Source organism: Pseudonocardia sp. ICBG1293 (assembly GCF_020131355.1).
Classification (GTDB): Bacteria; Actinomycetota; Actinomycetes; order Mycobacteriales; family Pseudonocardiaceae; genus Pseudonocardia.
This window is the reverse complement of record NZ_JAHLEL010000047.1, coordinates 346,030-461,372: the sequence shown is the minus strand read 5'-3', so window position 1 is coordinate 461,372 and position 115,343 is coordinate 346,030. Positions and strand designations below refer to the sequence as shown.

The 115,343-nt window shown below is 73.2% G+C and carries 84 protein-coding genes, 1 tRNA gene and 3 pseudogenes (2 of these 88 only partly in view); 43 read left to right on the top strand and 45 right to left on the bottom strand.

Going from position 1 to position 115,343, the window contains the following annotated elements; genetic code table 11:
- From der to KPF47_RS25280, 9 genes and pseudogenes are all read left to right on the top strand, one after another.
- Window positions 1-1,226 carry the 3' portion of a ribosome biogenesis GTPase Der gene (gene der / locus KPF47_RS25320; RefSeq protein ID WP_255660468.1) on the top strand. 187 nt of this gene lie to the left of the window's left edge, so 1,226 of the gene's 1,413 nt are visible here — the last part of the coding sequence; the start codon falls outside the window, past its left edge; its stop codon occupies window positions 1,224-1,226.
- Entirely contained in the window at window positions 1,226-2,200 is a 975-nt protein-coding gene (locus tag KPF47_RS25315) for a zinc-binding dehydrogenase (RefSeq protein ID WP_224391289.1), read from the top strand. The genes der and KPF47_RS25315 overlap by 1 nt, the downstream gene beginning before the upstream one ends.
- A gap of 123 nt (window positions 2,201-2,323) precedes the next feature.
- Window positions 2,324-4,015 carry an AAA family ATPase gene (locus KPF47_RS25310; RefSeq protein WP_224391287.1) on the top strand — a complete coding sequence of 564 codons (1,692 nt, stop codon included), beginning with the start codon at window positions 2,324-2,326 and terminating at the stop codon, window positions 4,013-4,015.
- Window positions 3,949-5,229, top strand: a complete 1,281-nt coding sequence (locus KPF47_RS25305; RefSeq protein WP_224391282.1) for a LuxR family transcriptional regulator — start codon at window positions 3,949-3,951, stop codon at window positions 5,227-5,229. The genes KPF47_RS25310 and KPF47_RS25305 overlap by 67 nt, the downstream gene beginning before the upstream one ends.
- A gap of 54 nt (window positions 5,230-5,283) precedes the next feature.
- Window positions 5,284-6,507 carry an IS701 family transposase gene (locus KPF47_RS25300; protein WP_374108783.1) on the top strand — a complete coding sequence of 408 codons (1,224 nt, stop codon included), beginning with the start codon at window positions 5,284-5,286 and terminating at the stop codon, window positions 6,505-6,507.
- 176 nt (window positions 6,508-6,683) lie between these two features.
- Window positions 6,684-7,581 (top strand): annotated as a pseudogene (locus KPF47_RS25295) (IS5 family transposase).
- Between the two features lie 74 nt (window positions 7,582-7,655).
- Window positions 7,656-8,429 carry a DUF5995 family protein gene (locus tag KPF47_RS25290; RefSeq protein ID WP_224391280.1) on the top strand — a complete coding sequence of 258 codons (774 nt, stop codon included), beginning with the start codon at window positions 7,656-7,658 and terminating at the stop codon, window positions 8,427-8,429.
- Window positions 8,426-9,181 carry a response regulator transcription factor gene (locus KPF47_RS25285; RefSeq protein ID WP_224391279.1) on the top strand — a complete coding sequence of 252 codons (756 nt, stop codon included), beginning with the start codon at window positions 8,426-8,428 and terminating at the stop codon, window positions 9,179-9,181. Before KPF47_RS25290 ends, KPF47_RS25285 begins: the two co-directional genes overlap by 4 nt.
- 27 nt (window positions 9,182-9,208) lie before the next feature.
- Window positions 9,209-9,282, top strand: a tRNA-Pro gene (locus KPF47_RS25280).
- 232 nt (window positions 9,283-9,514) lie between these two features.
- Here the strand turns inward: KPF47_RS25280 and KPF47_RS39165 are convergent.
- Together KPF47_RS39165 and KPF47_RS25275 are read right to left on the bottom strand one after the other, a co-directional pair.
- A complete protein-coding gene (locus KPF47_RS39165; RefSeq protein WP_255660382.1) occupies window positions 9,515-9,640 on the bottom strand; it encodes a hypothetical protein in 126 nt (41 codons plus the stop codon).
- A gap of 393 nt (window positions 9,641-10,033) precedes the next feature.
- Window positions 10,034-10,606, bottom strand: a complete 573-nt coding sequence (locus KPF47_RS25275) for an MFS transporter (RefSeq protein WP_224391278.1) — start codon at window positions 10,604-10,606, stop codon at window positions 10,034-10,036.
- An 82-nt stretch (window positions 10,607-10,688) separates the two neighbouring features.
- Between KPF47_RS25275 and KPF47_RS25270 the strand changes: the two genes are divergently transcribed.
- Window positions 10,689-11,534, top strand: coding sequence for an IS5 family transposase (locus KPF47_RS25270; protein WP_224386179.1), 846 nt, complete (start codon window positions 10,689-10,691; stop codon window positions 11,532-11,534).
- A gap of 31 nt (window positions 11,535-11,565) precedes the next feature.
- On the opposite strand, the gene KPF47_RS25265 is transcribed toward KPF47_RS25270, so the two are convergent.
- Both KPF47_RS25265 and KPF47_RS25260 read right to left on the bottom strand, forming a co-directional pair.
- Window positions 11,566-12,159, bottom strand: a complete 594-nt coding sequence (locus KPF47_RS25265; protein ID WP_224386178.1) for a plasmid pRiA4b ORF-3 family protein — start codon at window positions 12,157-12,159, stop codon at window positions 11,566-11,568.
- A gap of 215 nt (window positions 12,160-12,374) precedes the next feature.
- Complete coding sequence (locus KPF47_RS25260; protein ID WP_224386276.1) at window positions 12,375-13,217, bottom strand: IS5 family transposase; 843 nt, start codon at window positions 13,215-13,217, stop codon at window positions 12,375-12,377.
- A 328-nt stretch (window positions 13,218-13,545) separates the two neighbouring features.
- On the opposite strand from KPF47_RS25260, the gene KPF47_RS25255 reads away from it, so the two are divergent.
- The 4 genes from KPF47_RS25255 (at window position 13,546) to KPF47_RS25240 (ending at window position 17,975) form a co-directional block, all read left to right on the top strand.
- The gene (locus KPF47_RS25255; RefSeq protein ID WP_224386790.1) at window positions 13,546-14,793 is read left to right on the top strand and encodes an IS110 family transposase; all 1,248 of its coding nucleotides are present in this window, start codon (window positions 13,546-13,548) and stop codon (window positions 14,791-14,793) included.
- Between the two features lie 54 nt (window positions 14,794-14,847).
- Entirely contained in the window at window positions 14,848-15,684 is an 837-nt protein-coding gene (locus KPF47_RS25250; RefSeq protein WP_224391277.1) for an LLM class flavin-dependent oxidoreductase, read from the top strand.
- A 247-nt stretch (window positions 15,685-15,931) separates the two neighbouring features.
- Window positions 15,932-16,699, top strand: a complete 768-nt coding sequence (locus KPF47_RS25245) for a MerR family transcriptional regulator (RefSeq protein WP_224391276.1) — start codon at window positions 15,932-15,934, stop codon at window positions 16,697-16,699.
- Window positions 16,700-16,955: 256 nt separating this feature from the next.
- Window positions 16,956-17,975, top strand: a complete 1,020-nt coding sequence (locus tag KPF47_RS25240; RefSeq protein WP_224391275.1) for a methyltransferase — start codon at window positions 16,956-16,958, stop codon at window positions 17,973-17,975.
- A gap of 50 nt (window positions 17,976-18,025) precedes the next feature.
- On the opposite strand, the gene KPF47_RS25235 is transcribed toward KPF47_RS25240, so the two are convergent.
- The 12 genes and pseudogenes from KPF47_RS25235 to KPF47_RS25180 form a co-directional block, all read right to left on the bottom strand.
- Window positions 18,026-18,370, bottom strand: coding sequence for a hypothetical protein (locus KPF47_RS25235; RefSeq protein ID WP_224391267.1), 345 nt, complete (start codon window positions 18,368-18,370; stop codon window positions 18,026-18,028).
- Complete coding sequence (locus tag KPF47_RS25230; protein ID WP_224391266.1) at window positions 18,367-19,800, bottom strand: aldehyde dehydrogenase family protein; 1,434 nt, start codon at window positions 19,798-19,800, stop codon at window positions 18,367-18,369. Before KPF47_RS25230 ends, KPF47_RS25235 begins: the two co-directional genes overlap by 4 nt.
- A 128-nt stretch (window positions 19,801-19,928) precedes the next feature.
- Entirely contained in the window at window positions 19,929-22,625 is a 2,697-nt protein-coding gene (locus KPF47_RS25225) for an AAA family ATPase (RefSeq protein ID WP_224391265.1), read from the bottom strand.
- Between the two features lie 166 nt (window positions 22,626-22,791).
- On the bottom strand, window positions 22,792-23,757 hold the full coding sequence (locus tag KPF47_RS25220) for a CPBP family intramembrane glutamic endopeptidase (protein ID WP_224391262.1): 966 nt from the start codon (window positions 23,755-23,757) through the stop codon (window positions 22,792-22,794).
- A gap of 134 nt (window positions 23,758-23,891) precedes the next feature.
- Entirely contained in the window at window positions 23,892-24,797 is a 906-nt protein-coding gene (locus KPF47_RS25215) for an NADP-dependent oxidoreductase (protein WP_224391261.1), read from the bottom strand.
- Window positions 24,798-25,246: 449 nt separating this feature from the next.
- On the bottom strand, window positions 25,247-25,642 hold the full coding sequence (locus KPF47_RS25210; RefSeq protein WP_224391258.1) for a zinc-binding dehydrogenase: 396 nt from the start codon (window positions 25,640-25,642) through the stop codon (window positions 25,247-25,249).
- 112 nt (window positions 25,643-25,754) lie between these two features.
- Window positions 25,755-26,300, bottom strand: a pseudogene (locus tag KPF47_RS41115) (diguanylate cyclase); the annotation flags it as partial.
- A 51-nt stretch (window positions 26,301-26,351) separates the two neighbouring features.
- Entirely contained in the window at window positions 26,352-26,615 is a 264-nt protein-coding gene (locus KPF47_RS25200) for a hypothetical protein (protein WP_224391256.1), read from the bottom strand.
- Window positions 26,616-26,650: 35 nt separating this feature from the next.
- Window positions 26,651-28,000: pseudogene (locus KPF47_RS25195) on the bottom strand (TRAP transporter large permease subunit).
- A 59-nt stretch (window positions 28,001-28,059) separates the two neighbouring features.
- The gene (locus KPF47_RS25190; RefSeq protein ID WP_224391255.1) at window positions 28,060-28,881 is read right to left on the bottom strand and encodes a CoA ester lyase; all 822 of its coding nucleotides are present in this window, start codon (window positions 28,879-28,881) and stop codon (window positions 28,060-28,062) included.
- On the bottom strand, window positions 28,878-30,056 hold the full coding sequence (locus KPF47_RS25185) for a CaiB/BaiF CoA-transferase family protein (RefSeq protein ID WP_224391326.1): 1,179 nt from the start codon (window positions 30,054-30,056) through the stop codon (window positions 28,878-28,880). The genes KPF47_RS25190 and KPF47_RS25185 overlap by 4 nt, the downstream gene beginning before the upstream one ends.
- A 157-nt stretch (window positions 30,057-30,213) precedes the next feature.
- The gene (locus KPF47_RS25180) at window positions 30,214-31,071 is read right to left on the bottom strand and encodes an IS5 family transposase (protein ID WP_224390682.1); all 858 of its coding nucleotides are present in this window, start codon (window positions 31,069-31,071) and stop codon (window positions 30,214-30,216) included.
- Window positions 31,072-31,277: 206 nt separating this feature from the next.
- Between KPF47_RS25180 and KPF47_RS40445 the strand changes: the two genes are divergently transcribed.
- The 13 genes from KPF47_RS40445 (at window position 31,278) to KPF47_RS25115 (ending at window position 59,471) form a co-directional block, all read left to right on the top strand.
- Window positions 31,278-31,949, top strand: coding sequence for a GntR family transcriptional regulator (locus KPF47_RS40445; protein ID WP_224391254.1), 672 nt, complete (start codon window positions 31,278-31,280; stop codon window positions 31,947-31,949).
- 416 nt (window positions 31,950-32,365) lie between these two features.
- Entirely contained in the window at window positions 32,366-33,307 is a 942-nt protein-coding gene (locus tag KPF47_RS25170) for an iron-siderophore ABC transporter substrate-binding protein (protein WP_224391253.1), read from the top strand.
- Window positions 33,308-33,623: 316 nt separating this feature from the next.
- Entirely contained in the window at window positions 33,624-35,036 is a 1,413-nt protein-coding gene (locus KPF47_RS25165) for a lysine N(6)-hydroxylase/L-ornithine N(5)-oxygenase family protein (RefSeq protein ID WP_224391252.1), read from the top strand.
- A gap of 33 nt (window positions 35,037-35,069) precedes the next feature.
- On the top strand, window positions 35,070-35,279 hold the full coding sequence (locus tag KPF47_RS25160; RefSeq protein ID WP_224391251.1) for an MbtH family protein: 210 nt from the start codon (window positions 35,070-35,072) through the stop codon (window positions 35,277-35,279).
- 68 nt (window positions 35,280-35,347) lie between these two features.
- A complete protein-coding gene (panD, locus tag KPF47_RS25155; RefSeq protein WP_224391325.1) occupies window positions 35,348-35,755 on the top strand; it encodes an aspartate 1-decarboxylase in 408 nt (135 codons plus the stop codon).
- A gap of 35 nt (window positions 35,756-35,790) precedes the next feature.
- On the top strand, window positions 35,791-39,246 hold the full coding sequence (locus tag KPF47_RS25150; protein ID WP_224391250.1) for a non-ribosomal peptide synthetase: 3,456 nt from the start codon (window positions 35,791-35,793) through the stop codon (window positions 39,244-39,246).
- Window positions 39,247-39,335: 89 nt separating this feature from the next.
- Window positions 39,336-39,881, top strand: a complete 546-nt coding sequence (locus KPF47_RS39150; protein ID WP_255660375.1) for a condensation domain-containing protein — start codon at window positions 39,336-39,338, stop codon at window positions 39,879-39,881.
- Complete coding sequence (locus KPF47_RS41110; RefSeq protein WP_374108896.1) at window positions 39,788-53,542, top strand: amino acid adenylation domain-containing protein; 13,755 nt, start codon at window positions 39,788-39,790, stop codon at window positions 53,540-53,542. Before KPF47_RS39150 ends, KPF47_RS41110 begins: the two co-directional genes overlap by 94 nt.
- On the top strand, window positions 53,542-54,900 hold the full coding sequence (locus KPF47_RS25135; protein WP_224391249.1) for an MFS transporter: 1,359 nt from the start codon (window positions 53,542-53,544) through the stop codon (window positions 54,898-54,900). The genes KPF47_RS41110 and KPF47_RS25135 overlap by 1 nt, the downstream gene beginning before the upstream one ends.
- Window positions 54,897-55,580, top strand: a complete 684-nt coding sequence (locus KPF47_RS25130; protein WP_224391247.1) for a formyltransferase family protein — start codon at window positions 54,897-54,899, stop codon at window positions 55,578-55,580. The genes KPF47_RS25135 and KPF47_RS25130 overlap by 4 nt, the downstream gene beginning before the upstream one ends.
- 86 nt (window positions 55,581-55,666) lie before the next feature.
- Window positions 55,667-57,025, top strand: a complete 1,359-nt coding sequence (locus KPF47_RS25125) for a salicylate synthase (protein WP_224391245.1) — start codon at window positions 55,667-55,669, stop codon at window positions 57,023-57,025.
- Entirely contained in the window at window positions 57,022-58,662 is a 1,641-nt protein-coding gene (locus KPF47_RS25120; protein ID WP_224391244.1) for a (2,3-dihydroxybenzoyl)adenylate synthase, read from the top strand. The genes KPF47_RS25125 and KPF47_RS25120 overlap by 4 nt, the downstream gene beginning before the upstream one ends.
- Complete coding sequence (locus tag KPF47_RS25115) at window positions 58,659-59,471, top strand: alpha/beta fold hydrolase (RefSeq protein ID WP_224391242.1); 813 nt, start codon at window positions 58,659-58,661, stop codon at window positions 59,469-59,471. Before KPF47_RS25120 ends, KPF47_RS25115 begins: the two co-directional genes overlap by 4 nt.
- On the opposite strand, the gene KPF47_RS25110 is transcribed toward KPF47_RS25115, so the two are convergent.
- Together KPF47_RS25110 and KPF47_RS25105 are read right to left on the bottom strand one after the other, a co-directional pair.
- Entirely contained in the window at window positions 59,458-60,480 is a 1,023-nt protein-coding gene (locus KPF47_RS25110) for an ABC transporter substrate-binding protein (RefSeq protein ID WP_224391241.1), read from the bottom strand. The two genes, KPF47_RS25115 and KPF47_RS25110, sit on opposite strands and share 14 nt — an antisense overlap.
- 171 nt (window positions 60,481-60,651) lie before the next feature.
- Window positions 60,652-61,392: an SDR family NAD(P)-dependent oxidoreductase gene (locus tag KPF47_RS25105; protein ID WP_224391240.1), complete on the bottom strand. Its 741-nt coding sequence runs from the start codon at window positions 61,390-61,392 to the stop codon at window positions 60,652-60,654.
- A 91-nt stretch (window positions 61,393-61,483) separates the two neighbouring features.
- Here KPF47_RS25105 and KPF47_RS25100 point away from each other — a divergent pair, with 91 nt between their 5' ends.
- The gene (locus KPF47_RS25100; protein ID WP_224391239.1) at window positions 61,484-62,092 is read left to right on the top strand and encodes a TetR/AcrR family transcriptional regulator; all 609 of its coding nucleotides are present in this window, start codon (window positions 61,484-61,486) and stop codon (window positions 62,090-62,092) included.
- A gap of 107 nt (window positions 62,093-62,199) precedes the next feature.
- Here the strand turns inward: KPF47_RS25100 and KPF47_RS25095 are convergent, their stop codons facing one another.
- The 3 genes from KPF47_RS25095 to KPF47_RS25085 form a co-directional block, all read right to left on the bottom strand.
- Window positions 62,200-63,474: an AI-2E family transporter gene (locus tag KPF47_RS25095; protein ID WP_224391238.1), complete on the bottom strand. Its 1,275-nt coding sequence runs from the start codon at window positions 63,472-63,474 to the stop codon at window positions 62,200-62,202.
- Complete coding sequence (locus KPF47_RS25090) at window positions 63,471-64,313, bottom strand: mycofactocin-coupled SDR family oxidoreductase (RefSeq protein ID WP_224391237.1); 843 nt, start codon at window positions 64,311-64,313, stop codon at window positions 63,471-63,473. Before KPF47_RS25090 ends, KPF47_RS25095 begins: the two co-directional genes overlap by 4 nt.
- A gap of 323 nt (window positions 64,314-64,636) precedes the next feature.
- Complete coding sequence (locus KPF47_RS25085) at window positions 64,637-65,236, bottom strand: TetR/AcrR family transcriptional regulator (RefSeq protein ID WP_224391236.1); 600 nt, start codon at window positions 65,234-65,236, stop codon at window positions 64,637-64,639.
- A 213-nt stretch (window positions 65,237-65,449) separates the two neighbouring features.
- Here KPF47_RS25085 and KPF47_RS25080 point away from each other — a divergent pair, with 213 nt between their 5' ends.
- On the top strand, window positions 65,450-66,802 hold the full coding sequence (locus KPF47_RS25080; RefSeq protein ID WP_224391235.1) for an FAD-dependent oxidoreductase: 1,353 nt from the start codon (window positions 65,450-65,452) through the stop codon (window positions 66,800-66,802).
- Between the two features lie 115 nt (window positions 66,803-66,917).
- Here the strand turns inward: KPF47_RS25080 and KPF47_RS25075 are convergent, their stop codons facing one another.
- The 6 genes from KPF47_RS25075 to KPF47_RS25050 form a co-directional block, all read right to left on the bottom strand.
- Window positions 66,918-67,562 carry a GMC family oxidoreductase gene (locus KPF47_RS25075; RefSeq protein ID WP_224391234.1) on the bottom strand — a complete coding sequence of 215 codons (645 nt, stop codon included), beginning with the start codon at window positions 67,560-67,562 and terminating at the stop codon, window positions 66,918-66,920.
- 53 nt (window positions 67,563-67,615) lie between these two features.
- On the bottom strand, window positions 67,616-68,473 hold the full coding sequence (locus tag KPF47_RS25070) for an IS5 family transposase (RefSeq protein ID WP_224391014.1): 858 nt from the start codon (window positions 68,471-68,473) through the stop codon (window positions 67,616-67,618).
- 61 nt (window positions 68,474-68,534) lie between these two features.
- Window positions 68,535-69,980 (bottom strand): GMC family oxidoreductase N-terminal domain-containing protein, encoded by a 1,446-nt coding sequence (locus KPF47_RS25065; RefSeq protein WP_224391233.1) that lies wholly within the window; start codon window positions 69,978-69,980, stop codon window positions 68,535-68,537.
- Window positions 69,981-70,017: 37 nt separating this feature from the next.
- Window positions 70,018-71,310, bottom strand: coding sequence for an MFS transporter (locus KPF47_RS25060; RefSeq protein ID WP_224391232.1), 1,293 nt, complete (start codon window positions 71,308-71,310; stop codon window positions 70,018-70,020).
- 162 nt (window positions 71,311-71,472) lie between these two features.
- The gene (locus KPF47_RS25055) at window positions 71,473-72,393 is read right to left on the bottom strand and encodes a sugar phosphate isomerase/epimerase (protein WP_224391231.1); all 921 of its coding nucleotides are present in this window, start codon (window positions 72,391-72,393) and stop codon (window positions 71,473-71,475) included.
- Window positions 72,390-73,505, bottom strand: coding sequence for a Gfo/Idh/MocA family protein (locus KPF47_RS25050; RefSeq protein WP_224391230.1), 1,116 nt, complete (start codon window positions 73,503-73,505; stop codon window positions 72,390-72,392). Before KPF47_RS25050 ends, KPF47_RS25055 begins: the two co-directional genes overlap by 4 nt.
- Before the next feature lie 347 nt (window positions 73,506-73,852).
- Here KPF47_RS25050 and KPF47_RS25045 point away from each other — a divergent pair, with 347 nt between their 5' ends.
- The 5 genes from KPF47_RS25045 (at window position 73,853) to KPF47_RS25025 (ending at window position 80,620) form a co-directional block, all read left to right on the top strand.
- Window positions 73,853-74,695 (top strand): IS5 family transposase, encoded by an 843-nt coding sequence (locus KPF47_RS25045; RefSeq protein WP_224386276.1) that lies wholly within the window; start codon window positions 73,853-73,855, stop codon window positions 74,693-74,695.
- Between the two features lie 140 nt (window positions 74,696-74,835).
- Window positions 74,836-76,059 carry an ROK family protein gene (locus tag KPF47_RS25040; RefSeq protein WP_224391229.1) on the top strand — a complete coding sequence of 408 codons (1,224 nt, stop codon included), beginning with the start codon at window positions 74,836-74,838 and terminating at the stop codon, window positions 76,057-76,059.
- 288 nt (window positions 76,060-76,347) lie between these two features.
- Window positions 76,348-77,490, top strand: coding sequence for an epoxide hydrolase family protein (locus KPF47_RS25035; RefSeq protein WP_224391228.1), 1,143 nt, complete (start codon window positions 76,348-76,350; stop codon window positions 77,488-77,490).
- A gap of 304 nt (window positions 77,491-77,794) precedes the next feature.
- Window positions 77,795-79,027 carry an IS110 family transposase gene (locus KPF47_RS25030; protein ID WP_224386690.1) on the top strand — a complete coding sequence of 411 codons (1,233 nt, stop codon included), beginning with the start codon at window positions 77,795-77,797 and terminating at the stop codon, window positions 79,025-79,027.
- 147 nt (window positions 79,028-79,174) lie between these two features.
- Window positions 79,175-80,620, top strand: a complete 1,446-nt coding sequence (locus KPF47_RS25025) for a DHA2 family efflux MFS transporter permease subunit (RefSeq protein WP_224391227.1) — start codon at window positions 79,175-79,177, stop codon at window positions 80,618-80,620.
- A 278-nt stretch (window positions 80,621-80,898) separates the two neighbouring features.
- Here the strand turns inward: KPF47_RS25025 and KPF47_RS40440 are convergent, their stop codons facing one another.
- Entirely contained in the window at window positions 80,899-82,005 is a 1,107-nt protein-coding gene (locus KPF47_RS40440) for a DUF998 domain-containing protein (RefSeq protein WP_224391226.1), read from the bottom strand.
- A 135-nt stretch (window positions 82,006-82,140) separates the two neighbouring features.
- Here KPF47_RS40440 and KPF47_RS25015 point away from each other — a divergent pair, with 135 nt between their 5' ends.
- Both KPF47_RS25015 and KPF47_RS25010 read left to right on the top strand, forming a co-directional pair.
- A complete protein-coding gene (locus tag KPF47_RS25015) occupies window positions 82,141-82,716 on the top strand; it encodes a TetR/AcrR family transcriptional regulator (RefSeq protein ID WP_224391225.1) in 576 nt (191 codons plus the stop codon).
- Window positions 82,717-82,804: 88 nt separating this feature from the next.
- Complete coding sequence (locus KPF47_RS25010; RefSeq protein WP_224391224.1) at window positions 82,805-83,596, top strand: enoyl-CoA hydratase/isomerase family protein; 792 nt, start codon at window positions 82,805-82,807, stop codon at window positions 83,594-83,596.
- A 31-nt stretch (window positions 83,597-83,627) separates the two neighbouring features.
- Here the strand turns inward: KPF47_RS25010 and KPF47_RS25005 are convergent, their stop codons facing one another.
- Window positions 83,628-85,043, bottom strand: coding sequence for a GMC family oxidoreductase N-terminal domain-containing protein (locus KPF47_RS25005; RefSeq protein ID WP_374108891.1), 1,416 nt, complete (start codon window positions 85,041-85,043; stop codon window positions 83,628-83,630).
- Window positions 85,010-85,759: a gluconate 2-dehydrogenase subunit 3 family protein gene (locus tag KPF47_RS41105; protein WP_374108890.1), complete on the bottom strand. Its 750-nt coding sequence runs from the start codon at window positions 85,757-85,759 to the stop codon at window positions 85,010-85,012. Before KPF47_RS41105 ends, KPF47_RS25005 begins: the two co-directional genes overlap by 34 nt.
- 581 nt (window positions 85,760-86,340) lie before the next feature.
- Between KPF47_RS41105 and KPF47_RS24995 the strand changes: the two genes are divergently transcribed.
- Together KPF47_RS24995 and KPF47_RS24990 are read left to right on the top strand one after the other, a co-directional pair.
- The gene (locus tag KPF47_RS24995) at window positions 86,341-87,945 is read left to right on the top strand and encodes an MFS transporter (RefSeq protein ID WP_224391222.1); all 1,605 of its coding nucleotides are present in this window, start codon (window positions 86,341-86,343) and stop codon (window positions 87,943-87,945) included.
- 2 nt (window positions 87,946-87,947) lie between these two features.
- Window positions 87,948-89,456: a GMC oxidoreductase gene (locus tag KPF47_RS24990; protein WP_224391221.1), complete on the top strand. Its 1,509-nt coding sequence runs from the start codon at window positions 87,948-87,950 to the stop codon at window positions 89,454-89,456.
- A gap of 250 nt (window positions 89,457-89,706) precedes the next feature.
- Here KPF47_RS24990 and KPF47_RS24985 read toward each other — a convergent pair whose 3' ends face one another.
- The gene (locus KPF47_RS24985; protein ID WP_224391220.1) at window positions 89,707-90,951 is read right to left on the bottom strand and encodes a Gfo/Idh/MocA family protein; all 1,245 of its coding nucleotides are present in this window, start codon (window positions 90,949-90,951) and stop codon (window positions 89,707-89,709) included.
- Entirely contained in the window at window positions 90,938-91,786 is an 849-nt protein-coding gene (locus KPF47_RS24980; protein ID WP_224391219.1) for a sugar phosphate isomerase/epimerase, read from the bottom strand. The genes KPF47_RS24985 and KPF47_RS24980 overlap by 14 nt, the downstream gene beginning before the upstream one ends.
- 323 nt (window positions 91,787-92,109) lie before the next feature.
- Between KPF47_RS24980 and KPF47_RS24975 the strand changes: the two genes are divergently transcribed.
- Window positions 92,110-93,219: a LacI family DNA-binding transcriptional regulator gene (locus tag KPF47_RS24975; protein ID WP_224391218.1), complete on the top strand. Its 1,110-nt coding sequence runs from the start codon at window positions 92,110-92,112 to the stop codon at window positions 93,217-93,219.
- Between the two features lie 28 nt (window positions 93,220-93,247).
- Here KPF47_RS24975 and KPF47_RS24970 read toward each other — a convergent pair whose 3' ends face one another.
- The 12 genes from KPF47_RS24970 to KPF47_RS24915 form a co-directional block, all read right to left on the bottom strand.
- Complete coding sequence (locus KPF47_RS24970) at window positions 93,248-93,748, bottom strand: (2Fe-2S)-binding protein (protein WP_224391217.1); 501 nt, start codon at window positions 93,746-93,748, stop codon at window positions 93,248-93,250.
- On the bottom strand, window positions 93,745-94,569 hold the full coding sequence (locus KPF47_RS24965) for a xanthine dehydrogenase family protein subunit M (protein ID WP_224391216.1): 825 nt from the start codon (window positions 94,567-94,569) through the stop codon (window positions 93,745-93,747). Before KPF47_RS24965 ends, KPF47_RS24970 begins: the two co-directional genes overlap by 4 nt.
- Complete coding sequence (locus tag KPF47_RS24960; RefSeq protein WP_224391215.1) at window positions 94,566-94,763, bottom strand: hypothetical protein; 198 nt, start codon at window positions 94,761-94,763, stop codon at window positions 94,566-94,568. The genes KPF47_RS24965 and KPF47_RS24960 overlap by 4 nt, the downstream gene beginning before the upstream one ends.
- A complete protein-coding gene (locus KPF47_RS24955; protein WP_224391214.1) occupies window positions 94,760-97,129 on the bottom strand; it encodes a xanthine dehydrogenase family protein molybdopterin-binding subunit in 2,370 nt (789 codons plus the stop codon). Before KPF47_RS24955 ends, KPF47_RS24960 begins: the two co-directional genes overlap by 4 nt.
- A gap of 36 nt (window positions 97,130-97,165) precedes the next feature.
- Window positions 97,166-97,930: an SDR family NAD(P)-dependent oxidoreductase gene (locus tag KPF47_RS24950; RefSeq protein WP_224391213.1), complete on the bottom strand. Its 765-nt coding sequence runs from the start codon at window positions 97,928-97,930 to the stop codon at window positions 97,166-97,168.
- A gap of 9 nt (window positions 97,931-97,939) precedes the next feature.
- On the bottom strand, window positions 97,940-98,737 hold the full coding sequence (locus KPF47_RS24945) for an MBL fold metallo-hydrolase (protein WP_224391212.1): 798 nt from the start codon (window positions 98,735-98,737) through the stop codon (window positions 97,940-97,942).
- Window positions 98,734-99,879: a zinc-binding dehydrogenase gene (locus KPF47_RS24940; protein WP_224391211.1), complete on the bottom strand. Its 1,146-nt coding sequence runs from the start codon at window positions 99,877-99,879 to the stop codon at window positions 98,734-98,736. Before KPF47_RS24940 ends, KPF47_RS24945 begins: the two co-directional genes overlap by 4 nt.
- Window positions 99,876-101,297, bottom strand: a complete 1,422-nt coding sequence (locus tag KPF47_RS24935; protein WP_224391210.1) for an aldehyde dehydrogenase family protein — start codon at window positions 101,295-101,297, stop codon at window positions 99,876-99,878. Before KPF47_RS24935 ends, KPF47_RS24940 begins: the two co-directional genes overlap by 4 nt.
- Entirely contained in the window at window positions 101,294-102,043 is a 750-nt protein-coding gene (locus KPF47_RS24930; RefSeq protein WP_224391209.1) for an SRPBCC family protein, read from the bottom strand. The genes KPF47_RS24935 and KPF47_RS24930 overlap by 4 nt, the downstream gene beginning before the upstream one ends.
- A gap of 97 nt (window positions 102,044-102,140) precedes the next feature.
- Window positions 102,141-103,688, bottom strand: a complete 1,548-nt coding sequence (locus tag KPF47_RS24925) for a class I adenylate-forming enzyme family protein (RefSeq protein WP_224391208.1) — start codon at window positions 103,686-103,688, stop codon at window positions 102,141-102,143.
- A gap of 61 nt (window positions 103,689-103,749) precedes the next feature.
- Entirely contained in the window at window positions 103,750-105,306 is a 1,557-nt protein-coding gene (locus tag KPF47_RS24920; RefSeq protein WP_224391207.1) for a cation acetate symporter, read from the bottom strand.
- Window positions 105,303-105,638 (bottom strand): DUF485 domain-containing protein, encoded by a 336-nt coding sequence (locus tag KPF47_RS24915; protein WP_224391206.1) that lies wholly within the window; start codon window positions 105,636-105,638, stop codon window positions 105,303-105,305. Before KPF47_RS24915 ends, KPF47_RS24920 begins: the two co-directional genes overlap by 4 nt.
- Before the next feature lie 325 nt (window positions 105,639-105,963).
- On the opposite strand from KPF47_RS24915, the gene KPF47_RS24910 reads away from it, so the two are divergent.
- The gene (locus tag KPF47_RS24910; RefSeq protein ID WP_224389824.1) at window positions 105,964-106,809 is read left to right on the top strand and encodes an IS5 family transposase; all 846 of its coding nucleotides are present in this window, start codon (window positions 105,964-105,966) and stop codon (window positions 106,807-106,809) included.
- A 31-nt stretch (window positions 106,810-106,840) separates the two neighbouring features.
- On the opposite strand, the gene KPF47_RS24905 is transcribed toward KPF47_RS24910, so the two are convergent.
- A complete protein-coding gene (locus KPF47_RS24905) occupies window positions 106,841-107,434 on the bottom strand; it encodes a plasmid pRiA4b ORF-3 family protein (RefSeq protein WP_224386178.1) in 594 nt (197 codons plus the stop codon).
- A 205-nt stretch (window positions 107,435-107,639) separates the two neighbouring features.
- On the opposite strand from KPF47_RS24905, the gene KPF47_RS24900 reads away from it, so the two are divergent.
- The 3 genes in view from KPF47_RS24900 to KPF47_RS24890 are tightly spaced (at most 28 nt apart) and all read left to right on the top strand, a layout consistent with a single transcriptional unit that may run on beyond the window.
- Window positions 107,640-110,402: an aldehyde dehydrogenase family protein gene (locus tag KPF47_RS24900; RefSeq protein ID WP_308015481.1), complete on the top strand. Its 2,763-nt coding sequence runs from the start codon at window positions 107,640-107,642 to the stop codon at window positions 110,400-110,402.
- On the top strand, window positions 110,399-111,658 hold the full coding sequence (gene fabF / locus KPF47_RS24895; protein ID WP_224391205.1) for a beta-ketoacyl-ACP synthase II: 1,260 nt from the start codon (window positions 110,399-110,401) through the stop codon (window positions 111,656-111,658). The genes KPF47_RS24900 and fabF overlap by 4 nt, the downstream gene beginning before the upstream one ends.
- A 28-nt stretch (window positions 111,659-111,686) precedes the next feature.
- Window positions 111,687-115,343 carry the 5' end (the start) of a non-ribosomal peptide synthetase gene (locus KPF47_RS24890; RefSeq protein ID WP_224391204.1) on the top strand. It continues 7,554 nt past the right edge of the window, so the window shows 3,657 of its 11,211 coding nt (coding positions 1-3,657); its start codon is at window positions 111,687-111,689; its stop codon lies off the right edge, out of view.

The following is a 115,343-nucleotide window of genomic DNA, read 5'->3' as shown; positions in this document are numbered from 1 at the left end:
TGCCCGGAGTGACCCGCGACCGCGTCGTCTACGACGCGCTGTGGAACGGCCGCCGGTTCAAGCTGATGGACACCGGCGGCTGGGAGCCCGACGCAGCGGGCCTGCAGGGCTTCGTCGCCCGGCAGGCGGAGATCGCGATGCGCATCGCCGACGCGGTGCTGCTCGTCGTGGACGCCTCGGTCGGTGCCACCGCGACCGACCAGGCCGTGGCGCGGGTGCTGCGCCGCGCCGACGTGCCGGTGATGCTGTGCGCCACCAAGGTCGACGACGACCGGCTCACCTCCGACACCGCCGACCTCTGGCGCCTCGGGCTGGGCGAGCCGCACCCGGTGTCCGGCCTGCACGGCCGCGGCTCCGGTGACCTCCTCGACGCGATCCTGGAGATCCTCCCGGAGACCCCGCGGGAGGACTTCGGCACGGCCGCGGGCGGACCGCGCCGCGTCGCGCTGGTCGGCAAGCCGAACGTCGGCAAGTCCAGTCTGCTCAACAAGCTGGCCGGTGAGGAACGGTCGGTCGTCCACGACGTCGCCGGCACCACCGTCGACCCGGTCGACTCCCTGGTCCAGCTCGACGGTCAGGTGTTCCGTTTCGTCGACACCGCCGGCCTGCGCAAGCGGGTCAAGATGGCCTCGGGCATGGAGTACTACGCCTCGCTGCGGACGAGCTCGGCGATCGAGTCCGCCGAGGTCGCGCTGGTGCTGATCGACGCCTCCGAGCCGATCGCCGAGCAGGACCAGCGCGTCCTGACGATGGTGGTGGAGTCCGGGCGGGCACTGGTGATCCTGTTCAACAAGTGGGACAAAGTCGACGAGGAGCGCCGCCACCAGCTGACCCGGGAGCTCGAGCGCGACCTGATCAGCGTGCGCTGGGCGGAGCGGGTCAACGTGTCCGCGCTGACCGGGCGGTCCACCCAGCGGATCGCGCCCGCTCTGAACCGCGCGCTGGAGTCGTGGGACACCCGGGTGCCGACCGGCCGCCTCAACCAGTGGCTCAACGACCTGGTCGCCGCGACCCCGCCGCCGGTCCGCGGCGGCAAGCAGCCGAAGATCATGTTCGCGACGCAGGCGCAGACCCGCCCGCCGACGTTCGTGCTGTTCACCAGCGGGTTCCTCGAGGCGGGCTACCGACGCTTCGTGGAGCGCAGGCTGCGTGAGGAGTTCGGGTTCGGCGGGACGCCGATCCGCGTCTCGGTCCGGGTCCGCGAGAAGCGCCCCCGGAAGAAGTGATGCGGGTACTGCGCGGCCGGCCCGGGGCCCGGACCTGGGAGATCGGCGAGACGGACACCCCGGCGCCGGGCCCGGGGGAGCTGCTCGTGCGGGTCCGGACGGCCGGGGTGAACCGGGCCGACCTGCTGGCGCTGGGCGGGGGCTACCCCGTCCCGCACGCCGAGCAGGACGGCTCCTTCACCGCGGGCATGGAGCTCGCCGGTGAGGTCGTCGCCGCGGGCCCGGGCGTCACCGGCGCACCGGGCCGCGGGCCGGGCGACCGGGTGTTCGCGAGTGCGCCGGCCGCGTTCGCCGAGTACGCCGTCGTCGACGCCCGTCGGGCCCTGCCCGTCCCGTCCGGGCTGTCCTGGTCCGACGCCGCCGCACTGCCGGTCGCGCTGGAGACCGCGCACGACGCCCTGGTCACCCAGGCCGGGTTCGGCCCCGGAGGCGGCGCCGTCCTGGTGCTCGGCGGCAGCACCGGGGTCGGTCAGGTCGCGATCCGGCTCGCCGCCGCGCTGGGGGCCTCGCCGGTCCTCGCGACGACGACCTCGGCCGCCAAGCGCGCCGCGCTCGTCGACGCCGGGGCGACGCCGCTCGTCGGCACCGACGCGCTGCGCGACCTCGACGACACCGTCGACGTCGTGCTGGACCTCGTCGGCGGTGACCACCTCGCCGCCGCGCTGCCCGCCGTCCGGATCGGCGGGACGATCGTGCAGATCGGCAGGCTCGCCGGCCCGGCGGCGACGCTGGACCTGAACACGCTGTCGTTCCGCAGGCTGCGCCTGATCGGCACCACCTTCAGCGTGCGCAGCGCCGACGAGCGGGCCGCCGTCTCCGCCGCCCTCGTCCCGGTCCTGCCGCTGGTCGGCGACGGCCGGGTGCGCGCCACCGTCGACCGGGTCGTCCCCCTCGAGGACGCCCCGGCCGCCGCGGAGCACCTGCGGTCCGGTGCGGCTGTCGGCAAGGTCGTCATCGAGGTCTCCGGAGCGTGACGCGGCGGCGGTGACCGCCGGCGCCGTCCGCGGCCACGCCCGGCCCCCGGTTCGTCGCGCCCGGCGCACCGCCGGCCCGGGACCCCTGGAACGGGGCCGACGGCGTCACTATCGTGCCCGGTCGTGAGGGAGACACCGGCCGAGGTCTTCCACGGTCGCGTCGCCGAGCTGGACCTGCTCGCGGCCGCGCTGCGGGACGCCGCCGCCGGCGGTGCCTCGGCGGTGCTGCTCGGCGGTGACGCCGGCGTCGGCAAGACGCGGCTGGTGTCGGAGTTCGGCCGCACGGCCACGACCGGTGGCGCGGTGGTGCTGTCCGGTCGCGCGCTGGACATCGCCGACGCCCCGCCGTTCTGGCCGGTCGTGTCCGCGCTGCGCGAGCAGTCCCGCACCCGCGGTGCGCTGGGCCGCGAGTGCGCGGCGGCGCTGGCCCGGCTGGAACGCGCCGACGGCCCGTCGGGCCGGGTCGAGATGCTCGGCGAGCTGGCCGCCGTCGTCGAGCGCGCGGCCCGCCGGGCACCGGTGGTGCTCGTCGTCGACGACCTGCACCGCGCCGACCGCTCCACCCGCGACCTGTTCGCCTACCTGCTGGCGGCGGCGTCGTCGCCGGTGCTGCTGGTCGGCACCTACCGCGACGACCCGGCCGGCGGCGTGCCGGCCGACCTGCTCGGGCTCGCCGGTGAGCTCCGCCGCCACCGAGGCGTGCGCTTCGCCCGGGTCGAGCCGCTGCCCCGCCCCGAGCTGGCCGAGCTGGTCGCCCGGTGGGCGCCGGAACGCCCCGACGTCGAGGACCTGGTGTGGCGGCACTCCGGTGGGAACGTGTTCCTGGCCCGCGAGACCGTCCGTGCCGTGCTCGACGGCGACCCGCGCGGCGTGCCCCAGACCGTGCGCGAGCTAGTGCGGGCCGGGGTCGCCGGGCTGTCCCCGGACGCGGTGGAGGTCGTGCGGGCCGTCGCCGCCGGGGTCGGCGAGGTCGAGCACGCGCTGCTGTCCGCGGTCGTCGACGTCGACGGGGCCCGTCTGGCGGCGGCCGTGCGGGAGGCCGCCGACGCCGGGTTCGTCGTCGTCGCGGGCGCCGACGGCTACACCCTGCGGCACGGCCTGATGACCGAGGTGGTCGCGCTGGACCTGCTGCCCGCCGAGCGGGTGGAGCTGCACGGCCGCTTCGCGACCGCCCTGCACGGCGCCCACCGCGGCCCCGGGGTGGCGGCCCGGCTCGCGCACCACTGGCAGCTCGCCGGGCGTCCCGAAAAGGCACTGGAGGCGACCCTCGACGCGGCGCAGGAGGCCGAACGGCTGCGCGGCTACGCCGAGGCGCACCGGCACTGGCTGCGCGCGGCGACGCTGCCGGTACCGGCGGCCGTCCGGGACCGCGGCCGCTACCTGGAGCGGGCGTCGGCCGCCGCAGCGCTGGCGGGCGACCACGGGTCGGCCGTGGCGCTGCTGGCCGAACGGCTCGCCGAGCCCGACCCGCCCGCCGGCACCGCGCAGGCGGTGCTGCGCTCCCGTCTCGGCCGCCACCTCGGCGCCGCGGGCCAGCTGACCGAGGCCGAGGAGGCCACCGGCGTGCCGTCGCGACCCTGCCCACCACCGACGACGACACCGATGCCGCCGTCGCCGCCCGCGCGGAGGTCCTGGCCGGGTACGCGGCGGCACTGCTCGACCGCGCCGACTACGCCGGTGCCCGCGCCGTCGCCGAGGACGCGCTGGCCGCGGCACGACGGGTGGGGGAGCCGCGGGCACTGGCTTCGGTGCTGGCGACGCTCGGCTTCGGTGCGGCGCACTCCCGGGACGGTGCCGCGGGACTCGACGCGCTGACCGAGGCCGTCGCGGTGGCGGAGGCCGCCGGCGACCCGGAGACGCTGGGGGAGTGCCTGGCCCGGCGGGCCGAGCTGCTCAGCGGTCCGCTCAACGCCCTCGACGACGGTGTCGCCGCGGCCCGGTCGGGTGCCGAGCGGATGGCCGGGCTCGGCCTGGGCCGGACCGCGTCGGTGGCGCTGCGGACGGTGGCGGCGAACGGGTTGTTCCGCGCCGGGGCCTGGGACGAGGCCGAGCGGGAGGTGGCGACGGCGTGGGCGGCCGCACCGTCCGGAGCGCAGATGCTGGAGCTGCGGCTGGCCAGGGCGCGGTTGCGGATGGGGCGCGGCGACCTCGACGGCTCCGACGTCGACCTCACCGCGGCCGAGCTCGTCGCCGGGTCCACGGGTCTGCCCAAACAGCGGCTGCCGCTGCTGATCCTGCGCGCCGGGCTGGAGATGTGGCGGGGCGACCCCGAGGAGGCGTTCGCCCACGTCGAACACGGGCTCGACGTCGTCGAGTCGGGCGTCGACGACGTCTTCGCGGTCGCGCCGCTGCTCTGGCACGGCGCACGCGCACACGCCCAGGCGGTCCTCGCCGGCCGTCCCCCGGGGACCAGCGGGGTGCGGCGGCTGCGCCGGCACCGCCGTGACCTCGTCGACCGCGGGGGCCGCTCGGCGCCCGCACTGCGCGGGGTGATCGCGAGCTACGAGGCCATGTGCTCGGCCGAGGACGCCCGGATCACCGCGGGGTCCGACCCGGACACCTGGCGCGGCGTCGCGGACCTGCTCGACGGCCTCGGCCAGCCCTACCCGGGCTCCTACGCACGGCTGCGCAGCGCCGAGGCGCTGCTGGCGGGAGGGCGCACCGGGGACGGCACCGCCGACCTGCGGCGTGCCGCCGAGCTCGCCGCGGGACTGCGGGCCGGGCCGCTGCTGGCCGAGATCGCCGAGGTCGCGCACCGCGCCCGGATCGAGGTTCCCGAGCTCGTCGCGGTCCCCACGGACGGCGGCGCCCCGGTCGCCGCGGACGGCCCGCTGGCCCGGCTGACCGGACGGGAGCGCGAGGTGCTGGAGGTCCTCGCCGACGGCGCGACGAACAAGCAGATCGCCGCCCGGCTGTTCATCACCCCGAAGACGGTCGGCGCGCACCTGGCCTCGGTGTTCGCCAAGCTCGACGTCACCAACCGCACCAGCGCCGCCGCCGTCCTGCGGGAGCACCGCACCGACGTCTAGTACTCCAGCCGCAGTTTGTGATGTTGATGTGCGCTAAGCTTCGATCTTGTGCAGGTGGAGGAGGATCTCGAGGCGTGGGCCGGTGGCCTGGATGGGCTGTTCGGGCTGGTGGCGGGCCGGTTCTTCCGGACGGAACCGCGGCGTCGGGCGCGGGCGTATGTGCGGGGGTTGTTGGCGCCGTTGGCGGGGAAGAACGGGTGGACGCTGGCCGAGGTCGCCGGTGACACGACTCCGGATGGGATGCAGCGGCTGCTCAACTCCGCGACCTGGGATGTCGACGGTGTCCGTGATGACCTGCGGGATTACGTCGTCGAGCACCTCGGCGAGTCCGGTGGGGTGCTGATCGTCGATGAGACCGGGTTCCTGAAGAAGGGGACGAAGTCGGCGGGGGTGCAGCGCCAGTACTCGGGCACTGCCGGGCGGGTGGAGAACTGCCAGCTCGGAGTCTTCTGTGCCTATGCCACGAGCAAGGGCCGGACGTTGATCGACCGCGAGCTCTACCTGCCCAAGTCCTGGACCGGTGATCGGGAACGCTGCCGAGCCGCGGCGGTGCCTGAGGAGATCGAGTTCGCCACCAAGGCCACGCTGGCCAAGGAAATGCTCGGCCGTGCCCTCGATGCCGGGGTTCCCGCAGGATGGGTGACCGCGGACGAGGCATACGGGCAGGACTACAAGTTCCGCACCTGGTGCGAGCAGCGCCGGATCGGCTACGTCGTCGCGGTTCCGCGCAGCCAGTCCGTCCCGTTGTCCCTGGACGCCGACATCTGTCAGATCAGCGGCTCACGACGGGCCGACGACCTGGTCGCCCGCGCTCCCGGACGGGCGTGGAAGCGCCGCTCAGCCGGTCCGGGTGTGAAGGGAGAACGCTTCTACGACTGGGCCGTGGCCTCGCTGTATCCGCCCGAGAACGCCCCGGCCGGATGGGGCCGATGGCTACTGGTCCGACGTCAGATCCTCACCGACACACAGCTCTCCGCCGGCGAGGAGCCCGATCTGGCCTACTACCTGTGCGCCGGCCCGCCCGGCACCACCGACGACGATCTCATCCGCGTCGCCGGCACGCGGTGGGCGATCGAGGAGTGCTTCCAGACCGCGAAGAACGAGGTCGGGCTCGACCACTATCAAGTGCGGCGTTACGACGCCTGGTACCGCCACGTCACCCTGGCTATTCTCGCCCACGCCTACCTCTCGGTCACCGCGGCGATCGCCCCAAAAGACCTGATCACGGGCTCATCCCGCTCACCCTCGCCGAGATCCGACGTCTCCTGGCACCTCTGATCCACATTCCCACCCAGGCGCCGTGCTGGGCCTGGTCGACCTGGCGACGTCGCCACCAACACCGAGCCCGCGAAAGCCACTATCGACGACGAAGACAGCTCAGCTAACGAAGTGCGGCTGGAGTACTAGGGCGCGTCTCCTAACCCGGCTGGTCGGGCCTGCGCGATGATCAGTAGGTGTCGCGCCGTGCCGTCCTGACCGATGCCCAGTGGGACCGACTCGAGCCGTTACTGCCCTCGTCGGACGGGATGCCAGGGCGCCCGTTCGCCGATCACCGCAGAGTGATCGAGGGGATCATCTACCGGTTCCGCTGCGGGCGGGCCTGGCGTGATGTCCCGGTCGAGTTCGGGCCGTGGCAGACCCTATGGAAACGCCACCGCCGCTACTGCGGTGACGGCACCTGGGACCACGTTCTCGCAGCTCTGCTCGCCGATGCCGACTCCGCCGGTCTCGTGGACTGGGCCGTGTCGGTCGACTCGACGATCATCCGCGCTCACCAACACGCCGCGACCCTGCAGCGAGACACAGGGGGCCGGATCGAACTACAAGAATCTGCTGATCGAGCCACCCGATCACGCCTTGGGCCGCTCCCGCGGAGGGCTCGGCACGAAGATCCACCAGCTCGTTGACGGACACGGCCGCCCGCTGGTCGTACTGGTCGGCCCTGGCCAGGCCGGTGACGCCCCGATGTTCGCGCACCTGATGTCACATCTGAGCGTCGGACGGGTCGGTCCGGGCCGACCGCGGACCCGGCCCGAGCGGGTCCGCGCAGATAAGGCCTACTCCTCACGCGCCATCCGCGCCCACCTGCGCAGACGACGGATCGTCGCGGTCATCCCGGAGCCGGCTGACCAGCAGGGACACCGGAAACGACGCGGCACACGCGGCGGCCGACCACCGGCGTTCGACCGGGTCGACTACCGCGGCCGCAACGTCGTCGAACGCGGGTTCTGCGAGGTCAAGCAGTGGCGCGGCCTCGCGACCCGCTACGACAAACTCGCCCTGACCTACCGCGGCGGAGTTGCACTGAAGGCCATCGTCACCTGGTTGCGCACTTTAGGAGACACGCCCTAGGGCATTCGCCCGATACCGCCGGAGACCTCGGTCGACCAGGCTCGTCACCGGATCGAGCGACCCCGGAGGCAGCGATGACGGCCACGATCGACACCCCCTCGGAGGAGGGCGCGGCCCCGATCGGCCGGGCGCGCGTCGCGGCGCTGCTCGCGACGCCTCCCGAGACGATCGACGGCGTCGTCGCGCACCTGGAACGCCTGCAGGAGGCACTGGAGTGCGAGTACGGCCCCGCCGACGGTGTCGCCGCGTTCAACCGGCTCTACCTGCGCATCACCCGCGGCATCCGCGACCAGCTCGACGACGACCTGTTCGCCGACCGGGACTTCCTGGTGCGGCTCGACGTCGAATTCGCCCGCCGGTACCTCCGGGCGCTGCACGCCGACGTGACAGGAGGGAGCCCTCCGCGCTCCTGGGGCGTCCTGTTCGACCGCCGTGACCATCCCCGCATCTCCCCGGTGGAGTACGCGGTGGTGGGGGTGAACGCCCACGTCAACTTCGACCTGGCCCCGGCGGTCGTACGGACCTGCACGGTCCTCGGACGCAGCGCCCCGGGACCCGCGGAGCGGGCCGACTACCGGGCCGTGAACGACGTGTTCTCCCTGCACATGGTCCGGCTGCTCGACGGCTTTGACCGGAGCTCGCCGGGTGAGGTCTCGATGGACGAGCAGCTCCTCGGCTGTGTCGCCGACGTGCCGGTGGTGCTGGCCCGCGACGTCGCCTGGCGGCAGGCCCTCGAGCTCTGGGAGCTGCGGTCGCGGCCGATGGAGTACGAGAACGAGCTCGCGGCTCTGGACCGGCGCACCTCGCTCCTCGGACGTGGCCTGCTCACGCTGGGAGCCCTGACGTGACACCCGCCCGAGTGGGGGGCGGGCGGGTGTCACACCCCCGGCCCGGGACGGCGACGCCGCTCGGCACGGTGCTGATCGTCGACGACCACGAGCTCGTCGGCTCGTCACTGGCGCTCGCCCTGCGGGCCGAGGGGGAGCCGGCCACGTTCCGGCCCGCGCACACCCCCGTCGACGTGCACCGCGCCGTCGCCGGGGCCGAGCCCGGATTGCTGGTCCTCGACCTGGACCTCGGCCGCGACGCCGAGGGGCGCCGGATCGACACCATCCCGCTCGTCCCCGGGCTCCGCGCCCAGGGCTGGCGGGTCCTGGTGCTCTCCGGCAGCTCCAGCCCCACCCGGGTCGGCGCCGCCCTGCACCACGGCGGGTTCACCTGGGTGTCGCGGACGGCGTCGATGCCCGCACTGGTCCTCGCGGTGCGGGAGGCCCGGGCCGGGCGCTCGCTGCTGCACGCCGCCCGCCGCGACGAGCTCGTGCAGCGCTACCTCGAGTGGGACCGCCGTCAGCGTGCCGTGCGCGGGCGCCTCGCGACGCTGACCCGCCGCGAGCGTGAGGTCCTGGAGCTCCTCGCCGGCGGGGTCCGTGCGCACGCCATCGCCGAGCACTTCGTGGTGTCGCTCCCGACCGTCCGCACACAGGTCAGGGCGGTGCTCGCGAAGCTCGACGTGGGGTCGCAGCTGGAGGCCGTCGCGCTCGTGCGCAGCGTCGACGCCACCGACGACACCCCCGGTGGGATGCTGCCGTGGGTACGGTAAGGTTCCACCTGCCCCGCGAGGGGTGGCCGGGACGTGGCGCAGCTTGGTAGCGCACTTGACTGGGGGTCAAGGGGTCGCAGGTTCAAATCCTGTCGTCCCGACAGGCCGAACAACAGCCCGTTGATCTGGGAAAAGACCAGGTCGGCGGGCTGTTTCGTTGTCCGGGTGTCGATCATCGTTCTGGTCATCCCGCAGCCTCCTGGGGACCATGTGGGGACCGCGGGGCTCGTAGGAAGGCCGTCAGCGAGTCCCCGGCGGCCGACACTGCGGCCTGATCCGGGTGCAGGTAGCGCTGCGTCGTGGTCAACGACCCGTGCCCGGCGATCCTCCGAGTTACGTGCACCGGACGCCGGCGTCCGCCATCCACGTCAGGCCGGTGTGGCGGAGTCCGTGGCGGCGCAGGTGCTCGAACCCGAGCGACGCGACGACCTCGTCCCAGTGGGTGGCGTCCCGGAACACCGCGGTGGTGATCCGGCCACCGCGGGGCCCGGTGAACAGCCGGGCATCGGGCCGGCCGTCGACGACCTCGATCCGGTGCTGGACCAGGTCGCGTACCTCCGCGATCAGCGGGACGAACCGCGCCCGCTTGCTTCGGGCGCCCTTGTCGACGAGGCCGCCGGGGAGGGGATGGTCCTCTGCCGGATCGGGAGCAGGAGCATCGACAGGAATCCGCCGGTGGTCCGGTTCGGCCGACTCGCGACGGTGGAGGCGTGGCTGCCGACCTGCTCAGGGCTGTCCTCGCGATGTCGACGACGAAAGTCCGGGGAGCACCGCAGCGGGGCCATGACCGACACGGCACCCGGACATGTCGCGGAGCACGACGCTCCGGTCCTCGGCGAGGAGTTTGCGTGGTCATCGGCGGGCAGGCCTTCGCCGGGTACGCCGAGAACTGACGTCCGGGGGGTGGACTCCGTGGCGGCTGGGCGCCACCCGCCCGGGTCCCGCGGGCGGTTCGCGCGTGCTGACCAGTGTGCACAGCGCCGACGAGAGCAGCAGCAGCCCGCCCGCGTGGAAGATCGCGCCGACGCCGGTGATGCCGGCCAGCCCGCCCGCGGCGAGCGGCACGACGACCTGTCCGATGCGGTTGCCCGCCAGTCGTACGGACAGCGCCGCCGCGCGGTTGTGCGGGTCGGCCACGGTCGTCACCCAGGACATGGTGAGCGGCTGGCCCAGCCCCCAGAAGAAGCCGACGACGAGCATCATCACGGTCAGCAGCACGATGTCGGTGGTGAGCGGTACGAGCGCCATCGGCGCCCCCGAGGCGAGGGTGGCCGACACCAGCAGCCCCCGTCGCGGCGCGGCCCGCAGCAGCAGCGGCATCGCGGCCCGGGACACGACCGAGGCGACGCTGCGCGCGGTGAGAAGCATCGTCACGGCGCCGACGCCCAGGCCCATCGACTGTCCCAGCAGTGGCAGGTAGGCCATGAGCAGGTCCCTAAGAGGTCGTTTCAGAAGTCGGCGTGTCGGTCCTGTGTGGATCGGCGCTGGTAGCTGATCATGTCCGGTCGTGGCGCGGCGATCTTGTGTCGAGCGATTGGTGAGCGACGAGCTGTGGGCGCTGGTGGAGCCGCTGCTGCCCAAGCCGCGCAAGCACAAGCGGGGACGGACAGGCCGTCCGCGGGTGCCGGATCGGGCCGCTCTGGCCGGGATCGTGTTCGTGCTCAAGACCGGGATCAGCTGGAACGCGCTGCCCGCCGAGCTCGGCTGTGGGTCCGGAGTGACCTGCTGGCGGCGGCTACGGCAGTGGCAGCAGGCCGGGGTCTGGGCCCAGCTGCACCGGGTGATGCTCGACCGCCTCGCCCAGCAGGGCCTGCTGGACTGGTCGCGGGCGGCGGTGGACAGCGTGAGCGTGCGGGCCAAGCGCCGCGGCGAGGCCACCGGGCCCTCGCCGACCGATCGCGGGAAGGCGGGCAGCAAGTACCACGTGCTCTGCGACCGAGGCGGGCTCCCGCTGCATGCGCTGGTCACCGGGGCGAACACCCACGACAGTCGGATGCTCGCCCCGCTGCTGGACACCAACCCCGGCGTCCGCGAACGGGCGGGACAGCCGGGGCGTCCGCGACGTCGGCCGGACAAGGTGCACGCCGACAAGGGCTACGACTATCCCCGCTGCCGCCGCTACCTGAGTGGGCGTGGGATCGGGGTGCGGATCGCCCGGCGCGGGATCGAGGACTCCACCCGGCTCGGGCGGGTCCGCTGGGTCGTCGAGCGCACCATGTCCTGGCTGCTGGACTTCCGCCGCCTCGCGCTGCGCTACGACCGCGCCGAATCCACGATCACCGCGCTGTTATCGCTGGCCTGCGCCCTGATCTGCCACCGCCGCCTCACCAAGCCGAAGCCGAAGCCGAAGTGATGGTCGACCCAGCCCTCGCTGAGGCACTCGCCTACGAGGTCGGGGCCAGCGGCCGCCAGGCCAGCCACTCCAAGGCCCGGTCGGCCTCGTCAGGGTCGAAGCGGTGCGGGTCGAACGGCCCGCCCGCCCACTCCAGGCGCTCGGCGCGGTCGGGATGGTCAGGGTCGGCGAGCACGGCCTGGAAGTCCTCATACCCCCCGATCCCGCCGACGTCCTCGGGCGGGCACGCCCCCTGCCCGGCGACGCATCGCGGATAGCACACTCCCGGCTCGACGGCCGCGACCGCCTCGACGGTGATCTCGTGGGCCCAGTTGTCACCGAAGTCGTAGACGTAACCGAACCGGTCACCAGCCTTGACCAGCCGAAACAGCTTCTCTTTCGTCTCGTCGGCGACATCCTGTCCGGGCCAGTCCGGGTCTGGGATCCCGTAGCGGCGCCCGACGATCTCGAACTCGTGCAGATGAGAGTTCGTCCAGCCCATCACTGACTGCACCACCTCGTGTAACACCGCCAAGTCGACCTCGCCCGGCACCTGCACCCGACGCCGGACCGCCGGCACCACCTCGGTCAGGACGATCTCCAACTCGAAAATCTTCGTCTTCTCAGACACACGAGGCGCGACCATCAGCCGATGCTGCCAGCCCCGCCGTCACCGGCAGAACCGGGCCCACCACTTCTGAAACGACGTCTAAGAGGTCATTTCAGAACGAGGTCGACGTGTCTGTTGTAGACGACAAGCGGCTATCTGACCTGCCGTTTGATCTGTCGTCGAGGGGTCAATGGAAACTCGACAAGTCGTTCTGAAACGACCTCTAAGAGGTCGCGCGGATTGGTTGGTGATCATGGACGTCGTGCAGGTCGGGCGTTCCAGCGGTGTGTGGTCCAGGCCTGCCGAATCAAGCTACGGAGTGTGACGATCGTGTCGGCGAGGTCGAAGAACGCGTCGACGACGATTTCTCGTCGTTCGTAGCAGCGCTGCAGCCGGTTGAAGCTGTTGTGCCAAGCGTTGGTCCGCTCGACGTGCCAGCGGCGGGTGGCCTGGATCGGCGCTTTCTCACCCTTGTGCGCGATCTCGCCGTGCAGGCCTCGTTCGGCCAGCGTGTCGCGGGTCTTGCCGGAGTCATAGCCGGCGTCGAGGTGCACGGTGATGTCGTCGGGCAGCGGGCCGAGAGCATCGAGGCGGTCGAGGGTGGGGCCCAGTAGCGGGGAGTCGTGCCGGTTGGCTCCGGCCAGGACTCGGCCCAGCGGGATGCCGTATCCCTCGACGAGCACCGAACGTTTCATACCCTGTTTGCGCCGGTCCACCGGCGACGGACCGGCGACCTCGCCGCCGCCGGGGGCCTTGGTGATGGCGCCATCGACGGCGATGTCGTGCAGCAGCAGACCGACGATGCGGTCGTAGGCGTCCAGGACGATCCGACGCAGCTGGGCGAAGACCCCGAGCCTGATCCACTCGTCACGACGATCGCGGATGGTGGTCGCCGAGCAGGTGCTGTCAGCGATGCCCTCATACGAGCAGCCGAACCGCAGTACCTGCAGGAGCTTGTCGAACACGATCCGATCCGCGATCCGGCGGCGATGGCAGCCCAGCGGATGGGTGGGATCGAACTCGTCTCGATGAGGCAGCAGCGCGGTGAACTGGTCCCACAACGGCTCGGTCAGCCATGATGGCAGGGTGGGCACGCGGCCTCCAGACGATCACGAAGCGTAGATAACTTCATGATCGGCAGGCCCGTACCCGCCCTCGCCCCCAGACACTCGACCGCGGCCAAGCTGTGACCAATCCGCGCGACCTCTAAGGTCGCAGGTGTTCGGGGTTGATGCCCCGGATGCCCGGGACGACGGGGTGTGGCTGATGAGCTGTTGCCGCTTCGGTGGCTCGGAAGGAATGGCCGCCCCGTCGTTCTGGACAGGCCTGGCCACTGATTCGGATCTGATGCGAACCGTCGCTGATTAGGGACCTGATGGCGGGTTGTCCACGGGCGTGAACTGCAACAACAGGAGTTTGTTCGTGGCGCGACGAGCAGTGGTCTGGATCGGGATCGACGTCGGGAAAAGGACCCACCACGCCTGCGCTGTCGATGCCGAGGGCAAGGTTGTGTTCTCCCGCAAGGTCGGCAACGACCAGGCCGCGATCGAAGCTCTGCTCGATCGGGCGTCCGCCGCGGCCGAGGACGTGCGGTGGGCGATCGATCTGACCAACAGCTATGCCGCGCTGTTGCAGGTCGTCCTCACCGCAGCCGACCAGCGGGTGGTCTACGTTCCCGGGCGGGTCGTCAACCGGATGAGCGGCGTGTTCCGTGGGGAGGCCAAGACCGACGCCCGCGACGCAAAGGTCATCGCCGACACCGCCCGCATGTCCGGCGCCGACCTCACCGTGGTTACCGCCACTGACGAGACCACTGCTGAGCTGCGTCGGCTCGTGGCCCACCGCGAGGACCTGATGGCTGACTGGGTACGCGGGGTCAACCGGCTGCGTGACCTGCTCGGGTCGATCTTTCCCGGTCTCGAGGCGGCCTTCGACTACTCCACCCGCAGCGCTCTGGTGCTGGTCACCGGGTTCCAGACACCGCAGGCGCTCCGAGACGCGGACACAGCCGGAGTGATCGAGTATCTGCACGCCCACCGGGCATGGGCACCAGGCATCCCCACGATGGCGGCCACCGCGGTCGCCGCAGCCCACGCCCAGACCGTGACCCTGCCCAGCGAGACGCGGACCGCGGTCCTTGTCGCCGGCCTGGCCCGGCGGCTGTTGGAGCTCGACCGGGAGATCAAAGACACCGACAAGCTGATCACCACCGTGTTCCGCACCCACCCGGACGCGGCGATCATCGAGTCGCTGCCCGGACTCGGCCCCATTCTGGGCGCGGAATTCCTCACCGCCACCAACGGCGGTGTCAGCAGCAGTATCGGCGCTGATGTCGGCTCCGAGCTGGGTGGCTTCGCCAGCTCGGGACGGCTGGCCTCCTACGCCGGCCTCGTCCCAGTGCCCCAGGACTCCGGCCGGATCAGCGGGAACCTGCGCCGCCCACGACGCTACAACCGCCGCCTGCGGCGAGTGTTCTACATGGCCGCGCTGTCCAGCCTCAAGGTCAACGGCCCGTCCCGGGCCTTTTACCAGCGCAAACGCAGCGAAAGAATGCTGCACACCCAAGCTCTGCTCGCCCTGGCCCGACGCCTGGTCGACGTCCTGTGGGCCCTGCTGCGTGACCGGAGAATGTTCACCATCACCGCACCACAACCCGCTACCGCGGCTTGACACCATCATTCGGATTCCTTCGGCTGCTTCCTCACGCCGGTCGCCGTGCCCCCGATGCGCCCGGTCGAGCTCGCGCTCGTCGCCGAACGGGCCGGGCTGGACCTCGTCACCTACCAGGACCACCCGTACCAGTCGGCGTTCACCGACACCTGGACGCTCCTGTCGTTCGTCGCCGCCCGCACCGAACGGGTCCGGATCTGCGGCAACGTGCTCAACCTGCCGTTGCGTCCGGCCCCGGTGCTGGCCCGCGCCGCCGCGAGCCTGGACCTGCTCAGCGGCGGCCGGGTCGAGATGGGGCTGGGAGCCGGGGCGTTCTGGGACGCCGTCGTCGCCATGGGCGGCCCGCGGCTGGCACCCGGTGAGGCCGTCCGGGCGACCGAGGAGGCGATCGCGGTGATGCGCGGGATCTGGGCGGTCGACGAGCCCGGCCCGCTGCGTGTGCCCGGCGAGTTCCACCACGTCGACGGCGCGAAGCGGGGCCCCGCCCCGGCCCACCCGATCCCGATCCGGATCGGGGCGCTGGGACCCCGGATGCTGCGGCTGACCGGACGGCTCGCCGACGGGTGGCTGCCGTCGCTGATGTTCCTGCCGGACGGCCCGGCCTCGCTGGCGGGGATGAACTCCCACATCGACGACGGCGCCGCCGGAGCGGGCCGCGACCCGCGCGCGGTGACGCGCCATCTCAACATCGCCGGGACGTTCACCGACACCGGGAAGGGGCTCTTCGACGGGCCACCGGAGCAGTGGGCCGAGCAGATCGCCGACCTCGCGCTCACCCACGGGACATCGGGGTTCGTCCTGGCCTCCGACGAGCCGGGTGCACTCGAGCTGTTCGGCCGGGAGGTCGCGCCCCGCGCCCGCGAGATCGTCGCCGCCGAGCGGACCGGGTGAGCCCGTGCGCGCTCGGGTCCGCTCCTCGCCCGGTCGTCGTGCTCCCGGTGGCCCCGCCGAGGCGGCGCGGTGTCGAACGGGACCGGTCGGCCGAGGAGAGTCGCGCGTCCCGTCGGAACCGGGTGTGGTCCGGCTCCGGGGCGGCCGTCCCGCCGGCCGCCCTTGAGTGTGCCCCGGGGGCACGGTGTCTCGTCGAGCCACGACGACCGACGGGGGAGGACCACATGGTGGAGAACGGCGTGCTCCGGTGACCTGGAGCACCCGCGAGATCGCGGAGATCACCGGCACCAGCGTGAAGGCGGTGCGCTACTACCACGAGATCGGGTTGCTCCCCGAACCCGACCGAGCGCTCAACGGCTACAAGAAGTACGAGGTCCACCACCTGACCCGGCTGCTGCACATCAGGCGCCTCGCCGATCTGGGAGTCCCGCTGGCGCAGGTGGACGAGGTGATGCGGGACGGCAGCCACGCGTCGATCTTCCGGGCCGTCGACGCCGAGCTGGCGAGAACCGTCGAACGGCTGCAGGCCGTTCGCCGCGAGCTGTCCGCGCTGTCGCTTCCCGGCGCGACACCCGAGGTCCCCACCGAGTTCGGTGCCGTCGCAGCACGGCTGCGGGAGAACGACCGCGCGTTCCTGACGATCTGCGCCCAGGTCCATTCCGAGGAGTCGATGACCGCGGTCCGGGAGCTTCTCGAAGCCGCCCCGAACGACGAGCTCGACGAGGCGTTCCGGGACCTGCCCGAGGACGCCGACGAGGAGCGCCGCCACGCCCTCGCCGAACGGATCGCGCTCGTGACGGGGCCCGGTGCCGGCGGCTCCGTGGCGTGGCAGCCCAAGGCCGTCACGCCAGGGCAGGCCGACGCGGCACGGAAGGTCGTCGGGCACGCCGTGGAGGCGCTGTTCAACCGCGCCCAGATCGACGTGCTGCGGCGTACCCACGAGATCAACGCCCACCAGACCGACGCCCACGAGACCGACGCCCACGAGACCGACGCGGCCGCCGGCGAGCCCTGAGACCCCTTCCGCGGCCCGCAGGTGGACCCGCGCAGCCACCACACGATCGCGTCGCCGCCCGAGCCGGGCGGTGACATCGCACCAGGAGAACCCGATGACGAACCAGACCGTGCTCGACGACCGGGGCCGGATCCGCGGCCTCGCCGTTCGTCGCCGCCGCTCTCGAGGCGCACCTGCCCGGCTCGGGCTGAGCCGCCGCCGCGCCGACGGCCCCCGAACGATCACCACATCACCACGACCGAGGTGCACGAGAATCATGGACAGCCGTTCCGCCGCCGAGCTCGGCGCGCTCATGACCGAGAAGCTCGCCGGGTTCCAGATCGCCCAGGCGCTCCACGCCGTCGCGAGGCTGGGAATCCCGCAGGCCCTGCTGGACGGGCCCCGCACCGTGGCCGACCTGGCGGCGACCGCCGAGGTGGACGAGCACCTGCTCGGTCGGGTGCTGCACACCCTGACCGGGCAGGGAGTGTTCACCCACCAGCCGGACGGGACCGTCGCGGTCACCGAGCTGGGGGCCACGCTCGCCCCGGGGACCCGGGGGTCGGTGTACGGCACCGCCCTGTTCTGGATGGAGACGCACTACGCGCCCTTCGCTGCGCTGACCGACGTCCTGCGTACCGGGCGCACCGCGTCGGACCTGGTCAACGGCATGCCGTTCGTCGACTTCCTGCAGACCCACCCCGAGCACGTCCCGGCGCTGACCGCCGCCATGGCCGACGTCACCCACGGCGCACAGTCCGAGGTGCTGGAGGGCTACCGGCTCCCGCCCGGCACCGTCGCCGACATCGGTGGGGCCGACGGGTCGGTGCTGGCCGCGCTGGTCGCCGACGAACCCGACCGACGCGGATGGCTGGTCGACCTCCCGGCCGTCGCGGCGACCGCGCACGAGCAGCTCGCGACGGCGGGCCTGGCCGACCGGGTCGAGGTGCTGGGCGGGGACTTCTTCGAGTCGGTGCCGTCGGCGCAGGTCTACCTGCTGTCCACCGTGCTGCACGACTGGGACGACGAGGACGCGCTGCGCATCCTCGGACGGATCAGGGCGGCCGCGCCTCCCGGCGCGCGTCTGGTCGTCGTCGAGGTCGTCCTGCCCGACGGGGACGAGCCCCATCTCGGCAAGATCTCCGACCTGACCATGCTCACGATGGCGGGTGGCCGGGAACGCAGGCGCTCGGAGTTCGCCGGGTTGCTCGACCGGTCGGGTTTCGTGCTGGACCGGGTCGCGCGGTCGAGCGTGTCGGGGTACTCGGTCCTCGAGGCGACCGTGCGGGAGGACTGAGTCCGACGCCGGCCACCACTCCCGGCACGGGCTCGTGCCGGGAGCGGTCGTCAGCCGCCGTCCCGGACGGGACGGCGGGGATGGAGCCACCGGCGCAGCCGGCCGGTCACGACGGGCATCATCAGGTAGGTCATCACGGTGCTGAACAGGACGGCGAACAGCGCGGCACGGAGCGGGAGCGGGAGTGTCCCGAGCCACGGGGTGAGGACCCCGTTCGCCGCCAGCGACAGCGGGAACACCGCGATCCCCGAGGCGACGGCCATCTTCCAGCGCGGTGGCGTGACCGTCGCCGCGGCGGCGGGAGCACGGCACCAGGTCTCCATGCCCGAGACCGTCCGGGGTGCGTCCCGGCCGTCCGCGCCGGTGCGGGGCTCCGGTTCGTCGGCCGCGGTCACGGCGCGGTGTGCACGAGGTGTTTGGTCTCCTGGAACTCCTCCAGCCCGCGCAGGCCGTTGAGCCGGCCCACGCCGGACTGCTTGTAGCCGCCCTCCTCGAACTGGTCGTGGACGACCGCCCAGGTGTTGGTCCACACCGTCCCCACCCGCAGGTCGCGTCCGACCCGCAGTGGCCGGTCCACGTCCCGGGTCCAGACCCCTGCCGCCAGGCCGAAGTCCGTGGCGTTGGCGCGCTCGACGGCGTCGCGTTCGTCGTCGAAGACCTCGAACGTCGCGACCGGGCCGAACAGCTCGCGTTGCACGATCGGTGCCGTCACGTCGGTGACCTCGACCAGCGAGGGCGCGAGCAGCGTCCCCTCCCGGCCGCCCCACAGCAGCACCGTGCCGTGGACGGCGGCGTCGGCGACAGCGCGTTCGACCCGCACGGCGTTCGCCTCGTCGATCATGGCGCCCATGTCCGACGACGGGTCGGTGCCGGGGCCGACACGGACCGCGCGCAACGCCTCGACGAGTCTCCCGCGCAGCTCGTCGGCGATGCCGCGGTGCGCGAGGATCCGGCTGCCGGCCATGCAGAACTGCCCCGCGAACGTGGTGACGGCTCGGGCCAGCACGGGTACGGCGGCGTCGAGGTCGGCGTCGTCGAACACGATCATGGGTGTCTTGCCGCCCAGCTCGAGGGACAGGCCCTTGAGCGTGCGGGCGGCGGCCTCCATGATCCGGCGCCCGACCGTGGTCGACCCCGTGTAGCTCACGACGTCGACGTCGGGGGAGGAGACCAGCAGACGCGCACCGTCGGACCCGCTCTCGGTGAAGACCGTGACGACCCCGGTGGGCAGGCTCGGAGCCGAGCCGATGATCTCGGCGAGCAGCTCGTTGACCAGGCCGGTCTGCGCCGGCATCTTCATCGCGACGGTGCACCCGGCGGCCAGGGCTGGCGCGAACGAGCGCGTGGACAGGATCACCGGCGAGTTCCAGGGCACGATGATCCCGGCGACGCCCGCCGGTTCCTTGAGGGTCATCGAGTACATCCCCGGGCGGACCTCGGCGGCCCGGCCGTGGTCGGACAGGGCCAGCGCGGCGTAGTAGCGCAGCTTGGCCGCGGACGGGCCGACCTCGAAGGCCGCCTCGTTCAGCGTCTTGCCGTTCTCGCGGGACAGCAGGTCGATGATCTCGTCGCTCCGGGCGTCGAGCCGGTCGGCGATCTCCGTCAGCCCAGCGGCACGCAGATGCCGGTCCCGCGACCACTGCGTGGCGGTGAACGCGTGCCGCGCGGCGGCGATCGCGGCCCCGGCCTGTGCGGCGCGACCGTCGACGAACGTACCCAGGAGCTCCCCGGTGGCGGGGTCACGGGACTCCCGCCGGGTCCGGGCAGCGCCCCCACCGCCGTCGTGACGGCGGTGGGCATCGGGTGCTGCCGCGGGGTTCGACATCTGCGGGCCTCTTCTCGTCGGTGTCGAGGTCACGCTAGGAACCCGCGGCCGGGCGGGCATCGGTTGTGTTATCCGTCGTCGCGCGGCCGCGCCGTCCCGATCCGTCGTCTCCCGGTCGTGGCCCTCCGTCATCGCCGCCCGGCGAGACCGGCAGCCACGAGGTCGCGGCGGGAGCGGAGCCCGAGCTTGGCGAACACGTGGGACAGGTGATGCCCGACGGTGCGGTCGCTGATCCGCAGCCGGGCGCCGATCTCCCGGTTCGTCAGGTTCTCGGCGGCGAGCTGCGCCACCCGGAACTCCTGGGCCGTCAAGGTCTCCGCGCCCGTTCCTGCGCCGTGGGCACGGCGCGCGGGCGCCGTCGTGAGGCGCTGCTCGCGCCGGGCCCGCTCGATCATCGGGCGGGCTCCCAGGGCATCGAACGTCTCGACGGCGGTGTCGAGCTGCCAGCGGGCGTCGCGGCGCCGCCGCTGTCGCCGCAGCCACTCGCCGTAGAGCAGGTGCGCCCGGGCGTGGTCGAACGGGCGCCGGGACACGCCGGGCTCGTCCAGCGCCGCCCGGTAGGACACCTCGGCGGCGGGCTCGTCCAGCAGCGCGCGCGCCAGGTGCGCGGTGGATCTCGCCCAGGGCGCGCCGGTGCGCCGTGCCCACGCGTCGAGCGTCGCGGCGCGGCGCTCGCCGATCCCGGGCCGCCGCGCCTGCACGGCTGCCTCGACCGTGTCTAGGCCGGCCAGCAGCGCGACGACCGGATGCGCCGCGGGATGCCCGCGCTCGTCCAGGCGGGACAGCAGGTCCAGCGCCGCGTCGGCGCGACCGGCCCCGAGCGCGGCCATGCCGCGGCTCCAGAGCGCCGAGGCGCCTGCCGCACGGTCGTGGCGCGGCCCGGCGAACTCCAGGGTCCGCGTGGTCAGTGCCTCGACGTCGTCGCGGTCGCCGCGGGCGGCGGCGAGCCATCCGAGGCAGCTGCGGCACTCCGCGGCGATGTGCTCGGCGCCGATCCGCTCGGCCGACGCGAGCCCCTCGGCCGCGGCGTCCCGGGCGGCGTCCCACCGTCCCGCGGCGATGTCGAGTCGCGCGCTCCGGGCCAGTGCCGCGGCGAGCGAGGTGCGGTCGGCGTGCCGGCGGTGCCGGTTGAGCAGGGTGTGCACGGCATCGGTGAGCGGTTCGTCGATGCCCCAGGCGAGTCCGAGCAGCGAGGCGGGGAGCAGCTGTGACTCGACTCCGGCGATGCGCGCCATGACGTCGCCGAGATCGGCCGGCGGTACGGCTCCGACGGGGTCCGTCGCCGGCGCCCACCACCTCCGGACGACGGGGAGGACGTCCGGTAGTCCGGAGGTCGTCAGGTTCGCGAGCCGGGCGAGGGTCTCGCGCACCAGGTCGTCGCGGGCCGCGGACCATCCCGCGTGCAGGGCGGCGACGCCGAGCTCCACGCCGCTGCGTGGGTCGTCGAGCTCGACGAGGTCGTGCGTGAGTGACCGGTGCGCTCGTTCCAACGATCCCTCGGCGAGCTCGAGCACCCCGCGCAGGCCGCGGCTGGCGCGGGTGGCCCGGTCCTCGTCGGTCAGGCTCCGGGCGTCGGCCAGCAACCGGCGCGCCGTCGTGGCGTCCCCGCCGTGCCAGGCGGCGACGGCCGCACGGGCGAGCCTGCGGGTCGCCGCGGCCGGGTCGGGGGAGAGCTCGGCGGCCCGCCGCAGGATCGGTACCGCACCGGCTCCTGTCGGCGACGTCCGCTCGAGCGCCCCGGCGATCTCCTCGTCGACGTCGTGGACGGTCGCGGCCCGGTGCCAGAGATGTCCGCGACCATCCGGCGGGAGCGCGGCGGCCAGGGTCCGGTGGGCGGTCCCGCGATCGGTCGGGGAGGCGCCGGCGTAGACGGCGGCCCGGACGATCGGGTGCCGCAGCGCGGGCCGGTCGGGCGTCCCGGCGAGCAGCCCCGACCGGGCCGTCTCGTCCCACACCGGCTGCTCGCCGTCGCGGGGACGTGCCGACCGGGCGAGCGTGAGCTGGTCTCCGTCGGAACGGGCGGCGGCCAGCAGCACCAGCAGCTCACGCGCCGGGGGCTGCATGGTCTGCAGGCGTTCGGCGAAGGCCTTCCGCAGCCGGGGGCCCACCGGCACCGTGCCGGTGAGGTCGTCGTCCGACGTCGGCAGCTCGTGCAGGGCCAGCGGGTTGCCGCCGCCCGCGTCGACCGCCCGGGTGACCGCGGCTCCGTCCATGCCCGGATGTGCGGCGGTGACCAGCCGGGCGGCGTCGTCGTCGGTGAGCGGGCCGACCGGGAGCGGTTCGAGCCCCTCCCACGGTCCGCCCGCGGGCGCGTCGTGGTCGGCGACCAGGACCACGACGGGATCGGTCCGCACCCGCCGGGCGACGAAGCCGAGCACGAACGCGGTGTCGGCGTCGAGCCGGTGCGCGTCGTCCACGACGATCAGCAGCGGACGGTCGAGGGCAGGGGTCGACAGCAGGGACAGCACCGCGACCGCGGTGAGCAGCCGGCCCGGCCCACCCGCCGCACCCGCGAGCACGGCGCGGAGCGCGGCGGCCTGGGAGACCGGGAGGGACCCGATCAGGTGCTCGACCGGCCGGAGCAGCGTGTACAGGCCGGCGAAGGGGGTCGCGACCTCGCACCGCGACGGCCGGACCGACCACGACGTGACGTCCGTGGACAGGGCGGTGACGTGGTCGAGCAGCGCGGTCTTGCCGATTCCCGGCTCGCCCCAGAGCACCAGCGCGCCCCCGGCGCCCCGGCGGGCCCGGTCGAGCACCTCGGTCAGGGCGGCGATCTCCGCCTGCCGTCCGACGAGCGTGGCCGGATCACCGGAGGCCGTCATCGGAGGAGGTGCGCGGTCGGCCGGGCGGGGGTGTCCTCCTGCAGGTGACCGGCGTCGGTCTCGTACCACTCGGGCCGCCCCCGGTCCGCGCCGACGTTCATGACGATCCTCCGGTGTCCGATGACATGTCTTCCTGCATACCGGGTCGACGACCACGGGCGAGCCTTCAGCGCGCCGGGCGAGGGGCGGATCGGCACCGCTTCTCGTGCCACCGGACCACCACCACCACCATCGCGATGTTGACCGCGCCGAGGATGAGCAACGGCGGGCCGCCGGTCTCGGTGGACCGGTCGACGGCCGCGGTACCGCCCCCGGCCATGACGTTGTTGGCGATACCGGCCAGCACATTGTTGACGACATGGAACGCGATGGGCGCCTCCAGCCCCCCGCTGATCACCGACATCAGTCCGGTGCTCAGCGCGATCAGCGCGATGTACCCGGCCAACCAGGGGTCCGCCGAGCCGTGCAGCGCGGCGAACACCAGCGAGGACACGACGAGGCCGACGGCCAGGGCCGGGCGGACGGCACGTACCCAGCTCGCCGTCGCGGGGAACAGGACGCCGCGGTACATCAGCTCCTCGCCGGTCGCCTGGATCGGGATGGTGAGCAGGGTGACGGCCAGCAGCGCGACGGTGGTGTCGGTGATCCCGAAACCGGTCCATCCGGTGGCCTCGGGCCCGACCACGGCCACGGTCCCGAGGCCGGCGGCCACCAGGACGGCCGCGCAGGCCGAGTAGTAGCCGAGCCGGCGCCGATCGAACCGGCGCTGCGGGCTGAGCAGTATCCGCCACGGGACCCGGGGCATCCACCTGAGCAGCAGGACCGCGACCACACCCGTCGCCCCGATGGCGAGGTTGGCGGCCAGCGACTTCAGCGGGGTGAACTCGGTGGAGAACGCGTCGTCGGAACCCTCGACGGCGCCCACCACCGACCAGGCCAGCACCTGGGAGCCCAGCAGGACCATCGGCAGGACCGCGAGCAGCACCAGCGGTTTCCACCAGCTCATCCGTAGGTGCGCGCCGAACGGCCGCGTGCCGTCGACCGCGGTGGGGAGCAGCCGGGTCACCTCGTCGGGTGTGGAGTGCCGTCGTCCGCCGGCAGCGGAACGAGGACCGGGGACCGGCCTGTGCATGTGAACCTTCCCGAGTTCTTCCGTCGAGCAGACGACCTACGGGCACCAGCACACAGCGTGCCCCTGGGGCAGGGTCAAGGGAGCAGCACCGGATCGATCCCCAGGACCCCGGTCGTGGCTCCGCGTCCTGGCTCTCACGGGATCAGCAGCAGCTTTCCTCCGGTGTGCCCGGCCTCCAGCGCCCGGTGGGCCTCCGCCGCCCGGTGCAGCGGGAAGGTACGGGCGATCCGGGTGCGCCACCGCCCCGCGGCGATGTGCTCCAGTGCCTCCCGCACCGGGCGGCTGTCCCGGTTGCCGGGGTGTCCCGCGCTGAACGTGACACCCTGGGCGGCCGCGGCCGGATCCGCCAGGGTGACGACGCGCCCGGTGCCGCCGCGCAGGTCGAGCAGCGTGGACACGAGTCCCTTCCCCGCGGTGTCCAGCGCCGCGTCGATGGGGCCGGGAGCGACCGCACGCACGCGGTCCGCGAGGTCGTCGCCGTGCTCCACGGCGGTCGCCCCGAGACTCTCCACGTACTCCAGGCTGGACCGTCCCGAGATCCCGATGACGGTGAGCCCCCGCAGCCGGGCGAACTGCACGGCGGCGCCGCCGAGAGCCCCGCTCGCCCCGGTGACCACGATCGTCTCTCCCGCGCTCGGTCGCAGCAGCGCGAGTCCCCGCGCAGCGTTGTCCGCGGCGATGACGGTCGCGGCCGCATCGGTGAACGACACCCCGTCGGGGATGGTCGTGTAGTTGCTGCTCACCGTGAACTGCGCGTAGGAGCCCTGCGCGAAGCCGTCCGGCCAGCCGGCGACGCGCGCACCGACCTCGACCCCGGTGACGTGGTCGCCGAGCGCCGCGACGGTGCCGGCGAACTCGAACCCGATGATCGCCGGGGCCGGCAGGTCGAAGACGCCGGACCGGGCGAGGAGCTCGGCCGGGTTCACCCCCGCCGCGCGGATCTCGACCAGCACCTGGCCGGGCCCCGGTACCGGGCTGTCCACCTCGGCCTCGCGGAGTACGTCGGCCGCGCCGAAGGACGTGATGACCGCTGCTCTCATGACTTCTGTTCTCCTTGTTCCGTCCGTCGTACGGGGTGGGCCCCGCGTGTCGATCCAGCCGTCGTGCCCGCCGGTCCCGAGGGCCGTGACCGGTCGTCGTTCCGCTGTGCCGGGATCCGCCACGGGCGGCGCCGAGCACCCGCGCGGCGAGCTCCATGCCCCCGGCCGATGTGGACGGGGTCGTCGTCGGCCGCCACGTCGTCGGGCTGCTCTCCTCGAACAGGCCTCGACGTCTTCCTAGCGGCCTCGTGTCGCGAGCGGATCGGGGCCCGGATCGGTCGTAGCCCGGACGCCGCTCGACGGTGGGCGCCACCTCCGCGATCGTCGGTGTCGGCTGCGCGACGAGCGAGGGGAGCATCGAGGACCGGGAGCGGGGCCGAGAGACCTGGGGTCGGCCCACGGCGCGGCTGCTCCACCGTCCCTCCCGGGCGAGCGGGGTCATCGGGCTGTCACGGGTCGATGTCGGCGACCCGGACCAGGGACTTTCCCGTGTTCCGTCCCTCCGACAACCGCACGAGCGCCTCCGGTGCATCGGCCGACGAGGGGGAGATGTCCTCCCGATGCCTGATCCGGCCCGCTCGGAGCCACCCGGCGGGCTCCTCCACCACGTCGTCGATCCGGTGCAGGTGATCGGTCGCCAGGAATCCCTGCATGGAGACCCGGTTGACCAGGATCCGGCGTTCGATCCGGGGACCGTGGGCCTCGGCGTCGGGCGGCAGGCCGATGGTGCCGCACACGGCGATGCGGGCGCCGACGTCGAGGTTCGGCAGGGCGGCGTCGAGCGTCGCTCCTCCGACGGAGTCGAAGAACACGTCGACGCCGTCCGGGCAGGCACGCCGGATCACCGGCGCACCCGACACGATCCGACCGGCACGACATCCCTGCGTTGCGTCGGGCGCGCTCCACCCGGTTGCGGCCTGCACGCTTGGCGCGGTAGAGCGCGGCATCGGCCTCGGCCAGCAGGCCGAAGTGGTCGGCGCGTCGGTCGTCGGGTCGCGTACTCGCCGCCCCCACGCTGATGCTCAGGGTGCCGTGGGCAGACCTGTCGTGGATGACGGCGAGTGCGCTCACCGCCTGCCGGATGCGCTCGGCGACCCGGCTCGCCTCGGCGATGTCGGCGCGGGGGAGCAGCACGACGAACTCCTCGCCGCCGTAGCGGGCGGGCAGGTGCGTCGGGGACCGCAGGGTCGATCGGATCGCCGCGGCGACCACGACGAGAACGCGGTCACCGGCGGGGTGGCCGAAGCGGTCGTTGTAGGACTTGAACTCGTCGACGTCGAGGATGAGCAGGGACAACGGCTCGCCGCGGACGGCCGCGGACTGCCACGCTGCGGTGAGATCCCGGTCGAACCGGCGGCGGTTGGGCAGACCGGTCAGCCCGTCGGTGTCGGCGGCGCGCCGCAGGTCCTCCAGGGCGTCGTGCCGCAGGCGGTCGGCTGTGGCGTCGCGCTGGTCGAGACGGACGACGAGGAACAGAGGTCCGTGCGTCGGGTGATCGTGCACGTCGTGCTGCGTTCCCCGAGGCGGTCGGCCCGGGCCCGACGGCCCGCCTGCTCAGTCCTCGACCGGTGCGGACGACGGGGCGAGATAGGACATCGCGAAGCCGAGGAGCCCGGTGCCGGTGGCGACGACGGTCATCGGCAGACCGAGCACACCGACCACGCCCTCCACCAGCGGTCCGTCGGCGATGAGTATGCCGACGGCCTGTACCCCCACCACGGCGACGCCGAGCAGGAGGAAGGTGACCAGGCCTGCCGTGAACACGGGCAGCAGTCCGCGGTGGAGGTGGTCACGGGGGCCGGGGGCGGTGTCGGTCACGGGAGGGCTCCGATCGTGGGGCGGTTCGTGGTGGGTCAGACGACGAAGAGCGGCAGCAGGCCGGTCGCGACGAGCACACCGATGAGCAGGATCGGCAGCACGAACCACACGATCAGCCGCAGGAACAGCCGGGCGGGGTCGACACCGGCGATGCCGCTGGCGATGTAGATCGGGGCAGCTCCGGGTGGGGAGGCGCCTTCGGTGGACGCGAAGATGAGGATGGCCACCGCGGCGGCGACCGGGTTCACCCCGACCGCGAGCAGCGCGCTGAAGCTGACGCCGCCGACGGCGGCGACGGTCGCGGTTCCGGTCAGCGGCGCGGACACGACGACGATGAGCAGCCCGACCAGGGCGGCGATGACGAACTGCGGGGCGTCGATGCCGTTCATCAGCGCGGACAGCTGCTCGACCAGCCCGAGCTCGCCGAGCGAGGCGGCCGCGGCGAAGGCGAAGAACAGGGTGGCGCCGATGACGGCGTAGCGCGGGACCATGGCGGCCAGCAGGTCGTTCCAGCCGCTCGCGGAGCGGGGGAGGCGTCGCCACGCGACGAGCAGCGAGCCGAGGATCATGAGGACCGGGATCCAGACGATGATGCTGATCCGGCCCGCCGCGTCGGGGCCGATCAGGCCGGCCAGGAGCGCCTGGCCGCTGTCGAGGGTCAGGAACACCGGGATCGCGATGCCGGTGTAGACCAGCAACGAGGTCCAGCCCTGCCGCCAGGCGGCGGCGAACGGGAGGATGTGCTCGGGGTCCATGGCGTCGATCTTGTGCCGCCGCACCCAGACGAACACGACGAGGAAGCGGTACAGCACCGTCCAGAGGCCACCGACGAACGCCCCGACGAGGAGCTGGTCGGCGGTGAGGACGGGAGCCACGGCCGCGGAGCCCAACAGCAGGAACATCGACGAGCTGGGTGGGATCGAGATGCCGAGCCCGGCGTTGCCGGCGACGAGACCGGCGGCCAGGTCGGGGCGTCAGCGGGACCGGATCATCCACGGGATGGTGACCGACCCGACCGAGGCGGCGATGCCGGATCCGGAGCCCGCCGGCCCGCCGAGCAGCGCGGCCGCGGCGGTGGAGACGTAACCTGCGCCACCACGGACGCGGCCAAACACGGCGTTGAGCAGCGAGACCTGCCGGTCGATCAGCCCGAGCTCGGTGAGCAGGTAGCCCATGAACACGAAGGCGAGCGCGGCGAACACGACCTCCTCGGAGGCCGCGTCGAACAGGCCGGTCCCGGCTACCGCGAGCGCGTCGCCGCCGCCGAACAGGCACACGACCACGAAGCCGAGCAGCATCGCCTCGCCGATGTTGCGTCCCAGTGCGGCGTTCCAGACGACGATGACGCAGATGTAGGTGAGCAGGGCCCAGACGGCGACGCCCATGGGTACTCCTTCGTAACGAGGGCGTGAGGCAGCATCGTGCTGCCCGGTGACGGTGGCGCTCAGACCGCGGTGCGGGCGGCCAGGGCCAGGACGGTGCGGGCGCGGTCGACGATCGGCCGGTCGACGAAGGTGCCGTCGGGCAGTGCGATCGCGCCACGGGCGTCGGGACGGCCCGCGGCCTCGACGACGGCGTGCGCCCACGTGGTCTCGCCGGCGGTGGGGGCGAATGCGGCCCGTACGACGGGCACCTGGCGCGGGTGGATGACCGACCGCCCGAACAGCCCGAGAGCGCGGCCGTGACGGGTCGACCGGAGCAGGCTGTCGTCGTCACGGACATGGGGGTGCACCGACATCGGCGGTGCGGGCAGCCCGGCGGCGGCCGCGGAGAGGACGGCCCGCAGCCGCAGGTGGTCCAGCGCGGTGTCGGACCCCAGGTGCAACGTCGCGGCGAGATCCTGCTCGCCGAGGGCGATGCCCGCGACACGGTGGTGTGCCGCGATCGCGTCGATCGCGGCACACCCGCGAGCCGACTCCACGAGCGGCCAGAGGCGGACCCGGTCCGGCAGGACGGCGTCGAGCGCGTCCAGCGTGTCGGTCGAGTCCACCTTCGGTACCCGCAGCCCGCCCAGCCCCGGCAGCCCGGCGAGGACGGCGACGTCGTCGCGGCCGAGGGCGCCGTCGTTGATCCGGACGTGGACCGTCGGGCCGTCGGGAACCGTGGTCAGGTAGTCGGCCACCGTCGAACGGGCTCGGACCTTGTCCGGGGCGGCGACGGCGTCCTCGAGGTCGACCACGACCACGTCGGCACCGCTCGCCGCCGCCTTCGCGAATCGCTCCGGGCGGTCGCCGGGCACGTAGAGCCAGGTCAGAGGAGCGTTCACGCCACGGCTCCGGAGGTGCGCAGGGTCGCGATGCGTTCGGTGTCGTAGCCGAGCCCGGTGAGGACCTCGTCGGTGTGCCTGCCGGTGGCCGGGCCCGGCCAGCGCACCTCGCCGGGGGTGTCGGAGAGGCGGAAGGTCACGTTCTGCACAGTCACCTCGCCGAGCTCGGGGTCGGGCAGGTCCACGAAGCTGCCGAGGGCCTGGTACTGGGGGTCCTTGACGATGTCGGAGGCGTCGTACACCAGCGCGATCGCCGCCTCCGCCCGCTCGAAGGCGGCGAGCACCTCGTCGGTGTCGCGGGCGGCGATCCATCCGGCGACGGCGGCGTCGAGTTCCTCGACGTGGGCGACCCGGCCCTGGCCGGTGGCGAACCAGGGCTGCTCGACGACGTCGGGCCGCCCGACCAGGTGCATGACCCGTTCGGCGACGGACTGGGCGCTCGTGGACACCGCGACCCATCGGCCGTCGCGGGTGCGGTAGGTGTTGCGCGGGGCGTTGCTCGCCGACCGGTTCCCGGTGCGCGCCGGCAGCACACCGAGCGCCTGGTAGGCGGTGACCTGCGGGCCGAGCAGGCTCAGCAGTGGCTCGATGATGGCCATGTCGATCACCTGTCCGCGCCCCGTCCCGGTGCGGGCCTGGACCGCGACCATGATGGCGTAGGCCATGCTGATGCCGGCGACGCCGTCGGCCAGGGCGAGCGGGGGCAGCACCGGCGGCCCGTCGGGCTCGCCGGTGGCCGCGGCGAACCCGCTCATGGCCTCGGCCAGTGTGCCGAACCCCGGGCGGGCGGACATCGGCCCGAACTGTCCGAACCCGGTCATCCGCGCCATGATCAGCCTCGGGTTGAGCTCGAGGAGGTCCTCGGGGCCCAGGCCCCACCGCTCCAGGGTGCCGGGCCGGAAGTTCTCGACGAGCACGTCGGCGTCGACGAGCAGATCGCGCAGGACCCGCTGGCCCTCGGCGACCGACAGGTCCACCGCGATCGTGCGCTTGTTGCGCGAGATCGACTTCCACCACAGCCCGACCCCGTCCTTCGCGGGACCGTGTCCGCGGCTCGGGTCGGGCCGACGGGGGTGCTCGATCTTGACCACGTCCGCGCCGAAGTCTCCGAGCAGCGCGGCGGCCGAGGGGCCGGCGAACAGCGTGGCGGCATCGACGACGCGCAGCGACGACAGGGGGCCTCATTTAGAGGTCATTTCAGAACGAGGTCGACGTGTCTGTTGTAGACGACAAGCGGCTATCTGACCTGCCGTTTGATCTGTCGTCGAGGGGTCAATGGAAACTCGACAAGTCGTTCTGAAACGACCTCTTAGAGCGTCCGGCAATTGATCGTTACCGCAGCCGGCGGGTGGTGGGCCTATCCGGCCAGCGGTAGCGGTTGCGGGCCGCGTTGATCAGTCTGCGGATCACGGTGAGTGCGGCGGCGAGGTTGAGGTAGAACTCGACGATGATCTTCCGGCGATCGGTGAACCGGCGGAGCTTGCCGTAGCCGTTCATCCAGGAATGGGTGCGCTCGACCGGCCACCGCTTACCGACCTGGATCGGGGCGGGCCGGCCCTTGGTGGCGATCTGTGCGTCGAACCCGAGTCGTTCGAGCAGATCGCGGGTCTTGCCTGAGTCATAGCCCCGGTCCAGGTGCAGGCACGGTCGCTCGGGCAGCGGCCCGATCATGTCGTAGATCCCGATCAGGGTCGGTTTCAGCAACGGCGAGTCGTGGTCATTGGCGCGGGCGCTGATCAGGTGCAGCGGGATCCCCGCACCGTCGCAGACCACGGAGCGTTTGGTGCCCTGTTTGCCCCGGTCGACCGGGTTACAGCCGGCGACCTCGCCACCGCAGGGAGCCTTGGTGATCGCTCCGTCGGCAGACAGATCGTCGAGGTCGAGACCGATCATCTGGTCATAGCCGGCCAGCGCGGCCCGAAGGACCTGCTCCCCGACGCCGGCGGCGGCCCACTGGGCGAGACGGCGGCGGATCGTGCGGTCCGAGCAGCCGGGGGTGGCGATGCGTTCGTAGCCGCTGCCGTGCACCAACGCCGCGAGCACGTGCTCGAACACCAGGCGGTCGGGGATACGGCGGCGGTGACATCCCCACGGATGGGCCGGGTCGAACTCCGGGCGCCGCTCTGCCTCGATCAGGGCAGCGAACTCGACCCAGAGGGGGTCGATCAGCGATTCTGGCAATAGAGGCACGGACCCTCCAGGCGATCATCAGGACATCAGCAATCCGATGATCACCCGAGGTCCGTGCCTCTACCTGCAACGACACCCCCACGACCTCATTTGCCGGGCGCTCTTACAAGTTATAACATCGGGGCCGCACCGGAAAGAGGTGCCTCGTCCGGATTCCCCGGCCGCGGCGGGTAGCGTCGGCCGAGCACGAGAGGGGTGGCGATCGCGTGGGCGAACCCGTGGCGGACCGTGCCGGTCCGCCGACCAGCAAGGCCGACTACGTCTACCGATCGCTGCTCGACGACCTGCGCAACGCGCGCATCCCGGGGGGCACCCCGTTGCGTGCCACCGAGATCGCGGACCGGCTCGGGGTGTCCATCACACCGGTACGCGAGGCGCTGCGGCGGCTGGAGAACGACCGCCTCATCCGGTACGAGCAGAACCACGGAGCGACGGTGATCGACCTGTCGCCGGACGCGCTGCTCGAGTACTACCAGGTGCGCGCGGTGGTGGAGGGGCTCGGCGCCCGGCTCGCCGCCGACCGGATCACCGACGGGCAGCTGACCTCGCTGCGCGCCCTGCACCGCGAGATGGTCGAGGACGAGCGCGCCGGCCGCCACGACCGGCTCGGTGAGAGCAGCCGGGCCCTGCACCTGACCATCGCCGACATCGGGGGGCCCGCGTTCCTCGGTGAGCACGTCCGCGCCGTGCGCAACAGCTTCCCGGTGCCTGCGGACGCCTCGTTCTGGCTGGATCCCGAGCACGCGCGCCACCATCTCGACGTGCACGAGCGCATCCTCGACGCGCTCGCCGCCCGCGACGGCGCCGCCGCGGAACGGATGATGGTCGACCACGTACGGTTCGCCGGGACCTACCGCGCCGGCGGCGCGCCCGGATGAGCGGTGGTCGGCCGGCTCCGGGCCGACCCCCGCGCCACCCGTCCGACCGGCGGCGTGCCCTCCGGCGCAGCCCGGGGCAGTGACCATCGGGGCAGCGAGCACCGGCGGAGTCCTCCCCGAGGTCGTGGCCGGTCTGCCCCGGTGGCGGTCGACGGGCGCCGTGGCATGCCGTGCGACGTGCGGGGGGACGGGCCGATCGACATCTCCGCCCGACCGGACCGGCGCCATCGCGGAGCACATCGCCCCTCGGCGCGAGTGGGGGCGGACGTCGTGCGTCCTCATCGGACCGTCGTGATGCGCGAGGCGCCGTACCGATGCGGCCGCGGATCTTCCCCGAGGCGGCGCGGCACCGTAGTTTACGAGGTATGCCTAACTTAAGTCGCCGAGGCTTCCTCGGTGCCGCCGTCTGTGGCGCGATGCTGTTCGGGGCCGTCGCGTGTGGCAGCGAGCCGTCCGGTGCCCCCGACACCGCGCAGGGCTCGGTCACGGTCACCCACGCACTCGGCACCACGACGGTGCCGCCGGGTGTCACGCGGATCGTGGCCCTCGGGCCCACCGGGTTCGACGTCGCGCTGGCCCTCGACGCCCCCGTCGTCGGAGCCTCCTCCAGCGGTAGCGAATCCGGTCTCTCCCCGTGGACGTCGCAGGCCCGTGGGGCCTCCGACGTCGAGGTGCTCCCCGTGACCGGCGAGGCCACCGAGGTGGACGTCGAGCAGGTCGCCGCGCTGCAGCCGGACCTGATCTTCGCCCCGGGGTACTTCGCCCTGGAGAAGGCCTACCCGCAGCTCAGCGCGATCGCGCCGACGATCGGCTACCAGAAGGGTCCGGCCCAGGACACCTGGCAGGAGATGACGACGCAGCTCGCGACGGCGCTCGGCCGCCCGGCCGACGCCGAGCGGGTCATCGGGCAGGTGCAGGCGAAGCTCGACGAGACGCGGGCCGCGAACCCGGCCCTGCAGGGCGCCACCTACACCTTCGGCTTCGTGCAGCCCGGCGCGGTGACCGCGCTGCGCGACCCGGACGACGCGATGAACTCGGTGCCCGCCGCACTGGGTCTGTCGCTGTCGCCGCAGATCCTCGCGCTGCCGAAGGGGGAGTCGTTCGGGGTGCAGCTCTCCGCCGAGCAGATCGCCTCGCTCGACGCCGACGCCCTCGTCCTCTTCGACGGCGGCGACACCGAGGCGCGCACGACCCTGGAACGGAACCCGTTGTTCGAGCGGCTGCCGGTGGTGCAGCGCGGAGCTGTCGTGACCTACGACTACGACGAGTTCATCGGTCTGCGCAACCCGTCCCCGCTGTCGATCCCGTGGATCGTCGACCGGATCGCCCCGCGCCTGTCGGAGGCCGTGTCCCGGTAGTTCCCTGCCCGTCCACAGCGGACGGTGCCGGTTGCCCGGCGCCGTCCGCTGTCGTGTGCGGAGGGTTCGTCCGCCGGCCGGGGCCCGGTCGAACCGGGTGGAGCGACCGACATTCGTCACACCACCCTGGCGTAACGCTGACGCTGAGTAGTGTAACCCGAACGGGTGACGATGCGTACGGGGCGGCGCTCCGACGTGCGGTTTCGGGCGGTGTGGGGGTTCTGCGTGATGTCACTCTCTAGGCGGAACGGCAGCCCGTGTGCTCAAGTTAGCCTCGCCTTAGAGATGGATAGCCGACCGTGTGAAAAGGACTGTGATGGCCGACCCCGTTGGCGTGCGAACCGGCACCGACCAGGAGATTGTCGACGTCCTGGGCGTCGGTTTCGGGCCGTCCAACCTGGGCGTCGCGATCGCCCTGCTCGAGCGCAACGCGTCGGTGACCGGTGAGGGCCGGATGACCGGCTGCTTCGTCGAGCGCCAGGAGGCGTTCGGGTGGCACCGCGGGATGCTCCTCCAGGCCGCCACGATGCAGGTCTCGTACCTCAAGGACCTGGTGACTCTGCGTGATCCCCGGAGTGCCTACTCCTTCCTGTCCTACCTGCACGACCGCGGCCGGCTCGCCGACTTCATCAACTACGGCAGCAGCTTCCCCACGCGCCGGGAGTTCCACGACTACCTCGAGTGGGCCGCGGGTCGGGTCGAGCGGGCCGGTTCCGAGGTCTCCGTGAGCTACGCGACCGAGGTGCTGGAGATCCTCCCCGTGCGGGACACCGGCCCGGTCGAGCTGTTCGACGTCGTCGTGCGCACGGACGCGGGCGGCGCCCGCCGGATCCGGACCCGCAACGTCGTCCTCGCCTGCGGCATGGTTCCGGTGCTGCCGGACGGCGTCGTCACCGGCGACCGGATCTGGCACAACCGCGATCTGCTGTTCCGCACCGGCGGGATGGCCGGGTCCGCGCCGTCCCGGTTCGCCGTGGTCGGTGCGGGGCAGAGTGCTGCGGAGACCGTGGAGCATCTGCACCGTACGTTCCCGGGTGCGGAGGTGCATGCGGTGTTCGCCCGTTACGGCTACAGCCCTGCTGATGACACGTCGTTTGCCAACCGGATCTTCGATCCGGGGGCGGTGGACGATTTCTTCGCCGCGCCGGAGGAGGTGAAGGACCGGATCCTGGGTTATCACGCGAACACGAACTACTCGGTGGTCGATCCGGAGTTGATCGAGGGTCTGTACCGGACGCACTATCACGAGCGGGTCGCGGGGACCGAGCGGTTGCGTTTCCGGAACGTGTCGCGGGTGGCCGATGTGGTGGATGTCGGGGACCGGGTGGAGTTGGCGGTGGAGTCGCTGATCGACGGTTCGCGTGAGGTCATCACCGCGGACGCGGTGGTCTACGCGACCGGCTACCGCCCCGCCGCACCACTGGACCTGCTCGGGGGCGGGCTGCCCGCCGCCTGCCTGCGGGACCCGGCGGGGCGCCTCGAGATCCGCCGTGACTACCGGCTCGACACCACTGCGCTCGCCGACGGCACGCCGGTGCACGCCGGCATCTACGTCCTGGGCCCGACCGAGCACACGCACGGCATCACCTCGACCCTGCTGTCCAACACCGCGGTGCGCTCCGGCGAGATCGTCGCGTCGCTGGCCGCGGCCGGGACCGACCCCGGTCCACCGCCGCCCGCCGGCGCCGACCGGTCCGACCCGCTCCCCGCCGGTCGCGTCGCGCGCTGACCCGACCCCACTCCGACGACAGAGGAGACAGCCATGTCCGTGAACCCGTTCGACGACGAGACCGGGACGTTCCACGCCCTGGTCAACGACGAGGGCCAGTACTCCCTGTGGCCCGCGTTCGCCGCCGTCCCCGCGGGCTGGCAGGTCGCGCACGGTCCGGCCGACCGCGCGTCCTGCCTCGCACACGTCGAGCAGAACTGGACCGACCTGCGTCCGCGCAGCCTGGTCGAGCGCACCGCCTGACCGGCCCACACCCTCACCCCGAAACGGAAGGAACCCCCATGTCCGGCCTCGCCGATGTCGTCCCGCAGGTGTACCGCACGCTGCTCAGCGGCAAGATCCACCGCGCCACGGTCACCCAGGCCGACCTGCACTACGTCGGTTCGCTGACCGTCGACGAGGACCTGATGGACGCGGCCGGGCTGGTCGAGGGCGAGAAGGTCCAGGTCCTCGACATCGACAACGGCAACCGCCTCGAGACCTACGTGATCACCGGTGAGCGCGGTACCGGCGTGATCGGGGTGAACGGGGCCGCGGCCCACCTGGTGCACCCGGGCGACCTCACGATCATCGTCGCCTACCAGCAGGTCCCGGAGTCCGCGGTGGCCGACCACCTGCCGCGTGTCGTCCACGTCGACGGCCACAACCGGATCGTCGAGCTCGACACCGACCCCGCCGCGCCGGTGCCGGGAGCCCTCGACCAGTTCGCCGGTCGCTGAGCCGTCCGCCCCACCGTGCAGGAGGAGCACCCCTGATGAGCCCCGTGTCCACCGACGAGCTCCGTGCGCTGATCGCCGACCTCGTCGACGAGGAGCCCGAGGACGTCGGCGACGACGACGACCTGTTCGAGCTCGGCCTGCAGTCCATCGCGCTCATGCGCCTGGTCTCGCGCTGGCGCGACGACGGGTTCGACGTGGGGTTCGGCGACCTCGCCGCCCGCCCGACCGTCGCGGCGTGGGCCGCGCTGCTGGCGCGCCGTCCCGACGAGGACGCGCCGACCGGCGCCCGCGACGAGCAGCCCGCCGGAGCCGCGGAGCCGACCGGGACCGACGGTGCCGCCGAGTTCGGGCTCGCCCTGCTCCAGCACGCGTACTGGGCGGGCCGCGACCCCGCCCAGCCCCTGGGCGGGGTGGCTCCGCACCTGTACCTGGAGTTCGACGGGCCCGGTCTCGACCCCGACCGGCTGGCCGCCGCGCTGCGCCGGCTCGTCGACCGGCACCCGATGCTGCGCGCCCGCATCACCGACAACGGCCGCCAGGAGATCCTGCCCGCCGCAGGCCAGGGCGCGCCCACCGTGCACGACCTGCGCGCGGTGTCCGACGCCGAGCGCGCGGAGCGCCTGGCCGGGACCCGGGACGCGATGTCGCACGAGATGCTCGCGATCGAGCGCGGCGAGGTGTTCCGGGTCGCGGTGAGCCTGCTGCCCGACGGGGCCCGGCTGCACGTCGACGTGGACATGGTCGCCGCCGACGCCGTCAGCTTCCGGGTGCTGCTCGCCGACCTGGCCCACTGCTACGCCCACCGCCTCGACGCGCCCGAGACCGAGCCGGTCGGCGTCACCTACCGGGAGTACCTGCAGGCCAGGCCGGGTGCACGCCGGGCCGCGTCCGAGGCCGCCCGTGCCTACTGGGAGGGCCGCGCCGCGGAGCTGCCCGGTGCGCCCGAGCTGCCGGCCCTGGAGCACGGCACCGGCCGCCCGCGCGCGCAGCGGCTCGCGTTCACCCTGGCCGGCGACGAGCGGGACGCGGTGTTCGCGGCGTGCCGCCGGCACGGCCTGACCGCCGCCGCCGTCATCGCCACCGCCTACGCCGAGGTCGTCGGCGCGTGGAGCGCGCAACCCCGGTTCGTGGTGAACGTCCCGCTGTTCGACCGCGACCCGGTGCACCCCGACATCGACCGGGTCGTCGGCGACTTCACGGGGTCGGTCCTGCTCGAGGTCGACCTCACGAGCCCCGCGACGTTCCTGGAGCGGGCGCGCGCCGTCCAGCACCGGCTGCACTCCGACGCCGAGCACGCCGCCTTCTCCGGCGTCGAGGTGCTGCGCGACATCGGCCGCCGCGCGGGCGAGCAGGTACTGGCGCCGGTGGTGTTCACCAGCGGGCTGAACCTCGGCGAGCTGTTCGACGAGCGGGCACGGGACCTGTTCGGCGACCCGGTGTGGATGATCTCGCAGGGGCCGCAGGTCCTGCTCGACGCGCAGATCACCGAGGTCGGCGGGGAGATCCTGGTCAACTGGGACGTCCGCGCGGACCTGCTGCCCGACGGCGTCGGCGAGGCCATGTTCGCCGCGTTCAGCCGGCTCGTCCGTGGCCTGGGGGAGGAGCGGACCTGGTCCGTGCCCGTCCCGGCGCTGCTGCCCGCCGACCAGCTCGCCGTGCGCGAGCGCGTCAACACCACCGCCGAGCTGCCACCGGCGCGGCCGCTGCACCACGACTTCTTCACCGGCGCCGCCGCCCGCGGGGACGCCCCGGCCGTCGTCGCCGGCTCCACCGTGCTGGGACACGCCGAGCTGGCCGACCGGGCACTGCGGGTCGCGGCCGGGCTGCGCGAGCGCGGCGTCGCTGCGGGCGAGCCGGTCGCGGTGACGCTGCCGCGCGGACCGGAGCAGGTCGTCGCGGTGCTCGGGGTGCTCGCCGCGGGCGGCACCTACGTGCCGCTGGGCGTGGAGCAGCCGTCCGCCCGGGTCGAGCGGATCCGCGCGGTGTCCGGGCACCGGTGGGCGATCACCGCCGAGCCGGGGGAGGACCGCGTCACCCTCGCCGAGCTCCTGGCGCACGCGCCACTGCCCGAGGCGGCCGCCCCCGACCCGGATCAGGCCGCCTACCTGCTGTTCACCTCGGGCTCCACCGGCGAGCCGAAGGGTGTCGAGGTGCCGCACCGCGCCGCCGTCGCCACCCTCGACGACCTGGTCCGCCGCTACCGGATCGGGAGCGACGACCGGACGCTCACGGTCTCCGCGCTCGACTTCGACCTGTCGGTGTTCGACCTGTTCGCGGTGCTGGGCACCGGCGGTGCCGCCGTCGTCGTGCCCGAGGGCGCCCAGCGCGACCCCGACCACTGGGCGCGCGCGGTCCGCGAGCACGGCGTCACGATCCTCAACTGCGTGCCGGCGCTGCTCGACGCGCTGCTGGCCACCGGGCACGACCTCGGCGACACCCTGCGCCAGGTCCTGCTCGGCGGCGACCGGGTGGGCACCGACCTGCCCGGGCGGCTGCGCGAGCGGGTGCCCGGCTGCGGCTTCGCCGGACTCGGCGGCACGACCGAGACCGCGATCCACTCCACCGTCACCGAGGTCGGCGAGGGCCCCGGTGCCGTCGACCCGGACTGGCGGTGCGTGCCCTACGGCACCCCGCTGGACGGGGTCGCGCTGCGCGTCGTCGACCATCTCGGCCGCGACGCACCCGACCACGTGCCCGGCGAGCTGTGGATCGGGGGTGCCGGGGTGGCCCACGGCTACCGCGGTGACCCGGACCGGTCCGCGGACCGCTTCCTGACCCTCGACGGGCGGCGCTGGTACCGCACCGGGGACCTCGCCCGCTACCGGGCCGACGGCACCGTGGAGTTCCTCGGCCGCCGCGACGACCAGGTCAAGCTCAACGGGTTCCGGGTCGAGCTGGGAGAGGTGGAGGCCGCCACCGCCGCGCTCGACGGGGTCGCCCGCGCGGTCGCCGTCGTGGTCGGTGACGCGGTGCTCGCGGTCGCGGTGCACGGCACCGCCGACCCCGACACGGTCGCGGCCGCGCTCCCGGAGGCGCTGCCGCCGCACATGGTCCCGCGGGCCGTCGTCGCGCTGGACCGGGTGCCGCTGACCACGAACGGGAAGATCGACCGCCGGGCCGTGCGGGCCGCCGTCGCCGAGCGGGTCTCGGCCGGCGCGGACCGGGTCGAGCCCGACTCCGCGCTGGAACGGGTGGTGGCCCGGGTGTGGGCGCAGGTGCTCGAGCACGACGGCCCGGGCGGCGTCGAGACGCCGCTGTTCGCCCTGGGCGGGGACTCGGTGCTGGTCACGGTGATCGTCTCGCAGCTGCGGGAGCTGCTCGACACCGACGCCGTGTCCGCGCGCACGGTGTTCGCCCACCCCACGGTGCGGGAGCTGTGCCGGGCCCTGCGCGAGTCGGAGCCCGAGCGTGTCGACGCCGTCGCCGAGGTCGTCGACGAGATCGAGTCGCTCGCCGAGGACGACCTCGACCGGGCACTGGCCGACCGGTAGGCCACCGTCCGCGCGGCCGAGCCCCGCCGCCGCCCGCACCCCGAACGACCGCACCCATCCGTCCCGCCCGGGACACCGGAGGCCACACCATGACCAGTCTCGACGAGCGCAAGCGCGCCCTGATCGCCCGGCGCCTGGCCGAGGCAGGCCTGCGCCGCAGCGACCCCGCCGCCGCGCCGCGCCGTGCCGGTCGGACCGAGTTCCCGCTGTCGTTCGCGCAGCGGCGGATGTGGCTGCACCACCAGATCGTGCCGGACAGCACCGCGTTCAACCTGTGCATCGAGCTCACCCTCGACGGGGACCTGGACGAGACGGCCCTGCGCGCGGCGTTCGACGCGCTGGTGGCCCGGCACGAGGTGTTGCGCACGACCTACCACGCGGGCGACGACGGCGACCCGTTCCAGCGGGTGCACGACACGCCCGGCCACGTCTGGGAGGTCCTCGACGCGCCGGGGCCGACCCCGCCGAGCGTCGTGCATGGGTCCGCGAGCTGGCCCGCGACCGGGCGTCGCGGCCCTACGACCTCGCGACCGACTCCGCGCTGCGGGTGGCCGTGGTCCGGGAGGGCCCGGCGCGCACGACGGTGCTGCTGCAGGTCCACCACATCGCGTGGGACGGCCTCACCTTCGCGGTGATCTCCCGTGACCTGGAGCGCGCCTACCGGCAGGCCCGGGACGGGGCGGTGACCACGACCCCGCCGCCGCGTCAGGTCGCGGACTTCGCCGACGCCGAACAGCGGGCGTGGGCCGGCGGCGACCAGGGCGCCGGGGCCGACGCGGCGTTCTGGCGGGAGCAGCTCGTCGAGCCGGTGCCCGCGCTGTTCGACCGGCTGCCCGCCGAGGACCCGGCGGCGGGCGTCGAGGCGGGGGGACGGGTGGACCGTCGCTTCTCCCCGGCCGCCGCCCTGGCCGTACGGGAGCTCTCCGCGCAGCTGGACACGACGCCGTACACGGTGGTGCTCGCCTGCTACGGCGCCGTGCTGAGCCGGTTCGCCGGCACCGGCGACGTCGCCGTCGGCACCGCCGTGGTCAACCGCGAGGACAGCGGGGTGACCGAGCTCGTCGGCAACTTCGGCAACCTCGTGGTGCTGCGCTCGGCCGTGCGGCCCGACGACACCGTCCGTTCGCTCATCGGCCGCGTCGCGTCCGTGGCGGCGGACGGGTTCGCCCACCAGGGCTTCCCCTACGACCGACTCGTCGAGCTGCTGAACCCGTCGGCGTCCGGGCAGGCCCGCTCGCTGTTCGAGGCCCAGCTGCTGTTCCTCACCCAGAAGCTGCACGGCCCGCAGCTGCCCGGCACCACCACGAGCTGGCTGCGCACCGACAACGGCACCGCTCAGCACCCGCTGGCGCTGGAGGTGTTCCTCACCGAGGACGGCTTCGACGTCGAGGCCACCTACGCCGCGGCACACCTGACCGCGGACGCGGTGTCGACCCTGCTGGCCGACCTGGAGGCGCTGCTCGAGGACGCCGGTGACGACCCGGACCGCCGGCTCGCCGACGTCTTCGGCACCCGGCCGGTGCACCGGTCGGTCACCGGTACCGACGGCGATCCCCGCTGGATCCCGGCGGACGCGCTCGGCCCGGGAGCCGCCGACCGCGCCGACGAGGTGGCCCTGGTCGGTGCGCCCGCCCCCGGCCGCGCGCCGGTCGAGGTCACCGTCGCCGAGCTCGACGACACCGCCGACCGCGTCGCCGCCGCGCTGCGTGCGCGCGGGATCGGGCCGGAGGACCGGGTCGCCGTGCTGCTGCCCCGCACCACCGGTCTGGCCGCCGCGGTACTCGGAGTGCTGCGCGCCGGCGCGGTCCTCGTACCGGTGGACCCCGGCTACCCGGCCGCCCGGATCCGGCACGTGCTCACCGACTCCGCGCCCGCCCTGGTGATCACCGACGGTGCCGTCACCGCACCCGCCACCGCGGCCGGTACGGCCACGGCGACCGTCGCGGAGCTGTCGACGGGCCCGGCCCCGGACCGGCCGTTCGACCGGCCGCGTCCCGAGCAGGCCGCCTACCTCGTGTACACCTCCGGCTCGACCGGTGTGCCGAAGGGCGTGCTCGGCACGCACCGTGGCCTGGCCCGCCGGCTGGACTGGGCGGACCGGGCCTGGCCGGTGGAGCCCGGTGACGTCCGGGTCGCCAAGAGCTCGATCGCCTTCATCGACGGGGTCACCGAGCTGCTCGCCGCGCTGGCGGGTGGGGCCCGGGTGCTCGTCGCCGACGACGCCACCGCGACCGGGCCGGAGGCACTGGCCCGGCTGCTGCGCACCGAGCCGGTCGCACAGGTCACCGCCGTCCCGTCGCTGGTGTCGGCGCTCGCCGAGACCCCCGGCCCGGTCGCGGTGCGCCGCTGGATCTGCTCCGGCGAGCCGCTGACCGCCACCGCCGTCGCCGCTGCGCGCGCGTGGGCGCCCGGCTCGGTCGTCGTGAACTCCTACGGCTCCTCCGAGGTCGCCGGGGACGTGCTCGCCGGCGAGGTCGGCGCCGACGAGCGCGTCACCGCCGGCCGCGTGGTGCCCGGCAGCACGGTCGTGCTGCTCGACCGGTTCCTGGCCCCGGTGCCCGACGGCGTCGTCGGCGAGCTCTACGTCGGCGGTGAGCAGGTGGCCCGTGGCTACGCCGGCCGCGCGGGCGAGACCGCCGCCCGGTTCGTCGCCGACCCCGCGGTGCCCGGCGCCCGGCTCTACCGCACCGGTGACCTCGCCCGTCGTCTGCCCGACGGCCGGTTCGAGCTGCTCGGCCGCGCCGACGACCAGGTCACCGTGCGCGGCGTGCGGGTCGAACCCGGCGAGGTGGAGGCCGCCCTGGTCGCGCAGCCAGGCGTGCGCTCGGCCGTGGTCGTCGCCCGCACGGTCGGCGACGCGGTGTCCCTGGTCGCCTACGTCGTCCCCGCCGACGACGCCGCCGAGCCGGTGGGGGAGGACCTGCGCGCGGCCGTCGCGCAGCGGCTGCCGTCGCAGTTCGTGCCGGCCACGGTCGTCGTGCTCCCGGAGCTGCCGCGCACCCCCGGCGGCAAGATCGACAAGCGGGCGCTGCCGGTGCCCGACCGCGTCCACGCCGGCTCGCGGCCACCCGCCGACGACCGCGAGCGCGCGCTGTGCGCCGTGTTCGAAGAGCTGCTCGACCGCACCGGCATCGGCGTCGACGACGACTTCTTCGCCCTCGGCGGGCACTCGCTGTCCGCGCTGCGGCTGGCCAACCGGGTGCAGGCACGCCTCGGCGCCCCGGTCACGGTGCCCGACGTCTTCGCCCGCCCGACCGTCGCCGGTCTCGCCGCGCTGGTCGCGGACCGGGACCCCGCCGGGACCGGGGACCCGGACGCGGCCGTCGGCCCGGTCCGCCGCCCGGACACCGCACCCGCGGTCCTCGTACCCGCGCAGCATCCGATGTGGACGCTGTACCGGATGCAGGGCCCCGGCGCGGCCTACAACGTCCCGCGCGAGTGGACCGTCGACGGCCCGTTCGACGCCGGGGCGTTCCGCGCGGCGCTGCACGACGTCGTCGCCCGGCACGAGGCGCTGCGCACCACCTACGGCGAGACCACCGACGGCACGGTCACGGTGCACGTTCATCCGGCAGGCGAGCTGCCGGTGCACGTCGGGACGGGTGCCGGCGACGAGGCGGGCGCCGATGCGACGCTCGCCGCGCTCGTCGGCCACCGTTTCGACCTGGAGCGCGAGGCCCCGGTCCGGGCCGAGGTCGTCCGCACTGCCGCCGACCGCCACCGCATCGGGCTCGTGTGTCACCACATCGCCGTCGACGAGTGGTCGATGCGGATCCTGCTCGCCGACCTCGGCACCGCGTACGCCGCCCGCCGCGCCGGGAGCACCCCCGTCCTGCCCGCACCGCCGCTGCGCTTCGGCGACGTCGCCGCCTGGCAGACCGGGCTCGTCGGGACCCCGCAGGAGCCGACCGACCGGGCCCGGCGCCAGCTGGAGTTCTGGGCCGACCGGCTGACCGGCGCGCCGCCGGTCACCACGCTCCCCGCCGACCGTCCCCGGCCCGAGGCACCCGGTGGCGGCGGCGCCGAGGTCCGCACGGAGTTCGGCCCCGAGCTGGCCGCGGCCCTCGGCGCCGCCGCCCAGCGGCACGGGACCAGCATGTTCATGCTGCTGCACGGCGCGCTGGCCGTGCTGCTCGAGGCGCACGCCGACGCCGACCGCGACCCCGGTGACGAGGCCGGTCACGCGGTCGTCGTCGGCACCCCGGTCTCGGCGCGACGGCACGCGGGCGCCGAGGACGTCGTCGGGTTCGCGCTGACCACCCTCGCGCTGCGGCTGGACCTGCACGGCGACCCGACCCTGGCCGAGGTCCTGGACCGGGCCCGCACCGCGGACCTGGCCGCGATGGACCACGCCGACGTCCCCTTCGACCGGGTCGTCGACCGGGTCGCGCCCGAGCGGGGCGCGGCCTCGCCGCTGTTCCAGGTGGAGCTGCTCTACCTGCGCACCGACCCCGACCGCAGCGAGCTCGACCTCGACGGCGCCGTCACCACGGCCCGGCGCACCGGCACCGGCTCGGCGAAGTTCGACGCGACCTTCGCCTTCCACGAGTCCGTCTCCGACACCGGCGACCCCCGGCTGGGCGTGATCGTCGAGTACGCCACCGAGCTGTACGACGCCGCGACGGTCGAGGCGGTCCTGGCGCGGCTGGAGCGGCTGCTGGGCCTGGTCGCGTCGGCTCCCGGGACCCGGCTCTCGCAGCTGCGGCTCGACCCGCCCGCCCCGGCACCCGTCCCGGCGCCGACCGGCGCCGACGGGCTCCCGGCCACCCTCGCCGCCCTGTTCACCGCCACGGTCTCCCACCGCCCCGACGCACCCGCACTGGTCGCGGGGGAGGAGCGGCTGAGCTGGGGCGGGCTCGCCGACCGCGCCGGGCGGCTGGCCGCCGTGCTCGTCGCGGACGGGGTCCGCCCGGGCGACCGGGTCGCCGTCGGCGTCCCCCGCGGCGCCGACATGGTGGTCGCGGTGCTCGCCGTCGCCCTGGCCGGGGCCACCGCGGTGCCGCTGGACGTCGAGTCCCCGGCGAGCCGCCTCGCGCTCATCGTCGGTGACGCCCGGCCGCACTGCCTGCTGGCCGTCGCCACGACCCCGCAGGGCGTGACCGGTCTCGGCCCCCGCGTGGTCGCGGTCGACGCGCTCCCGGCGGACGTCGCACCGCTGCGCGAGCCCGTCGCCGTCCCCGCCGCGCAGCCGGCGTACATCGTCTACACCTCCGGGTCCACCGGGCGTCCCAAGGGCGTCGAGGTCCCGCACCGTGCGGTGCTGTCGCTGCTGGCGGCGACCGTGGCACCCGACGGCACCATGGCCGTCACCGGCGACGACGTGTTCTCCCTGGTCCACTCGATCGCCTTCGACGTGTCGGTGTTCGAGCTGTGGGGCGCGGTCGCGACCGGCGCGACGGTCGTCGTCGTCGACGGCGACACCGCCCGCGACCCGGAGCGCCTCTGGGCTCTGATCGCGGCCGAGCGGGTCAGCGTGCTCAGCCAGACGCCTTCGGCGTTCGGACCCCTGGCCCTCGCCGAGCCCGCCGGCGGCGGGGCGGCCGGGACCCTGCGCTACGTGGTGTTCGCCGGGGAGGCACTGGAGCCCCGGCTGCTGCGGGACTGGTGCGCCCGGCACGCCCCCGGCGCCCCGGTGCTGGCCAACCTCTACGGCATCACCGAGACCACGGTGCACACCACCTACCGCGAGATCGGCCCCGCCGACCTCGACCGGCCGGTCAGCCCGGTCGGTGGCCCGCTGGCCGGGCTGCAGGTGCGGCTGCTCGACCGGCGGCTGCGACCGGTCCCGGCCGGTGTCGTCGGCGAGATCCACGTCGCCGGCGCCCAGCTGGCCCAGGGCTACGCCGACCGTCCCGACCTGACCGCCGTCCGGTTCGTGGCCGACCCCGACGGCCCACCCGGCACCCGGCTCTACCGCTCCGGCGACCTCGCCCGGTTCGACCGGGCCGGGGAGCTGGAGTTCGCCGGCCGCGCCGACGAGCAGGTCAAGATCCGCGGCTACCGGGTCGAGCTGGGCGAGGTCGACGCCGGCCTGCTCGCCCTGCCCGGGATCGCGCAGGCGGTCACCCGGGTGCACACCGGCGCCGACGCCGCCGACCGGCGACTCGTCGGCTACGTCGTGCCGGCCCCCGGCGCCGCGGCCGACCCCGCCGCGCTGCGCACCGCCCTGGGCGCCCTGCTGCCCGCCTACATGGTCCCGGCCGCGATCGTCGTCCTGGACCGGATGCCGCTGACCATCAACGGCAAGCTCGACCGCCGTGCGCTGCCCGAGCCCGACTTCGGCGGCGGCCCCGCCGCCGCGGACCGTGAGCCCGCCGACGACGTCGAGCGCACCCTGTGCGCGGCGTTCGCCCGCGTCCTCGGGGCCGGCCGGGTCGGCCCGGACGACGACTTCTTCGCCCTCGGCGGCGACAGCATCCTCGCCACCCGGGTCGTGCGGACCGTGCGCGAGGCCGGACTCGACGTCCGCACCTCGCACGTGTTCGCCCACCGGACCCCGGCCGGGATGGCCCGTGTCGCGGGCACGGCGCCACGGACGCCCGACGCCGACACCCGCCCGCTGCGCGACCTGCTCGGGCTCGGCCCGGCCGACGTCACGGCGCTCGGCGAGCGGGTCGGGGGCAGCGCCACCGACGTCTGGCCGCTGTCGCCGCTGCAGGAGGGGCTGTACTTCCAGTCCGTCTACGACACCTCCGACGCCTCCGGGCCCACGGCGGGCAGCGACGTCTACATCCTGCAGACCGTGTTCACCCTGGACCGGGTCCTGGACCGGGAGCGGCTGGAGGCAGCGCTCGCCCGCCTGGTCGCGGCCACGCCGCTGCTGCGGGTCGGGTTCACCACCGACGACCGGGGCCGGCCGGTCCAGGTGGTCCGCGACCACCTGCCCGACCTGCCCGTGACGGAGCGGACCGCCGCGTCCGTGGACGCGGCCCGTGCGCTGGCCGTGACCGAGCGGGCGCAGCCGATCCCGCTCGACGCCCCGCCGCTGTTCCGCCTGCTCCTCGTGCACCTGCCCGACGGCCGGGACCGGCTGGTGCTGACCAACCACTTCCAGCTGTTCGACGGCGCCTCGGCCATGCGCGTGGTGGACCGCCTGCTCACCCTGCACGACGGCGGCGAGCCGCCGGCGGCGCCCGGCTACGACACGTACCTGCGCTGGACCGCCGACCAGGACGAGAAGACCTCGCGCGAGGTGTGGGCGCGCGCCTACGCCGACCTCACCGCCCCCACCCTGGTCGCGGGGGAGGAGCAGTGGTCGTTCACCGAGCCGTCGGCGCGGATCGGGACCCGCCTCGGGGCCCCGCTGTCCGACCGGGTCCGCGCCGTCGCCGCCGGGCACGGGGTCACCGTCAACACCGTCCTGATCGCCGCGCTCGGCGTCGTGCTCGGGTACGCCACCGGGGACGACGACGTCGTGCTCGGCACCCCGATGGCCGTCGCACCGGACGAGATCGCCGGGGTGGAGCACGCCGTCGGACTCTTCCTCAACACCGTCCCGGTCCGGGTCCGGATCGCCCCCACCGACACCGGCGCCGACGTGCTGCGCCGCCTCGCCGGCGAGCGCGCCGACCTCGTCGCACACGAGTACCTCGGGCTCGGACAGATCCAGCAGGCCACCGGCCGGCCGCAGCTGTTCGACACCCTGTTCACGCTGCGCAACGCCTGGGACGCCTTCGCCGAGGCCGCGCAGCGGCACGGGATGGCCGACGTCGAGACCCTCGACGACTCGCACTTCCCGCTGTCGTTCGCGGTGAACCCGTTCGACGACATGGAGCTGACCGTCGACCACCGGCCGGAGGCGGTCGACACCGACACCGCGCGGTCGCTGATGGACCGCTTCGTCGCCGTGCTCGACGCCCTCACCGCCGCCCCGGACGCCCCGCTCGCCGCGGTCGACCTCGGCGTCGCCGTGGACACCGGCGCGACCGCCACCCCGGTCCCGGACGCCACGATCGCGGAGCTGCTCGCCGAGCGCGCGGCGACCTGCCCGGAGCGCACCGCCCTGGTGGCGGGGGAGTCCCGGCTGACCTTCGCCGAGCTGGACGCGCAGGTCACCCGCACCGCGCGGGTCCTGCGGTCCCGTGGCGCCGGACCCGAGACCGTCGTGGTGCTGGGTCTGCCGCGGTCGACGGCCAACGTCGTGGCGTTGTTCGCGGTGCTGCGTGCCGGGGCGGCGTACGTGCCGCTGGAGCTGGACCACCCCGACGAGCGGCTCGCGGAGATCCTCGCCGCGTCGGGCGCCGCACTGCTGGTCACCGACTCGGCCGTGGCCGCGCGGTTCGACGGTGGGGTGGAGCAGGTGCGTCTGGACGAGCCAGGGCTGTTCGACGGTGTCCCGGACACCCCGCTGACCGGCGAGGAGCTGGGGTCGTTCGCGCCCGGCACGCCGGGCCGGTTGGACCATCCCGCGTACGTGATCTTCACGTCGGGGTCGACGGGGAAGCCCAAGGGTGTGGTGACCCCGTTCCGTGGGCTCACGAACATGCAGGTCAACCACCGTCGGGAGATCTTCGCGCCGACGATCGAGGCCGCGGGTGGGCGGGTGTTGCGGATCGCGCACACGGTGTCGTTCGCGTTCGACATGTCCTGGGAGGAGCTCCTGTGGCTGGTCGAGGGTCACGAGGTGCACGTGTGTGACGAGCAGCTGCGTCGGGATGCGGAGCGGTTGGTGGCCTACTGCGCGGAGCATGCGGTCGACGTCGTGAACGTGACCCCGACCTACGCCCACCACCTCTTCGCCGCAGGCCTGCTCGACGGGGACCACGTGCCCCCGCTGGTGCTGCTCGGCGGGGAGGCCGTCCCCGAATCGGTGTGGACCCGGCTGCGCGACACCGACGGCACCTGGGGCTACAACCTCTACGGCCCGACCGAGTACACGATCAACACCCTCGGCGCCGGTACCACCGACAGCGCCACCTCCACGGTCGGCACCGCCATCACCAACACCACGGCCCACGTCCTCGACGGCTGGCTGCGTCCGGTCCCCGACGGCGTGATCGGCGAGCTCTACATCGCCGGAGCAGGGCTCGCCCGCGGCTACCTCGACCGCCCCGCCCTCACCGCGGAGCGGTTCGTGGCCGACCCGTGGACCCCGGGCGCCCGGATGTACCGCACCGGTGATCTGGTGCGGCGCCGCGGCGACGGGAACCTGGACTTCCTGGGGCGCAGCGACGACCAGCTCAAGATCCGCGGCTACCGGGTCGAACCGGCCGAGATCGAGACCGCCCTGAGCGCCGCCGACGGCGTGTCCCAGGCCGCCGTCGTCGCCCGCCCGCACCCGGAGGTCCCCGGCCAGCGGCAGCTCGCGGCCTACCTCGTGGGCGACCCCGACCCGTCGACCGTGCGCGACGCGGTGGCCCGCGTGCTGCCCGACTACATGGTCCCGACTCTCTGGGCCGTGGTCGACGCGCTGCCGCTGACCGTCAACGGCAAGCTCGACGTCGCCGCCCTGCCCGAGCCCGCGGCCCTGCGCCGCAGCGGCGGCCGCGCACCGCGCACCCCACTGGAGGAGACCCTCTGCTCGATCGTCGCCGAGGTCGTCGGCGTCGACGGGGTCGGACCCGACGACGACTTCTTCGACCTCGGCGGGGACAGCATCTCCGCCCTCGCCCTGGCCAACCGGGCCCGCAAGGCCGGGATCCGGATCCGCCCCCGGCACGTGTTCGAGGCCCGCACCGTCACCCGGCTCGCCCCCTTCGGCAGCCGGACCGCCACGGCGCGCCCTGCCCTGCAGCCCGTGCACCACGACGGACCCGAGCGGGAGATCTCGGCCGGGCAACGGCAGATGCTCGCGCTGTCGCGGGTCGGCGGGCCCGGTGCGGTCTACAACGTGCCGGGCGTCCTGCGCCTGCACGGGCCGCTCGACACCGACGCGCTGCGTGCCGCCTGGCTCGACGTGCTCGGCCGGCACGAGGTGCTGCGCACCGTCTACCCCGACGGCGCGACCACGGCCCGGGTGCTCGACCTCGATGCCGTCGGCCCGGTCCTCACCACCGAGCGGATCGACGCGACGCACCTCGACGGCCGGATCGAGACCGCGGTCCGCACCCCGTTCGACCTCGCCCGTGAGGCACCGAACCGGGTCACCCTGTTCGAGCTGGGCCCCGACGAGCACGTCCTGGTCGCGGTGCTGCACCACATCGCCGTGGACGAGTGGTCCTGGCGCCCCCTCATCGACGACCTCCAGACCGCCTACCGGGCACGGCTGCGCTCCGGGCCGGACGCGCCGTCATCGCTGCCCGCGCCGGCCGTCCGCTACGCCGACTTCGCCGCCTGGCAGCGCGAGTGCCTCGCCGACGGGTCGGACACCTCTGCCGCTGCGCAGCTGGACTTCTGGCGGACCACGCTGACCGGCGCCCCGGTCGAGACCACGCTGCCGATCGACCGACAGCGTCCCGCCGCCCCCACCGGCGCGGGCGACGCCGTACCGGTCGAGGTCGGCCCGGAGCTCACCGCCGAGCTCCACCGGCTCGCCCGCTCGCACGACGTCACCGTGTTCATGCTGCTGCACGCCGCGCTCGCCGTGCTGCTGTCCCGGCACACCGGGTCGCCCGACGTCGTGGTCGGCACCCCGATCTCGACCCGCTTCGGCCCGGCACTCGACGACGCGGTGGGCTACTTCCTCAACACCCTCGCACTGCGGACCGACGTGGCCCCCGACCACACGGTGGCCGAGCTGCTGCGCGCGGTCCGGGGCACCGATCTCGACGCCTACGACCGGGCCGACGTGCCCTTCTCCGACGTCGTGTCGGCCCTGGCCCCGGACCGGGCGCCCGGACGCAGCCCCCTGTTCCAGGTCATGGTGGTGTGCCTGGGCGGCGACGCGAACGCCCTGACCCCCCGCCTCGACGGCGTGGACGCGAGTGCCGACGTGGTCCGCACGGGGACGGCGAAGTTCGACGCGTCGTTCAACTTCACCGACACCCCCGACCTGCTGTCCGGCGTCATCGAGTACTCCACGGACCTGTTCGACCGGTCCACGATGGAGCGCGTCGCCGACCGGATGGTCGCGGTGCTGCGTGCCTTCGCCGGCGACCCGGCCCGTCCGGTCGGGTCGATCGACGTCCTCGCACCGGGCGACCACGCCGCCGCCGTCGCGCGTGCGGCCTCGGCGGTCGTCGACGTCCCGGACGTCACGATCGCGGAGCTGCTCGCCGAGCGGGCGGCGACCTGCCCGGAGCGCACCGCACTGGTCTCCGGCGACGAGCGCGTCACCTTCGCCGCGTTCGACGCCCGCGTGACCCGGCTGGCCCGCGTCCTGCGTTCGCGCGGGGCCGGCCCGGAGACGGTCGTGGTGCTGGGTCTGCCGCGGTCGACGGCCAACGTCGTGGCGTTGTTCGCGGTGCTGCGTGCCGGGGCGGCGTACGTGCCGCTGGAGCTGGACCACCCCGACGAGCGGCTCGCGGAGATCCTCGCCGCGTCGGGCGCCGCACTGCTGGTCACCGACTCGGCCGTGGCCGCGCGGTTCGACGGTGGGGTGGAGCAGGTGCGTCTGGACGAGCCAGGGCTGTTCGACGGTGTCCCGGACACCCCGCTGACCGGCGAGGAGCTGGGGTCGTTCGCGCCCGGCACGCCGGGCCGGTTGGACCATCCCGCGTACGTGATCTTCACGTCGGGGTCGACGGGGAAGCCCAAGGGTGTGGTGACCCCGTTCCGTGGGCTCACGAACATGCAGGTCAACCACCGTCGGGAGATCTTCGCGCCGACGATCGAGGCCGCGGGTGGGCGGGTGTTGCGGATCGCGCACACGGTGTCGTTCGCGTTCGACATGTCCTGGGAGGAGCTCCTGTGGCTGGTCGAGGGTCACGAGGTGCACGTGTGTGACGAGCAGCTGCGTCGGGATGCGGAGCGGTTGGTGGCCTACTGCGCGGAGCATGCGGTCGACGTCGTGAACGTGACCCCGACCTACGCCCACCACCTGTTCGCGGCCGGGTTCCTCGACGGGGCCCACGTCCCGCCGCTGGTGCTGCTCGGTGGGGAGGCGGTGCCGGAGTCGGTGTGGTCGCGGCTGCGTGACACCGACGGGACCTGGGGCTACAACCTGTACGGGCCCACCGAGTACACGATCAACACCCTCGGGGCGGGCACCGCCGACAGCGCCACGTCGACGGTGGGCACGGCGATCACCAACACCGTCGCGCACGTCCTCGACGGGTGGCTGCGCCCGGTGCCCGACGGCGTCGTCGGGGAGCTCTACATCGCCGGGACCGGGCTGGCCCGCGGCTACCTGGACCGGCCGGGGGCGACCGCGGAGCGGTTCGTCGCCGACCCGTGGACGCCGGGGGAGCGCATGTATCGCACCGGTGATCTGGTGCGGCGCCGCGGCGACGGGAACCTGGACTTCCTGGGGCGCAGCGACGACCAGCTCAAGATCCGCGGCTACCGGGTCGAACCGGCCGAGATCGAGACCGCCCTGAGCGCCGCCGACGGCGTGTCCCAGGCCGCCGTCGTCACCCACACGACCGGGCAGACGAAGCGGCTCGCGGCCTACCTGGTGGGCGAGCCCGACATGGAGACGGTCCGCGACGCGGTGGGCCGGGTGCTGCCCGACTACATGGTCCCGACTCTCTGGGCCGTGGTCGACGCGCTGCCGCTGACCGTCAACGGCAAGCTCGACACCGGCGCACTGCCCGAGCCCGCTCCGGTCGCCCGTCGCGCCTCCCGCGCCCCCCGCACCCCGCTCGAGGAACGGCTGTGCGCGATCGTCGCCGCCGTCCTCGGGCTCGACACGGTCGGCATCGACGACGACTTCTTCGGCCTCGGCGGGGACAGCCTCGGAGCCATCGACATCGCCACCACCGCCCGGCGCGAGGGTATCGAGCTGCGCGTGCGGGACCTGCTCGTCGCCGGGACGGTCGCCGCGGTCGCGGCGGCACTCGACGACAGCGACCTCCGCGACGGCGACCGCGGCGGCACAGTCGGTACAGCCGGCACGGGCGGTACCGGGCCGTCGGAGGGCACCGCGACCCCCGAGACCGGCACCGCGCCGCTCACCCCGGTCCTGTCCTGGCTCGGGTCCCTGGGCGGCCCGGTCGCCGGCCGGGCGCAGGCGGTGCTCGTCACCACCCCCGCCGGGTTCGGCGCGGACGACCTCACCGCGCTGGCCGACGCCCTGGTCACCCGGCACCCGGTCCTGCACTCGGCCCTGGAGACCGACTCCGACGGACGCTGGACGGGCCTGCGGATCCTCCCGCGCGGCGACGCCGACCCGGCCGCGCTGGTCCGGCGGGTCCCCGTCGACCCGGCCGACGGCGACGACGCGCTCACCCGCGCCGTCACCGCCGCGACCCGCACCGCCCGCGCCGAGCTCGACGCCGGGCCCGGCGGGATGCTGCGCCTGCTCTGGTTCGACCGCGGCACCGCGCCGGGCAGGCTCGCGGTCCTCGCGCACCACCTCGCGGTGGACGGGACGTCGTGGCGGGTGCTCGCCGAGGACATCGCGACCCACGGCACCGGGGCCGAACCGGCACCCGAGGCCACCGGCTTCGCCGCGTACGCCGCGCGGCTGCGGGCGCACGGCGCGGGCCACGAGGTCGGCGCCGAGGCCGGGTTCTGGCAGGAGGTCCTCGACACGGCCGCCCCGCTGCCCGTGCGGCGCCCGCGCGACGGGGGCGACACCCGCGCGACCGTCCGGGAGACCACCGTGTCCTGCCCCGGCGACGTCGTCACGGCGCTCGCGCGGCGCCACGGGGCGGGGGCCGAGGCGGTGCTGCTCGCCGCGCTCGGCGAGGCGCTCACCGTCACCGGACCCGACGGGCCCGTGCTGGTCGACCTCGAGCACCACGGCCGCGCCGAGGAGCTCGGTACCGACGTCAACCTGGTCCGCACGGTCGGCTGCCTCACCGTGCTCGCCCCGGTCGCCGCCTCGGGCACCCCCGGACCGGAGGTGCCCGACGCGGCCGCGGCGCTCACCCGGGCCCGCGACGCCGTCGCGGCGCCGCCCGGGCGCGGTCTGGGCTGGGGCCTGCTGCGGTACCCGGCCGACGGCACGCCGCGGGTCACCGGGCCGGGAGCGGAGGTCGCGCTGAACTGGCTCGGTCGCACCACCCGGCCCGCCGGAACCGCAGGCGGCGGCTGGGAGCTCGCCCCGGAGCAGGACGCGGTGCGGGTCGGGCCCGCGCCCGGCGTGCGTGTCGGGCACTCGCTCGTCGTCGACGCGCTGGTGCGCGACACCGCCGAGGGTCCCGTCCTGGAGACGACCTTCGGCCACCCCACCGGTGTCCTCGACGCCCGCACGGTCGACCGGGTCGCGGCGCGCTGGGTCGAGGTCCTCACGACGTGGGCGGGGGACCGCTGATGGCGTCCCTGCTCGTCGACGTCAGCCCGCTGCGCGAGGACCGGACCTTCCGCAACCTGTTCGTCGCCCGGACCATCCTGCTGTTCGGGGTCGGGATCGTCGCGGTCACCGTGCCGCTGGAGGTCTACGCCCGCACCGGTTCCACCCCCGTCGTCGGGATGGTCACCGCGATCGAGTCGGTCGCCTTCGTCGTCGGCTACCTCGGCGGCGGGGTCCTCGCCGACCGGGTGGACCGCTGGCTGCTGGTGCGGGTCACCTGGCTGATCAGCGGGACGACGTTCGCCGGTCTCGCGGTGAACGCCGCCTGGATCGGCTCGACCCCGCTGACCGCCGCGCTGGTCGCCGCGAACGGGCTGTCCGGCGCCACCTGCATCACCGCCATGCTCGCCGTGACCCCGTCCATCGTGGACCGCGCGAAGCTGCACGCGGTCGGTGCGCTGAACACCGTGTCGCTGCGGCTCGGGGCGGTCGTCGCACCGGCCGTCGGGGGCATCGTGTTCGCCGTCGCCTCTGCCGCCTGGAACTACACCGCGGGCGCGCTGGCCGCCGCGGCGACCTGGGTGCTGCTGATGGTCGCGCCACCGCCCGGCCGGGGACGGACCGCCGCGGCCGACCCGCCGCCGCCCACCGGGTCCGCACCCGGTGCCCCGGGGCCGCCCGGCACCGCCGCCGGCCCCGGGACCGACGCCACCGGCGACCGGTCGGTCGCCGACGGGCCGCCGGACCCGGCCGAGAGCCCGCTCGCCGCGCTGCGGTCCGGCGCGCGGTTCGCCGTCCGGGAGCCGGTGGTGTTCGGCGTGATGGTGGCCGGACTGGTCGGGATGGTCGGGGGCGGGTCGTTCGTGCTGGTCCCGGCCTTCGTCGAGGCCCGCTTCGGGGGCTCGTCCACCGTCGTCGGTCTCATGTACTCGGCGCTCGCCGCCGGGGTCGTGCTCGGCTCGCTGGGCAGCGGCTGGGTCCGGCGCAGCCCGCGGCCCGGCCGTCTGCTGCTGGTGCTGATGGTCGCCTGCTACGCCTGCTACGCGCTGGCGGGAGCGGCACCGACCGTCGCGCTGGTGCTCGCCGCGCTGGTCGCCGCGGGCGCCACGAACGCGATCGAGGAGGTGCTGCGGTACACGCTGCTGCAGCTCCGCACCCCCGACGCCCTGCTGGGCCGGGTGAACAGCCTGTTCGCCGCCCAGGCCATGACCGGCGCCGCGATCGGCGCCGTCGTCGCCGGGTTCGTCGGCGGCGTCGTCGGCGACGGCGACGCGCTCTGGGCCTACAACACCGTCACCGGTCTGGTCGCCGCGGCGACCGGGCTGCTGCTCGGACCGCTGCGCCGGGTCACCCGCGCATCCATCGAGGAGGAACGATGATCTTCGTCGGAGACGGCGCCCTGCTGTGGCGCGCCGTCCGGCACGCCCGGGCCGACGGCCACCCCGTCGACCTCGTCTGCCACGGGCCCCGCACCACCCCGCCGCCCGGGTTCGCCCCGGACGCGGCCCGCGCGGTCCACAGCGGGCACGACCTGGAGGAGCTCGCCGGGGAACTGGCCGCACGCTGCACCGACGGTCTGCTCTGGTCGATCGACAACCCGTTCCTGTTCCGGGAGAAGGTGCTGGCCTCGGGGCTGCGGCTGCTCAACGTGCACGGGGGGCCGCTGCCGTCCTACCGCGGGCTGCCGCCGGTGACGGCGGCCTACGCCGTGCTGCACGGCGAGACCACCTTCGCCGCGACCCTGCACGAGGTCGACGCCGGCATCGACACCGGCCCGGTGCTCGCCGAGGCGCGGTTCCCGGTCGACCCCGACGCCGTCCTGGAGGACGTGCTGTCGGACCTGGTCGAGGCCGCGCACCGGGCCTTCACCGAGAACCTCGCCGCGGTCGTCGACGGGACCGCCGGACCGGCCCGCACGGCCGAGGGCGATCCCGGCTACTACGGCCTCGCCGAGGGGCTCGAGCTCGCCGGGATGCGCGACCACCCCCGCTACGACCAGGCCACCGACCTGGGGATGTTCGCGGACTACTACCCCGACGCCGCCGCGGCTTGGGGCTGACCCGGCGCCGCCGCCACCCACCACGTCCCGGCACCCCACGACCCCACCCCCGGTGGCGCGAGCGCCGGTCCGAAGGAGATCCGACCATGTCCACGACCACCGAGGCGGCCGGCCCGCCGCGCACCGACCCGGCCCCCACCGAGCGGACCCGGTCCGCCGCCGACCGGATCGCCGGCGCCACCGCGATCGCCCGCGCGGTACCCGACGGGGACCCCTACGTGCTCTACGAGCGCGGCGACGACGTCTTCCTGGCCGCGGGCGCCGCCGCCGAGCTCGTGCTCGGCCCGGACGGCCTGACCGTCACCGCACCCGGCGGCACCCGGCACGAACCGCTCGCCGCCGACCCGCTCGGCCAGGTCGCCGCCGCCCTCGCCGAGGTCGGCGGCACCGGGTGGCAGGCCTTCGGCTGGGCGTCGTTCGAGCTGGCCCACCTCCTGCACGGCGGGGAGCTGCCCCCGGGCACGGGAACTCTGCTGCACCTGCTGCTTCCCCGCCACCGCGCGCACCTGCACCCCGGCGGCGCGGACGTCGAGACCGCCGACGACGCCGTCGCGCGGGCCTGGCGCGACGCGATCCTCGGTGCCGGGCCCACCGGTCCGCGCACCGGACCGCCGGTGACCGTCGACGAGTCCGCCCGGGCCGAGGCCTACCGCGGCTCGGTCGCCGCGGCCGTCGCCGAGATCGCCGAGGACCGTTTCCGCAAGGTCATCCTGTCCCGCACCGTCCCGGTCACCGAGCCGGTCGACCTGCCGGCCACCTACCGGCACGGCCGGGCGCACAACACCCCGGCCCGCTCGTTCCTGCTGCGGCTCGGCGGGCTGGAGGCGGCCGGGTTCAGCCCGGAGACCGTGGTCGAGGTCGCCGCCGACGGGACCTTCTCGACCCAGCCGCTGGCCGGCACCCGGGCCCGGTCCGGGGAGCCGGGACGCGACGCCGAGCTGTCCGACGAGCTGCGGCGCGACCCCAAGGAGATCTACGAGCACGCCGTCTCGGTGCAGGTCGCCCAGGACGAGGTGTCGCAGGTGAGCGACCCGGACGCCGTCGTCGTGGAGGAGTTCATGCGGGTGGTCGAGCGCGGCAGCGTCCAGCACCTCGCGTCCCGCGTCCGCGGCAGGCTGCGGCCCGGCGCCACCGCCTGGGACGCGCTGGGACGGCTGTTCCCCGCGGTCACCGCGTCCGGGCTCCCGAAGGCCCCGGCGTGCGCGGCGATCAGCCGCCACGAGGGTGCGCGCGGGCTCTACAGCGGCGCGGTGCTCACCGTCGACCACACCGGGGCGCTCGACGCCGCGCTCGTGCTGCGCGCCATCTACCGCGCGCAGGGCCGGACCTGGCTGCGGGCCGGGGCCGGGATCGTCGGTGCGTCCACGCCGGAACGGGAGCTGGAGGAGACCCGGGAGAAGCTGCGCAGCGTCAGCCGGTTCCTGGTCGGGGAGGAGACGACGTGACCGTGCTCATCGACGGGGCGCTCGGCTGGCCCGATGCCGACGTGGAGCGCTACCGGCGCGAGGGCTACTGGGGCGAGGACACCCTCGGTGACCTGCTGGGGCAGTGGGCCGGGCGGTACGGCGACGCCGTCGCCGTCGTCGCGGGACCGAGCCGGCGGACCTACGCCGAACTGGACCGGGCCGCGGACGCCCGCGCCCGTTCGCTGCGGGCGCTCGGCATCGCCGAGGGCGACCGCGTCGTGGTGCACCTGCCCAACGTCGCCGAGTTCCCGGTGACGCTGTTCGGGCTGCTGCGGGCCGGGGCGGTGCCGGTGCTGACCCTGCCCGCGCACCGGCAGGCCGAGATCGAGCACCTCGCGGCGCTGTCCGGGGCCGTGGCCTACGTCGGACCCGAGGTCGTCGAGGGCTTCGACCACCGCGAGCTCGCGGTGCAGGTGGCGAAGGCGGTGCCCTCGCTGCGCCACCTCCTCGTCGACGGCGAGCCCCTGCCGGGGACCACCGCGATCGCCGACCTGCCCGCCGGCACCGCCGAGCCGCTCCCGCGGCCCGACCCCGGGCAGGTCGCGGTCCTGCTCGTCTCCGGCGGCACCACGGGCAAGCCGAAGCTGATCCCGCGCACCCACCGCGACTACGCCTACAACGCCCGGGCCAGCGCCGAGGTCTGCGCGCTCACCGCGCACGACGTCTACCTCGCCTGCCTGCCGCTGGCGCACAACTTCCCGCTGGCCTGCCCGGGCCTGCTGGGCGCGCTCGGGGTGGGGGCCACGGTCGTGCTCGCGCCCGTCCCGAGCCCGGACGTCACCCTCGGGCTGGTCGCGGCCGAGGGCGTCACGGTCACCGCGATGGTGCCGCCACTGCTGCGGCTCTGGGCCGACCTCGCGGGCGACGGCCGCGGGTCCTGGGACCTGTCGACGCTGCGCCTGGTCCAGGTCGGCGGGGCCAAGTGCGACGCGACGCTGGCCCGCCGCGTGCGCCCCGAGCTCGGTGCCACCGTGCAGCAGGTCTTCGGGATGGCCGAGGGGCTGCTGAACTACACCCGGCTCGACGACCCCGACGACCTCGTCGCGGTCAGCCAGGGGCGCCCGCTCAGCCCGGCCGACGAGATCCGGGTCGTCGACCGGGACGGCGCCGACGTCGCGGAGGGGACGGCGGGGGAGCTGTGGACCCGCGGGCCGTACACGCTGCGCGGCTACTACCGGGCCCGTGAGCACGACGCCGGCTCGTTCACCCCGGACGGCTACTACCGCACCGGCGACCTGGTGCGCCGGCTCCCGAGCGGGCACCTGGTCGTCGAGGGCCGGATCAAGGACGTCGTGAACCGCGGCGGCGAGAACGTGGCCGCCACCGAGCTGGAGGAGCACCTGCTGGCACACCCGGACATCGCCGGCGCGGCCGTCGTCGGGATCCCGGACGACGACCTGGGCGAGGCGGTGTGCGCCGTGATCGTCCCGGCGCCGGGCGCGACGCCGCCGAAGCGGCGTGCGCTGCGTACCTTCCTCACCGAGCGCGGGCTGGCCCGGTTCATGTCACCGGACCGGGTCGTCGTCCGCGACGACCTGCCGCTCACCGCCGTCGGCAAGATCGACAAGCGGGCGCTGGGCGTGCTGCTCGCCGCGGAGGGGAAGGTGTCCCGATGACGGTGACGAACCTCAACGGCATCCGGCTGTCCTGGACCGACCACGGCGGCGACGGCCCGCCCGTCGTCCTCGTGATGGGCACCGGCAGCCCGGGGCGGGTCTGGCAGACCCACCAGGTGCCCGCGCTGCGCGACGCGGGCCACCGGGTCCTGACCCTCGACAACCGGGGCATCCCGCCGACCGACGAGTGCGCGCACGGGTTCACCGTCGACGACATGGCCGCCGACGTGCTGGCCCTCGTCGCGCACCTCGACACCGGGCCGGCCGCGCTCGTCGGCACCTCGCTCGGCTCGCGCGTCGTGATCGAGGCGGCACTGGCCCGGCCGGATCTGGTCACCCGGGTCGTCGCGATGGCGGCGCACGCCCGGCTCGGCCCGGTGCAGCGGGCGATCACCGCCGGCGAGATCGCACTGGCGGACGCCGGTGTCGAGCTGCCCGAGGGCTACCACGCCGCGGTGTCCGCGCTGCAGTACCTGTCGCTGGCGACCCTGCGCGCCGACCGCGACGCCCAGGACTGGCTGGACATCCTGGCGTTCGCCGGGGCCGGTGTGTCCAAGGGGCACCGGACCCAGCTGCAGGTGTCGATGGCGCTGCGCGACCGGACCGAGGCCTACCGCGCACTCGCCGTGCCGCTGCTGGTGCTCGCCTTCGCCGACGACGCCGCCATCCCGCCGCACCTGAGCCGCGAGGTCGCCGACGCCGTCCCCGGCGCCCGCTACGTCGAGGTCGCCGACGCCGGGCACTACGGCTACCTCGAACGGCCCGACGAGGTGAACCGGGCGACGGTCGCGTTCCTCAGCGGCCGGTAGCGGGCGCGGCGGCCACCCGGGCCAGCGCCGGACGGAGCCGGTCGAGCAGCCAGCCGGTGGACACCACGTTCGGTGCCTGCAGGGCGATCGCCTCGTCGAGGCCGATCGGGACGTACGTCGTGCGCGACAGCGCCTGCGCCACCACCGGGCTGCTCTCGAAGCGCCGGCGGTCGGCCGCGGTCGGGAAGCTCATGACGACCAGATCCGCCTCCGCCAGACGGCCCGCCTCCTCGTAGGAGAGCGCGACCGTGCCGGGGGCGACCTCGTCACCGGTGGGCGGGTCGGTGGCGAAGGTCGGCGGCAGCCCCAGCCCGAGCGCGCGGGTCAGCGCCGTCGACTGGTTCGCCGGGTCGACGATGAGCGGGATGACGTCGCCCCGTGCCTGCCCGACCAGCACCGACCGGCCGGTGAGGCCGGGGAGCTCCGACCGCAGCGCGGCGACGGCGCCGTCGGCCCGCGCGACCAGCTCCTCGGCCCGGTCCGGTGCGCCGAGGGCCGCCCCGATCCGCCGGGCGTCGTCCTGCATCGTGGCGCCGAACAGCGCATCGCGGTAGACCACGGTCGGTGCGACGGCGCTGAGGCGCTCGTAGGCGTCGCGGTCGGTCACGAGGTAGGACGACACGGCCAGGATGACGTCCGGGCGGTACGCCGCGATCCGCTCCAGCGGCAGCGGCTCCAGTTCACCGATCGTCAGCACCCCGTCCGGGAACGGCGCGAGGTAGGGCGCCTGCGGCTGGGACTCCCCGGCGTTGCGCAGCCCGCCGACGACGTCCGCCCCGAGCTCCCTGGCGACCGCGACGTCGGCCGCCCCCAGCGCGACGACCCGCTGCGGGCGGTCCGGGATCGTCGTCGACCCGAAGGCGTGGTCCACCGTCAGCGGGAACGCGGCGTCCGTTCCGTGAGGACCGGTGGCCGGTGGTGCGCCGGCGCACCCGGCGACGAGCAGCAGGGCCGCGACGACGAGCGCGACGACCGACGAGCGGGCCGGGGGGACCGGTGGGGGACGCACACTCCGACAGTCGTCCGCGGGCGGCTCCGGGTTCCGGTGAGCGGGGTGTTCTGCACCACCGTCACCGTCGGGGCCCGCCGAGGCCCGTCCGCGTGCGGGTGGTGGCGCGTCGCCCACCGGAAGAACCCGCCCACGACGTCGCGACCTCTCCCGCCGTCGCTGCGACCCGGGTCAGACCTGCAGCTGTCCCCCGTCGACCTGCAGGTCCGCCCCGTAGGCGTAGCTGCTGTGCGACGAGGCGAGGAACAGCACGGCCGAGGCGATCTCGTCCGGGTCCCCGATCCGCTGCGCGGGGAGCCCGGCGCCGATCCGGGCCCGCAGTTCGTCGGCCTGTGCGCCGAAGACGTCCTCGAACATGGTGGTGTCGGTCGGGCCGGGCGTGATCACGTTGACCCGCACGCCGCGGCCCGCGAGCTCGCCGGCCCAGGTCCGTCCGAAGGCCCGCACCGCTGCCTTGGACGCGCCGTAGAACCCGAAGCGATCGGCCCCGCTGCCGGCCGAGGTGGACGAGGCGAGCACTACCGACGCGCCGGGGTTGAACAACGGCAGTGCCTTCTGGACGGTGTGGAAGGTGCCCTTGACGTTGGTGTCGAAGACCCGGTCGAAGTCGGCGTCGGTGAACTCCTCGATGGTCCCGAGCAGGTTGAGTGCGGCGTTGGCGAACAACACGTCCAGGCCCTGACCACGCTCGCGGACCTGGTCGTAGAGCCGGTCCAGGTCGGCGGCGACGCCGACGTCGCCGACGACGGGGGTGGCATCGCCGATCTCGGCGGCCGCCTTCCTCAGTGCGACCTCACCTCGGCCGGTGACGAACACGTGAGCGCCCTCGGCGGCGAACCGCTTCGCCGTCGCCAGACCGATCCCGGAGCTGCCACCGGTCACCACCGCCGTCTTGCCGTCCAGTTGTCCCATCGGGCGCCGACCTCCTGTTAATTCAGTATCGTTCGGTACAGAATAAACGTAGCACGCTGTCGCCGGGAGGGGGCGGACTATGCTCGGTGGCATGGCAGGCGAGGCGGGGGCGACCGTCGGGCGGCCGCGCGGGTTCGACGTCGACGAGGCGCTCGAACGGGCGATGCGGGTGTTCTGGGCGCAGGGCTACGAAGGGGCCAGCCTCACGGACCTGACGGCCGCGATGGGGATCACCCGTACCAGCATGTATGCGGCGTTCGGCAACAAGGAGGCGCTGTTCCGCAAGGCTCTGGACCGCTACCTCGCCGGGCCGGGGTCCTACGGGTCGTGTGCCCTGGAGCAGCCGACCGCCCGGTCGGTGGCCGCGGCGTTCCTGCACGCCGGCGTCGAGGCGACCACCCGGCCCGACCGCCCTGCCGGGTGCCTGAGCGTGCAGGGCGCGCTCGCCGTGGCTCCTGGTGACAGGGGAGTGCGGGACGCCGCCTCCGACCTGCGGGACGACGTTCGGGCCCGGCTGGTCGAACGGTTCGAGCGGGCCCGGGACGAGGGGGACCTGTCGGCGTCCTCGGACCCGGATCTGCTCGCACGCTACGTGATGGTGGTGTCCAACGGCATCGCCGTTCAGGCAGCGGGCGGAGCGGGTCGTGAGGAGCTGCACCGGGTCGCCGACTCGGCTCTCCTGCACTGGCCGTCGGCGTGACGGGGTCCGCCGGCGGTCTGGCGGGGTGCACGGGGAGCCCGCTCCCGGCATGAGAGGGCGCGGGTGATCGGCTGCCCGCGTCGTCGGACGGGTGCTCGTCGGTGCTGTCACTCGGGTGTCGGCGCGCCCGCGGGAGGGCTGCCGCCGGTGCGGTCCGGCTGTCGTTCGACCGGAACGCCGGGGTGTGCGGGAGTGTCGTTCTCGTCCTGTGGAGTGGGCCGACCTCCGACGTCGTCCGGTGGTCCGTCGGACCCGGTGTGATCGTCGGGCCGGGTCTCGCAGGTGGGGCGAGGGTCCCGACGATCGATCTGCTCGCCGAGGTAGCGCAGCAGCACCGCGACGACTGCGGTCGTCGGCACCGCGAGAAACGCCCCGACGATGCCGAACAGCGACCCGCCCGCGGTGACGGCCAGGAGAACGACCGAGCCGTGCAGCTTGAGTCTCTGTCCCTGGAGGAACGGCTGCAGGACGTTGCCCTCGATCTGCTGCACCGCCACGACGAGTACCGCCACCGCGACCGCGGTGCCGAATCCCTGGGTGACCAGTGCGATCAGCACTGCCATCGCGCCCGCGACGACCGCTCCCACGATCGGGATGAACCCGCCGAGGAAGGTGAGCACCGCGAGCGGCAGCGCGAGCGGTACGCCCAGCACCACCAGCCCGATCCCGATGAACACCGCGTCGATCAGGCTCACCAGTGCCTGCACCCGGAGGAAGCCGCCGAGGACCGACCACATCCGGGACAGCACCTCGGACAGGTGTCCGCCCACGGCGGGCCCCGTGATCGACGTCAGCCACGGCAGGAACCGGGGTCCGTCCTTGACGAAGAAGAACGTCAGAACCAGCGCCAGCACGATCGAGAGCAGGCCGGACGCGATCGTCGAGACCCCGGCGAGTACTCCGCCCGCGATCGCCGCGGCACTCTGCTGCAGCTGGGAGGTGACCTGGTCGATGAAGGCCCCCGCCTCGCCCTCGCCCAGGTTCAGCGGGGGCCCGAACGCCCACTGCTGCACGCGGTCGAGTGCGTGCACGACGCCGTCGGAGATCTGCTGTACCTGGCCGGTGACCGACGGCGCGATCGCCCCGAGCAGGCCGCTCACCGTGGCGAGCGCGACCAGCAGGACCAGCGCCGAGGCCGGCGCGGGCGGGATCCGGCGCCGGATCAGCCAGGCGGCGGGCGGGCGCAGGACGGTGCTGAACAGGACAGCCAGCACCACCGGCCACACGATCACCCACAGAGTGCCGATCACGTGATCGGCGATCACCAGGCCGAGTCCGATGAGTGCGATGCGCAGGCTCCATTCGGCGACCCAGGTCAGTCCGGTGCCGAGCACCGTGCTGCGGCTGGTCGCCTGCGTCGTCGGCGGCGTTCGCCGGCTCACAGCAGCGAGAACCCCGCGTCGACCTTGATCTCCTCGCCGGTGATGTAGCGGGCCCGGTCCGACACGAGGAACATGATCGCCTCGGTGACGTCGGCCGGTTCGACGGTGGCGACGTCGAGCAGGTTCCGGGACCGCGCGATCCAGTTGTCCTGGTCGGCCTCGTCGGCTGCGGCGCGGGCGGCCAGCGTCTCCACCGTGGCGTTCACGGTCATGCCCGAGACGACACCGGTGGGGTGCACCACGTTCACCCGGATCCAGTCGCCGGCCAGGGCGAGGGCGTAGGTCTTCATGAGGCCGACCGCGCCGTGCTTGGCCGCCATGTACGCGACTCGGCCCCCGGTGGCGCCGACCGGACGCGTCGCCGCGGTGGAGCCGGTCATGACGATCGACCCGCCGCGCCCTCCCGTGACGAGGTGCGGGATCGAGGCCTCGACGAGGTGGAAGTAGCCGGTGATGTTGACGCCCAGGATGTCGGCCCAGACCTGCATCTCCTCGGTGTACGAGTCCGCCTCGGTGTAGCGGACGATGCCCGCCTGTGCGATGACGATGTCGAGCCGACCGAGGGTGGCAACACCCTCGTCGACGGCCAGCCTGACGGCCGCTGCATCCCTGACGTCGACCTCACGCGCCACGACCCGTCGCCCTGTCCGCTCGATCTCCGAGACGGTCGCGGCGAGATCGGCCGAGGTCGCGTTGGGGTAGTCCATCGAGTCGATGTCCCGGCAGAGGTCGAGGGCGATGATGTCGGCGCCCTCCTCCGCCAGGCGCAGTGCGTGAGCCCTGCCCTGCCCCCGGGCTGCACCGCTGATCACTGCGACCTTGTTCTCGACCGAACCCATGGACGTCGACCTCTTCTCGTGACGGGATGCGTCCGCACCTTCATGCACTCAGTGCAGAAAGTACCCCATCCCCGCGGCGGTCGATTCCGGCGATCGGTCTGCGGGCCCGGACCTCGCCGATCGGCCACCTCCGCCCGAGGGCCTGTGTCGTCCCGCCGGCTCGTCCACGGGAGGGCTCCGGCGGACACGCGGTCCGCGTCGTCCTGCTGCAGTCGCGAGCAGCGCGGGCCGGCCGATCTCACCGCCGTCGCGCCGGACGGTCGCGAGATCCGGATCGTGACGTCGGGGTCGCCGGGGTCGCCGGGCCGTCCGGACCGGACGGTCTAGGCGTCGGGCAACGGATGGACGGCGCCCATCGCCAGGTCGAGGAGCTCCGACACGGGCCGGGTGCCGCCGCAGTCGACCCACTCGGCTCGGGCGTACTCGAAGCACGCGACGGCCGCGGCGGCGAGGGCGCCTGCGTGGAGGCGCTGCTCGGCGGAGGGCGTGGCGGCCGGTCGGGAGGTGAGAGCGTCGGCGAGGAGTCTGTTCCACTGCGTCTGCTTCCACAGATGGCTGCCGTAGAGCGCCGGCGTGTCGTAGATGAGTCGCATGGTCCGTAGCGACCGCCGGTTCTCCTCGTCGTCGTCATCGAGCATCTCGATCACGTCGTCGAACGCACGGCGCAGCGCGAGCCAGGGCTCCTCGTGGGGCGGACGTCCGGCGAGTCGCTCGGCGATGCCGGTCCCGGTCTCGTCGAGCAGCTGGGTGAAGACGGCCTCCTTGTTCGCGAAGTACCGGAAGAAGCTGCGCGAGGACAGCCCGGCCGCCGCGGCGATCTGGTCGACGGTGACGGCCTCGTAGCCGTGGTCGAGGAAGAGGTCCACCGCGACCGCGATCACTTCCGTGCGCACCGCCTGACGCTTGCGATCTCGCAGGGGCACCGCTGCTCGCTCCATGGCGCGACCCTAGCTCAGGCAGTCAGATGTGACATGAACTGCCATAAATGGCATCGAGTGCTGAGCATGGATACCGTGGCGGTCGGACACCACCGGTGACCCCGGGTGCGTATCCACACCGGACGGACGGCCTGACGTGCCGGTTCCGACCAGGTGCACCCCTTCCCAGACGACAGCCAGCGACGACCGAGGGCGGACATGTCTCCTGAAACGATCACCGTCGACTACCTGATCATCGGTGCCGGTGCGACCGGCATGGCGTTCGCCGACGCACTGGTCGGCGAGAGCGACCACACGATGGCCGTGGTGGACCGCAACCACGCCCCCGGCGGCCACTGGACGCTGTCGTACCCGTTCGTCCGGTTGCACGGGCCGTCGAACGTCTACGGGGTCCACTCCCGGGCCATGCCGAGCGACTCCATCGGGGCGAGCCTCGCCTCGCGCAACGAGATCCTCGACTACTACGACCGCATCATGCGTGACGTGCTGCTGGCCTCGGGCCGCGTCACCTACCTGCCGATGCACGACGTCGCCGGGGCGGGGGACGGGCCCCCGGGCACTGCCCGCGCGACGTCTCTGGTCAACGGCGCCACGACCGAGATCATCGTCAGGAAACGGGTCGTCGACGCCTCCTACGTGAACGTCACTGTGCCCGCGATGAAGCGCCCGGGCTACACCGTCGGGGACGGGGTGCAGGTCGTCCCGGTCAACCAGCTGGTGGAGCTCGGTGGAGTGCCCGAACGGTTCACCGTCGTCGGGGCGGGCAAGACGGGTCTGGACGCCTGTCTGTGGCTGCTGAGCCAGGGGGTCGATCCGGACCGCATCAGGTGGATCGCCCCGCGTGACGCGTGGTTGGTCAACCGCAGCCACGAAGGGGCCGTGTCGCAGTTCCGGGAGCTGACGTATCTGCACGGTCACGACTCGGCCGACGCCGCGATCGGCGCGCTGGAGGAGCTGGGTCTCGTGCTCCGACGCGACCCCTCCGTCACTCCCGGCGCCTTCCGCTGCGCGACGGTCAGCTCCACCGAGCTCGACCGGCTCCGGGGGATCGAGAACGTGGTGCGGCTGGGGCGTGTGCGGCGCATGGACTCCACCGGGGTCCACCTGGAGGGCGGCAGCATCACGACTCCGCCGGGGACCGTCTACGTCGACTGCTCCGCCGACGGGCTCACCCAGAAGCCGACCAGGCCCGTCTTCGCGGAGAACGTGATCACGCTGCAGCCCCTGTTGCCGTGCCTGGTCGCCCCCAGCGCGGCGGTGGTCGGGAAGCTGGAGTCGCTCGATCTCGACGACGTCGCCCGCAACGCGCTGGCCCCACCGGCGCAGAACCCCCGTACCGCACGTGACCTGCTGTCCTTCTACGGCACGCGGATGGAGCGCCTGCACCGCTGGTCCGGTTCGCCCGAGCTGTTCGACTGGCTGCGCGGGTCACGCCTGTCGGCCGGGCTCTTCGACCTGCAGGAGATGACCGACCCGGACAACCGCGCCACGGCCGCGGCACTCGCCGCGCACCTGGACGACGTCCTGAAGCGGGACGACGTCACCGTGTGAGCCGGCGGGCAGGGACCACAGAGGGGGCGGGCCGCCACGAACACGTGGCGGCCCGCTCCTCTGTCTCTGCGCATCCGCGGGGACGGCCTCGCGCGGTGCCGACCCCGTCGGAAGGTCACCGGCCGCCGACGCCGCTCGCCGCGAGTTCGCCGATGCCGCGGTACGCCAGCGCGAGGATGGTGAGAACCGGGTTCACCCCGCCGTTGGTGACGTGCAGGGAGGCATCGCTGATCCACAGCCCGGCGTGTCCGTGCACCCGGCCGTACGGGTCGGTGACCGAGTCACCGGGGCCGGTCCCCATGCGTGCGGTCCCGGCCTGGTGCTGGCCCGCGGACAGGCCCGTCTGTACCGGTGGGCTCCAGACCTGCCGGGCTCCGGAGGCGTGCATCCACTGCTCCGCGCGTCGGCGCAGCGCGTGCGCGGCGCGCACGCTCTCCGGATGCTGGGCACCGGACAGCCGGGCGACCCGGTGCCCCAGCGCGTCCCGGACGTCGGCGGCGAGGGTGACGCGTGCCTGCGGGTTCGGGATCTCCTGGATCGGGCCCATCAGGTGGGCCGTACGCAGGTAGGCGTCCCGCATCCACTGCTTGGCGTCGTACCCCCACCGCGGAGCACCCGGCGGAGCCGCCCAGACCCGGAACAGCGCGGGCATCTTGACGACCTCGTTGGCGATCACGCCGCCCCCGATCCCCTCCCCGCCCAGGTCGTGGGTGTACTCGGTGGTCGCGATGGAGACACCGGGACCGTGCAGATCCTGCACGGGGTCGTCGAACAGCCCGAACGCCCCGACGTAGAGCGTCCGGCGATTGATGGTTATCGGAGTCGACGGGTCGTGGGTCGGGTTGTCCAGCGGTAGCGGCTGCGGGCACGGTTGATCAGCCGGCGGATCACGGTGAGCGCGGCGGCGAGGTTGAGGTAGAACTCGACGATGATCTTCCGGCGATCGGTGAACCGGCGCAGCTTGCCGTAGCCGTTCATCCAGGAATGGGTGCGCTCGACCGGCCACCGCTTACCGACCTGGATCGGGGCGGGCCGGCCCTTGGTGGCGATCTGTGCGTCGAACCCGAGTCGTTCGAGCAGATCGCGGGTCTTGCCTGAGTCATAGCCCCGGTCCAGGTGCAGGCACGGTCGCTCGGGCCGCGGCCCGATCATGTCGTAGATCCCGATCAGGGTCGGTTTCAGCAACGGCGAGTCGTGGTCATTGGCGCGGGCGCTGATCAGGTGCAGCGGGATCCCCGCACCGTCGCAGACCACGGAGCGTTTGGTGCCCTGTTTGCCCCGGTCGACCGGGTTACAGCCGGCGCCCTCGCCACCGCAGGGAGCCTTGGTGATCGCTCCGTCGGCAGACAGATCGTCGAGGTCGAGACCGATCATCTGGTCATAGCCGGCCAGCGCGGCCCGAAGGACCTGCTCCCCGACGCCAGCGGCGGCCCACTGGGCGAGACGGCGGCGGATCGTGCGGTCCGAGCAGCCGGGGGTGGCAATGCGTTCGTAGCCGCTGCCGTGCACCAACGCCGCGAGCACGTGCTCGAACACCAGGCGGTCGGGGATACGGCGGCGGTGACATCCCCACGGATGGGCCGGGTCGAACTCCGGGCGCCGCTCTGCCTCGATCAGGGCAGCGAACTCGACCCAGAGGGGGTCGATCAGCGATTCTGGCAATAGAGGCACGGACCCTCCAGGCGACCATCAGGACATCAGCAATCCCATGATCACTTGCAGGTCCGTGTCTCTACCAACACCGACACACGGCCACCTCTACTGCCGGACGCTCGTAGTTGTGCCCCTGCAGATGCCGACCAACGTGGCCGGTGCGGTTGCCCAGCCCGTCGGGGAAGTCGGTGGTGGCACTGGCGAGCAGCAGACGTGCCGTCTCGATCGCGCCCGCGGCGAGCACGACGGCACCGGCCCGGACCTCGCGTCGCACGCCGGTCCGCAGGTCGTCCACGACGACCCCGGTCGCCCTCCCGGAGCCGTCGACGAGGACGCGCTCGACGAACTGCCCCGGCACGAGCCGGCACAGCCCGGTGGCCAGCGCGAGCGGGATGACCGTGTTGTGGGAGCCCGCACGGGCGTCGACCGGGCAGCCGAAACCGATGCACTGGCCGCACCGGACGCATGCCGCCCTGCCGTGCCGGTGCTCGGTGTTGATCAGGAGCGGGACCGGTCCGGTACTCAGGCCGAGGGCCTCGGCGCCCTTGCGGAGCACCCCGGCCTCCGCGGTCTCGGGCTGTGCGGGCATGGGGTACGGGGCGCTGCGGTGTCCCTGGAACCGGTGCACCGATCCGTCACCGCACACGCCGAACTCCTGCTCGACCCGGGTGTAGAACGGTTCCAGCTCGTCGTAGGTGAGCGGCCAGTCGGCGAGCGAGCTTCCCTCCGGGACGCCGTAACGCGAGGCCATGCGGAAGTCGTCGGGTTGGAAGCGCCAGGCCATGCCCTGATAGACCCGGGTACCTCCGCCGACGGTCATCGCGTTGTTGTGCCACCGGAAGTCGTGCGGCGCGTCGATGCGGTGCTCGCCCTCGGCGTCCGCGACGACACGCGGGTTCCCCGCCCGCGCCGGGCCGGTGTTGTGCCCGTAGGCCGAGAACCGGTGGTTGGCCAGGTGGTCGTGACCGATGGCGTCGGTGGTCAGGAACCGGCCCCGGTCCAGCAGCAGCACCCGCGCACCGGCCTCGGTGAGCACCCGCGCCGCCACCCCACCGCCGGCACCCGCCCCGACCACGATGACGTCGTAGCGGCCGTCGAGGGCCTCGGGGCCGGACTCGGTGGGTGCGACGTGCCGTACGACGTCGGGCACGGGCAGCTTCGGCGCCGGGTCGTAGCCGATCCCGGGCCACGATCCACTCTCGCGGCGCCCGTAGTAGCCGTGCGCGGCGACGTCGGCCAGCGTGCCGACGAAGGTGGCGGGCGACACCGTCCAACCGGGACGCCGGTCCTGGCCGCCGAGCGTGGCGACCAGCTCCGTGTCCAGCTCCGCACCGGCTGCGAGGTCCGCGGCGAGCGCGTCGAGGCCGGGGGTGAACAGGGTCGTCCAGTACTGCGCGTGGTGATCGGCGGCGACGTCGTCGAGCCACGCGAGCACACCCGCGTCGGTCGCCCCGGGCTGGACGTCGGGAGGGATCAGCACGTCGAGCAGGCGGGCGACGAGCGAGCGGTCGGGGTAGGGGATCACGCGGTGCTCCTCAGCGGCTCTCTGCGGTGGGTGTGGATCATCGGACGCCGCGGACGGGCTGGATCGCGATCGCACCGAGCACGGCGAAGACGGCGGCCGCGACGAACACGGCGACGTACTCGCCGTTGCCGAGCAGCAGGAAGACCGGGGCGATCGTCGGGGCGAGCGACTGCGGGATCGAGCTCGCGATCTGGAAGGTGCCCATGTCCTTGGCCGCGTCGTCCGGGTTCGGCAGGACGGACGCGACCAGGGCGAGGTCGATGGCGTGGTAGAGACCCGTGCCCACCGAGGTCACGGCGCTCCCGATGAGGAACTGGGTGAAGGTGGTCGACGTACCGATCGTCAGCAGCCCGACCGCTCCGGTCATGGCGGCGACCAGGACCAGCGGCTTCCGTCTCCCGATACGGTCCGACAGCCATCCGCCGAGCACGGACACCGTGATCGTCACCGCGGCGCTGACCAGCGTGCTGACGAACACGCGCCCGGCCACCTCGGCGGTGGGGACACCGAGACCGTCGGTGAGGAAGTAGACCTGGTAGGTCAGCAGGAACGCGGCACCGGTGAAGAAGAGGAACCGGCTGAGGAAGGCCCAGGCGAAGTCCGGATGCCGCCGCGGGCTGATCCAGAAGCCGCGGACGAACTCGAGCGGGTTCGACCGGACCGGTGCCTCGGCGGCGGGATCGGTGCCGGCCGGCCGATCGGGGAGCACCGCGACGAGCAGGCCGACGAACACTGCGGCGACGGCGAGCGGGACCAGGAACGTCCACGCCGACGAGCTGCCCACGACCTGGACGATCAGGGTACCCAGGAGTACTGCGCTGATCGGGGTCAGTCCGAGCAGCCCGGACACCCGGCCCCGCTGCTCGTCGGGGACGTAGTCGGGGAGGATGGCGTTGAGCGCGGCCTGGGTGGCGTTGAACGCGGCCTGGCACAGGCACCAGCCGAGCCCGACCACCAGCATGTTCGGGGCCAGCACGACGACCACGAGACCGACCCCGCCGACGACGACCCCCGCCGCGAGCCACGGGCGTCTGCGCCCGAACCGGGACGTGGTCCGGTCCGACAGCGCACCCCAGAGCGGCATGCAGATCATCGCGATGAAGGCCCCGACGCCCAGGATCAGGCCCAGCCCGGTGGCCTTGTTCGCTCCGTCCAGGCCGGCGACCTTGAGCGCGAGCGACACGGTGACCGGTGTCAGCAGAGCGGTCCACAGGCCGAACTGGGCCAGTACGTAGAGCGCGACGAGGCGGGTCGACGCCCGGGCCGTGCCCGGTGACGGGTGAGCGGCACCGGCGAGCCCCGTGTCGGCGGGATCGTGGGACTGCGGCATTGCGGTCTCCTGGAAACGGTGGCTCCGGTCGACCGGAGCGGATGGCGGGGTTCGGGACGGGGCGGGGCACGTCCGCGCGACGCGGACGGCGGATCGCCGGTCGCCCCGCGCTCCCGGGTGGTGGGTCCCCGGCGGACCGGGCGCGGGCTTCCCGGCGGGGCGTCAGCCGACGACCAGGGGACGGAGCGTTCGATGGGCGATCTCGAGCCCGCGGAGCACCCGGTCGTCGGTGCCGCCCCACAGCGGGTCCTCGTGCTCGACGGACAGGGTCCCGGTGAAGCCCGCCTCGTACAGGCGGTCGACGACCCCGGACCAGTCGACCTGGCCCCGCCCCGGTACCCGGTAGCGCCACCATCCCGTCGCCCACGGGTCGTCGCCCTTGTCGACGGTGCCGAACGCACCGAACCGGTTGCGTGCCCGGGGGTCGAGCTCGATGTCCTTGGCCTGGGCGTGCACGATCCGGTCGGCGTACGGGAGGATCGTCTCGAGCGGGTCGATCCCGATCCACATCAGGTGCGACGGGTCCCAGTTGAGGTAGAGGCCCAGGGAGAACATCCATTCCCACAGCTCGGGGGAGTAGGCGATGTTGCCCGGGTAGCCGTCGGGGTGCCAGCCCTCCATCACGCAGTTCTCGATCACCAGGAGTACGCCGCGTTCACCGGCGTACTCCACCAGCGGCGCCATGACCCGCTCGGCCTCGCGCATGTTGTCGGGGACCGACCGGGCCGGGTCGCGGCCGATGAACGTGCCGGCGTAGGGCACACCGAGCACGGCCGCGGCGTCGATGGTGCTCCGCAGGTGCTCGTGGATCTCGGCCCGCCGGGCGCGGTCCGGGTGCAGGTTGTTCTCGTAGTAGGCCAGTGCGGAGATCTCGAGGGCGTGTTCGTCCATCGTCGCGCGCGTCGCGTCGACGACCGCGGCGTCGAGGGCCGCCACCGGGAGATGCGCCGCTTCGAAGTCGCGACCCCCGGTCGCGGGCCAGCAGGCCACCTCCAACGCCTCGTATCCCGTGCGTGCCGCGAACGCCGCGATGGAGTCCAGCGACCACGAGGGCAGGCAGGCCGTCAGCATGCCGAGTTTCACGACCTCACCTCCACCGCGGTCCAGCTGCCCGACTCCGAGGATCGCAGCATCGCCTCGACGACGGCGGCCGAGCGGGCTCCGTCCTCGAAGGTCGGGAGGCCGGACGGCTTCTCACCGGTCACGGCGGCGTAGGTGTCGGCGACGAACGCCTCCATGCAGTGCGCGAATCCCTGCGGGTGTCCCGGAGGGAGTACCGAGAGCCGCTGCTGCTCGGCCGCACCGGGGCCGTGTCCGCGGGAGAGGATCCGGTCGGTCCCCGGCCCTCCCAGCCAGACCTGCTCCGGGTTCTCCTGGTCGAACACGGCGCTCGCCGCCGTGCCGTCGAGCTCGAACCACAGCCGGTTGCGACGTCCGGGCGCGACCTGGGAGACGGTGACCGATCCGAGGACCCCCGAGTGGGTCCGGAACAACGCCACGGCACTGTCCTCCGTGGACACGGGTGCCGGCGTCCCGTCCGGGCCGGGGCGGTGCTCGAAGGCGACCGACCGCTGGGCACTGACCGCGGCGATCCGTTCCCCGCTGACCCACTCCACCAGGTCGCACCAGTGCGAGCCGATGTCGGCGAAGGCCCGGGAGGCACCGCCGGCCCCGGCGTCGACGCGCCAGCCGGAGGCCTGCGGCGAGAGCATCCAGTCCTGGAGATAGCTGCCGTGCAGCAGCGTCCACCGGCCGAACTCGCCGTCGGCGGCCCGGGCCCGGACCTCCCGGACGATGGGGTGGAAGCGGTAGACGAACGGCACGGTCGCGACCACGCCGGCGGCGTCGGCGGCGTCGGCCAGCCCGACGGCCTCCGTCCTGGTCACGCCGAGGGGCTTCTCGCAGATCACGTGGATCCCGGCTGCGAGCAGCCTGCGGACGTAGGGGGCGTGGGTGGCGTTCGGGCTGGCGACATGGACCAGATCGACCCCGGAGTCGACGACCTCCTCGATGGATCCGAAGGCGGTCGGGACACCCCACCGGGTGGCCACCTCTGCGGAACGGTCCGGCCGGGACGCCAGCACACCCTCCACCCGGGCGCCGGCGAGCACTGCGGCGCGGTGGTGCAGGGCGCCGATCATCCCGGCGCCGACGACGGCGACGCGGCGGACGCGGGTGGACGCTGACACGGTCATGAATTCCCTTCACGTCGAGCAGGGTCCTGCGGCAACCCCGCCACCGAACCGACCGTAGAGATGCTCTTACTTTTGAAAAACGGCTGAAATATAGTTTGTACGGTGATTAAGAGGTCGTTTCAGAACGACTTGTCGAGTTTCCATTGACCCCTCGACGACAGATCAAACGGCAGGTCAGATAGCCGCTTGTCGTCTACAACAGACACGTCGACCTCGTTCTGAAATGACCTCTAAGAGGTCGCGCGGATTGGTCACAGCTTGGCCGCGGTCGAGTGTCTGGGGGCGAGGGCGGGTACGGGCCTGCCGATCATGAAGTTATCTACGCTTCGTGATCGTCTGGAGGCCGCGTGCCCACCCTGCCATCATGGCTGACCGAGCCGTTGTGGGACCAGTTCACCGCGCTGCTGCCTCATCGAGACGAGTTCGATCCCACCCATCCGCTGGGCTGCCATCGCCGCCGGATCGCGGATCGGATCGTGTTCGACAAGCTCCTGCAGGTACTGCGGTTCGGCTGCTCGTATGAGGGCATCGCTGACAGCACCTGCTCGGCGACCACCATCCGCGATCGTCGTGACGAGTGGATCAGGCTCGGGGTCTTCGCCCAGTTGCGTCGGATCGTCCTGGACGCCTACGACCGCATCGTCGGTCTGCTGCTGCACGACATCGCCGTCGATGGCGCCATCACCAAGGCCCCCGGCGGCGGCGAGGTCGCCGGTCCGTCGCCGGTGGACCGGCGCAAACAGGGTATGAAACGTTCGGTGCTCGTCGAGGGATACGGCATCCCGCTGGGCCGAGTCCTGGCCGGAGCCAACCGGCACGACTCCCCGCTACTGGGCCCCACCCTCGACCGCCTCGATGCTCTCGGCCCGCTGCCCGACGACATCACCGTGCACCTCGACGCCGGCTATGACTCCGGCAAGACCCGCGACACGCTGGCCGAACGAGGCCTGCACGGCGAGATCGCGCACAAGGGTGAGAAAGCGCCGATCCAGGCCACCCGCCGCTGGCACGTCGAGCGGACCAACGCTTGGCACAACAGCTTCAACCGGCTGCAGCGCTGCTACGAACGACGAGAAATCGTCGTCGACGCGTTCTTCGACCTCGCCGACACGATCGTCACACTCCGTAGCTTGATTCGGCAGGCCTGGACCACACACCGCTGGAACGCCCGACCTGCACGACGTCCATGATCACCAACCAATCCGCGCGACCTCTAAGAGGTCGTTTCAGAACGACTTGTCGAGTTTCCATTGACCCCTCGACGACAGATCAAACGGCAGGTCAGATAGCCGCTTGTCGTCTACAACAGACACGTCGACCTCGTTCTGAAATGACCTCTAAGCCGTTGGTGGGACCGTTGCGGCTCTCGGCGCCACCGGTGGCCGCGCGACTCGACGCCGCGGAGACCGCGAGCGTGCTGTCCCGCCTGGTGGCCTCGCGGGCGGCGACGACGAAGGCCGACCTCTGCCGGGCGACCGGCCTGGCACGGTCCACCGTCACGAGCGCGGTCGACGCACTCCTGTCCCGAGGCGTCCTGGACACCGCCGGGACGCGCACGCCCGCCGGACGGGGGCGCCCCGCCGACGAGCTCGTGGTGTCCCCACGACACGGGGTGGTGCTGCTCGCGGACCTGGGCGTCGAGCGTGCCCGGGTGACCGTCGCGGGGCTCGGGCAGCAGATACTCCAGCAGAGTGACCTGGAGATCGTGATCGCGGACGGCCCCGAGCGAGTGCTCGCGACGGTGGCACGTGAGGCCGAACGGATGCTCGGCACGGTGCCGTACCCGGTGCCCCGTGCCGCGGTGATCGGTCTGCCGGGACCCGTCGACCCGTCGGGTGGACGCCCGGTCCGGCCGCCGATCATGCCCGGCTGGGACGGCTACCCGGTCGCCGACGTGCTCGGTGAACGGTTCGGGTGTGACACCGTGGTCGCGAACGACGTCAATCTCTGCGCCCTCGGGGAGGCCCGGTCCCTGCCACCGGAGCAGAGCCCGCTGTTGTTCGTGACGATCGGAGCGGGTATCGGGGGTGGGTTCGTCGGATCGAACGGCGAGGTGCACCAGGGTTCGGACGGGGCCGCCGGGGACATCGGGCACATCCGGCTGCCCGGGACGGCGGACGTGGCGTGCGCCTGCGGCAAGACGGGCTGTGTGGAGGCCGTCGCCTCCGCGACCGCGCTGGCCGGGGCGCTCCTGCGGGAGGGTGGTCACCGACCCGGCGGCGAGACCGAGCTGGTCGCGCTGATCCGTGCCGGGGAGCCGGCGGCGGTACGGCTGCTGCGCGAGGCGACGGTCGTGCTGGGCGAGCTGGTCGCGATGCTCGTCCACGTGCTGAACCCGGCCCGCGTGGTGCTCGGTGGCGAGCTGGTCGCAGCCAGCGACGACATCCTTGCCGGGGTGCGTGGGCTGGTCTACCAGCGGGCCCTTCCGCTGGCGACCCGCGATCTGGTCCTCGCCCAGAGCGGGCTGGCGAGCCGTGCCGCCACCGCGGGCGCGCTGGTGCAGGCCATCGAGGCGGCGCTGTCCGCGGAGGCGCTGGAGCGAGGGGGGAGGTAGGCCGCACCCGGGCGGTCGTCGCCGCCCGGGGCCCCGTGCCGACGTCGTGGCGACCGCCGGCCCGGGCTCCGGGCGGAGGACGGCCGCGTCGACGACCCACACCCGCGTCCGGTCCCGGCCCGCCCGCGGTCGGACGGTCCGGGTGTGACGTGTGCCGATGGTGTGGCAGACGCTGCCAAAAACGGCTTACAGTGACAATATGCAGAGTGAGGCGGGGCCCGACCGGCGTCGTCGACGTGGAGTGGACTGCGGCACCTCCCGCGGCGGGGTGGCGGCGGGGGTCGTCCGATGACGGTGCGACCGTTCGTGCTCGACGTGCCGCAGGGCGAGCTCGACGACCTGCGGGAGCGGCTGCGGCGCACCCGGCTCGTCGAGTCCGATCTCGGGTGGTCCGCCGGCACTCCCGCCCGATTCCTCCGGGAGCTGGTCGACTACTGGATCGAGGAGTTCGACTGGCGCGGGATCGAACGTCGGGTCAACGACCTTCCCCAGTTCGAGGCCGACATCGCCACGCGGTCCGGCGAGTTCCGGTTGCATTTCGTGCATGCGCGCGGCAGGGGCCCTGAGCCGCTCCCTCTCGTGTTCAGCCACGGGTGGCCGGGATCGTTCTGGGAGGTCCACAGGATCATCGGTCCGCTGACGGATCCCGTCGCCCACGGGGGAGACGCCGCGGACGCCTTCGACGTCGTCGCACCCAGTCTCCCGGGATACGGATTCTCTCCTCATCCCGGTCGGCCGGGCGTCGACCCGTCGGTGATCGCGGATGCTTTCCACGCCCTGATGACCGACACCCTCGGCTATCGCCGCTACGTCGCCCAGGGAGGGGACTGGGGCTCGTTCGTCACCGCGGCGCTGGGGCGCCGTCATCACGGCCCGGTCGACGGTGTCGCGGCGATCCACCTCAACTTCTTCCCCGGCCGGCCGTCGCCGGCGGATGCTGGAGGCGACGACTTCCTGCAGGTCATGGAGCAGTGGAATGCCCGAGAGGGTGCCTACGCGCACATGCAGGCGACGAGACCGCTGACCATCGGTCATGCGCTGAGCGACTCACCCGCGGGTCTGGCGGCCTGGATCGTGGAGAAGTTCCGGAGCTGGAGCGACTGTGGCGGCGACGTCGAGTCGGTCTTCTCCAAGGACGACCTCCTCACCGGGATCATGTTCCACTGGCTCGGCGGAACGGGTGCCACCGCCGCCCGGCTCTACTACGAGGCGGCCTCCGCATCGGGATCGGCGCCGCCCGGCCCAGCCGCGGTCCCCACTGCCTACGCGGCGTTCGCCGGCGAGTTCTTCGTGCCGTCACGCGAGATCGTGTCCTCGGACTTCGACCTCAGGCAGTACAGCGAGTTCCCCCGGGGCGGGCATTTCGCCGCGCTGGAGCAGCCCGACGCGCTGGTGGGCGACATCCGCAGCTTCTTCCGGCGTTACCGGTAACCCTGCCCCGGGTGGATCGCGCCCGCTCCGGCCGCGTTCCTCGGTGCAGCGACGGTGCCTCCGTGCCGGTGTCGGGTGAGTGCCGCCCCGTTACCTTCTTGATCAAGCCCGCTGAGGGCTTGCAGGCCGCCGGCCGCGGTATGACTGACTGCCCCTGTCGCCCGATGATCTGGGGGGTGTTGTCGCCGTGGCCGGAGGGCGCCAACGACCGCTGATAGAGACCTGACCCGTGTGGTCTGCTCGTAACGTGGCTGCCGGCGCGGGTGCTCGTGGTCGGCCTGCCGCGACGAGAAGGGAGCGGCGGTTGCCCGATCCTGACCAGCACCCGACCGGGTTCGCGGTGTTCTGCGGCCTGGACGTGGGCAAGTCCGAACACCACGCCTGCGCGGTCGACACCAACGGGAAGCGGGTGCACGACAAGGCCCTGCCCAACGACGAATCGGCGCTGCGCACCGTGCTGTCCGGGCTGGCCGAGCACGGCGCGGTGCTGATGGTCATCGACCAGCCCGCCTCGATCGGAGCGCTGGCCATCGCCGTCGCTCGTGATCTGGGGATCACGGTGGCCTACCTGCCCGGGCTGGCGATGCGCCGCATCGCCGACCTGCATCCCGGGCAGGCCAAGACCGACGCCCGCGACGCCCACGTGATCGCCGAGGCCGCCCGGACGATGCCGCACACCCTGCGCCGGGTCGGCACCGACGACGAGACCCTCGCCGAACTCACTGTGCTCGCCGGTTACGACGATGACCTGGCTGGGCAGAGCACCCGGCTGACGAACCGGCTGCGCGACGCCCTGCTGCATGTTCATCCCGCCCTGGAACGCCTGCTCGGGCCACGCCTGGACCGCGGTGGCGTGCTCGACCTGCTCGCGGCCGCGCCCACCCCGCAAGCCCTGCGAGAGCTCGGCGCTGACGGGATCGCCGAGACGATGCGGGCCCGGTCGCCTCGACTGGCCCGCACCCTTCCCGCCCAGATCCTGACCTCGCTCGACGCCCAGAGCCTGACCGTTCCCGGCACGGCCGCGTTCGCCCGTGTCATCACCGGCGTCGCCGGGCAGCTGCGCCAGGTCCACACCGAACGCGACCAGCTCGCCGACGAGCTCGAAGCCCGCCTGGAGGCCCACCCTCTTGGACCGGTCCTGACCTCGATGCCCGGACTCGGGGTCAGGACCGCCATCAAGATCCTCACCATCGTCGGCGACGGCTCCGGGTTCCCCACCGCCGGGCACCTCGCCGCTTACGCCGGCCTCGCCCCAGTCACCCGCCGCTCCGGCACCTCGATCAAAGGCGAAACCCGATCCCAGCGCGGCAACCACGCCCTGAAATCCGCGCTGTTCCTGTCCGCATTCGCCGCCCTGGCCGACCCCGCCAGCCGCGCCTACTACGACCGCAAACGAGCCGCCGGCAAACGACACAACGCCGCCCTGATCTGCCTCGCCCGACGCCGCACCGACGTCATCTACGCCATGCTCCGCGACCGCCGCCCCTACAACCCGCCCACGGTCAACAACCCCGATCCAGAACTCGCCGCCGCTTGACGAACCCATAGAGACACCCCCCCCGCCTCGACGGCACCGGGTGACGGTCGACCCGGCGTGCCGCGAGATCGCCTCCGGCGCGAACGGTCGCGCTCGGCACGGCCCATTTCTTCCCTCGATGTCCCGACGACCGGGCAAGGAGTCCACATGTCTCGACCCACGGCTGATGTCGAACCACGGAACGCACCGGAGAACCGCACCGGACTGCTGCTCGGCGTCATGGTCGGCGCTGCGTTCGTGATGATCCTCAACGAGACCGTCCTCAGTGTCGCGTTGCGCGACCTGAGTGTCGAACTCGCGGTACCCGCCACCACCGTGCAGTGGCTGACCAGCGGATACCTGCTGACGATGGCCGTCGTCATTCCCATGACCGGTTACCTGATGGACAGGTACACGCCGCGGCAGATGTTCCTGGCCGCGGTGTCGACGTTCACCGCGGGCACGGTGTTGTCGGGCCTGGCACCCGCGTTCGAGGTGCTGCTCGTCGGCCGGGTCGTCCAGGCGGTCGGAACCGCGTTGATCCTCCCGCTGCTGATGGCGACGTCGTTGCGGCTCGTCCCCGTGGAGAACCGCGGCGCCGCGATGGGGACGATCACGATCGTCATCGCCGTCGCGCCGGCGATCGGCCCGGCGCTCGGTGGGGCGATCCTCTCCGGGCTCGGCTGGCGGTGGATGTTCTGGTCGGTCCTCCCGCTGTCGGTGGCCGCGCTCGTGGCGGGTTCCCGGTGGCTGCGGCTCGACACCGCGGGGCGGCCGGTCCCGCTGGACGTGCCGTCGGTGCTGCTCTCGGCGACCGGGTTCGGTGGGCTCGTCTACGGCCTGTCCGCGCTCGGGAAGGGCATCGACGGCGGCGTCCCACCCTGGATCGCGGTCGTCGTCGGGCTCACGGCGCTCGTGCTCTTCGTGGCCCGACAGCGGGGACTGCAGCGGCAGGACAGGGCCCTGCTCGATCTGCGGCCCTTCGGTCGGCGTCCGTTCGCGGTCGCCCTGGTGATCACGGCGCTCATGCTGTTGTGTCTGATCGGCGTCGCGTCGGTGCTGCTTCCGCTCTACATGCAGGCGGTGCTCGGCGTGAGCCCGCTGGTCGCGGGGCTCGCCATGCTGCCGGGCGGGCTCCTGCTCGGCCTGCTCGGGCGGCCGGTCGGTGCGCTGTTCGACCGGTGGGGAGCCCGGCCACTGGTCGTCCCCGGTGCGGTGCTCATGGCGTCGGGCCTCGGCCTGTTCGCGACCATGGACGCCGGGACCCCGCTGCCGACCGTCATCGGGTTCCACGTCGTGCTGATGTCCGGGATGTCGTTCATGCTGACGCCCCTGATGGCGGAGGCGCTGGGCTCGCTCCCGGACGCGCTCCAGTCCCACGGCAGTGCAGGCCTCTCCGCGATGCAGCAGGTCGCGGGTGCGATGGGCACGGCGCTGTTCGTCTCGGTGGCCGCACTGGGCTCGGCCACGGAGGGGCAGACCCCCGACGCGGCGGGCCTGCACACGGCGTTCGCCACCGCGGGCGGCATCGGTGTGCTGACCGTCCTGCTGTCCCTCCTGGTGGGGCGCCGTACGTCCGAGACCGGGGAAGCCGGGCCGGACGCCCGGATGTGACGTCCGGGCACGGCGGTCGGGATCCGTGTGAGGACGCGAGCCGATCCGTGGGGGCACGAAGGCCTGCCGGGCGTGGCGTGGAGCTGTCGAGGAACCGCTCCGCCACGCCCGGGAGGCCTTCCTCGTCCCACGTGTCGTCGGTTCGACGGGCTGCGCCACCTCGACCGGGCCGCCGGTGAACCGGTGCGACGCCCCGAACCCCCGGCACCCGGGGCTGATCCAGGTCGGCGGTCCACACCCCCGACGACGGAGGAGCGGGCCGGGACCCCGGTCGGTCCTCAGGCGATGCCGGGCACCTGCCGGGCCGCGTCCCGGGAGTCGGGTCGCGGCGCACCGCCCTCGTCGCGGATCGGGGTGGACGGGGTGGTCGCGCGTGCGAGCAGCACGACCCACGCCATGAGGGCTCCCGCCCCCACGACCTCCACTCCCGTGAGGTTGAGGTAGCGGGCGGGCCACATCAGCAGGACGGCGGCACCGAAGGCGACCACGACCGCGACCGAGGCCCGGTGGAACCATCGCGGCAACGCCGGGAGCAGGAACGGTGTGGCGGCGACCAGCGCGACGAACCCCACTCCCATGATGCTCGCGATGACCGTGTGCACGGTGTCGGCGGCGGAGACGGGCACCAGGCCCACGCCGGCGAGCAGCGCCCCGATCGCGATCAGCCAGGTGCGCACCACCCGCACGGAGAGTGCGGCGATCGGACCCGGATGGTTCCGGAGGTCCGTCTCGACGTATCCGGACAGGGCGGTCACGGCCATGCCCGTGGCGATCAGCGTGGCGTTGAACGCCACCGCCGAGAAGTCCGATCCCGCACCGAGTTCGCTCAGGTTGCGTTGCCACCACAGCGGGTCGGGTGCGGACAGCATGCTGGCCAGGACCCCGCTGGTCGCCAGGAGGATCAGGAGCGCGGACAGTGCGCGGGCGGTCATCGACGACGCCACGGCGCTGATCGAGGCGCAGGCGACGGCCGCGGCACCCGCCCCGAGGAGGGCCGCACCGACCGGCTCGAGTCGCATCTCCCGGAACGCGTGGTGCAGGACCCCGAACACGCCGCCGATCAGCAGGATCGCCACACCGACCGTCGCGGCCGTCAGCAGCAGGGTGTCGACCACCAACCGCCGTGGGCCCGGACGGTCCCGGAACCGGCGGGCGCCGACGCCGTCGAGGTAGGACATGACGAACGCCCACATCCCGACCACCCCGGTCGTGGCGGCCGCCAGTACTCCCACGGACATGGTCCCGAGCAGCGGGACCTGTTGCCCCCGGAACCACAGCAGACCGAGCGTCGTGCCGCTCGTCAGGGCCAGACCGACGGCCACGGACGCTCGGCGGGCCCCGGCGGCCGGGCGGAGGGCGGGGGAGCGATCGGTGGTCGGGTCCACCGTTCCAGTATCCGGCTGCGACCCGGGTGGAGCGGGCGCGTGCTCGTGTGATGCATCTCGATCCGACCCGTCTGTCCGGCACACGCGGTGCACGGCGGCTGGAGGCGCTCCGGGTGAGGGGGAATGATGGGGATCATGACAGCCCGGCCCCCGGGGCGCCCGCGCGAGGTCGACATCACCCGTGTCGCCCGGTCCGCCGTCGACCTGTTCACCGAACGCGGATACGAGTCGGTGAGCATGGACGACGTGGCGTCGGCCGCGGGCATCAGCCGGCGCAGCCTGTTCAACCACTTCGCCACGAAGGCGGAGCTGCTGTGGTCCGGCCACGAGTTCTACGTCGACCGCCTCCGCCGCCATCTGATGCGGCCGTCCGGGCAGGGCGCCGCACTCACCGACGTGCTCACCTCCGGCTTCGTCCGTGCCCTCGACGATCTCGGCGAGGACGGGCTCGCACTGGCCAGGGCCCGACTGCGGGTGGTCTCGGCCCATCCGGACACGGCCGCGGTGGGCCAGGTCGTCGTCGCGGCCTGTCGAGCCGTCGTACTGGATCACCTCCGGACACGCGTGCGGGGCGAGCTGACGTGCCGGTGCATCGCCGGTGGGGTCGCGGCTGCCGCGTACGAAGCCCTGATGTGGTGGGCGGCCGGTGACGCCCCCGACCCGGAGCGCGACATCAGCAGCGGTATCGCGGCCCTGACGCTGCGCGAGTAGCCGCCCGACAGGCCGGCGCTCCGGTAGAATCTGCACCAGGTGCATGAATTCGAACGGCGGCCGCTCGCGCGGCCGGAGGGAGTTCCCCATGACCACCGACGAGCGTCCGGACTACTTCGACGCCTTCCCCACCATGGCGATCAGCCGCGACGCCGACGGGATCCTGGTGGTCCGGCTGCACGGTGCCGACGCCGGGACGGCGGTCACCTACACCGCTGCGCACCACCACGACTGGTGCCGTGCCTTCGCCGCCATCGGTGACGACCGGGACAACCGAGTTGTGATCATCACCGGCACCGGGGACAGCTTCATGGACCGGATGGCCTACGACGTCCACATCCGGAACCCGCAGGACTGGGACGAGTCCGTCTACTTCGACGGCAAGCGGATGCTGCGCCGTCTGCTCGACATCGAGGTACCGGTCATCGCTGCCGTGAACGGTCCGGCCACCGTCCACGCCGAGCTCGCCGTCATGTCCGACATCACGCTGGCCTCCTCGACGGCGACCTTCCAGGACTCTCCGCACGTGCCCTACGGCACCGTGCCGGGCGACGGGGTCCACATCGTGTGGTTGGAGCTCCTCGGCATCAACCGTGGCCGCTACTTCCTGCTCACCGGGCAGACGCTCGATGCGCAGGAGGCGCTGCGGCTGGGGGTCGTCAACGAGGTGCTGCCGCCCGAACAGCTCCTGGGGCGGGCCATGGAGCATGCCCGCCGCCTCGCTGCGCTGGACCCGGTCGTCGCCCGGTACACCCGGGTGGTGCTGACCCAGCGGTACAAACGGCTCATCGACGAGGGCCTGGGTTACGGGTTGGCGTTGGAGGGTCTGGGCGCCCTCAACATGCTGGCCCGGGGCGTCGCAGCGCAACGCCTGAGGTGAGCGGGCTCCGCCGGCGCCGGCGACGACCCGGTCACCACCTCTCCGCCAGGAGCCGACCGACGCGCAGGGAGTTGGCCATGACGGTCAGGCCGGGATTGAAGCCTCCGTTGGTCGGGTGCAGCGACGCGTCGGCGACGTAGACGTTGTCCGTGCCGAAGAGCAGTCCGCGCTCGTCACACGCCGCGACGGCGGGGTCGGTCCCGAACCGGACGGTCCCTGCGGAGTGCTCGCTGCCCTGCGGCATGCCCGCCCCGGCGAGCGCCGTCACGCGTCGCCCGCCGGCTTCCTCGATCCATCGCCGTGCGTGCACCTTCATGTAGTCGGCCGCCTCCTGGGACGCCGGATGGGGCGCGTACCTGGCGCGGAGCGCGGGCATGCCGTGGCGGTCCACGAGGGTCGGGTCCAGGGTGATCCGGGTGAACTCGTGGGGGATCTCCTGCACCATCGACATGGCCCCGAGGGGAAGGTTGCGCCGTCGCATCGCGGCCTTGTGGGCCGCCCCGTAGCCGACCTCCGGATCGTTGCCCGCCGCCGTCGCGCGGGCGAGCGGATACGGGGGGATCAGGTCGTAGAGCACGCCACCGCCCCATCCCTCGTGGTCGCGGTGCACGAAGTCGAGGGTCGCGACCGAGTGTCCCGGTCCGAGATCGGTCTTCGCACCCTCGGGCGACTCCCGAGCGACTGCGAACGCCCCGGCGTGCGAGTGGTGGTTGCGGCCGACCCAGTCGTTGCCCAGGCCCGAGGCCAGCAGGAGTCGCGGTGTCTCCAGGGCGCCTGCGGAGACCACGACCACGTCCGCGCGCACGGTGGTCTCCACCGGGCCCGACTCGGACTCGGTGATCAGACGTACTCCGGAGGCCCGCCCGCGTCCGTCGTGGACGATCTCGACGACCTGCGATGCCGTGATCAGGTCGGTCCGACCGGTGGCGAGTGCTCGCGGGAGGAACGTGTTGTGCGTACCGTTCTTCGCGTCCACCGGGCATGCGTGGCCGATGCACTGCGAGCACCTCACGCACGCTGCCCGTCCGGCGCGGGGGACCGAGTTGATGGCGAAGGGGATCGCGGTCGAGCCCCAGCCCAGGCGTCCGGCCGCACCGGCGAGGACGTCCCTGGTGCTGTCGGAGGGGAGCGCCGGCATCGGGTAGCCGCGGGTCCGCGGCGTGCGTGCACCCAGGACCCCGGTGCCGTCACCCGCCACTCCGAGCTCCCACTCCACCCGGTCGTAGTAGGGGGCCAGGTCGTCGTAGGAGATGGGCCAGTCCGCGAGCGTGGACGCCTCGGGGCGGCCGTACTCCGAGGCCATCCGGAAGTCCTCGGGGAAGAAGCGCCACGACATCGCCTGCCAGAGCCTGGTCCCGCCCCCGACGGTCATGGCGACCAGGCCGTAGGCGAGACCGTTCCGGTCGCCGCGCGTCACCGAGACGGTGCCGTCCGCCAGTTCCAGCACGCGGGGACTGCCCGGCCCGGGGCCGGCCGTGGTGTCGTAGTCCTGTTCGCGCTTGCCCTGCAGATGATTGCCCCGTAGCTCGCTGTTCCGATGCCCGCGCGCCCGTTCGACGACGAGGACGCTCCGACCGTTCTCCGCCAGCTCGGCGGCGACGACACCCCCTCCGGCCCCGGCCCCACGACGACGGCGTCGTAGTGGCGGGCGAGGGAACCGGGACCGACGCCCGCCGGCGGGTCGGGATCCACGGGGGTCACGTCGTCGGGCACCGGGGTGAAGTTCGCGACCGTCCACCCCGCAGGTTCTGACGTGTTGCCGTAGTAGCCCTCGAAGGCGACGCGCGCGAGTGCGGCGACCGGCGTGGCCGAGTCCCGGTCGATGGTGCTCGGCATCCCGGGCGCCGGTCGGTCCGTGGCGCCCTCGCGCTCCACCAGGCGGTCGACGACGGCCCGCCGTTCGCGGGGACCGAGCTCGGCGTACCCCACCCCCGCGACCGTCATCGCCTCGTCCTCCGCCGCGGCGACCGCAGCCTTCAGCGGTGCGACGGCCCAGGACAGGAAGCCCTGGGAGTGCTCGTGGAGCAGTCGTGCGACCCCGCCGTCCCAGCCACCGGGGTCCTCGTCCTCGGGGACGATCACGTCGACGAGAGCCGCGAGAGCCCGCATCTGATCGCCGGTGAAGCCTGCGAGCGGAGTCGGCGACGGCAGCGGTTCGGACACGGGACCTCCATCGTTGGCGGGCGCGACACGCCCGATTCCGGGCGTGCTCGGCATCGGGCGACAGTACGCACGCAGGACAGTGTCGGCAACCGATTGCCAAGCCGTCGACGTCGTGGCGTGGCAGGTCCGGATGCTTCCGTTCCCGGGTGGTCGTTACTGTTCCGGTAGCCGTAGTCCGGATCGACGGTCGATGCGACCGGCCGGTACTCGTCGATCGCGGAGCATCCGTTGCGCGGGGCACTGGAACAACTGGCAATCGATTGACGACGTCAGTCGGTCTGGCCACGCTGAGGTCCGTGTCACAGACGACAGCACGACGACGGCGCGGGCCACTCGCCGCTCCGGCACCGCCGGTCGGGGCGTCGGGGTCGTGATGCCGCACCCGTGCCGTCCACCCCGGACCGGATCCGCGTGCTGCGTGACGGCCGTCGCCCGGACGGGAGCGACGACGTCCGGACCGGCCGGCAACGGGAGCGAGCCCTCACCGGTGCCCACCGCCGGACATCCCCGCGGTGCCGACGCGCTGCCGGGACACGAGATGCAGGGGCGTGGGATCCGGCGCGAGGGCCGCGGCAGGGGCCGTGCGCGGGACCGGGCGGCGGGATCCTCCGACGGCTCTGCCGGAACATCCCCGGTCGGCGGGACCGACCCGCGTGACGCGATGCGTTCGCCCGCCGGGGCCTCGTCTGCTCCGGCCGGCGGCAGGGCGATCGCGATCGGCCCGTTCCCGCCCGCTGTCGGACGCCGTGGCGATCCGGATGACCGAAGGAGCTCACTCGTGCGCGGACCACGGACCCCAGGAGCACACGGTGGCTGACCCGATCGAACCGCAGGCGGTACCCCGGTCCCGGGCGGCCTCGGCCGACGACCCGGCGCAGACGCGTGCCGACACGGTGAAGGGTCGTCGAGGGGGCGTCTTCGCTCTGGCCTTCGCGAACATCGTCGACGGATTCGAGGGCGGGCTGATCAACACCCTCTTCCCGGTCATCCGCGACGCGCTCTCGCTGCAGACCAGCGCGCTGGGCGTTCTGGTGGCGATCAGCCGATTCGCCCGCATGGTGCTCGGCCCTGTGTGGGCGTCCCTCGCCGATCGCTACGGACGCAAGAGGATCCTGTTCATCGCCACCGGGCTGTGGGGACTCTGGACGGTCGCGGCCGGCTTCGCGCAGAACGCGACGCAGCTCTTCGTCCTCTACACCATCGGTGTGTTGGGAACCGTCGCCTCCGAGCCGATCGCCAATGGCCTCGTCGTCGACATGTTCGATTCCGCCGAGCGCGGTCGCGCGTTCGGCATCCTCCGCACCACGATGATGGCCGCGTCGTTGATCGGGACGCCGATCCTCGGCCAACTCGCCGACGTCGAGAACGGTTGGCGCTACGGCCTGTTCGCCCTGGGGGGCATCAGCGTCGTGTCCGGCGTCGTCGTCCTGCTGTTCGTGCCCGAGGTGCGCAGGGTTCTCCCGGCCTCGACACCCGGCGGCGGGACGACGAGGTTCAACATCGGTGATGCGGTGAGCCTGCTCCGCAACCGCACCATCCTGTTCATGGCGGTGCAGGTGAGCCTCACGACGAGTCTGGTGCTCTTCGCCTTCTTCGTCACCTTCTGGGTCGACGCCCGCGGCTGGGGCGTCGCGGACGCCGCGATCCTGATGGCCGTGTACATGCTGGGGAATGTCCTCAGCAGCTTCCTGGGCGGGCTGCTCGGCGACCGGTTCGCGCGCCGGTTCGGCCACCGCGGGCGCATCATCCTGATGCAGGGCTACCTGATCGGCTATGCGGTGTCGACGGTCCTGCTGTTCCAGGTCGACTGGGGGACCGGGCCCGCGGTGTACCTCGCCGTGTTCGTGACCGGTCTGATCGCATCGATCGGCCCGCCCGGGGCGATGTTGCTGATCATCGGGTCCGTGGTCCCCCCGTCGGTCGTCGCGACGGCCTACGCGCTCATCATGGGGTTCGTCCAGGGAGGAGTGGCGGCACTGTTCAGCCTCGTCTTCGGCTTCCTCGGTGACGTCATCGGCCTCCAGTACCTGATGTTCTGGCTCGTCTCCGTCCCGTACGCGGTGAACGCGGTGTTGTGGTCGGTGATGTACCGCATCTATCCCGGCGACGCCGCGGCGCAGGAGATGCGTGACCGGCAGCCACGGCCGGCCGTCCCCGGCCCGACGACGCCGGACCGCGGGGAGTGAGGATGCCACACCCCGCAGCAGAGGTCGTCGACGTCGTCGTCGTCGGTAGCGGACCGGTCGGATCCACGTTCGCCCGGATCATCGGCGACGCTCGTCCCGGATGCAGGATCCTCGTGGTCGACGTGGGGCCGCGCGTCCCCGGGGTCCCCGGGCTCCACACCCAGACGATGTCGCCGGAGGAACGCGCGAGGGCCCGCCTGCTCACCCAGGGGGCGCAGTCCGGGGTCGACCAGAGCGAGGTTCGGGACCCCGGGGAGGCCGCCGCGCTCGACCCCGTCCTCGACCACGACCGGCTCGTCCGTCCCGGTCTGTTCCTCCTGGGGGAGGGAGCCAAGGTCGAGGGGGAGTTCGGTCTGGCCGCTGCCAGCATGTCGAGCGGGATCGGGGGGATGGGGATCCACTGGTCGGGTTCGTGCCCACGTCCGAACGGGACGGAACGTATCCCCTTCATCCCCGCCGAGGAGATGGACCAGGCATACGACGTCGCGGACCGGCTGCTCTCGGTCGACCACGATCCCGCCCCGGGAGACGATCTCCTGCAACGCATGCGGGCGGCTCTGGCGGCCGAGTTCGACGCCGACGCCCCCGACGCCTCGCCGGTCACCATGACGCCTCTGGCCGTCGTGGTCGACGGGAACGGCCCGCAGGTCTCGGGTCCGTCCGTCATCCTCGGCGACCTGGCCGAGCGCGTGCCCGGTTTCGCGCTGCGACCTCGCACCCTCGCGCGTCGGGTGCTGATCGAGGACGGAGCGGTCCACGGTGTCGAACTCGAATGCCGGGACACCGGAGCGACCTACGAGGTCCGCTGCCGCCATGTCGTGGTCGCGGCCGACGCGCTGCGGACGCCGCAGTTGCTCTTCGCCTCGGGCGTCCGCCCCCGCACCCTCGGTCGCTACCTCAACGACCACCTGAAGATGACCGGCACGACCACGTTGTCCCGCGCGTACACGTCGGACGATCGCGGACGGACACCCGGGCGCCCGATCGGAGTCGTCCTGATCCCGTTCTCGTCGCGTGTGCGGGAGATCCAGGGGCAGGTCCATCCGGCCGCCCGCAGCATCTGGTTCTCGGGTGCGGACTTCGCCGGCCTCGCGTTCTACGGTGCCAAGGATCTGCAGTTCTCCGACCGGGTCGCCTTCAGCGGGTCCCGCCGCGACTCGTTCGGCATGCCGGCGATGACCGTCCGTTACACACTCACGGACCGCGACCGGGCCACGATCGAGCTGCTGGAGTCGACCGCCCGACGTGCGGCGGAGGCACTCGGTGGATCGTCGGAGGATCTCACGTTCGCCCCGGGAGGCTCCTCGCTGCACTACCAGGGGAGCACACGCATGGGGGCCACCGACGACGGGGAATCGGTGTGCGACTCCTACGGCCGCGTGTGGGGCGTGGACGGGCTGACCGTCGGCGGCAACAACGTCATCCCGACGGCGACGGCGGCGAACCCCACGATCACCAGTGTCGCGCTCGCGGTGCGGGCGGCGACGACGATCGCGGGGCGACTCGAGTAGTCCGTCCGGAACCCGGTGCGGACGTGAGACCGCCGCCGATCCGCGGCCGGCGACGCAGGCCCGTCCCACCGGGGGCGTGTGACGGGGCCGCTCCCGGTACTCGTCGGCGACCCGCCGTCGCGGCGCGCCCGAGATCCTGGACACGACGCGCCCGCGCCGACACGTGCTCCGGGACGCAGGCGCTCGACGGGGGACCGTCCGCGGGGCCGACGTAGGCCACCGGGTGGGCGGGCCGTCGGCCCTCGGCGCTCTACCGGAGGACCCCGGACGACCCGTCCACGGAGTCGTCGTGCGCCTGCGGACCGGCGGGCTCCGGAGCGGCGGGGGTCGGGACGGTCCCGACCCGGTACGGACCGGACCCGGGGTGTCGTTCCAGCTCGGCGAGGTCGACGGGTCTCCCCTCGGTCGCCGAGCGGTAGATCGCGTGGACGGTCACGAGCGTCCGGACCGCGTCCTCGACCGTCACCAGGGTCCGTCGGCCCTCCAGGACGGACCTGGACACGTCGTCGAACTGCCGGGCGTGTCCGGCTGCGGTCGTCGTCGCATCACGGTTGACCGTCGGATCGGGGGCGACGACCTGGTTGCCCGACCCGTGCAGGCCCATCTCGCCGACGTCGCTGCCGTCGGCGAGGTGCAGATAGCTCAGCCCCTCGTGCTCGATGACAGCGCTGCCCCGCGTCCCCATCACCTGCAGCCGGGCCGCGAGACCGGGGAACGCGGCGGTCGTGGTGTGGACGGTCGCGAGCGCTCCCGACTCGAACTCGACCACCGCGGCCGCGGTGTCCTCCACCTCGATGCGCTGATGTGCCAGCCGACGGCTGCTCGCGGTGACGCGCACCGCCCGGCCGAAGTACCAGAGGAGCAGATCGAGCGTGTGCACCCCCTGGTTCATCACCGCGCCACCGTCGTGGGCCCAGGTCCCACGCCAACCGGCACGGTCGTAGTAGCTCTGGTCGCGCCACCATCCGACCGACGCCACGCCCGAGGTGAGGGTCCCCATGCGTCCTGCATCGATCGCGCGACGGACGAGCCCGGCTGCCGGCCCGAACCGTTGCTGGCTCACCACGGCGGCCACGAGGCCGGAGGCCTCGGCCCGGGCCGCGACACCGACGAACGCCAGGGCCCGCTGCAGGTCGGTGTCGAGCGGCTTCTCGAGGATCAGGTGACGCCCCGCGTCCAGGACGGCGGTCCCGATCCCGACGTGCGTCCCGGTAGGGGTGACGACGGAGACGAGCTCGACCCGGGGGTCGTCGAGGATCTCGTCGACCGTCGCCGCGACGACCGGTCCGCGGGTGCTCCAGCTCGCGCGATGCTGCTCGATGAACGCGCGAGCGCGTGACGGCACCCTCGATCCGACCGCCACGAGCTCGGTGTCCGCCGTCGCACTGATCGCTGCCGCATGCGTGGCCGCGATCGCACCGGTTCCGATGACGGCGACACCCAGCGGGCGGCCGTCCGGCCGTCGAACGGCTGCCGCACGGTCAGAGCAGGTCACCGAAACCCATCTCGTCGATGTTGCGATAGGAGGTCCGCAGGCAGTCGAGGATGTCCATCCCGTCGGTCTCCTCCTGCTCGATGAGCAGGTACTGCGCGCCGGCGTCGCGCGCGGCGGGGATGATGCGCTTCCAGTCGAGGTTGCCCTCCCCGACCTCGGCGTCGGTCACCAGCGCGTTCCGGAAGGCGGGGAAGCCCCCGGCGCTGACCTCCGCGAAGAGCGCGGGGTCGAGGTTCCTGATCCGGTAGTCCTTGAGATGGACGAGTGCGACGCGCCCCGCGCGATCCGTGATGGCCTGCACCGGGTCCAGACCGGCGCGTTGCAGCCAGTGCGTGTCCAGCTCGAATCCCACGCTCGGTGCGTGTTCGGCGATGATGTCGTGGAGGTGGGTCCCGCCGAGCGTCGCGAACTCCACGTGGTGGTTGTGGTAGCACAACCGGATGCCGTCGTCGTCCAGACGCTTCGCGTGACGCTCCAGCTCCCTCGACGCCCCGATCAGCTTCTCGGGCTCGCCCAGTGCGTCGAAGGGGAGCATCGCGACGCGGACCATCGTGCTGCCGAGCGTCCGCGCGTCGGCGACGATCTTGTCGAGGTCGGTGTCGAGCGAGTCGGTCCCGCCCGTCGACGGGCCGAGTACGGCGGAGAGGGCCGCGAACGTCAACCCGAACTCGTCCCGGGCCCGGGCCAGCTCCGCCACGTTCTCGTCGGTCATCGGTATCTGGGCCAGCTCGGTGACCGTGAACCCGACGGAGACGAGCCGGCGCATCGCCTCGAACGGGCCGGCCTCCGCGGCGATCTGCTTGAGCATCATCGCCTGCACACCGATCGCTGCCACTGCCGCTCCCTCGTTCGCCACCGCTCCGGTCCGACCCGCGGCCACTCTGACACCGATCGGTCAGGATGGCAATCGATTGACAAAGGCGGTAGTAGTCATTGAGCTGGGGCAACTCTCGTCGGTGCTCATCGGGTGCGCCTCGACGGCAATCGTTCGACAGGGGCGAGGATCCCGGGCGTCGGGGTCATGGCCACGGAGATGCGGTCACGGAGGTCCGGCTCGTCGCGGCGTGCTCGCCGTGACCGGCGGACGACCTGTCACCGTTACCGTGGACGTCGCGGTCGACAGGGCCGTGGACGCTGCAGCGAGATGGGTGCGGGTGGATGAACGGCGACGAGCCGGAGGAGCGGGACGCGGCGAACGGTGCTCCCACCGACGCTCCCCGGATGTCACGGCGCACCGGCGCGGTCACGATCTACGACGTCGCCGAGCGCGCCGGCGTCGCGCCGTCCACCGTCTCGCGGGCGTTGAGCAAGCCCGGCCGGATCAACGCCACGACGGAGGCGAGGATCCGCCGGGCGGCCGAGGAGCTGAATTTCCGTGTCAATCCCATGGCCCGTGCCCTGCACACCGGCCGGACGGGAACCATTGCACTGGTCGTCGCCGACATCACCAACCCGGTCGTGTTCGGAATCGTGCGCGGTGCGGAGAAGGCGGCGAGCGCGGAGGGCTACACGCTGATCATCGCGGAGTCGCAGGAGTCCGGGGATGCCGAGGGTGCCGCCGTGCGGCGCATCCTGCCGAGCGTCGACGGGGTGATCCTCTCGATGAGCCGTCTCGCGTCGGACCGGATCCATGCCATCGCCCGGGAGAAGCCCCTGGTGCTGATCAACCGTGCGCTCGAGGACGTGCCTGCCGTCGTCCCCGACGTGTCGCAGGGTGTGACCGCCCTCCTGGACCACCTCGACGAGCTCGGTCACCGGTCGCTCGCCTACCTCTCCGGCCCGACCGCGTCGTGGATGAGTGAGCGCCGCTGGGAGAACCTGCTCGACGGGGCCGAGAGCCGCCGGATGGGGCTCGTCGAGATCGGCCCGAACGCGCCGACGATCGAGGGCGGCCGTGCGGCACTGCGGCGCGTCGTCGCCGCGCGGGTCACCGCCGCCGTCGCCTTCAACGACCTCGTCGCCATCGGCCTCATGCAGGCCGCGGCGCACGCCGGTGTCGGCGTGCCGGGCCGGCTGAGCGTGACCGGGTTCGACGACATCTTCGGCAGCGAACTGATCGAACCGGCCCTCACCACGGTCCGCAGCCCGCTCCAGCTCGCCGGCCGGCGTGCCGTCGAGCACCTGCTCGCCGGCCTGGCGGGCAGGACCGTGGAGCCGGCCGGGGCACTGGCGGCCGAACTCGTGGTCCGCCGGTCCACCGCCGCGCCCGCCGGGGGACTGCCGGAGGAGGGACATCCTCCCGGACGGTCGCGCGGCCCTGCCCGGTGAGCGTGACGTCGGTGCCGGAACCGGTGCCCTACCGCGCCGGGCCGTCCCGGCCGGGCGGCGTCGGGGTGCACATCTCGTCGCGCGCGCGCTCGACGGCGTCGACGATGCCCTGGTAGCCGGTGCACCGACAGATGTTGCCGGACATCTGGGCCCGGATCGTCTCGCGGTCGGCGTGCGGTTCGGTGTCGATCAGGTGGCAGGCCGACATCAGCATCCCCGGTGTGCAGAACCCGCACTGCAGCCCGTGGCACGCCACGAACGCCTCTTGGACGGGGTGCAGCCGGCCGTCGGTGCCCTGCAGCCCCTCCACGGTGCTGACCGACGCCCCGTCGACCTGGACCGCGAACATCAGGCAGGCGCGTGCCGGTTCACCGTCCACGAGGACGGTGCAGGCTCCGCAGACGCCGTGCTCGCAGCCGAGGTGGGTCCCGGTCAGGCCGCAGTCCTCGCGGAGGGCGTCGGCGAGGGTGCGACGGGGTTCGACGTCGAGCTCGGCCCGCTCGCCGTTGACGCTGAAACTGATCTTCATCGGCTGTGCTCCCGGGGGGAATCGAACTGCGCGAGCGCGCGGCGGGTCATCTCGGCGGCGATCGCCCGGCGGAACTCGACCGAGCCGTGCAGGTCCGCGGTCGGCTCGATCTCCTCGGCGGCGGTCCGCGCGACCTCGGCCGCCGGCCGGCCGTCGGACAGGGCCTGCTCGGCGTCGGTCGCACGCTGCGGCACCGAGGAGACGCCGCCGAAGGTGATGCGGGGACGGCCACGTACCTCGGTGACGACGGCGGTCACCAGGGCGAAGTCACCGTGCCTGCGCGCGAACTCGGCGAAGCCCCACCGGGACGGCAGCGGGAACCGGACCGCGGTGATCATCTCGTCCTCGTCGAGGGAGGTCGTCAGGGCGCCGACGAACAGGTCCTCGGCATCGACCGCGCGTGCCCCCCGCGGCCCGGTGACGGTCACCGTCGCGCCGGTGGCCACGGCGACGACGGGGAGCTCGGCGGAGGGGTCGGCATGGGCGATGCTGCCGCCGGTCGTCCCCCGGGAGCGGATCGCGGTGTGGCCGATCCACCGGGCGGCCTCGGCGAGCAGCGGGTGCTCGGTCTGCTCGACGAGCCGGCTGTGCCGCACGGTGGCGCCGACCTCGAGGGTGTCCTCGACGCGCCGGATCGCCGACAGACCCGGGATCCGGTTGACGTCGACCAGCACCGCCGGGCGTGCCATCCGGAGCGCGAGCACGGGCACCAGGCTCTGACCGCCGGCGAGGATCTTGCCCTCACCGTCGGTCTCGCCGAGGACCGTGACGGTCTCCTCGACGCTGCTCGCACGGACGTAGTCGAACGGGGCGCACTTCACGCGCTCATCTCCCTCGGCACGCCGGAGCGGTTCTCCGTGCGGGAGAGGCGCCCCTCGGCGACGTCGTCGTCGGCCCGGCAGGCCTCGACCGCGGCGTCGAGCACGCGTGTCGGGCAGCCGGTGGTCAGCGGGGCGGGCCCGGGCCGGTCGAGCGTGACCACCGCGACGCGGCCGTACCAGGACGTCGCGATCATCGCTGGAGCTCCTTCCAGACGCGCGCCGGGCTCACCGGCAGCTCGTCGACGTCGATCCCCAGCGCGTCGCGCAGCGCCCCGGCGAGGACCGCGTTGGGACCGAGGGTCCCGCCCTCCCCGACGCCCCGGACCCCGAGCGGGTTCGACGCAGGCCGCGAGACGTGGCCGATGACCAGGTCCGGCACCTCGGCGCTGGTGGGCATGAGGTAGTCCAGCAGTGTCCCGGTCGAGAGGTTCCCGGCGTCGTCGTAGACGAGGTGCTCGTAGAGCGCACCGCCGATGCCCTGGGCGATCGAGCCGGCGATCTGCCCGTCGACGATCTGTGGGTGCATCGCGCGGCCGGCGTCCTCGACACAGACGTAGGACAGGATCCGCAGCTCGCCCGTGGCCCGGTCGACCTCCACCACGGCGACCTGCGCCCCGGCCGCGAAGGCGCCCCGGATCGGGTCGTAGAAGGTGGTCGCGTCGAGTCCGGGGTCGATCCCGGGCGGGAGACGGTGGGACTCCAGGTAGGCGACCCGGGCGACCTCGGCGACGGTGAGGTGGGGTTCCGGGTCGCCGACGACGTAGACCTCGCCGTTCTCGATCCGCAGGTCCGCATCGGCGGCCTCGATCAGCCCGGCCGCCAGGGTGATGATCTTCTTCCGGACCGCGAGACCGGTGTTGTGTGCGGCACCCCCGCCGATCACCGCCTGGCGGGAGGAGAACGCCCCGAAGCCCCAGAGGGACTCGTCGGTGTCCCCGATGCGGACGTCGACGTCGTCGTAGCGGACGCCGACGGCGTCGGCGACGATCTGGGCGACGGTGGTCTCCAGGCCCTGCCCCTGGGAGGTGACCCCGGACAGCACGGTGAGACGGCCGTCCGGGTTGACCCGCACGGTGCAGGCGTCGTGGCCCGTCCGGAACGGCATCCGGGGGCCGGCGCTGGCGGCGCGGCCGAGCCCGGTGAGCTCGTTGTAGACGGCCACCCCGATCCCGATCGGGGCCTCGCCGCTGTCCCTGCGACGCCGCTGCTCGGCACGAACGGCGTCGTAGTCCAGCGCCTCGAGCGCCTTGTCGAGGCACTCGCCGTAGTGGCCGGAGTCGTCGACCAGACGCGACGGCATCCGGTAGGGGATGTCGGCGGGGGTGATGACGTTGCGTCGGCGGATCTCGATCGCGTCGATGCCCAGCCGCGTCGCCGCCGCGTCGAACATCGTCTCCATCGCGAACACGCTCGCCGGTCGCGCGACACCGCGGTAGGGCCCCGACGGCGCGGTGTTGGTCGCGACCCCGCGGACGGTGCAGCGGTAGTTCTGCAGCTTGTAGGGCCCGCTGAGCAGCCCGCCGGCCATCAGCGGCTCGATGCCCGCGGTCCACGGGTACACCGAGTACGCCCCGACGTTGCAGGTCACGTCCGCGTCGACGGCCAACAGCGTCCCCTCGGCGTCGAATCCGGCCCGCATCCGGTACCGGTGGTCGCGGGCGTGGGTCGCGGCGAGCAGGTGCTCGGCCCGGTCCTCGACCCACTTCAGCGGGACGCCCGGCATCTCCCGCGCCATCAGGCACAGCGCGAGGTCCTCCGGGTAGAGCACCGCCTTCACCCCGAACCCGCCGCCCACGTCGGGGGCGACCACCCGGACCCTGCCCTCCGGCAGGCCCATCAGCTCCGCGATCATGTTGCGGGCGATGTGCGGGACCTGGGTGCCGTTCCAGAACGTCAGCCTGCCGTCCGCGGCGTCCCACACCGCGACCCCGGCGCGGCACTCCATCGGGTTGCCCGCATGCCGGTTCGTGGTCAGCTCCCGTTCGACGACCACCGCGGCCGACGCCAGGACGTCGTCGACGTCGCCGGCGTCGAAGGTCCGCTCCAGCAGCACGTTGTCCGGCGCCTCGGCGTGCACCGGCTCGGTCGGTGCCTCCCACGCGCAGACCGTCGGGGCCAGCGGCTCGTAGTCCACCGTGACCAGCTCCAGCCCGTCCTCGGCCCGGTACCGGTCCCGGGCGACGACGGCGACCACCGCCTCGCCGGCGAACCGGACCTTCTCGTGGGCCAGGACCGGCTGGACGGTCTCGACGTAGGAGGGCAGCGCCGACTGTGCGCGCAGCTCGACGTGGGCGAAGTCGGCACCGGTGAAGACGGCGAACCCGGCCTCGCGGGCAGCGGCGGTGTCGGTGCCGGTGATCCGCGCGTGGCCGTACGGGCTGCGCAGGAAGGCCACGTGCCGCATCCGCGGCAGCTCGATGTCGGTCACGAACCGGCCGTGCCCCGTGACCAGGCGCTGGTCCTCCTTGCGCCGGACGTTGCGGCCCAGGGAGCCCACCGCGGCGGGGGCGGCGTCGTCGACGCCCACGCGGTCCTCGTCGACCGCGGTGTCCTCACTCATCTGTCCTCCTCGGTGCAGCGTCTCGGATCCGGCCGGTCACGGCATCGCGTAGCCGCCGTTGACCGACACGACCTGCCCCGTGGTCCAGGACGACAGCGGTGAGGCGAGCAGCAGCACCATCGGGGTGATGTCGTCGGGGTGGCCGAACCGGCGCAGCGGGTAGGCGGAGAGGATCTTCTTCATCGTGTCCGCCTCCGGGGTTCCGGCGTGGGCGTCGAAGTTGTCGGTGCGGACCAGGGCCAGCGACACCGCGTTCGCGCGGATCCTGTAGCGGGCCAGCTCCTTGGCCAGCGACCGGGTCAGACCGACGGTCGTGGAGCGCGCGGTGGCGGTCACCAGCAGACCCGACTCGCCCACCCGTCCGGAGTCGCCCATCAGGTTCACGATCGATCCGCTCTCGCGCTCGGCCATCTGCTTCGCCACGGCGTGGGTGAGCTGCAGGGTGCCGGTGACCGTCACGTCGATCTGCGGTGCCCAGTCCTGCGGGGTCGAGTCCAGGAAACGCTGCTTCCTGGTCACCGCGGAGTTGTTGACCAGGACGCCGATCGGGCCGAGCTCGTCCTCGGTGCGGGCCACGATGGCGGCGACCGCGCCGGCGTCGCGGAGGTCCCCGCCCACCGCGATGGACCGGACACCGAGCTCGGCGGCCTCCGCCGCGGCCTTCTCGGCCCCCTCGCCCGAGGAGTTGTAGTGGAAGGCGACGTTGGCGCCCTCGCCGGCGAACCCGAGACCGAGCGCGCGGCCCAGCCCCTGCCCGGCGCCGGTGATCAGGACGTTCGTCCCCGTGAGCTGAAGATCCATGAGGTGCTCCTAGACGATCTGCTGGAAGGTGCGGTTGCCGAAGGCGGTGACGACCCGGCCGAACCGCAGACCCGGGAAGTGGGCGCCGACGACGAGGTCGGGGGAGTCCGCGACCTCGTCGGCGATGGCGTTGCGGACCGCGCCCGCGGCGACCGGGTCGACGTCGAAGACCGCCTCCCAGTCGCGCTCGTGCAGCTCGACCACCGAGTGGACGACGTCGCCGAGCAGCAACGCACGCTCGTCGCCGTCGGCGACGACGAAGACGGTCGATCCCGGGGTGTGGCCGGGGGTGTGCCGGGCGCTGAGACCGGGGGCGAGCACGGTGTCGGTGTCGAAGGTCTCGAGCCGTCCGGTCAGGGGCGTGAGCTTGCGGACGGCGCCCGGCTCGGCGTCGGGGGAGTCGACGAAGTGCGCCCAGTCCGCGGCGTGGACCCGGTAGGTCGCGCGCGGGAAGACGACCGCCCCCTTCCTCGTCGCCCAGCCCACGTGGTCGAAGTGCAGGTGGGTGAACACGACGTCGGTGACGTCCTCGGGGCCGACGCCGTACCCGCGCAGCGAGTCGAGGAACCGCCCGCCGGAGTACCTGCCGTTGTCGATGGTGCCGACCCCGGCATCGACCAGGATCGTCCGATCGCCGGTGCGGACCAGGAACCCACCGAGATCGAGGTGCAGCGTTCCGTGCTCGTCGAGCTGGTCGCCGTGACAGGCCCAGGCGTCCGGGACGCCCGGCCGGGTCAGCACCTCGGCGGCCGGCTCCCGTCCGGTGCCGTCGAGGACGGGCAGGACCTCGATCGTGCCGATCCTCATGCCCCACCACCGCCCGGGGCGAGCAGGGTGCGGACCCCACGGCCGGCCTCGAGCTCGGCGAGCGCGTCGTCGACCGACTCGAGTCGGCCGTGCCCGGTGACCAGGCCGCGCAGGTCGAGCTGCCCGGTGCGGACCCAGTCGAAGAACCGGGGCATCTCGGTCGTCGCGTCGACCGATCCGGCGACGCAGCCGCGCAGGGTCCGGGCGAAGTGGAACAGCTCGAGGGCGGAGAACGAGACCATGTCGTCCTTCGCGCCGATCCCGACGACGGTGGCCGTCCCACCCCGGCGGGTGAGCGACCACATGTCCCGGATCGTGCGCGACGAGCCCACGCAGTCGAAGGCGTGGTCGGCGCCGCGTCCTGCGGTCAGTGACCGGACGGCCCTCCTGGTCCCCTCGTCGGCCGGTAGGAAATGGGTCGCTCCGGCGGCGGAGGCGAGGTCGGCCTTCTCCGGGTTGCGGTCCACGGCGACCACCGTCCCGGCACCGGCGAGGCGGGCGCCCTGCAGCACCGACAGACCGACCCCACCGAGCCCGATGACCAGGACCGACGCCCCCTGCTCGACGCCGGCGGTGTGGGTCACCGCACCGACCCCCGTGGTGACCGCGCACCCGAGGAGAGCGGCGTCGACGGTGTCGATGTCGTCGGGGACCGGTACGACGGCGGCACGGGGCACGACGGTCTGCTCGGCGAACGAGCCGACGGTCAGGCCGGGATGGACCGGCAGACCGTCCTCGGTCAGCGCGTAGGGCTCGCCCGCCCGCGACGACCCGCTCTCGCACAGGTGCGGCTGCCCGTGGGTGCAGGCGAAGCACTCCCGGCACGGTGTGATCCACAGCAGGATGACCCGCTGACCTTCCGCGAGGTCGGTCACCCCGGAGCCGGTCTCGACGACGGTGCCGCAGGCCTCGTGCCCGAGGACCGCGGGCAGGGGCTGCCCGAGCGTGCCGTCGGCCAGGGAGAGATCGGAGTGGCAGACGCCGGTGCGGTCGATCCGCACCCGCACGTCGGCGCGGCCGACCGCGCGCAGCCGGATGGTCTCGACGGTCATCGGGGTGCCGATCTGACGCAGCACCGCGGCCCGTGTGCGGTGCGGGAACCCGGAGTCGGTCCGGTCGGTCGCGACGTCCTGGACACTCATCGCTGCACCGCCTTGGTCTCGCAGACGTCGGCGATGCCGTGCTCGCCGATCTCGCGTCCGACACCGGACTGCTTGTAGCCGCCGAACGGCGCGCCCGGGTTGAAGCCACCGCCGTTGACGTCGACCTGGCCGGTGCGCAGCCGGCCGGCGGCGGCGAGAGCGGTGTCGTCACCGCCCCAGACCGCGCCGCCGAGACCGTAGATGCTGTGGTTGGCGATCCGGACGGCGTCGTCGTCGGAGTCCGCGGCGAGGATCGACAGCACCGGGCCGAACACCTCCTCCTGCGCGAGCCGCGAGTCCGGGTCGACCCGGGAGACGACGGTCGGGACGACCCAGTGCCCCCTGTCCGGGAGGTCGATCCCACCGGTCACCGTGATCGCGTGGTCGCCGCCCGCTCCCGGTACCAGGAACGCCTCGACCTCCTTGCGCTGGCCCGCGGAGATCAGCGGGCCGAGGCGACCACCCGGGGTGTACCTCGCCGCCGCCGCGGCGGCGAGCTCCTCCACCCGGGCGAGCCGGTCGCGGGGCACGATCAGGCGCGACAGCGCCGTGCACGTCTGGCCACCGTTGAGGAAGCAGTTGGCGACGGTCACCTTGACCGCCGTCGCGAGCTGCTCCTCGGTCGCATCGGACAGCACGACGCTGGCGGACTTCCCGCCCAGCTCGAGGGTGACCCGCTTGACGGTCCCGGCCGCGGCGGCCGCGACCGTCCGGCCGGTCGGGGTCGAGCCGGTGAACGACACCTGGTCGACGTGGGGGTGGCGGGTGAGCAGGTCCCCGACGACCCGGCCACTGCCCGGAGTCAGGTTGAACACGCCCGGCGGAAGCCCGGCGTCGTGGAGGACCCGAGCCAGGGCGAACGCGGCCAGGGGAGTGAGCCCGGCCGGCTTCAGCACCACGGTCGCGCCGGCGGCCAGCGCGGGGACCACCTTCACCACGACCTGGTGCAGCGGCAGGTTCCACGGCGTGATCGCGCCGACGACGCCGACCGGTTCGCGCAGCACGATCGAGGTCCCCAGCTCGCTGCGGAACGGGAACCTCTCCAGCGCCTCGACGGTGGCGTCGACGACGGCGATGGGGGTGTCGACGTGCAGGGCGCGCGCCAGCTTCGGGGGTGAACCCTGTTCCCTGTTGATGATCGTCGCGAGCTCGTCGGCCCGCTCGGCGAGGAGGGCCCGGGCCCGTCGCAGCACGGCGGCGCGTTCGCGCACCGGCGTCATGGCCCAGCCGTCGAACGTCTCGCGGGCGGCGGCGATCGCCGCCTCGACGTCCTCGGCGCCGGCCTGGGTGACCACGCCGGTCGTCTCCTCCGTGGCGGGGTTCTCGACCTCGAGGTCGGGGCCGCGTCCCGCGGTCCACCGCCCGCCGACGTAGAGGTGGGGCTCGCGCAGGATGTCCTGCGAGCGGGTGTCGGTCATCGGTCCGCCTTCCGGGAGTCGATGTGGGCGCCGGGCAGGACGAGCTGGAGCACCGGCGCGCCCGCCGGTCCGGGGCCGTGGGCGCGACGGCGCCGGGTGCGCCCCACGAGCACACCGAGCACGAGCCCGACCAGGGCCGTGCCGGCCGGCAGTGCGTGCCGCCGGGCGAGTGACCCGATGACGCCACCGCCGGTGGCCAGCAGGTCGAGCGGTTCGGGGTCCCGATCCCGGGGTGCGGTCGAGGTCGCGTCCGGCCGGGTGGTGACCGGTGTGCCGTCGCCGGCTGCGTCGCCCGCGGTGCCGGTCCCGGCCATCTCGGCCTCGAGCCGGCGGGCGAACTGGCCGATCAGCTTGCCGCTGACGTCGGCGATCACCCCTCGACCGAACTGGGCGACCCGTCCGGCCAGGTCGAGGTCGGTCACGACGAGGACCTCGGTGCCGGAGCCCCGCTCGCGCAGCCGGATGTCGATGGTCGCCGCCGCGTTGCCCTGGCCACCGACGTCGCGCCCCTCGGCCCGGACGACGGCGTGGTGCGTGTCGTCGTCGCGCTCGGCGAAGCGGGCGACCCCCTCGTACCGGGCGGTCACCGGCCCGACCTTGACCGCGACGGCACCCCGGAAGTCCTCGCCGTCGACGCCCAGCATAGTCGCGCCGGGCAGGCACGGGGCGACCCGCTCGAGATCGGTGATCACCGCCCAGGCCCGGCCCACGGGCTCGGAGACGGTGAACGTGTGCGTCAGCTCCATCGTGCGCACTCTCCTTACTAACTAACGCTCGTTAGTTACCGTAGGCCATGGCGGACGCCGCGCCAACCCCGGTGCGGGGTGACACGTGCCGGGTGCGTCAGGCGTCCAGCTGCTTCTGCAGCCGGAAGCGGAGGATCTTGCCGGACCCGGTGCGCGGAATGGTGTCGCACTCGACGAGCCGGTCGGGGACCTTGAACGACGAGAGCCGCTCGCGGGCCGAGGCCAGGACCGCGTCGTGGTCGAGCGGCCCCGGGCCCGCGGGCACCACGAACGCCACCGGCACCTCGCCGAGGTGCTCGTGCGGTGCCGCGGCGACGGCGACGTCGCCGACCCCCTCCGCGCCCGCCAGCGCCTCCTCGACCTCGGCGGGATAGATGTTCTCCCCGCCCCGGATGATCAGCTCCTTGGTCCGGCCGCTGATCCTCAGGTAGCCGTGGGCGTCGCGCCGGCCCAGGTCGCCGGTGCGGTACCAGCCGTCGACGAACACGGCGGAGGTCGCGTCCGGGAGGTCGTGGTACCCCGGGGTGACGTTCGGGCCCTGCACCCAGAGCTCGCCCTCCTGTTCCGGGCCCACGTCGAGGGCCGTGGCCGGGTCGACGAGCCGGACGCTCAGGCCGGGCAGCGGGAGGCCGCACGAGCCCCGCACGCGGCTGCCGGTCGGCCAGTTCATCGTGACCATGGTCGAAGTCTCGGTGATCCCGTAGCCGTCGAGCAGCGGGACCCCGAACGCGGCCTCGAACCTCTCGTTGACCGAGCCCGGCAGGATCGCGCCGGCGGACATGCAGACCCGCAGGGCCGGGGCGTCGAATCCCTGGTCACCGACCCGGTCGAGCAGGTAGTGGAACATGGTCGGGACCCCGGGGAAGACGGTCACGTCGCCCTCCGGGCCGCCGGCGAACCGCGAGGCGGTCCCGGAGACCGAGAAGCGCGGGAGGATCCGCTCGCTCGCCCCGACGGCGAACACCCCGAGCACGCACAGCACGAGTGCGTAGGAGTGGAACAGCGGCAGCGCACTCAGGACGACGTCGTCCGGGCCGAGGCCGGCGATCGGCGCCCAGCAGGCCGCGACCACCCAGAAGCAACCGCGCTGGGTGAGGTGGACGCCCTTGGGACGGCCGGTGGTCCCCGAGGTGTAGAGCATCCAGGCGACGTCGTCGAGACCGAGACAGTCCCGCGGCGGCCGGCCGGCCTCGGCGCCGATCAGGTCGGCGTAGGCGATCTCCCGCTCGCCGGCCGGGCCGTCCACCACGATCACCGCGAGCAGCTCCGCCCCGGTCGCGAGCTCACGCACGACGGGGAGGTGCTCGTGGTCGGTGACGACGATCCGGGACCCGCTGTCGGTCAGGATGTGGCCGATCTCCGCCGGGGTCGCCTGCGGGTCGGCGCAGACGGCGATCGCCCCGGCCCGCGGGATCGCGAGGTAGGACTCGGCGACCTCGACCCGGTTGCCCAGGTAGAGCAGGACCCGCTCGCCGCGTTGCAGCCCGAGCCGCTGCAGGTGACCGGCCAGCCGGGCGGTCGTCCTGGCGAGCGCGCCGTAGGTGATCGTGCGGTCGTCGTCGATGAAGGCGATGCGGTCCGGCCTTGCGGTCCCGTGGGTCGCCATCAGGTCCGCCACGGTGGTGATGTACTCGGTTCTGAGCACCGTTGCTCCTTGCTCGGAATGGGGACCCCCGACCGGCACGTGCACCGGCGCCGGGGACGGGTCAGTGGGCGACGGGGGTCTGCTCGGAGCCGATCCCGGTCTGGGAGCGCACCTGCAGCTCGTCGAAGGAGCGCTGCGCACCCCGCTCGGAGGACAGGAGCGTGCCGATCCAGCACGCGAGGAAGCCGACCGGGATCGCGATCAGCGTCGGGTACTCGACCGGGTAGGGCGCGGACTCGGCGCCGCCGGGCCAGACCGACGGTCCCAGCAGGATGCAGACCACCGACGCGACCAGGCCCGCGACGATCCCGCTCATCGCGCCGGTGGTGGTGAACCGGCGCCAGGTCAGTGCGAGCAGGAGCGCCGGGAAGTTGGCCCCCGCGGCCACCGACAGGGCCAGGCCCACCAGGAACGCCACGTTGAACTCCGGGCCCATCCCGAGCGTGACGACGATCGCGACCAGACCGATGCCGGCCGCGGCGATCCGTGCCACCCGCGTCTCCGAGCTCGTCGCCCGGCCGCGGTGGATGACGTTGACCCAGAGGTCGTGCGCCACGGCTCCGGACGCCGACAGGACCAGACCCGCGACTACGGCCAGGATGGTGGCGAAGGCGACCGCCGACACGAAGGCGACGAACAGGTCCCCACCGACCGTGCCCGGCCCTCCGCCCAGGTGCTCGGCGAGCAGCGGCGCCGCCAGGTTGCCGCTGCGGCCCACCGACTCCGAGGACTCCGCGGGCAGCACCGCGCGGGCCCCGAACCCGATCACGGCGGTCATCACGAAGAAGGTGCCGATCAGCGCCGTCGCCCACCCCGCGGAGCTGCGGGCCTGTGTCGCATCGGGGACGGTGAAGAACCGGATCAGGATGTGCGGCAGCGCCGCGGTGCCGATCGCGAACGCGAGCGCCACCGAGACGGTGTCGAGGAACGACCGACCGGATCCCCCGGGGGCCAGGAAGGCGTCCCCGACCGGGCTGTTCGCCGCCGCGGTCGTGAACAGCGTCCCCAGGTCGAAGCCGACCCGGACGAGGACGCCGATGGTCAGCGCGGCCCCCGCGACGAGGAGCAGGACCGCTTTGATGATCTGCACCCAGGTCGTGGCGAGCATGCCGCCGAACACGACGTAGGCGAGCATCGCGAGCCCGGTCAGCACGACCGCCGGGGTGAAGGACAGGCCGGTCAACGCCCGGATCAGCACCCCGGCCCCGACCAGCTGGGCCACCAGGTAGATCACCGCGACCAGCACGGTGGAGGCGGCGGTCGCGGCCCGTACCGGCCGCTCGCGCAGGCGGAACGAGAGCACGTCGGCGACGGTGAAGCGGCCCGCGTTGCGCATCCGCTCGGCGAACAGGAGAAGGATCAGGACGAAGGCGACCAGCGTGACCGCCGGCATGATCCAGCCGTCGAAGCCGGACAGGTACATCAGCCCGGTGAAGCCGAGGAACGTCGCGGCCGACATCAGGTCACCGGCGATGGCCAGGCCGTTGCGCGGCCCGGAGATCCCCCGTCCGGCGGCGAAGAAGTCGGTCGCCGAGTGGGTCCGGCGGGATGCCCAGACGGTCACCCCCAGGGTGATGCCGACGATCAGGGCGAAGGCGATCAGGCGGGTGGTGTTCACCGCGCGGCCTCGGGCTCCGCGCCGGCGGCGGCCAGCTCCCGCACCCGCTGCTCGAGGGGGGCCCACCGGCGGTTCGACCTGCGCAGGTAGGCCCAGGTCAGCAACCACGCCACGACGAACTGGCTCAGGCCCAGCAGGAAGCCGACCGTCATGCCGGCGGCCACGACCGTCCCGGCCACCGCGGGTGCTCCGCCGATGACGGCCAGGAAGGTCGCGAACCAGACGAGCAGCGCGGCGCCGGCGTACCGCACGAACCGTCCGCGCTCGGCGACCAGCTGCTGAAAGGGGGCGGATCGATGGAGCGCTTCCCAGTCCGGGGCGTCGGAACTCATCGTCGAGACCTTCCGTCGGCGTCAGACTAGCTAACGCTCATAAGTTTGATGCGGACAAGGTAGACAGCAGCACCGGACTCTGGCAATGCTCCACCCGGCCCCACTGCTGTTCCGCGGCTGTTCCGCGGCCTGCTGCACGGGCGACGGTGTCCGTCACCGGTCACGGTGTCCCCGGACCTCGGGGTCGGCGGCTGGCACCGGGACTAGTCAGCGTTAGCATGCACGGGTGGCGGATCGGCCCCGACCGGTCGTTCTTAGAGGTCGTTTCAGAAGTCGGCGTGTCGGTCCTGTGTGGATCGGCGCTGGTAGCTGATCATGTCCGGTCGTGGCGCGGCGATCTTGTGTCGAGCGATTGGTGAGCGACGAGCTGTGGGCGCTGGTGGAGCCGCTGCTGCCCAAGCCGCGCAAGCACAAGCGGGGACGGACAGGCCGTCCGCGGGTGCCGGATCGGGCCGCTCTGGCCGGGATCGTGTTCGTGCTCAAGACCGGGATCAGCTGGAACGCGCTGCCCGCCGAGCTCGGCTGTGGGTCCGGAGTGACCTGCTGGCGGCGGCTACGGCAGTGGCAGCAGGCCGGGGTCTGGGCCCAGCTGCACCGGGTGATGCTCGACCGCCTCGCCCAGCAGGGCCTGCTGGACTGGTCGCGGGCGGCGGTGGACAGCGTGAGCGTGCGGGCCAAGCGCCGCGGCGAGGCCACCGGGCCCTCGCCGACCGATCGCGGGAAGGCGGGCAGCAAGTACCACGTGCTCTGCGACCGAGGCGGGCTCCCGCTGCATGCGCTGGTCACCGGGGCGAACGCCCACGACAGTCGGATGCTCGCCCCGCTGCTGGACACCAACCCCGGCGTCCGCGAACGGGCGGGACAGCCGGGGCGTCCGCGACGTCGGCCGGACAAGGTGCACGCCGACAAGGGCTACGACTATCCCCGCTGCCGCCGCTACCTGAGTGGGCGTGGGATCGGGGTGCGGATCGCCCGGCGCGGGATCGAGGACTCCACCCGGCTCGGGCGGGTCCGCTGGGTCGTCGAGTGCACCATGTCCTGGCTGCTGGACTTCCGCCGCCTCGCGCTGCGCTACGACCGCGCCGAATCCACGATCACCGCGCTGTTATCGCTGGCCTGCGCCCTGATCTGCCACCGCCGCCTCACCAAGCCGAAGCCGAAGCCGAAGTGATGGTCGACCCAGCCCTCGCTGAGGCACTCGCCTACGAGGTCGGGGCCAGCGGCCGCCAGGCCAGCCACTCCAAGGCCCGGTCGGCCTCGTCAGGGTCGAAGCGGTGCGGGTCGAACGGCCCGCCCGCCCACTCCAGGCGCTCGGCGCGGTCGGGATGGTCAGGGTCGGCGAGCACGGCCTGGAAGTCCTCATACCCCCCGATCCCGCCGACGTCCTCGGGCGGGCACGCCCCCTGCCCGGCGACGCATCGCGGATAGCACACTCCCGGCTCGACGGCCGCGACCGCCTCGACGGTGATCTCGTGGGCCCAGTTGTCACCGAAGTCGTAGACGTAACCGAACCGGTCACCAGCCTTGACCAGCCGAAACAGCTTCTCTTTCGTCTCGTCGGCGACATCCTGTCCGGGCCAGTCCGGGTCTGGGATCCCGTAGCGGCGCCCGACGATCTCGAACTCGTGCAGATGAGAGTTCGTCCAGCCCATCACTGACTGCACCACCTCGTGTAACACCGCCAAGTCGACCTCGCCCGGCACCTGCACCCGACGCCGGACCGCCGGCACCACCTCGGTCAGGACGATCTCCAACTCGAAAATCTTCGTCTTCTCAGACACACGAGGCGCGACCATCAGCCGATGCTGCCAGCCCCGCCGTCACCGGCAGAACCGGGCCCACCACTTCTGAAACGACGTCTTAGAGGTCGTTTCAGAACGACTTGTCGAGTTTCCATTGACCCCTCGACGACAGATCAAACGGCAGGTCAGATAGCCGCTTGTCGTCTACAACAGACACGTCGACCTCGTTCTGAAATGACCTCTAAGGTGCATTCATTCGTTGGGGGGCGAGGACAGATTGCGTTGGTTTGCTGCGCGTTCATCCGCCGTTCCCGAGAACGAGGATCGCCAATCCACCGCTACGTCACCGAGGCGAAAAATGCTGATCGACGCACGCGATCGGAAGATCTCCACCACCGAGTTGTCCGTCCGATGCCGCCGCCTGGGCCGCCTGCTGGCGGACCGGGGCGTCGCACCGTCGGACCGGGTCGTCCTCACCGCGGCGAACTCTCCCGAGTTCGTGGTGGGCCTGTTCGCACTGCTCCACCACGGTGTGTCGGTGGCCCTGGTCGACCGGGCGCTGCCGGCGCGGGAGTGCAGCGAGGTCGTCGCCGAGAGCGGCGCCCGATGGATGCTGTCCGACCACGACGGCCTGGAGGCCGAGTTCGACCCGGTCCGGATCGGCTGGCTGGACCTGACCGCGCTGGCGGCCGAGGCCGAGGCCGGGACCGCCGCGGACGGCGCCGGAACCGCCGACGAGGGCGCGGAGCTCGACCTGGGCGCGTGGGGCTCCCGGCCGGACGCCCTGGTCGTCTGGACCTCGGGCAGCACCGGCAGGCCGAAGGGCATCGTCCGGTCCGGGGCGTCGGTGCTCGGCAACTCCGCACGCACCGCCCGCCGCATGCGCTACCGCGCCGACGACGTCCTGTGCCCGCTGCTCCCGTTCACCCACCAGTACGGGCTGTCCATGCTCCTGCTGTGGTGGCGGGCGGGAGCGACCCTGGTGCTGTGCCCCTCGGCGGGCACCAAGGCCGCCGTCGAGCTCGTCGAGCGGCACGCGGTGACCGTCGTCGACGCGGTGCCCGCCTCCTACGTCACCCTGCTCCGGCTGCTGGAGCGCGACGCCGCCGCGCCCGACCTGAGCTCGGTGCGCCTGTGGTGCGTCGGCGGCGAGCCGCTGCTCGAGGACCTGCGCGCGCAGTTCCTCGAGCGTCTCGGGCAGCCGCTGCTCGACGGGTACGGGGCGAGCGAGCTCGGCAACATCGCGCTCGCGGGCGCGGACGACCCGACCGGCTGCGGTACGCCGCTCGACGGCGTCGAGGTCGAGGTCGTCGACGACGCCGACCAGGCCGTTCCCCCGGGTACGGCCGGCCAGATCGTCGTCGCGAGCCCGGACGTCATGACCGGGGTGCTGGAGCCCGGTGGCCGGGTCTGGCCGGTGCACCGGCCGCGCTTCGCCACCGGCGACCTCGGGTACCGCGACGAGCAGGGCAGGCTTCACGTGCTCGGCAGGCGGGCCGCGGTGCACCGCCTCGGCTACACGCTCTACCCGGACGCGATCGCGCACAAGGCCGCAGGCTGCGGGGTCCCGGTGCAGGTGGTCCCGGTCGACGACCGGCGCGGTGGCTCGGCGCTGGTGTTCGTGGTCGCCGACCCGCGGCTGCGGCCGGTCGCCCACTGGCGCAGGCTGCTGGTGGAGCAGGTCGGTGCGCACGAGCGTCCGAACCGGGTCGTGGTCGTCGAGCGCTTCCCGGGCGGGCCCAACGGGAAGGTCGACCGGGCAGCGCTGGCCGAGCTCGCCGCGGACGTGCTCGGCGGGTCGGGGCAGGCCACGACGGCGCCGTCGTCGCGGATCCCCTATCCGGAGCGGGTGGCCCGGCTGCACGACGTCCTGGACCTGCTGAGCAGCAGGCGCGACGAGATCGTGTCGGTGATGACGGAGGTCAGCCACCACGTCACCGTGGCGGGGGAGATCGAGGCGGCCCACGCCGCGCTGACCGGGGCCGCCGCCGAGGTGGAGCGTCACGGCCCGGCCGCGATCGACCGGATGAGCGTGCTGATGCCCTCGAACATCCCGCTCTACGGCTACGTCCTCTACCTGCTCGTACCGAGCCTCTACACCGGTGAGATCGTGTTCCGGCCGTCGCGGCGGATCGCCGACGTGACCCGCAAGCTGCACGAGCTGCTGGCCGACGCGCACGGGCTGCCGCTGGTACTCGACGACTCCCCGCAGCGGGAGTTCCTCGAGGGGCCCGGCGCCCGCTCCGACGTGCTGGTGTTCACCGGCACCTACGACAACGCCGAGAAGGTCCGCTCCGGGCTGCGCCCCGACCAGGTCTTCGTGTTCTTCGGCCAGGGCGTCAACCCGTTCGTCATCGGTCGGGACGCCGGCATCTCCGACGCCGTCGACGGGCTGGTGACCGCGCGGATGCTGAACTCCGGCCAGGACTGTTTCGGCCCCGACGTCGTGTTCGTCGACACCGCGATCAGCGCCCGCTTCTGCAGCCTGCTGGTCCGCCGGGTCGAGAAGCTGCGCTGCGGTGCCTACGACGACCCGTCCAGCGACTACGGGCCGCTGTTCTACAGCGACGGCCTCGACTCCGCGCTGGAGGTCCTGCGCAAGGACCGTCAGTACATCGCCGCCGGCGGCTCGGTCGACTTCGGACACGAGCGGGTCGACCCGACCGTGCTGATCCGGCCCGCCGACACCAAGGTCCGCCCACCCGAACTGTTCGCGCCGATCTTCAACGTCGTGCCCTACAGCTCGGAGGACTGGCTCGACACCATGCTCGACCACCCGTACTTCGAGGAGCGGGCGATGGGCGCCACCGTCTACGGCGACCTGCCCGAGACCCTCGCCCGGCTGCGGCGGCGGCACACGGTCAGCGTCGACCGGACGCTGGTCGACATCGACGACGGCAACGTCGCCTTCGGCGGCACCGGGATCCGGGCCAACTACGTCGCGCACGGCCGCAAGCGCACCGCGCGGCCGCTGCTGCTGAGCCAGGTCGTCGCCGACTACTTCGACGGAGGAGACCGATGAACCCGACCCTCGGCAACGGCGCCCACCGCACCGTCATCACCGGCTGGGGTGCGGTGACCCCGCTCGCCCTCGACGCCGGGACGACGTGGAAGGAGCTGCTCGCCGGACGGAGCGGGATCGGGCCGGTCACCGCGTTCGACTGCTCCGACCTGCCGACGAGGATCGCCGGGGAGGTCGACGGTTTCGACGGCGCCGCGTACCTCGGCCACCAGCAGCGCCGGCGGATGGACCGGTACTCCCAGTACGCCTACGTCGCCGCGACCGAGGCGCTGGCGCAGTCCGGGCTGCCCCTCGACGAGGCCACCGCCGCCCGCACCGGGGTGCTCATCGGCAGCGGCTACGGCCCGACCTCGGCGCAGGCCGGGTACCTGCAGGTGCTGTGGGAGAAGGGGCCGCGGGCGGTGAGCCCGCTGGCCTCGGTGGCCGGCGCGATCGACTCGGCGGCCGGCGAGATCAGCATGGGCTTCGGGCTGACCGGGCCGTCGCGTGCCCTGTCCAGCGCCTGCGCCTCCGGCACCGACGCGCTCGGCGAGGCGATGCGCTGGATCCGGCACGGCGTGGTCGACGCCGTCGTGGCGGGCGGGTCGGAGGACATCATCACCCGCATCGACATGGCCTCCACGGGCAACGCCAAGGCGCTCTCGCGGCGCAACGACGACCCGCAGGCGGCCAGCCGCCCCTTCGACGAGGACCGCGACGGGTTCGTCATGTCCGCGGGCTCGGCGGTCGCGGTGCTGGAGAGCGCCGGGTCCGCGCAGGCGCGCGGAGCGGCGATCCTGGCCGAGGTCGTGGGCTACGCCTCGACCTCCGACGCCCACCACCGGACCGCCCCGCACCCGGAGGGGCGCGGGGTGCGCGCGGCGATGCGCGGCGCGCTCGACGACGCCCGGGTCGCCCCGGACGCGGTGGGCTACGTGAACGCGCACGGCACGAGCACGGTGCTCAACGACGCGGGCGAGCTCGCGGCGATCCGCGCCGTCCTCGGCGACCACGCCACCACGATCCCGATCAGCTCGACGAAGTCCATGACCGGCCACCTCATCGGCGGCACCGGGGCGCTGGAGGCGCTGGTGGCCACGCGTGTCCTCGGTGACGGCGCGGTCCCGCCGACGATCAACTGCCACCGGCCGATCGCCGCCGACATCAACTTCGTCGCGCACGAGGCCCAGGAGCACGACGTCGACGTCGTGCTCAGCAACTCGTTCGGGTTCGGCGGCCACAACGCGTCGCTGGTCCTGCGCCGCTGGCGGGGATGACCGAGTGCAGCACAGGGGGGACGACCGGATGGACAGGGAAGCGACCCGCTACCCGCTCACCGCAGCCCAGCAGGGCGTGTGGTTCGCGCAACGCCTCAATCCCGACCACTCGTTCACGGTCTCGGAGTACCTGGAGGTCCACGGTGCCCTCGAGCCGGAGGTGTTCGCCGCCGCGCTCGCGCGCACCATCGGTGACGCGATCACCGCGCAGATGTACGTCGTCGAGGACGACACCGGTGTGTGGCAGTACCCCGGGCCGCCCGCGGAGCTGGTGCGGCAGGACTTCTCCGGCCACGACGACCCCCTGGCCGCGGCACGGGCATGGATGGACGACGAGCTGGCCCGTGGTTTCACCCTGGAGCACGCACCGCTGTCGGTGGACGCACTGCTGCGGCTGGGCGCGGAGCACTGGATCTACTTCCAGCGCAACCACCACCTGATCGGCGACGGCGTCAGCGGACGGCTGTTCAGCGCCCGGCTCGCCCAGGTCTACAACGCGCTGGTCGCGGGGGAGCAGGTCCCGGAGTCCTCGTTCGGCACGCTCGCCGACTACCTCGACGCCGACCGGCGCTACCGGGAGTCCGAGGCCTACCGGCGGGACCGCGCGTACTGGATCGGCAGGCTCGCCGGCGTCGAGCCGGTCGGGCTCGCCGCGGACCGCGCCCCCGCGTCGGACACCCCGGTACGCGAGTCGGTCGTGCTGACGCCCGAGCTGCTCGACCGGCTCCGCACGGTCGGCCGGGAACACACCACGACCTGGTCGATGGTGTTCACCGCGGCCGTGGCGGTGTACCTGCACCTGCACTCCGGTGCGGCTGCGGTCCCGGTCGGTTTCCCGACCGCGGCCCGCCGGGACCCCCGGATCCGAACCACCCCGGGGACCACCAGCAACGTGCTCGCGCTCGTCGTCGACACCCCCGCCGCGGCGAGCTTCTCCTCGGTCCTGCGCGCGGCGACCGCCGAGGCACGGGCCGTCCTGCGTCACCAGCAGTACCGGCAGGAGGACATCGTCCGCGAGCGCGCGGGCGTCGACCCGTCCGCACCGATCGCCGCCGTCTCGGTCAACATCATGTCCTTCGACTACGCGCTGGAGTTCGGCGGGCACCGGGCCACCGCCCACAACATGGCCAACGGCGTCGTCGACGACCTCGAGATCGCGGTGTTCGACCGCGGCGACGGCGGGCCGGTCCGGGTCGAGTTCTTCGCCAACGACGCGCTGCACACCCACGAGACGGTCCGGGACCACGCCGACCGGCTCCTCGCACTGGTCGAGGCGCTGGTGGCCGACCCCGGCAGGCCGCTGGCCGCGGCCGGGCTGCTGACCGGCCCGGAGCTGCGGGCGGTCCTCGCCGCGGGCGCCGGACCACGCACCCCGGTCCCGTCGCCCACCGGGGTCGTCGACCGTGTCCGCGCCGTCGCCGTCCGGGACCCCGCCGCGGTGGCCGTCGTCGACGAGCACGGCCGGTGCGACTACGGCGAGCTCGTCGGACGGGCCGCGGCGACGTCGGCGTTGCTCGACCGGGCCGGGGTCGGGCGCGGTCGACTCGTCGCGGTCGTCGCCGAGCCCGGCATCGACTACCTCGTCGCGATCCTGGGCGTGCTCGGTGCGGGTGCCGCCTGGGTGCCCGTCGACCCGACCGACCCGCCGGCGCGGGTGGAGCAGCGGCTGCGTGCGTCCGGCGCCGACGTCCTGCTCCACCCCCGGCGCCGCCCCGGCGACCCGGACCCGGTCCCGGTGGGGACGCCCCCCGACGTCGCCCGCCACCCGGTCCCGGCGGAGCCGGTCGACCCCGCCACGGTCCCGGCCGGGGGCAGCGACCTCGATCTGGCCTACGTGCTGTTCACCTCCGGCTCGACCGGAACCCCCAAGGGTGCGATGGTGCACCGCGGCGGGATGCTCAACCACCTGCTCGCCAAGGTCGAGGTGTGCGGGCTGACCGCGGCCGACACCCTGGTGCAGAACGCCCCGCTGACCTTCGACGTCTCCATCTGGCAGCTGCTCGCGCCGCTGCTCGTCGGTGGCTCCGTGCGCATCGTCGGGCGCGGGACCGCTGCCGACCCGGAGGCGCTGTTCGCGCTCTGCGCCGCGGAGGGTGTCACCGTCCTGGAGGTCGTCCCGTCGGTGCTGCGCGGTGCCGTCGAGGAGTGGGACGCGCCCGGGGCCGGCGTACCGTCGCTGCCCGACCTGCGCTGGCTGATGGTCACCGGTGAGGCGCTCCCGGCCGAGCTGGTGCGCCGGTGGAACCGCCACCACACCACCGTCCCGCTGATCAACGCCTACGGGCCGACGGAGTGCTCCGACGACGTGACCCACGCCGTCCTGCCCGCGGGGGTCGTCCCGGACGCCGGCTCGGTCCCGATCGGGCGCGCGCTGCCCAACACCGACCTCTACGTGCTCGACCCCGCCCTGCGACCGGTCCCGACGGGACGGCCGGGGGAGCTGTACGTGGCCGGGCAGGGGGTGGGCCGTGGCTATCTCGACGACCCCGGCCGCACCGCCACCACGTTCTGCGCCGACCCCTTCGCGGCCGAGCCCGGGGGCCGGATGTACGCCACCGGTGACATCGTGCGGGCGCACGCGGACGGCAGCCTGGTGTTCCTGCACCGCCGCGACGACCAGGTCAAGATCCGCGGGGTCCGGATCGAGCCCGGCGAGGTCGAGGCCGTGCTCGGCGACCTGCCCGAGGTGGTCCGCGCCGCGGTGTCGGTGCACCGGGCACGCGGCGTCGCCGAACTCGTCGCGCACGTCGTGGTCGCCGACCCGGCGACGACCCCGGAACAGGTCCGGCTCGCCGCCGCGCGGGCGCTGCCCGAGTCGATGGTGCCCACGGCGGTGTCCTGCCTCGCGGAGCTCCCCTACACCGCGAACGGCAAGCTCGACCGGGCCCGGCTGGCCGGGATCGTCCCGGAGGTCGTCCGCCCGTCGGGGCGTCCGCCCCGTGGCCCGGCCGAGGAGCTGGTCGCCCGGCTGTTCACCGAGGTCCTCGAGCTCGGCGACGCCACGCCCGGCGCCGACGACGGCTTCTTCGCCCTCGGCGGGCACTCGCTGCTGGCCACCCGTCTGCTGTCCCGGCTGCGCACCCGTACCGGTGGCGCACCGGCGCTGCGCGAGCTGTTCGGCAACCCGACCGTCGCCGGACTGGCCGCGCTGCTCGACCGTGCGGGCACCGCTCCGCCCGCCGCCGACGCACCGGTGGCGGCGCTCGCGCCCCGGGACCGGTCGGAGCCGTCGGCGTCGCAGCGGCGGCTGTGGTTCCTGGAACGACTGCACCCCGGCAGCGGGGCGTACCACGTGCCGCTGGCGCTGCGGCTGCGCGGGCCCCTCGACACCGGTGCGCTGCTCGCCGCCGTCGACGACCTGCTCACCCGGCACGAGAGCCTGCGCACCCTGCTCCCCGACGACGGCGACGGTCCCTGCCAGCACATCCTCGCCCCGGAGCAGGCGCACCGCCGTCGTGCGGAGGTGACCTCCCTGCGCACCGTGTCCACCGACGGGGACGGCGCGCTGACCGGCACCGTGCCCGCCGACGGGGTCGCCGCGCTGCTCGCCGACGCGGCCGCCGTGCCGTTCGACCTCGCCACGCAGCTGCCGCTGCGGGTCCTGCTGCGCCGCGTCGACGGCGGTGACGGCGGTGACGACGGACCCGAGGAGCACGTCCTGCTGCTGGTGCTCCACCACGTGGCC

Coding starts and splice junctions, on each gene's coding strand:
- KPF47_RS25130 (WP_224391247.1), top strand. CDS start 54,897: ATGATCTTCGTCGGAGACGGCGCCCTGCTGTGGCGCGCCGTCCGGCAC.
- KPF47_RS25275 (WP_224391278.1), bottom strand. CDS start 10,606: ATGGCCTACCTGCCACTGCTGGGACAGTCGATGGGCCTGGGCGTCGGC.
- KPF47_RS25025 (WP_224391227.1), top strand. CDS start 79,175: ATGTCTCGACCCACGGCTGATGTCGAACCACGGAACGCACCGGAGAAC.
- KPF47_RS25250 (WP_224391277.1), top strand. CDS start 14,848: ATGCGCCCGGTCGAGCTCGCGCTCGTCGCCGAACGGGCCGGGCTGGAC.
- KPF47_RS25265 (WP_224386178.1), bottom strand. CDS start 12,159: ATGGTCGCGCCTCGTGTGTCTGAGAAGACGAAGATTTTCGAGTTGGAG.
- KPF47_RS25225 (WP_224391265.1), bottom strand. CDS start 22,625: ATGACGGCCTCCGGTGATCCGGCCACGCTCGTCGGACGGCAGGCGGAG.
- KPF47_RS25230 (WP_224391266.1), bottom strand. CDS start 19,800: ATGTCGAACCCCGCGGCAGCACCCGATGCCCACCGCCGTCACGACGGC.
- KPF47_RS24940 (WP_224391211.1), bottom strand. CDS start 99,879: ATGAGTGTCCAGGACGTCGCGACCGACCGGACCGACTCCGGGTTCCCG.
- KPF47_RS24950 (WP_224391213.1), bottom strand. CDS start 97,930: ATGGATCTTCAGCTCACGGGGACGAACGTCCTGATCACCGGCGCCGGG.
- KPF47_RS25090 (WP_224391237.1), bottom strand. CDS start 64,313: ATGGGTTCGGTCGAGAACAAGGTCGCAGTGATCAGCGGTGCAGCCCGG.
- KPF47_RS25035 (WP_224391228.1), top strand. CDS start 76,348: ATGACGGTGCGACCGTTCGTGCTCGACGTGCCGCAGGGCGAGCTCGAC.
- KPF47_RS24990 (WP_224391221.1), top strand. CDS start 87,948: ATGCCACACCCCGCAGCAGAGGTCGTCGACGTCGTCGTCGTCGGTAGC.
- KPF47_RS25240 (WP_224391275.1), top strand. CDS start 16,956: ATGGACAGCCGTTCCGCCGCCGAGCTCGGCGCGCTCATGACCGAGAAG.
- KPF47_RS25315 (WP_224391289.1), top strand. CDS start 1,226: ATGCGGGTACTGCGCGGCCGGCCCGGGGCCCGGACCTGGGAGATCGGC.
- KPF47_RS25170 (WP_224391253.1), top strand. CDS start 32,366: ATGCTGTTCGGGGCCGTCGCGTGTGGCAGCGAGCCGTCCGGTGCCCCC.
- KPF47_RS25220 (WP_224391262.1), bottom strand. CDS start 23,757: ATGCACAGGCCGGTCCCCGGTCCTCGTTCCGCTGCCGGCGGACGACGG.
- KPF47_RS25050 (WP_224391230.1), bottom strand. CDS start 73,505: ATGACCGTGTCAGCGTCCACCCGCGTCCGCCGCGTCGCCGTCGTCGGC.
- KPF47_RS25105 (WP_224391240.1), bottom strand. CDS start 61,392: ATGGGACAACTGGACGGCAAGACGGCGGTGGTGACCGGTGGCAGCTCC.
- KPF47_RS25290 (WP_224391280.1), top strand. CDS start 7,656: ATGACGGCCACGATCGACACCCCCTCGGAGGAGGGCGCGGCCCCGATC.
- KPF47_RS24970 (WP_224391217.1), bottom strand. CDS start 93,748: ATGAAGATCAGTTTCAGCGTCAACGGCGAGCGGGCCGAGCTCGACGTC.
- KPF47_RS25080 (WP_224391235.1), top strand. CDS start 65,450: ATGTCTCCTGAAACGATCACCGTCGACTACCTGATCATCGGTGCCGGT.
- KPF47_RS25125 (WP_224391245.1), top strand. CDS start 55,667: ATGTCCACGACCACCGAGGCGGCCGGCCCGCCGCGCACCGACCCGGCC.
- KPF47_RS25015 (WP_224391225.1), top strand. CDS start 82,141: ATGACAGCCCGGCCCCCGGGGCGCCCGCGCGAGGTCGACATCACCCGT.
- KPF47_RS25040 (WP_224391229.1), top strand. CDS start 74,836: ATGACCTCTAAGCCGTTGGTGGGACCGTTGCGGCTCTCGGCGCCACCG.
- KPF47_RS24945 (WP_224391212.1), bottom strand. CDS start 98,737: ATGAGGATCGGCACGATCGAGGTCCTGCCCGTCCTCGACGGCACCGGA.
- KPF47_RS25100 (WP_224391239.1), top strand. CDS start 61,484: ATGGCAGGCGAGGCGGGGGCGACCGTCGGGCGGCCGCGCGGGTTCGAC.
- KPF47_RS25060 (WP_224391232.1), bottom strand. CDS start 71,310: ATGCCGCAGTCCCACGATCCCGCCGACACGGGGCTCGCCGGTGCCGCT.
- KPF47_RS24915 (WP_224391206.1), bottom strand. CDS start 105,638: ATGAGTTCCGACGCCCCGGACTGGGAAGCGCTCCATCGATCCGCCCCC.
- KPF47_RS25115 (WP_224391242.1), top strand. CDS start 58,659: ATGACGGTGACGAACCTCAACGGCATCCGGCTGTCCTGGACCGACCAC.
- KPF47_RS24935 (WP_224391210.1), bottom strand. CDS start 101,297: ATGACCGACACCCGCTCGCAGGACATCCTGCGCGAGCCCCACCTCTAC.
- KPF47_RS25010 (WP_224391224.1), top strand. CDS start 82,805: ATGACCACCGACGAGCGTCCGGACTACTTCGACGCCTTCCCCACCATG.
- KPF47_RS24905 (WP_224386178.1), bottom strand. CDS start 107,434: ATGGTCGCGCCTCGTGTGTCTGAGAAGACGAAGATTTTCGAGTTGGAG.
- KPF47_RS24955 (WP_224391214.1), bottom strand. CDS start 97,129: ATGAGTGAGGACACCGCGGTCGACGAGGACCGCGTGGGCGTCGACGAC.
- KPF47_RS24960 (WP_224391215.1), bottom strand. CDS start 94,763: ATGATCGCGACGTCCTGGTACGGCCGCGTCGCGGTGGTCACGCTCGAC.
- KPF47_RS24930 (WP_224391209.1), bottom strand. CDS start 102,043: ATGGAGCTGACGCACACGTTCACCGTCTCCGAGCCCGTGGGCCGGGCC.
- fabF (WP_224391205.1), top strand. CDS start 110,399: ATGAACCCGACCCTCGGCAACGGCGCCCACCGCACCGTCATCACCGGC.
- KPF47_RS25135 (WP_224391249.1), top strand. CDS start 53,542: ATGGCGTCCCTGCTCGTCGACGTCAGCCCGCTGCGCGAGGACCGGACC.
- KPF47_RS39150 (WP_255660375.1), top strand. CDS start 39,336: ATGACCAGTCTCGACGAGCGCAAGCGCGCCCTGATCGCCCGGCGCCTG.
- KPF47_RS25165 (WP_224391252.1), top strand. CDS start 33,624: ATGGCCGACCCCGTTGGCGTGCGAACCGGCACCGACCAGGAGATTGTC.
- KPF47_RS25160 (WP_224391251.1), top strand. CDS start 35,070: ATGTCCGTGAACCCGTTCGACGACGAGACCGGGACGTTCCACGCCCTG.
- KPF47_RS25215 (WP_224391261.1), bottom strand. CDS start 24,797: ATGAGAGCAGCGGTCATCACGTCCTTCGGCGCGGCCGACGTACTCCGC.
- KPF47_RS25150 (WP_224391250.1), top strand. CDS start 35,791: ATGAGCCCCGTGTCCACCGACGAGCTCCGTGCGCTGATCGCCGACCTC.
- KPF47_RS24975 (WP_224391218.1), top strand. CDS start 92,110: ATGAACGGCGACGAGCCGGAGGAGCGGGACGCGGCGAACGGTGCTCCC.